The sequence below is a fragment of the Acinetobacter sp. YH01007 genome, from assembly GCF_013420425.1.
Lineage (GTDB): Bacteria > Pseudomonadota > Gammaproteobacteria > Pseudomonadales > Moraxellaceae > Acinetobacter > Acinetobacter towneri.
Genome location: NZ_VOYC01000015.1, coordinates 1 through 104404, shown reverse-complemented (window position 1 = coordinate 104404; position 104404 = coordinate 1). Strand labels below are relative to the sequence as shown.

Here is a 104404-nt window from a genome sequence, read left to right as displayed (position 1 = left end):
CAAGAAAAAATGAAGCAAATGGAACGTGAAATTAAAGAATTAAAACGTGCCAATGAAATTCTACGTAAAGCAGCCGCTTTTTTCGCCCAGGCGGAGCTCGACCGCCCACACAAATAATGGTGGATTTTATCCAGAACAATAAAGATCGATATGGTGTTGAAGCGATTTGTAGAATTTTACCGATTGCAGCTTCGACCTATTATCGGGCTTTAGATCTCGCTGACAATCCAGAACATCGAGCGAAACGTGCTCTGCATGATTTACATCATGCAGAGCAAATCAAACGTATTTGGAAAGAAAGTTTAGGTCGATATGGTGTGCGTAAGGTCTGGCAACAATTGAAACGTGAAGGTTATGTTATCGCACGTTGTACAGTTGCTCGATTGATGCAGAAGCTAGCTATACAAGGTGTTTGGCGAGGTAAGAACAAACAAACCACCCGTAGCCGAGATGACCAAAAACGAGCAGATGATTTAGTGAAACGTAATTTTACTGCTGATCATCCTGACCAACTGTGGGTCAGTGACTTTACGTATATTCAAACTCATTCAGGCTGGGTCTATACCGCCTTTATTATTGATGTGTTCTCACGAGCAATTGTTGGCTGGAAAGTATCTACACGAATGAATACAGATATGGTGCTCGATGCATTAGAGCAAGCATTGCATGATCGAGGCATGCCAAAGAATGTGATTCATCATTCCGACAGAGGTGTGCAATATCTTTCCATTCGTTATACCCATCGTTTAGAAGCAGCAAATTTACGAGCATCAGTCGGTACGACTGGTGATTCATACGATAATGCTTTGGCTGAAACGGTGAATGGCTTATACAAAACAGAGGTGATTGAATATTTAAAAGCAGATTGGCAAGGTTTAGCAGATGTACAACTTGCGACACTAAACTGGGTAGATTGGTTCAATAAAAAGCGTGTACACAGTGCACTGGGTTATGTATCGCCTTTTGAGTTTGAAGCAATGTACTATGATAAGATTAACCCGTTAGGTCAGGTGGCCTAACTTAAATAAAAAAGTCTCCGACAAACCCGGTACGGTTCATTTTAAAGTTTAGAACCTCATTATTAATGAGTTCGGAAACCTTTAGTGATCGGATTGCGGAGTTAAAACATCGTGTCAATACGGACCCATTAACAGGTTTATATAACCGTCGTGGTATGCAATTATTTTTAAATGAACTGCTAGAGACTCGTACCGAATTTGCAGTATTAGCCATTGATATAGATTTTTTTAAGCAAATTAATGATCAGTATGGGCATGATCAAGGTGATGTGGTACTTAAAACGCTCGCGCAAATAATGCTAACTAATTTTAGGGAACAGGATGTTTGCTGTCGTAGTGGCGGTGAAGAATTTCTAGTTTTAATGACGACTGCAGATGCAAATGTGGTGTATAAAGCTGCAGAGCGGCTTAGAAAAACCATGCAGGAAACTACGATTAATCAGATGGGTCAAATCACCATCTCTGTTGGCATCGCTTTTTGGCCTCGAGATGCAGAAGATGTTTCTGATGTACTGAAACTTGCAGATAATAAATTGTATGAAGCTAAACATGATGGGCGTAATTGCACAAAGTCTACGGCCGTATGAGGATTTGGAAAGATTCTTCTTTAGCTGACACGGAGGTATGCTTTGGAAAAAGATCAAGATCCAACGATAGTGGTTGAAGACAGTCCTGAACAAGAAAAATATGAACTTTTGAAAGAAAAGCTGAAATACAAACAGGCGGAGCGCGAAAATTCTAAAAAAATTGATCATAAACAAGTACGGTTGAACATTCAAGCGGATGCCTTACCAAGCAAAACCTTTTTTATAATGAATGCTTTGGCAGCGATTATTGCGGGCTATGGTTTATTGTCAAATTCAGCCGCAGTGGTGATTGGTGCAATGCTGGTTGCGATGATGCTAGGCCCTATTTCAGGTATGGCTTTAGCATTTATTGATAATCGATGGTTGTTTTTTAAAACAGCATTTAAAACCTTAGTTTTAGGTGTGTCGATGATTGTTAGTATTGGCATCATTTTAGGTCTTATCAATATTAACTTACCTATCACCCATGAAATTCTGTCTAGAACTCAGCCTACCATTATGGATTTAATGATTGCACTTGCGGGTGGTGCAGCAGGGGCATTTGCAGCCGTTTCACCACGTCTGTCTGTGGCTGTTGTTGGCGTTGCAGTTACGACTGCTTTGGTACCGCCGCTGGTTGCAAGTGGCATATTAATTGCGCATCTGGAATGGAAACATGCAGCAAATGCTCTGCTGTTGGCACTGACCAATATTGTTGCTATTCAAATTAGTTCTTCACTGGTGTTATGGGCAGCAGGTTTTAGACGCGGTTCAGATGAAGAAGTAAATAGCACAGTAATTGAATTTATTAAAAGAAATATCGTGAGTCTTTTAGTACTTTTTGCGCTGGGTATCTATTTAAGCTTTAACTTTATGATGATGTTAAATAAACAGATGTATGAACATCAGGTAGAAAGCTTGATTGAAAGTCAATTTAATCAACATAATAATTTGATTGATACGGTGCAGTTTGATCGGCGTAAAGAGATGACTTTAATTCGCGTAGTCTTGCGTGGAGATATAGCGCCAAAACCTCAACAGATTTCTGCATTGAATCAAAAATTAGCACAAGACCCACGTGGAAAACCAAGTGTGGTTCAAGTGCGCTTTATTCCTGTGCAAATTATTCAAGCCAAAGAAAGTCCTGATTTTGATATTAAGCAAGTTGAAGCCGAGCAATTGATACAACCTTAGATTCAACAATAAGAAATTGATGGTATTTACAGCTTACTTTAGATGGAGTCTTATTATTCAATAGGCATTCATAATGTTACATATTACACAGATTTAATTTAATAGTCTCAAAAGGTTATATTTAAGCCAATTTTAAGCTAAGTGACTTAACATCGGATTTATTTCAAATCAGATTCACTATGCTTCCACGCTCTCCTTACAAAGGCACTTCTGGTTTACAAAGGATTTTGAATGCCACAAGCTATTCTTTGGCAGGGTTTAAAGCCGCCTTTCAAAATGAAGCGGCATTTCGGCAAATCATTCTGATTAATTCACTGCTGATTCCACTCAGTTTTTTCATGCCTGTTAGTCGTGTCGAACAAGTGATCATGATAGTGGTGTGTTTACTTGCCATCATTGTCGAACTGATTAATTCAGCCATTGAAGCTGTGGTCGATCGTGTTTCAATTGAGCAACATCCCTTGTCTAAAAATGCCAAAGATATGGGCAGTGCAGCGCAATTTGTTGCTTTGGCAATTATCGCATTGACTTGGGGTGCATGCCTGATTTCTGCTTAATTCCTTAAAAAACAAGCATAAAACAGACTTTAAAATAGATAGTGAGTTGAGTATTCCTCATGCGGCATCAGCATTCAAAATTTTTACTTCTTCAAGCAATTTTACTCCTTCTGAGTTTGCTGATATTGCTCAATTTCTTTAGCGTTGCAGGCAGGCTAGATTTATACCTCATTCAACCCTTTGTGGATGCTCATGCAGAATTTCCACTTCGACAAGACTGGGCATTGGCTGTATTAAATCATCGGTATGTCAAATATATCCTCATTGCGGTATATCTGAGTTATTTACTGGCTTGGTTGCTGTCTTTCAAATTTCAAAAATTACGTGCTCGTCGTTGGGAGTTTGGCTATTTCTTTTGGATGGCGGTGATTTCAACCAGTGTGATTGCAATACTTAAATCGCAGTCGGCACATGCTTGCCCGTGGGATATGAGCATTGCCACAGCGCATGGCGTTTGGTGGGATTTAAGTGCAACGGCAGGGCATTGTTTTCCTGGTGGGCATGCCTCAAGTGGTTTTGCTTTATTGGTAGGATATTTTGTTTATCGGGTTGCTCAACCTAAACGTGCTTATTTTTTCTTAATTGCAGCATGTATTTTAGGCATGGGGATGGGCTGGGCGCAAATGATGCGCGGGGCACATTTTTTTAGTCATAATCTTTGGACAGGCTGGATTACTTGGTGTTTGAATGTGGTTGCCTATGCATTCTTGGCGCATAAATTGCACACTCAAAATCTAACTTAAAACCCGATCTTAACGCATCGGAAATTTAACCTGCACACATAAACCACCTAAACTGGCACTTTTAGAAAACTCTAAACTTGCACCTAAGCGTTGGGTGGCTTTATCTACAATAGATAAACCTAAACCACTACCAATTTCCGCATGGTTATGAATACGGTAAAAACGCTGTCGAATTTGATTGAATAGTGCGGGGTCAATGCCTGCACCACTGTCTTCAATTTGCAAAATTGCATGTTGTTCTTGCTGAAAAATAGTCACATTAATCACGCCTTGTTTGGGGGTATATTTAATCGCATTATCAATTAAATTATAAATAATGGAATGTAAAGCAGAACTTTGTCCATGAATATTCAACTCTTGGCGTTGTTCGACACCTAAATCAATATCTTTTTGCAATGCCAATTGAATGAGCTGTTCCACACAGGCAATGGTCATTTGATTTAAAGATAGGGTTTGATCGTTTTCAATTAGACTATCTGAGGCATCTTGCTTGGCTAAGCTTAATAACTGATTGACTAAATGCTGTAAACGCAAAACCCCTTGGCTTAAATTATTGAGGGCATCACTATGTGGAAATTGCTGCAATAAAATTTGTACTTGTAAATTGAGTGCAGTGAGTGGGGTACGTAATTCATGTGCAGCATCGGCAACGAACTGGCGCTGTTCCTGCTGTGCGGCAGAAATTCGCGTAAATAACTGATTCATTTCCTGAATCGTGGGTGCAAGCTCGACAGGATAATCCAACATGTGAATCGGGCTGAGATCCTGCGCTTTACGACGTGCCAATTCGCTTTTAAAGTTATTTAGTGGTTGAAAATTATGACGAATCAGCCAACCCAAAGCCAAAAGGGCAAAGGGTAAAAATATTGCATAGGGAATAAACATATTTGCCGCTAATTCTAAAGCTAAATATTGGCGCACAGAGTTTTGCTGGCTAATTTGAATCTGTAGGGTTTCTTGCGGCAAAATATAGGTATGCCACAGTCCAACTTCGGTTTGATGATTATAAAACCCTGGTTTTTCTACGGGTTGTAGCAACACATCTTGAGGGTGTAATTGTGTTGTAGCATCGTCATATGACCAAATATCGACAAATAAGTCTTCTTCGCTATATCTCTGATTTAAATCGATTTGGCTTTGTGTAGGTTCTGGATGGTTTGCTGCAATGCGTTCCGCCAAACTTTGCATTTGTGCATCTAAAATTTCATTCATTTCTTCTAGGGCAATTCGATACGCTGCAAATACCAAAACGCAGCCCAACATGACACTAAAGATAGAAACATAAACAATCAGACGTTTTTGCAAAGAGTAGGATTGCATTAAATTTGCCCTAAACGGTAGCCCAAACCACGAATGGTACGAATAAAGTCCTTGCCAAGTTTGGCGCGTAAATGGTGAATATAGACTTCAATGGTGTTGCTGCTGACTTCACTGTCAAAATCATATAATTTATCTTCTAAATTACTTTTAGAGAAAATTTTATTAGGGTGGCTGACCAAAGCCATTAAAATTGCCCATTCACGATTCGACAATTCGATATATTCACCTTTGAATTTTGCCAAATGTTGTTCGGTATCTAAGACTAAATCGCCATAACTTAAAATATGTGCGGTATCGTTTACAGGATTTTGTGCGCCGCTACGTCTGAGCAGGGCATAAATTCGCGCCAGTAATTCATCAAATTCATAGGGTTTAATTAAATAATCATCTGCACCCTGATTTAAACCATCCACCCGTTGTTGCAATTGATCACGCGCAGAAATAATCAGCACGGGCAATTGTGGATGTAACTGGCGAATGTTTTTTAATACCTGCATGCCGTCCATCATGGGTAAGCCTAAGTCCAGCAACACCAACTGGATATCTTGCTGCTCTAATTGCTTTAAGCCATCAATCCCGTTGTTCCCCCAAGTAACATCAAATTGCTGTAACTTGAGCAAGGTTTGGGTCGATTCGGCAATCATAAAATCATCTTCAATGATTAATATTTTAGGCATGTGATGACTCGTGCTGCGGTTGAGTGGTAGATGGGGCAGAACATTGATTCAGCATATCATTTTTCGGATCAATCACTTGGCTTTTTACATCTAGTAAGCTCAATAAACTTGGGAAAAGATTGTCCTGACTCAATGCTGCTTGGCGTTGTGCTTTTAAGCAATTCACTTGCGCGGAATTTTGTTGTTGCCAAGCTTCTGAAAACCACATCAGCATCGGTACATGAGTTTGTTGAGTCGGTGCCATAGAATACGGTGCGCCGTGTAAATATAAACCATGCTCGCCTGTCGATTCACCATGATCAGATAAATACCAAAAACCAGTTTGATAGTGTTTTTGTTGCTCTAAAGTTTGAATCAACTGACTTAAAACATGGTCGGTATACACAATCGAGTTGTCATAGGTATTGCGTAAGGCATCGGCACTGCAACCCTGAATCGCATTGCTGTTACACGTCGGTTGGAAGGGTTGATAAGCTACGGTTGAGCGTTTGAAATAAGCAGGTCCATGACTGCCCATTTGGTGCAAGATAATTAAATGTGAACGTCTGTCTTTCGGGTCAAGCTGAGCAAGATAAGCCTGTAAACTGTCCACTAAAATTTCATCTAAACATTCACCGCTAGCATCACACCATTTTTGTTTTAGCGCTGCAGGAATTTGATATTGCTGCACCCGATCACAGGCACCTTTACAGCCTGAATTGTTATCAATCCAAGTGACTTGATAACCAGCATGCTGAGCAATATCCAGTAATCCTTCACGGTGACTTGCCAGTTGTTCATCATAATTTTGGCGTGGCATCCCCGAGAACATGCACGGCACAGAAACAGCCGTGGCTGTACCACAAGAGCTGACTTGAGTGAAATTAATCACAGGCAGCTTAGAGAGTTCAGGGTTGGTATTTTTTGCGTAGCCATTCAGCGAGAAGCTTTCAGCACGTGCAGTTTCACCAACCACCAACAGCATAATTTTGGGTGCTGTGCCTGTTTGCGCACGTTGAATTAAATGTGCATCTTCACCATAGCGCAGCAGCGGCAAATTCTGTTTGGGTGCTTTCTTTTTATAATACGATAGACTAGAGGCAATCGCATTTTGTGGAGAAAGCATGCCTTTTAAATCACGATGCTCGCGGAAGATTGCAGCATAATCCACATAAAAACAGAACAATAAACCCAAAATCAGCACAATCGAAACTACACTGCCTAAAGTCTTTTGCAGTAATTGACGGGCAAAATGAGTCGGCTGAATTTTAACAGACCACACCAAGACCAATGGCAATAGTACAAACAGCACACTCCAAACCACTAAGCGTACAGACAAAAGATCACGTACTTCACGTACATCGGTTTGCAGCATATTTTGAATTTGGTCTGCGGTAATCACTACGCCCAAGCTATTAACAAAATAAGCGCTGAATCCACCGACTACAATCAAAATACTGGCTAATATTTTGGCATTCCAACGCCAGTTTAGCCATTGCAGCAACAGATGATACGCCGATACGATGACGATCACAGTTGCAATCAATAAGCCTATGGCTTTAATGCCCTGATAAGGTGTGAATTGTTGAATTTTCTCATAAAATCCATAGTTCAATACCAAGCCTAACCATAGGGCAAGCAGTAGATTGAAATAGAATAAAGAAATCGGTTTTTGCCAAAAGCGTAGTCGGGCAAAGATAGATGGAGCAAGTGGTGATTCGGGCTGCTTAGACATTGTCAATGATTCAAAAGACTTTAAGATGCTTTAGTTTAAAATTTGAAACTTAAAACTGACTTAAAATTGTGGGCTGAATCTGTTGTAGTTTTATTTGATTAACTTTGAAGATAGAAGTTTTAGAGATATAAACTTTGCATGGATAAGCTGTTCATTCATGTTATTTCTGAAGCTTGCCCTGTCTCTGAACATATTTTTATCCAAAGATAGGGCAGATTTTTATACTGAGTTTTCTAGATTTTAAGCCACAGCGACATGGAACATTGAACCAATCCACGCACTGAATACCATGGCGACAATACCCCAGATCATGACACGCAATGCACCTTTCCACATACTTGCGCCACCGACATAGCTGGCAAGCGCACCCATAACCCCTAGACTGATTACACCGACCAACATCACGCCTTTGTCTAACAGATGTTCAGGTAAGAGTAAAATAGACACCAATGGGAATAATGAACCTACAGTAAATGCCAATGCCGATGAAAAAGCTGCCATAAATGGCTGCGCTGAGGTGTGTTCTAAAATACCAATTTCGTCACGGGCATGGGCATCTAGAGCATTGTGAGCAGTCAGTTGTATGGCAACTTGTTCTGCCAATTCGGCATCTAAACCACGAATCATATAAATATTGGTGAGTTCTTTTAGTTCATGCTCTGGATTGAGTTTTAATTCGCGTGCTTCCATCGCAAGGTCATTTTGTTCAATGTCTTGTTGAGATTTCACCGAAATATATTCACCTGCTGCCATAGAAGCAGCGCCCGAAATTAAGCCTGCAATACAGGTAATTAACAATGTTTGAGAAGATGCACCACTGGCTGCCATCCCCACGACCAAACTGGTCACAGAAATGATCCCATCGTTCGCACCCAATACTGCAGCACGTAACCATCCAGACCGTTCAATATAGTGTTTTTCGAGGTGGTAAGAATGTGGCATAGATCAAACTCTCTTGTTATTCAATTTTCGTTTATTGATGTGTGATATAGCATAAATCATTCTAAAAAATTTATCGTTTAAAAATGAGAGGTATTTCACAAAATAGATGAAGTCGTAATGTGGTTTTTGAGTTTGAGCTTGGAGTTTTTTATAAAATTTCCTTAAATTTCAACCTTTAAATGCCTTAAAAAATGATCAATAGCTTGTAAGATGATAAAAGAGATTGATTCAATCAGGCTTGCAAGTAAATAGGAAATATCGTGATGTCTTTTCAGAATATTGTCGTACCTGTAATGAGCGAAGTCAGTCTAAAAACCATTCATCGGTTGGGTGCAGGGTAAAGTATGCCTAAATTATCTCGTGACTTAGTATCGCCAGACGTATTTGACTTAAAGTCATTTATTTCTCCTCGCATTAGGGGTAGATGTCGCACTTGCAGAAGTCATACGTGGACACGGTACAATTTATGATGCAGAAGTCTGTGATGCTGCGGTTCGTTTAATTAATGAAAAAGGATATGAATTACCGCGCTAAAATATGCGTAATGAATAGTGCTAAAACTTGATTGTTGTGCAGTTTATCGGAGAGATTCTTAAAAAGTGTTAAATTTATCTCGTAAATTATATAGAATGCTCACTAATTCAAATTGTGTTTATATATAATACGCTCCCATAAAGTAACAGATATTCCAAGTTTCCCCCCACACTTCCCCAAAGTGTGAGTTTTTTTATGCTATGTATTAAAAAGATAGGGATGTAGATTTCCTAAGTTAAATTTAAGCTGACAGATACAACAATGGTTTCTAACAAGTGGATAACTGTCAGGTCTTGTTTGAATGGGGGAAGCTTAATTCCAAATCACTTCCCCAATTCAATATCTTTCAAAATCACACAATCTGCCTGTTCATCGCCAGAGCAATGATCTGCAGAGCTTTGCAACCAGTTCGCCATTTCCTGTAATTGCGTAATCTTCTGTTTTAAGGTTTCAATATGTTTAAGCGTGAGTTGCTTCACTTCTGCACTTTGTCGGTCAGCATTTTTCCATAAACCTAGCAATTCTTTCATTTGCTCAGAAGAAAACCCCAAATCCCGTGCATGCTTAATAAAAGACAAAGTTTTTAAATCTTGCTCAGAATAAATCCGATAACCCGAAGCAGAGCGTTTGGCGGTATCCAGTAAACCAATTTGCTCATAATAACGAATCATTTTGCTGGAAATACCCGATAGCTTAGAGGCTTGACCAATATTCATGTGACTTCTCTCATAAAAAGGGCGTAGAGCAATCTTCTAAACCCTTTTGTATGTTGCATTTAAATCTGTGCTGCTTGGAAATATTTTAAACGGAGCGCATTACCCAATACAAACACTGAAGATAATGCCATCGCGCCCGCAGCAAAAATAGGCGAGAGCAAAATACCTGCAAACGGGTATAGCACGCCTGCAGCAATTGGAATCAAGGCAATATTATAAATAAATGCCCAAAACAGATTTTGACGAATATTGCGGATAGTGGCTTTACTCAAAGCAATTGCATTGGGCACACCTTGTAAATTGCCCGACATCAATACAACTTCGGCTGCTTCAATCGCAACATCTGTACCTGTACCAATCGCAATTCCAACATCGGCTTGTGCCAAAGCAGGGGCATCATTAATACCATCACCCACAAAAGCCACACGTCCAAATTGCTGTTGTAATTCACGTACAACATCGACCTTGCCTTCAGGTAAAACCTCGGCCACCACATGATCAATCTGTAAACGTGCAGCAATTGCCTGAGCCGTATGTCGGTTATCTCCCGTAATCATCGCCACTTTTAAACCCAGTTGATGCAACGCCGCAATAGCAGCAAAAGTCGTGTCTTTAATTGGGTCTGCAACGGCAACAATGGCTGCCAGTTGTTGATCAATCGCCATATAAATGGGTGTTTTGCCTTCTTGTCCTAAACGTGCAGCTTCTGCATTAAAAGCGCTAACATCTAGCCCAATTTGTTGCATATAACGGTCTGCACCAATCTGAATACGTTGACCATTCACCAGTGCTTCAATACCTGAACCTGTGATGCTGTCAAACTCGGTCACAGGCAGTAAACTGACTTGCTTTTCTGTTGCAGCTTGCACAATCGCCAGTGCAATGGGATGCTCAGATTTCGCTTCTACCGATGCCAAAAGTGCAAAGACCTGATCTGCATCAAAACCCGATTGCACATGAAAATCGGTTAATGTTGGTTTGCCTTCGGTGAGCGTTCCTGTTTTATCCACCGCGACCACTTTAACATCTTGCAAAAGCTGCAAAGCTTCGCCTTTACGAAACAGCACGCCCATTTCTGCGCCACGACCTGTTCCCACCATAATTGAAGTCGGTGTGGCTAAACCCATCGCACATGGGCAGGCAATAATTAGAACAGCGACTGCATTGACTAAACCAAAGGTTAGGGTAGGTTCTGGGCCAAAAATAAACCACACAATAAAAGTAAGTGCAGCCAATAACATCACGGCAGGTACAAACCACATGGTCACTTTATCCACCAAGGCTTGAATAGGTAATTTAGAGCCTTGCGCCTGCTCGACCATGCGAATAATTTGCGCCAACACCGAAGCTTCACCAATGGCAGTAGCACGAATATTTAGTGTGCCATTTTGGTTGATGGTACCGCCTACAACTTGATTGCCCACTTGTTTTGCCACAGGAACAGGTTCACCTGTAATCATCGATTCATCTATATAACTATGACCTTCGACTACTTCACCATCTACAGGAATACGTTCACCCGGGCGGATTTCGACAATGGTATTGGAGCTGACTTCCGCCACTGGCACTTCAATGATTTGACCATCCCGATGAATACGTGCAGTTTTAGCTTGCATGCCAATTAAATGCTGAATGGCTTGTGAAGTGCGACCTTTGGCTTTGGCTTCGAAATAGCGCCCTAGCAAAATTAAACTGACAATCACTGCCGCAGCTTCATAATAAACATGCACTGTGCCTTCTGGTAAAAGCTGTGGCATAAATGTCGCTACCAATGAAAAACTGTATGCAGCTAAAGTTCCCACAGCCACCAAAGAGTTCATATCAGGCGCAAAACGTAACAGCGCTGGAATCCCTTTTTGATAAAAACGACGTCCTGGTAACAGCAGCACCAATGTGGTTAAAGCAAATTGAATCAACCAACTTTGTTGTTGCCCAATATTGTGCATCACCCACATGTGAAAGGCAGGAATCATGTGTGATCCCATTTCCAGAATAAACACAGGCAAGGCTAAAATCAGTGAAATTACTAAATCACGTTTCAGTTGTTGCTGTTCCAGATTCTTTTTATCGTGTTGTTCGTTAGAGTCGTGTTGCAGCAGTTTGGCGTCATAACCTGCTTTTTGAATCGCTCGAATCAGGTCTTGGCTAGAAACAGTGGCATTCGGCTGAATCCATGCATGTTCAGTCGCCAAATTGACATTGGCTTGTTCTACACCAGGCACTTTCTTTAAGGCTTTTTCGACACGTGTTACACACGAAGCACAAGTCATGCCATCAATAGACAGTTCGATTGGTTGAATGGCAGCTACATCAAAACCTGCACGTTGCACTGCCTTAATGAGCAGTGCACGGTCTAAAGGTTGCGATGCGTGAATCAGTGCTTTTTCTGTTGCAAGATTCACTTCAGCTTTTTCTACACCATCGACTTTTTTTAAGGCTTTTTCGACACGCCCGACACATGAGGCACAGGTCATGCCTTCTATAGACAAAGTTTCCTGATAGGGAGAGGCATTTGGGTGTTTTGCGTCCATGGTCGTCTCTATAATTTGGAGGATGTGTTTAGCATATAGATTGACACGATGGTAAGGTCAAGTAAATTTTAGCCCAAAATAGGCTTGACCTTGCCAGCATGGTAAGCTTTAAACTACAGTTCAACAAAGGCAGAAGTGTGGAGTTCGCAATGAAACTATTGATTGAAAATATGACTTGTGGCGGTTGTGCACGTGGTGTCACGGCAACCATTCAAGATGTTGATCCTGCTGCAAAAGTTGAAGTCGATTTAGCGACTAAAATTGTGACTGTGGAAAGCACTGCAACAGTAGATCAAATTACCGCTGCATTGGCAGAAGATGATTTTCCTGCACAAGTTCAATAAAACTGCATCATCTAAGAAGCTCCGAGTGAGCTTATCGTAAGGTCAATTGGTCAACTGACGAATTGACCTATTTTTTTGCCTGCCGATTTTTTTCTCGTTGTTTTTTGATGTGACCAACTGAATACATTTTGATCACGAAGATGCTAAACCAAGCCAATCAGAAGCTGAGATTTTCTAACTTCAAGCTGAGTTTCATTCATTCAGGGCTGAAATCTACTGAATGAACTATGTGCTGTCCTCTAAAATATACTCTTCAATATTTATCGGAATAAAAATATTTTTTGGTTTTAACTTGTTGTTATTGAAATATTTATTTTAATTTTTAAATTTAAGGGATAACAGAAAAACCATCATTTTTAGATGTTTTGCTGCATATTTTAAATTAAGGTGAATAAAATTCACTTTGGACTGAGGTTAAATCATTTTTATTCACTTTGTCGTTCCAGTATAAATACCCTCATTCAGAAATTTTAACTTTTTAAATTTGGGTAGTAGATCATCATGACAAAGCCATTCACCTGTTCAATTAAACGTATTCGTTTTGACGAAAACTATGAACCTGCTAACAACACGCGTTTAACCACCAATTTTGCAAATTTGGCGCGTGGTGAAAGCCGTCAGGAAAATTTACGCAGAACTTTAGCGATGATCAATAATCGTTTTAACTCGCTGGCATCTTGCGATAACCCAAAAGGTGATCGTTATTCGCTTGAAATCGACATTATTTCTGCAGAAATTGATATTGAAGGAAATGGCAAAACTTTTCCATTCATTGAAATGCTAAAAAGTACGATCACAGATCATCAAACAAATGAACGTATTGAAGGCATGATTGGCAACAGTTTTTCATCGTATGTTCGTGATTATGATTTTAGTGTGGTCTTGCCAGCATTAGGCTGCAAAGTAAATGAAAAGCCTGAAAGTTTTGGTGATTTACATGGCAAGCTTTATCAGCATTTGGTCAGTTCAGCAGTGTTCCAAGCTGAGTTTCAAAAACAACCTGTGATTTGCCTGAGCGTATCAACCACAAAAACTTATTATCGTACGACCAATGTGCATCCTGTCTTAGGTACAGAATATAAAAATGATGAATATTCAAGAACCGATGACTATTTTGAAAAAATGGGTTTAACCGTGCGTTACTTCAAACCTGAAAATAGCAATGCACCGCTTGCGTTCTATTTTTCTGGCGATTTACTGCATGATTACACAGATTTTGAGTTGATCAGTGCCATCAGTACTATGGAAAGTTTCCAGAAAATTTATCGTCCTGAAATTTATAACACCAACTCACCTGCAGGCGAGGTCTATCAGCCAAGTTTGAATTATCAGGATTATTCATTAACCCAAGTTGTATATGACCGTGTTGAGCGAGGTCAGTTGGCAGTCAAGCAGGGCAAATGGACTGAAGAAAACTTTATCAAGCCTTATCAAGATATTCTTGAACAATGGGCTGCCAAGTTCGTGCCGCTACATGCTGCCAATCAAGAACGTGTTGCTTAACTTAAAATACAGATAGAAGATTCAAAATGGCTATTTTATTACCGACCTCAACGGCTGGCAGTTTACCTAAACCTTCGTGGCTCGCAGAACCTGAAAAGCTTTGGTCAGCTTGGAAATTAACAGGGCAAGAATTACTGGACGCAAAACAAGATGCGCTACGTCTATCACTGCATGAACAACAGCAAGCAGAGATTGATATTGTGAGTGATGGGGAGCAAACCCGTCAGCATTTTGTCACCACCTTTATTGAACACCTTGAAGGTGTCGATTTTGAAAAACGTGAAACAGTCAAAATTCGTGATCGTTATGATGCCAGTGTCCCTTCTGTGGTGGGTGCAGTTTCTAGGCAAAAACCAGTCTTTGTTGAAGATGCCAAATTCCTGCGTTCACTGACAGATCAACCCATCAAATGGGCGCTGCCTGGTCCTATGACCATGATTGATACTTTATACGATGCGCACTACAAGAGCCGTGAAAAACTGGCGTGGGAATTTGCCAAAATCCTGAATCAGGAAGCGCGTGAACTTGAAGCAGCAGGCGTGGATATCATCCAGTTTGATGAACCTGCGTTTAATGTGTTTTTTGATGAGGTGAATGACTGGGGCGTGGCAACATTAGAGCGCGCGTTAGAAGGTTTGAAATGTGAAACAGCCGTGCATATTTGCTATGGCTATGGCATTAAAGCCAATACCGATTGGAAAAAAACACTCGGCTCAGAATGGCGTCAATACGAAGCAGTTTTCCCAAAACTACAGCAGTCTAATTTGGATATTATCTCACTGGAATGTCACAACTCACGTGTTCCGATGGATTTGCTTGAACTTATCCGTGGTAAAAAGGTGATGGTGGGTGCGATTGATGTCGCAACGAATACGATTGAAACAGCCGATGAAGTTGCAGATACATTGCGCAAAGCATTGCAATTTGTCGATGCTAACAAGTTGTACCCATCGACTAACTGTGGAATGGCACCATTGAGTCGTCAGGTTGCACGAGGCAAGTTACAGGCTTTGGCTGCTGGTACGAAGATTATTCGCCAAGAATTATCTAGTTAAGCGTTCGATCAGGCGAAGTGAATTCAAGCCAAGTGAATTTAAGTTAAGTGAATCAGGGATGCTTTTTCAGGCAAAAAGCATCCTTTGAACTTTCTAAAAAAGTTGAGTGTTGGAATACGGTGATGGTTAAAGCAACAGACTTCAAAAATGCAATGTCTTTCTTATCAAGTGCAGTCAATGTAGTGACGACAATGGGAGATGCAGGACGTCATGGTTTTACTGCATCTGCGGTATGTAGCGTGACAGATACACCGCCAACATTATTGGTGTGTATGAACAAATCATCGCGTTCTCATCTCAGTTTTTTAGAGAATAAAGTGCTGTGTGTGAATGTGCTAAATGCAGAACAAGAACATCTTTCTAATGCATTTGCCTCATCAAAATTGAGTTCCGATGAGCGTTTTAAGCAGGCTGAATGGGCAGCTTTGGAAACAGGTGCTCCTATATTAAAAAATGCATTGGTCAGTTTTGATTGTGAAATTTCACAAATTCAAGAAGTGGGGACGCATACTATTTTTATTTGCCCAATTGTTGCTATTCAAAAAAATCAACAAGATCAGGCGTTGGTTTATTTTAATCGTCACTATCATCAAGTTGGTGAAACTGAGTTTGTTTAATTCGCTATAAAATATTGCAATATGCGATAATCAGTTTATACTTGATTTATAGCAAAATGCGATAAAATATTATGCATGTGATCACCCACGCTAGAATTATAGAGGCAATGCACAAGTGGCCACAGGCTGAAACAGCACTCGATGGTTGGTATCGAATTATTAAGGCAAATGATCCGAAAGACTTTGCCGAAATGAAGCAGTTATTTCCAGCAGTTGATAAAGTTGGAAAGTTTCATGTATTCGATATTGGTGGGAATAAGATTCGACTTATTGCTGTTGTGATGTATCAGGCAAAGCGTGTGTATATTCGTCATGTGTTATCCCATAAAGAATATGACAAAGGTCATTGGAAGGAGGATTAGTATGAACGCAATGATTAAACAGGCTGTAGATCACTGGCACTACGTTGCTCCTTTGCTGAGTAAACCAGAAAATGAAAAAGATTTTCATGCACTTGTCGAGGCTTTAGATGAGCTTTTAGATATTGTTGGTGATGATGAAACGCATCCTTTAATGGGGCTGATTCATCAACTCGGTGACTTGGTTTCTGTTTATGAAAATGAACACCTGCCTATTCCTCATGGAGATGGTCGTGCTGCTTTAGCTTTTTTGATGGCGCAACATGGATTAGGTCAATCTGACTTGGCAGAGGTTGCAACTCAATCTGTGATTTCGGAGATTTTAAGCGGCAAACGCCAGTTGAATATTCGTCATATTAAAGCGCTGTCTGAGCGGTTTAAGGTTTCTGCTGATACATTTTTCTAAACGATTTTATATTTTTTAGACATTTTATTTTTAGATATTTAAAAATAAATAGCTCCGAAGATGCCGCTGCATGTCGTTACCCTGAACCCGAAAAAGTTCAAGGCGGACGCGACGCATACTTGCTGGGTTTCCCATACGAGATGGGCATACGCTCTAAATATGCAGAACACAATCCTAAGATTAAAGTATCGGCAGGGATATAGACTCGCTGGCGAACACCTCAGAGTTAGAATTAGTATAACCCATCTCAGTTGCTTGGCAACTCATGTTCACGAATTAACTATAAAGATAGAGCTTGTTTGCATAGCCTTTATGCAAACTTAAGTCAAAAAAACACCACTTAAGTAAGGGCTTCAACTTCTTGCAAAATGGTGCTGAGTAAACGCTCACAATGCTCATAATGCTGCAAAGATTTATTCATAGAAAGAACCTCTTGCATCAACTCTAAAGCCACCACAATAATCAGTTTGCTCGGTTCCATATTGGGCGCTTTACGACGAAACTCATCATAGCGTTCATTCAATAATTGTGCCGCACGCTCTAAATCTTCTCTTTTTTCTTCAGTTGTGGCTAAACGGAAACTATGTCCTAAAACACGTAAATCAATTGGAATTTGAACTGACATATTAACCTTCCTCACTCACTTCGGCAGGGTGGGCAAGTTGTTGAATTTCTTGCGCATGATGATCTTGAGCTGTACCTAAAATTGCAAGACGCTGAATAATGGCTTCCACTTTGGCTTTTGCATGCTCATTTTTTTGTAACAATCTTTCACGTTCTTGTTTGAGTGTCTGAATTTCGTGCTGATTTAAACGCTGATCATTCAGCATTTTTTCTTTTAAAATGCGTAATTCATTGCGTTCAGCCAAAATTTCCTGAAAGCGGTTTTTCAAATCAGTACAGCTTTTTTCCAAACGACTGTAACGATCTGCCAATGCTGTCGCATCTTGATTTAACTGCTGTAATTGCGCTTGCGTGCTGCTTAATTGCTCAGTCAGATTCTCAATTTCATCTTGCTTGGCAGTAATGATGCCGTTTCTTTGAACAATTTGAGCATGATGCTGTTCCTCAGCAGTTTGCTTGGCTGTGCTGAGGGCGGCATTTTCACTTTCATAATGATTAATTCGTGTTTTTAAAACACCAATATACGCTTGTAGACGCTGTAATTCTTCTAACATATCGTGGTCGCACAGTATTGCAAACAAAGGTAATATATACGAAGTATAGAGATTGGATAAACGAATGCAAGACGATATTTCAGGTTGGTCGGAATGGTTCCGCAATTTTTCTAACATTGAAGAAATTTCAAGCCCAAGTGAGTTACATGGCTTGCTGACAGGTATAGTTTGTGTGACAAATGCACCAACCGAAACCGAATGGCAGCAGATTTTAGAAACTTTAAATGTGCCAGAATTAGAGCCAGCCGCACTCTCACTTTTAACCGATGAATCAGAAGATGTCGCACATGCCTTGTCTGAAGATGAGTTGGATTATTTGCCGTTGTTGCCAGATGATGAACATCTTTTACAAGAACGTGTGCAAGCTTTGGCGGATTGGTGTGCAGGCGTCGTGCTTGGGTTTGGTTTAGCTTCTGGGCATATTCGTTCAGATGAAATCGAACTGATTGAGCATTTACAAGATGTCGCTGCGGTTGAATTTGAAGATTCAGACAATGATGAAGAAGGCGAAGAAAGCTATCAGGAATTGTATGAATTTGTACGTTTGATTCCTGTGAGTTTATCTGTAGGACGTAAAAAAGTGTCTGTAGAAGAAAGCTCTTTATTGCAAAACTTACATGCTAAGTCGCGTCAACAAACCGTACAAACAACACAAAACGCAAGTGCTGTTGTTGAAATGTTTACGCCACACCGTCCGAGTTAATCGGGCGTTGTGTGCCTAAGTTAAGTCGGTGTAAGGTGCTTTAAGTCATTACAACAATCATATTTTCATCATTTTATATATGTAGACCGTATTTATGAAAAAACTGACTCAAGTCGAATTTAAAGAACGTCGTGATCAACTTGCAGAACTGATGGGACCCAATAGTGTCGCAATTATTGCAACCAGTCCTGTGGCAATGCGTAATCGTGATGCAGATTATAAATATCGTGCCGACAGCAGTTTTTTCTATTTAACAGGTTTTGCTGAACCTGAAGCAGTTGCGGTGATTGAAACCTATGAATCAATTGATGAAGGTTATACCTACACGTTGTTCTGCCGTGAACGTAACCGTGAAATGGAAATCTGGAATGGTTATCGCGCAGGTTTAGAAGGTGCAATTGAGCTGTTTGAGGCAGATGAGTCTTTTGCAATTGCGCAATTAGATGCAGAAATCATCGCCAAAATTGTCAATAAAGACACGTTGTACTATCGCTTGGGGCATCAGACTGAATTTGATGTACGTGTTGCGGCATGGAACCAACAAGCTGATGCACAACATCGTCAAGGCAATACTGCACCTGCCAAAATTGTTCAGTTAGATCGTTTGCTGGATGAAATGCGTTTGCATAAAACTGAGTCTGAATTGGAACTGATGCAAATTGCTTCAAATATTAGTGCAGAAGCACATACTCGTGCCATGCAAACAGTAAAAGCAGGCATGATGGAATATGAGCTAGAAGCTGAACTGAATTATATTTTTGGTAAAAATGGCTGCGTACCTGCCTATAACAGTATTGTCGGTGGTGGTGAAAATGCCTGCATTTTGCATTATGTCGAAAATGACAAAGTGCTTAAAGATGGCGATTTAGTCCTGATTGATGCAGCCTGTGAATATCAGTGCTATGCCTCAGATATTACCCGTACTTTTCCCGTGAATGGTCAATTCAGTCCAGAACAAAAAGCACTGTATAACATTGTATTGGATGCGCAAATTGCAGCAATTGAAGCTGTACAAATTGGTAACTCCTATAAAGAACCACACCATGTTGCGGTGCGTATTTTGGTGCAAGGTTTGCTTGATCTAGGCATTATGCAGGGCAATTTAGAAGAAATTATTGCTTCGGAAAGTTATCGCCAGTTTTATATGCACGGTACAGGGCATTGGTTGGGCATGGATGTGCATGATGTCGGCAGCTATAAACACGGTGAAGACTGGCGTGTTTATGAAGAAGGTATGGTGGTGACCGTTGAACCGGGTCTATACATTGCACCCGATGATGAAACGGTAGATGCTAAATGGCGTGGTATAGGTATCCGTATTGAAGATGATATTGTTGCGACTGCGAACGGGCCATTGAATCTGACTTCAAAAGTGGTGAAAACCGTAGAAGAGATTGAAGCATTGATGGCAAAAGCTAAATCTGCTTAATTGGGTCTAATCAAAGCTGGTCAAGTGATCAGCTTTTTTATTAGAAAGCGCGTGTAAATTTTGAGTATGTAAATAATTTTTAGTCTTTGATCCGCTTTTTTGCTTCATCATAAACAATGTTATCAGCACGCTTTCCAACGGTAATGAGCAAAATAACGACCTGATCATCTTTGACCTGATAAATAAGTCGGACACCCGCTTTTAATAATTTGATTTTATAGCAGCCAGCAAGATCACCTTTAAGCATGTTCTTTGGAATATGTGGCTGCTCAATGACTTTGGCTAATTTTTTCTTGAATTGGTCGCGGATAGCACTCGGAAGCTTTTCCCATTCTGCAGTGAAGTCCTTGTGACGTAAAAGATTATAAGTCATCTAATGTGACTTCCTCGAACATCTCTTTAGGATCATTCATGCGTTTACGGACAAGTGCCAATAGTTCAGCATCTTCTTCTGAAAGCAACGCTTTCTGTACTGGAAGCTTTCCAGTCGTTGCCACATATTCAAGAATATTGGTAAAGAAATCGGTAGGTGAGATACCTTGTTCTTTAAGGATTGAATAAGATTTTTCTTTAAGGGCTTCATCGACCCTGAAATTAACAGTAGCCATCACTTTTCTCAGTTATTGAATGTATGGAAATATTGTAATGCAATATGCATTACAAAGATAGTTTGTATAATAATCATTATGTGAGATCATTTTTATCATTGAGCTTATTTCAAAATTGATCATCAGCCATCAATAGTACTAAGTATGGAATATATCTTCTCTTGTGTCATGCATGGCTCGGAGCAAGAAGATGGGGGATTAATAATTATAGTTTGAATCGGACATTTGCAAGAAGTCTAATCATCTTCCATAGCTTCAACACTAATTCATTATAAAAATAAATGACTTTGCGGTAAGATAAAATCCATTACAGATTATACGTATTTCGATTGAATCTTTTGAAGTCGAATACCTCATAAAAAGGATCAAGGCATGCAACAAGAAGTGATCATTGTAGGCGGTGGTATGGTCGGGCTAAGCTTAGCCTTGATGTTGGCTAAGTCAAACATTGCAGTGAAGTTGCTAGAAGCGATTCAATACCCCAATTATGACGATGCCAGCCTTGCGCCGTATCATTCCAGTTTTGATGCACGTAACAGTGCCTTGTCGCGTCGCAGCGTACAAATTTACCAAGAGCTAGGTTTATGGGATGCCTTGCAAGAACATGCTACGCCTATTTTAGAAGTTCAAATTACCGAACAAGGTAGTTTTGGCAAGGCACGTTTATTGGCCGAACAAGAAAAAGTCGAAAGCTTTGGTCAGGTGATTGAAAATGCATGGTTAGGTCGAGTGTTGTTGACCGAAGTACGTAAACAACCTTTGATTGAATTGATTGATGGTGTGCAGGTCACCAGTCTTAAACAAGATGCAAATTTTGCCTATATTGAAGCGGTACGTGGTCAGGAACAATTACAGCTTGCTGCCAAACTACTGATTGCTGCCGATGGTCGTGATTCTTTCTGCCGTAAAGCCTTGGGCATTGGTGCATCGGAACATGATTATGACCAAGTAGCGATTGTGACCACAGTGCAAACCTCCAAGCCGCATGCGCATGTGGGTTTTGAGCGTTTTAGTCATTTAGGGCCTTTGGCGTTGCTGCCCCTGCCAGGTGAATATCGCCGTTCTGTGGTGTGGCCTGTGCCAAAAGGGACAGAACATGAATGGATTGGTGATGAAAATGATCAACACTTTTTAAATGCCTTGCAACAAGCCTATGGTGACCGTGCAGGGAAGTTTGAAAAAACAGGACGTCGTTTTAGTTTTCCATTGTCACAAGTTCTGGCAGAAAAACAGGCGGTTGGTCGCGTTGTACTGATGGGTAATGCAGCGCATACCATTCACCCAGTCGCAGGGCAGGGCTTTAACTTGTGTATGCGAGATGCTTACGTATTATTGCGTTATCTCACCGAACAGGCGGCACAGTCAGCAGATTTAGGCGATGCTGCAATGCTGCGTGACTATGAACAATCGCGTTTGAAAGATCAACAGCGAGTCATTAAATTCTGTGACAGCGTGGTACGTGGATTTAGCAATCAAAACCCAATCCTGAAATTTATGCGTAATACAGGCTTAGTCGCGTTTGATACCATTCCAGGCATTAAACCTTTGGTCGCCAATTATGCCATGGGGTTAAAAGCATGATCACAGCAAATCAACAAACGCAAGTGTTAGATGTCGTCATTATTGGTGGCGGCTTGGTGGGAGGCTTAACTGCACTTTTATTGGCACAAGGGGGGGTGCAGGCTACAGTTTTAGATGCCGCACCTATTTTAGATGCAGAGAAAACCCTTGCAGTTGCCAATCCGCGTGTATTGGCTTTAAGTCAGGCCACCATCCACCTGTTAAAAACAGTCAATGTCTGGTCTAAACTGGCGCGACATATGCCGTATAGCGGCATGCAGGTTTGGAATAAAAATGGCTATGGCGAAATTAACTTTGGGGCAAGTAACGAACGTACACCCGCTATTGAGCAGGCTCTGGGTTCAATGGTCGAGCCAAGCATTTTAAATCTAGCGATTCAGCAGCAAATGTTGCAACAAGTGCAAGATTATCGAACGCAAGTCAAAGTGACCCGTTTAGAGCGTGGTGTTGGCGTTTGGCACATTTATTTGGCCGATGGTACACAATTACAGACTAAGCTAGTCATTGGCGCAGATGGTGCTAACTCCTTTGTGCGCGAACAAGCCTTTATTGATTTTGATGTGTTGGATTATCGTCAGGCAGGTCTAACCTGTGCAATTCGTACTGCGCAGCCGCATCAGCATGTTGCACGTCAAATTTTCTTAGAAACTGGTCCTTTGGCCTATTTACCGATGGCAAGTTTACACGCCGAGCAGGAAGGGCATTGGCAGTCGATTGTTTGGACTTTGCCTGATGACTATGCCGAAGAATATGCCAAACTGAATGATGACGACTTTACCCAACTTTTGACTCGTGAAAGTCATCACATGCTTGGGGAAGTCTTAGAGGCAACCCCACGTGCTATTTTCCCACTGAAAGCACGTGCAGCGCAGCGTTATGTGCAAGATGGTTTGGCACTTATTGGTGATGCCGCGCATGTAATTCATCCGCTTGCAGGGCAGGGCGTGAATATTGGTTGTCTGGATGCAGCCGTACTGTGCGATGTGTTGTTGCATGATTTCAAACGTGGTGTTTGGGCGCATGAGCAAACTTTAAAGCGTTACGAGCATCGTCGTAAAGGACAAAATGATGCCATGATGCATAGTATGTCTGCGATTGGCTGGATGGAAACCACCACTTTATTCCCTGTGGTGTGGGCACGTAACTTTGGTTTAAAACAGGTGGAGCAGCTGCCTGCGTTAAAAGATGCCTTTATGTCACAAGCCAGTGGATTAAGCCTGCTTAAAGACACACGCTACGCGGTTTAAAGCAAAACAGTCGTTTTTTGTACGGTCATACATACCTGATTACGAATTTGGTTAAAAAAGATACGTTTTTTTTAATCTAGACTCTATGCGAAAGGCCAAGAGATTGCTAAATTTCATCGTAATTCATAACCAGTTTTCACTTGGACTAAATTGAAGTCATTTGTGGGGAGATTAAGATGACGGACATGAACGATTACGATGATGTAGAAGATTCAACTGTAGACGAAGATGAAGCGAAAGCGGCTGAAAAAGGTGCAGCAGAATCAGAAGAAGGTGCTGTAGATGGTGATCTTGCAGAAGCAGAAACTCTCACTGTAACTGCCAAACTAAAACAGCGTCAGGCATTGGAAGATGAAGTGGCTGCATTCTTGGCGCGTGGCGGAAAAATTACCGAAGTGCCACCAGATGAGTCTGCGCGCGACTAATCTGTTGAACGTGCTTGCTGAACTTGTTGATTGAATTTATTCGTTGAACTGTTGAGTGAGTTAGGGCGGGATGCTTACTATGCAGGCTGCTCTAATGTTTATCACTTCAAGATAAAAAAGCATCACCTTGTATAAAGGGTGATGCTTTTTTTATGCGCGATGATCGTCATCACTGTTATTGCTCAATCGGCTTATTCAGCTGCTTGGCTTAATTCCAACGCACGTTGATAGGCAATTTTCTTTTTAATCCCTGTTAGATCAGCCGCCAATTGTGATGCTGCTTTTACCGATAAATCTTGCAACAAACGCTGCAATAATTGATCTAATTTTTCTTGTTCCATGTCTTTTTCTTCGCTCGCTCCCCCCACCACCAATACAATTTCACCTTTTTGTTGATGATGATCTGCTGCGATAAATTCAGCCAATTCACCTAAAGTCATTTTTTTAATGGTTTCAAAGGTTTTGGTGATTTCACGGGCAAAGCCAACAGGGCGATCTGCACCAAACACGGCAGCCATATCTTTGACTGAATCTAAAATTCGATGTGGTGCTTCATAAAAAATCAGGGTTTGGGTTTCATCTTTTAGCTTTTCAAGTTGTTGTAATCGCTGTGACTGTTTAGAAGCGAGAAATCCCTGAAAACTAAAGCGATCACTTGGTAAGCCAACCGCACTGAGCGCTGCAATGGCTGCACATGCACCCGGCACAGGAATCACACGAATACCATTGGCTTGTGCTGCACGAACCAGTTTAAAACCTGGGTCGCTAATCAGTGGTGTACCTGCATCGCTAATGAGCGCCATGTCTTCGCCATTGAGTAATTTTTGGACTAAAATATCAATCTTGTTACTTTCGTTGTGTTCATGGCAGGCTGTAAGCGGAGTTGAAATATTAAAATGTTTCATTAATTGTGCAGAGGTGCGGGTATCTTCAGCAGCAATTAGGCTGACTGATTTGAGCACATCAATTGCACGGTAGCTCATATCATCTAAGTGACCAATTGGGGTAGCAACAACAAATAACTGGGCACTCATTGAGTTTTCTCCGTGGGAAATAACAAACTAAAATAAAAAAATCAAACACGAAACAACGGCAGTATTGGCTTGCGTCTGATGCAAGTTACAGACCAAGCGCTTATTCTACCTGAATTGCAGTCTGACGTGTGAAACTCGCGTCATCTCACCTCAGTGAATAATATGCCTGATCAGCACAACAAAATAAAAAATTGGATATAGCATGAATAAAAAAATACTGCAGCAAAGCATTGGCACATGGGCAGAGCAGACGGCTTGGCAATATTTACATCAACACGGTTGGCGTATGCTGGAGCAGAATTATCACAGTGTTTTTGGTGAAATAGATGGTATTTTTATTCAAGCAGAACAACTGATTTTTGTAGAAGTTAAAGCGCGTTCGCAAACTGGCTATGGCAAAGCCTATGAAGTGGTGTCTGCATCCAAGCAGCGTAAAATTATGAAAACCGCTCTGCAGTTTTTAACAGAATATCCACACTATTCAGAATATTATTGTCGTTTTGATGTGATTTGCTTTGATTTTTCTCGGCAATTTGCAAAAACAGTACAGCAAGACTTTTCCAAATTCCCGTATGATTTGCAATGGATTGAAAATGCTTTTACTTTTGATGCAGACTTGATTAATCTTTGAGTGAAATTTAAAGCAAAAGCATCAGTCGGTGTATTGTTGATCGTGCAAATCTAAGGATGAAATGCACAGCACAAGCCAGAATTGAAAGAAAATAATAGGAGTCTTGCTGAGTGTTCAAGCGTATTGCAGTGACCTTGCTGTGTGTAGCAAGTTTATCGGGTTGTGCAAGTTTTATTTCAAGTGGCACAGGCACTGCGCCAGTGGGTACAGAAAGTGGTGCACGCTCACTTGGGCAAGTGTTTATAGATAACTCTATTGAACGTACTGCAAAAATTAATTTATATAAACTGGATTCACGTTTTAAACAATCACGTGTCAATATAGAAAGTTTTCATGGCAATGTGTTGTTGACAGGGCAAGTGCCTGACGCCCATTTAAAACAATTAGCAGAAGACAATGTGCGTGCCATGAGTGATGTAAAAACCATCCATAATTATATTACAGTGGGTAATCAAATCAGCTATAGCACCATTATGCAGGACACCACGGTCACTGCAAATACCCGTGGTTTGATTATGAAAGCGCCTGTGGTGTCAGACAGCAAAGTGCGTATTCATACCGAAGATGGCGTGTTATATGTGATGGGACGTTTGAACAATGCAGAATTGCAGGATTTAAACCAAGTGCTACAACAAGTGGGCAATGTCACTAAAATTATTACCCTAATTGATAATATTGAGCTACAGCCGAGCAACAACGCGAACTTTGTCAGCCCAATGGTTGCTCCAGAAACACAAACGCCAGTCGCGATTGACCCAGATCAGGTTGAACCGACGCATGTTCAATAATGTGGAACACTGGTTTAAACAACTGAATAAAACTTTAGAACAGGCGAAACGTATTTATGAAGAATTTCGCCTGTATAGTTTGGGCAGCTATGCGCTGAACCGTTTAACCCCACGTCAGGGTTATACCGTTCAAAGTAATATTGCTTATGGTTTACGCGCGCGACATCGTCTGGATTTGTACCGCACTACAACACCACGCCCACAGCGTCCACTCATGGTCTTTGTGCATGGCGGGGCATGGTCACGTGGCGATAAGCAGGATTATCGCTTTGTGGGCGAAGCTTTTGCAAAAGAAGGCTTTGATGTTGCGGTGATGAACTATCAACTCGCGCCACAGCATATTTTTCCCACCTATATTGATGATTTAACTCTTGCACTGAATTACTTGACTCAGCAGCAACACAAACTGGGTATTTCTACGGCACAGGTGGTATTGATGGGACATTCGGCTGGGGCATTTAATGTGATGTCCTTGTTGTACCATCCCCAGCCCTATGCTTTAAGCTGTAAAGATCACATTCGTGCGATTATTGGTTTGGCAGGGCCTTATCATTTTGATTATAAGGATGATCCGCTATGTGCCGATGCCTTTGATCAAGAGGTGCCGTATCAGGATGTGATGCCGTATTATTTTGTGGAGCCGAATTCAGTCAAACACTATTTATTGGTGGCAGAAAAAGATCAAATTGTGGGGGCAAGTAATGCCACAGACTTCGACCACGTATTAAAGAAATATGGCAATCATAGTGAAATTATTGTCATTCCAAAAACAGGGCATGTCAGTGTTATGGCATCGGTGTCGAGTTTGTTTAGTCGTTTCTTTGCGACCAAACGCCAAATTATGCGTGCTTTAGATCAGGCACTTAAAGATGCGTGATGTTGATTGATCTTCTGTGGAAAATGGTAATTAAAAAAACCGTTGCAGCTTATGGGGTGCAACGGTTTTTTAAATGCAAGATTGCGAATTAGACTTATAGCCAAGCTTTGGTGTCATCTGCCACAGGCGTGCCTTGGGTCACATGCATAATCATGGCATGGGCGATACTGCCTTTAAATGGAATATCAGGCAGTTGATCAAACTTAAAGAACTGTGCATCACGAATTTCTTCTTCCTGTAACTGAATTTCACCGCCTGCATATTCAGCTTTAAAGGCGATCATTAAGTTACTTGGAAAAGGCCACGGCTGGCTGGCAAGATACTGAATATTTTTAAGTTGTACGCCAACTTCTTCAAAAGTTTCACGACGTACTGCTTCTTCGAGTGTTTCACCCACTTCAACAAAGCCTGCGATTAAACCGTAAATGGGCAGTTTATTGCGTGCATTACGCGCCAATAAGACTTCATCTTCACCACGAGTAATCACGGTAATGACACATGGATTTACGCGCGGATATTGGTGATAGCCACAAGCCGGGCAGACCATGGCATATTGAGTCGCATGGACTTCGGTTTTATGACCGCAATGGCTGCAGAATTTGTGGTTGCGACGCCATTCGAGTAACTGAATAGCACGGCTGGCTTGTTCAAACTGTTGGGTGTTCCAGACTTGTAAAAGTTGTCGGATAGGCACCAGTTGAAAGCCTTCAGGAATGGATTCATCTTCAAGCAGATCTCGGGCAATCACTTGATCACCCGAGCTAAAACTTAAATCACTTGCCAACTTTTCCACACGTGGTAATTGGAAGTTTTCATCGACCAAAAGTTGTTGTTGCTGAAAAATATATGCAAGTGAGAGTTCAGTCATTAGGCTACAGTTTTCAATTTTTCACTACTGTCCAATGCTACCTTAAACATGCTTTGTAGAACAGGTTGTTTGTTCTTTAAATTGTCAATCAGCATGTCTGCACTGGCAAGCGTATCTAAGATATTGTTGACTTGTTCAGCAGTTAAGTTTTGTCCTGCTTCGACTTGTGCATGCACAAAATCTGCAGATACTTTCAGTGCTTTTTGACCAATTTCAGCATTCAAGAACAACATTGCCCCTGCAACTTCACGAATTTGCGCTGAAGTATGCTCTAAATCTGCAACACTTTGAGTTTGTAGGTGCTGTGTCAGTGTTTGCGTGATTAAGTCAATCAGTAACTTGGTTTCAGTCAGCAAGGCTTCGTGTGCTTCATCTAAACGATCTAGCGAAATGTTCATGTTATTCACACGTAACTGCAAACGGCTAGAGGTGTGGTGACGTTCAAGCACACCGATTGAGTTCATGGCCGATAAAATCACGTTCATTAATTGCTGGGCAAAGTTTTCATCTTTGAGTAATTCAGGACGGCTTAATGATTCAGCTTGGCGTTGTAAGTCCAAATGCGCTTCATTTAAGTTCAAGACTTTAAACAAGTTTGCTAACTCTGTTAATTTGCCTTGTAATTCCAGCGTTTTTTCAGGACTCATGTTTTGATAGTTGTATTCAATATCATTGCGAATTTGTGTCATTTCTGTGGTGACCAAATCGCTAATGGTATGCATGGTGTCAAAATCTGGACCATATAAATGACGGCTGAATACTTGGAGCTGCATGTCGGTGAGTAAGTCTTCACCAATATTCATTTGACTGCGAATATGTTGAGAAATTTCATCTTCTTGACTAATACACAGGCTCAACACATTCGCAAGATCAGACAAGCTGGCGGTAAAGCTTTCTGGCGTAGCAAAGTATTGACGCATATTGTGCTCAATACTAATAAAAGTACGCAAACGTGGCTCATTCAACAACAAGTTATCAATATGGTTAAAGGCAACGTGTACTAAGCCCCAATATTGCTGACTCGGATGTTGTTCTGCCAAACCTGCCAAATACGTTCCTACCAGTTTAATCGCTTGAAGATCCATGGCAGATTCTTCTTGCTTGAGCAGCTTATGTAATGACAGTTTATATAAGCGATGCACATAAGCCGACTTTTCTAAAGAAGGCACTTGCGGCAATTGGAAACTTGGAGTGATGCAGTCCAATAAAGTTTCAATATGCTGACCTTCTTGAGTCAATGGTTTACCCAATGCCAATTCTAAACGGTTTAAAGTGTCGAGTAGGAATTGTGGAATTTTAACTTCACGTAGGCAAATAAACTCAATATAACGCTTGAGCATGGTGGTGCCTTCGCTAAGTGCAATGACTTCCAGCGTGTTGATATTGCTTGGATTCCCCATAATTTTACGCATCAGCTCTGCTGAGTATTGCGCAATTTTTGCCAAGCTTTCCATATCAATTAAGGCTAAAACCTGAGCACACTGTTCAAACTGATTCAGTGCATCATCAATCCCAAAAGGCAAAGTTTGATCTTCTGCTAAGGTGCTTACTGCGGATTCAACCAGTTTGATAGAATTATCAACCTCATTTTTTATTATCAGTAAGGCAGTTGGATCAAAATGTATAGAGGTTTGGTAAGACATGGATCTGCACCTTTCCTAGTGTTTTATCTGTTTGTTGGTTCTTTGCAAAATACACAAAGTCCTATTTGCTTTAACTATAACTGAACTGGCAAATCTTTAAATACATAAAATTACAAAACTCGTAGATTTTATTTGGCAAAAAAGCAAGGTTTACCGTGTTTTTCTTCAAATTGTTTGACCCAATTCTCATGTGCAGCCAATTCTTCTTCTGATGGCAGAATCACAGCAAGATCAATATCAATGCTTAAACGATCACTTTGACGTTGCTGTTCTTCGCTTGCAGACAGAGCATCCATATCAAAGGCGACTTGTCCGCCAGTCATTGCCAAGTAAACATCGGCTAGAATTTCAGCATCTAGTAATGCGCCGTGGAACGTACGGTCACGCGCAGGAATTTCATAGCGTCTGACGAGCGCATCGAGTGAGTTTTTTTGCCCAGGATGCTTACTTTTTGCCATGAGCAGTGAGTCGGTCACTTCGCATACTTCGGACAAATTGCCCAACCCCGCACGACTGAACTCCATATCTAAGAAGTTCATATCGAAGGTGGCGTTATGCGCAATAATTTCTGCACCTTTAAGATATTGATACAGCACATCGGCAATTTCGGCAAACTTGGGTTTGTCTTTTAAGAACTCATCTGAAATACCGTGAATGTTTTCTGATTCACCGACCAGTTTTTCAGGCTGAATATAAATGTGGATGGAACTGCCCGTGAGTTTACGGTTAATCATTTCCAGCGCACCGACTTCAATAATTCGGTCACCATCTTGATAGTAAAAACCTGTGGTTTCAGTATCTAGAATCAATTGGCGTGGACCATGTAAGCTTAGCGTGGCAGGGGTAATCACAATGTGTGGATGATTGGAAAGATCATTTACTGCTGCTGTATCGGCTTCAACGGCATTGATTGCAGTTTCAATTGTTGTTTCTGTTTCTGTTTCTGTTTCTGTTTCTGTTTCTGTTTCTGTTTCTGTTTCTGTTTCTGTTTCTGTTTCTGTGGCTAGGCGTGTGGTTGGCGTCTGCATTATTTCAAGATCGACCTTGACCTGATGATTGTTGTGTACGTCGATTTCTACAGGACGATGCAGCGTACTTGTTTCAATTTCTACATCTTCTTCGATCAAGTCAAAACCGAAAGGATCGTCGAGCAACCAATCAGATTCCGCTTTTTTTTTATCATTTGGGGTAAGCTCGAGCGCAGGGCGAATGTGTTGAGCCGTATTTGTAGTTAAGGTTTTCTGAATTTGATCTGCACCTAAATTGGCAAGCTGATCTGCCATTTCATTGCCTACATGTCCTGCATGACCTTTAATCCAGTGCCATTCAATTTCACGCCCTTGACAGGTGGCATCTAATTTTTGCCAAAGGTCAGGGTTTTTGACATCTTTCCAGTTTTTCTTTTTCCAGCCGTGAATCCACTCGGTAATGCCTTGTTTGACGTAATTGGAGTCAGTCCAAATAATCAGCTTGGCATCCATTGGGCAAAATAAAATGCCTTCAATCGCTGCAGTCAATTCCATACGGTTATTGGTGGTTTGAGCTTCGCCACCATATAATTTATGTTCTTCTTGTTCAGTAACAATATACGCACCCCAGCCACCCAAGCCAGGATTACCACGACAAGCACCATCAACATATAAAGTGATTGTTTGAGACATAAATCAGATCCGCAGGTTGTGCAAAATAAATCAAAATGAAAAGCTATTGTATATCGCAAATTCGGTTTAGACGTGTAAATCCTGTCTATTTTTTAATTTCTTGTAACATTTATAGACGAAACGCGCTAAATTAATGCCTTGTGTCGTTGTCTAGCTCTACTACAATGGCAAGTCTAAAAAATAATTTATATACGAGTTGTTTGGATTTTTTTATGTATAAACCAACCACGCGCATGTGGCAGCCGACTTTACCTTCATTTTTAAAAATTACAGTTTTAGGTTCAGCATTGGCTGCCCTTGGCTTGATGACGGGCTGTAGCTCGACGCAGGGTGCGAGCAAGCCACTCACTTCAAGTCAGGTCGGTTCGGGTTATTTAGATGCCAGTACTTTAGATGCTCTGGAAGATTTACTCTCTGCAACCGATATGCGCGCGGTAGAAGGTGACCGTTTATTAATTTTAAAACACGGTGATGTCTGGAAGCGTATGACCGTTGGTTTCAAAATGGATTTAAACCATTGGAACCCACGTATTGAAGCGCAGCGAGGCTGGTTTATTTCACGTCAACCGTATTTGGATCGTTTAAGTGCGCGTGCGTCACGTTATTTGTATCACACGGTTAAAGAAGCTGAACGTCGTGGTATGCCAACTGAATTGGCGTTGTTACCTGTGATTGAAAGTTCCTATGACCCTGCAGCAACCAGTAGCGCAGCTGCCGCAGGTTTATGGCAGTTCATTCCAAGTACAGGGCGTATTTACGGCTTAAAACAAACTTCGATGTACGATGGTCGCCGAGATGTCGTGGAGTCGACTCGTGCTGCCTATGAGTTTTTGGGCAGTTTGTATAATCAGTTTGGTTCTTGGGAATTGGCATTGGCGGCTTATAACGCAGGCCCGGGTCGTATTCAACAAGCCATTAACCGCAATAAAGCTGCAGGTTTACCAACCGATTATTGGTCTTTAAAACTGCCGCAAGAAACCATGAACTATGTGCCGCGTTTCTTGGCGGTAGCACAAATTATTAAAAGCCCGCATGCTTATGGCGTGTCTTTACCCCCAATTGCCAACCGTCCACACTTCCGTGAAATTAATGTGGGCGCGGTGAATTTAAATGATGTGGCCAATATTACCGGTCTCAGCCGTGCCGAACTGTATTCGCTTAACCCTGGACATCGTGGGGATCGGATTGACACCCAAAGTCCAATGCGTATTTTGATTCCTGCAGATTTAAGCCCAACAGTCGATGCACGATTGAAAAAACTACAAGGTGGTGGCGGTTTATGGGCAAGCAATAGCAGCAACACACCATCGTTTTCATCTTCTGGTGTGACCATTACACCATCTAAATCTGAGCCACCTGCGTTAACGACCAGTACAACAACCAGAACGACTACAGGCAAGCCTGCTGCCTCTACGGCAGTCACAACTACCACTACACCAAGCACAGCATCGACTACAGCCAGTGTTTCAAAACCAGCAACGACTACGCCTACACGTTTGTCACGTACGCCACAAGGTTCGGACGCTTTGGCAGCATTTGCTGCGGGTAGCGATATTCCAAGTGCGCCGCGTATTCCTGTTGCTGTTACACCTGCTGCCAATATTCAGCCTGTGCGGATTGAACCACCAATTTCCAATACTGAGCGTGAGCAAATTCTTGCAGCAGTGCAGGCAGAAGGTAGCAATAAAACTGTAGAAGAAGTGTTGCAGCCTGTGGCTTCTAAAGCAGAACAAGAACAACTTGTGGCTGAGTTAAAACAAATTGCGCCTCAAGGCACTGAAATTGTTGATCCATACGATGGAAAAATTAAGCTGACCGCTATTCAGACCAGTCTGTCTGTTGCAGAGCAGCAAGGTAAAGAATTAACCAAAGGTTTTGCTTACCCGAAAAGTGTGGCAGAAAATACGCGCCTAGATTCAGAAGAAGCAAAGCGTAACCAAGGTAAGAATTATGTGCGTACGGAGTCTGAAGTGGTGGTCGTACCACCAAAAGGCAAACGTACCACGTACACCGTGTTAGCGGGGGACACCTTGGCCAGTATTGCCATGAAAAATGGCTTGAACTGGCGTGATATTGCCAAGTGGAACCAAATTGCTCCAGATGCAACTTTGTATGTGGGCACCAGTATTTATTTATACGATGCCAAGCCACAAGTACAGGCAGAGCCTGCTAAGCCAAAAACCATGCCTGAGCAATACGTGGTGCAAGCCAATGATACCTTAACAGGTGTCGCCAGTCAGTTTGGTTTAACTGTAAAACAATTGGCAGATTTTAATAACTTAAGCACCACCAGTGGCTTATTTGTAGGGCAGCGTCTAAGTTTAAAAGAAACGGCTGCATCTAAAGCCAAAGCAGAAGCCGACAAAAAAGCCGCAGAACAGGCTGCAAAAATCGCAACCAAAACTTACGTAGTGAAGCGTGGCGAATACTTAAAACTGATTGCAGACCGTTATGCCTTGTCAAATCAGGAATTGGCTGATTTAACTCCAGGTTTAAACGCGAACAGTAGCTTATTGGTTGGGCAACGCATTAATGTGCCTGTAAATGAAGTGACTGCACAAAAAACGGAAGCGAGCAAAGCTGAAGCCAGTAAGTCAGAAACAAAAGCAGCAGAGCCAAACTATCCGACTGAAAACTACCAAGTACAGCGTGGTGATACTTTATCGAGCATTGCCAACCAAGCCAAAATTTCTTTGGCAGAGCTCGCCAGTTTAAATAATATAAGCACGCAAAGCGGTGTGCGCATTGGTCAAACCCTCAAAGTGCCTGCAGGTGTCAATGTGCCTGAGCGTTATACGGTACAACGTGGCGATACCTTATCGGCGATTTCGACAAAATATAATCTCAGCCAAGACTATATTGCAGACTTAAACAATCTAAGCCGTAACAGTGGTTTAAGAGCAGGACAAATTCTTAAACTCACGGGGGATGTTCCTGAGAAAAAAGCCCAAGTTGAAGCGGTGGCTGAAACCACCAATGATATTCACGTGGTCAAAGCAGGGGAAACTTTAAGCAGTATTGCGCGCAAATATAAATTGCAATTGAATTATTTGGCAGAGCTGAATGATCTTTCACGTACTGCCAATGTCCGCATTGGACAACGCTTAAAAGTCGATGCCAGCGCTGCAAAAAATGAAGTAAAAACAGAGGTCGTAAGTGCTGCGAAAAGCAGCAGTAGTAAAGCCACCGAAACTTATACCGTTAAAAGTGGTGAGTCTTTAAATTCGATTGCCAGCCGTGTGGGTGTGTCGGTTGCAGAATTGGCGAGTTTAAATAACTTAACGCCACGTTCAGGTTTACGCATTGGACAAAATATTCAAGTTCCCAAAACCGTAACTGAATATAAAGTGAAACGTGGGGATACGCTGATTGGCTTATCCAGTCGTTATGGCATCGACACCAAAGCATTGGCAGATTTAAATGATATGCAGCCAAATACTCAATTGCGTATTGGCGATGTGATTAAAGTCCCGAATCTGTAAAGTTTAATCCTGAGGATGTCATGTTTTGACGGCATCCTCAGGAATACTGCACAAGGAGCTGTGTGCATGTCATTTGCCATAAAAAAGACACATCAATATCTGGGCTGTATTTTAGGTTGTGTGGTCTTGCCGCAGTTTGGATGGGCTGCGTTACAAACCACGCCCTATATTGCCGTACATAGCCAGCCTCAGTATGTGGGGCGCTCGGCTATGCCTTATGCCAACCCGCAAGCGCCCAAAGGTGGCGATTTAATTCGTGCCAGTAATGGCACTTTTGATAATTTAAATGACATGAATGGCAAGGGCAGCTCAACCGATGGGGTGAGTTTTATATTCGATTCACTCATGAGCAGTTCTTTAGATGAGCCGGGGGTGATGTATCCCTTATTGGCAGAAAAAGTCAGCTATGACCCCAAGCAAACTGCATTTGTCATTTTTCATTTAAATCCTAAAGCTAAATTTAGTGATGGCAGCCCAGTTACAGCAGATGATGTGAAATTCAGTTTTGATGCTTTTCAGACCAAGTCTAATCCAGGTTTGCAAATGTATTTATCCGATTTAGATAAAACCACGGTCTTGTCTAAGCATCAGGTTAAAGTCAGTTTTAAATCCACTAACAATGCAGAAATGCCGCTGATTTTGTCGCAAATGCCAATCTATTCTAAAAAAGACTGGCAAAAGCGTGACTTTACCCGCATCACACTAGAACCGATTTTAGGTTCAGGGCCGTATCTTATTGAGCGGATTGATGCAGGGCGCAGCATTACTTATAAGCGTAATCCAAATTATTGGGGCAAAGATTTACCCGTAAATAAAGGGCGCTATAATTTTGACCGCCTGAAGTATGTTTATTATCGCAATCTGGATATTGCCTTCGAAGGGTTTAAGTCGGGGCAATACACGTTGCATGAAGAATATACCGCACGAAAATGGGTCACTGAATATCGTTTTCCTGCTGTGAATGCGGGCATGGTGGTCAAGCATAAATTTCAGCACCAAAACCCAATTCCGACCCAAAGTTTTGTTTTTAATACCCGTAGACATGCGTTTCAGGATATTCGTTTTAGGCAGGCTTTAACCTACGCTTATGATTTTGAATGGCAAAACAAAGCCTTGTTTTATGGGCAATATCGCCGTTTGCAAAGTTATTTTTCTAACAGTGAATTAGAAGCCAAAGGCACACCTTCAGCCGCAGAATTGTCTGTTTTAAAACCCTATTTGGCCAAGCTGCATCCTATTCAACGCCAAGGCGTATTGCAAAATTGGCAGTATCCTGTGACTGATGCCAGTGGCTTTAACCGTAACGGCTTGCTTAAAGCCCGTGAATTGCTTTTGAAAGCGGGTTATCGTTTTCAGCAAGGTAAATTGGTCGATGCCAAAGGCAAAGCCATTCAAATTGAATTTTTAATTCATCAGGATGGTTTGCAACGCACATTAGTGCCTTTTGTGCGCAATATGAAACGTCTGGGCGTTACGGTAAATATTCGGCATGTCGATGTGCCGCAATATATTGAACGCATGCGCCGTGCCGATTTTGATATGACCACCAGTGTCATGCCGCAATCTTTAAGTCCAGGCAATGAGCAAGCACAGCTTTGGAGTAGTGCTGCCGCAGATCAACCAGGAAACTATAATTACGCAGGCATTAAAAACCCAGTAATTGATGAAGTGGTACAACAGTTGATTCGTGCGCCTAATCGTGAACAATTGATTGTGCGTACCAAAGTTTTGGATCGTTTATTGCGTGCGGGGTATTATCAAATTCCAACCTATGGCAAAGGTGAAAACTGGTATGCCTATTGGAATATGTATCGTCAGCCCGCCATCAAACCTAAACTATCGGCAGGAATTGATTATTGGTGGAGTGATGCTGCCCAAGCCAAGAAAGTTGCATATTATTTACGTCAACAATAACGATTTTAAAACTCAAGCATGACAGTGTTTGCGATAAACCAGAACATTGCCAAAAGGTAAGTACATGGGCACATACATACTCAAAAGATTGCTCCTGATTATTCCAACCTTGTTTTTCATTTTATTGATTAACTTTGTGGTGATTCAAATTGCACCGGGCGGTCCAGTCGAACAGGCGATTCAGCAAGCCGAAGCCTTTCAGGGCATGGGGGCGACAGGCGGTGAAACTGCTGCAACCTCCAATAGCAGCAATTATCAAGGTGCTAAAGGTTTAAGTGATGAAATGGTTGCAAAAATCGAAGCGCAATATGGATTCGATAAACCTGCACATGAACGCTTTTGGCAAATGCTCACCAGCTATGTGCAGTTCGATTTTGGCACCAGCTTTTTTAAAGATAAACCTGTGACCCAATTGTTATGGGAAAAATTACCTGTATCGCTATCTTTAGGTTTATGGAGCACCTTGCTGATTTATTTAATTTCTATTCCTTTAGGCATTAAAAAAGCCCGTCAGCATGGCTTGTTGTTTGATAAAGCCACTTCTATTTTGTTGGCAGTCGGTTATGCCATTCCTGCGTTTGCCTTTGCTATTTTGCTGATTGTATTTTTTGCGGGTGGTTCATATTTTCAGTGGTTCCCCTTACAGGGTTTGGTGTCTGAGAACTTTGCACAATTAAGTCTGTGGGGAAAAATTACCGATTATTTTTGGCACATAACTTTGCCTTTATTGGCGATGGTGATTGGTGGTTTTGCAGGGCTGACTTATCTCACCAAATACTCGTTTATGGAAGAATTAAACAAGCAGTATGTGTTGGCGGCACGTTCTAAAGGTCTAACCGAATCGCGTGTGTTATATGGGCATGTGTTTCGTAATGCCATGCTAATTGTAATTGCAGGTTTGCCCGAAGCGTTGGTGGGTATTTTCTTTGTCGGGAACTTGTTCATCGAAATTATTTTTAATTTGGATGGATTAGGCCTGCTTGGTTTTGAGGCGATTGTACAGCGTGATTATCCTGTAATTTTTGGCACTTTGTTTATTTTTACCTTATTGGGCTTAATTCTACGCTTAATCAGCGATGTGTTATATCAGGTGATTGACCCACGTATTAGTTTTGAATCGCGAGGGGCAAAATAATGTCACCGATCATGCAGGCGCGTGTGCAGCGTTTTAAACAGAATAAATTGGGTTTGGGTTGTTTCATTGTCTTTATCATTATTTTTGTGTTGTCTTTGGCGGCAGAACTGATTGCCAATGATAAACCGTTATTGGTCAAATATGAGCAATCTTTATATCTGCCAGTGTTCAAGGCTTATCCTGAAACGACCTTTGGCGGTGTATTTGAAACCGAAGCAGATTATAAAGACCCAGTGGTGCAACAACTGATTGCAGACCGAGGATGGGCAGTTTGGCCGCTCATTGAGTTTTCTTACCAGACCCCGAATTTAGATTTGGCCGTTCCTGTACCTTCTGCACCAACTGCACAAAATTGGCTAGGTACAGATGACCAAGGGCGCGATGTGTTGGCGCGAATTTTATATGGCTTGCGTGTATCGTTGTTATTTGGCTTTGCATTGACTTTTGCATCGGCAGCTTTGGGCATTTTGGTCGGGGCAATTCAGGGCTACTATGGCGGCTGGGTCGATTTAATTGGTCAGCGCGTTTTAGAGGTGTGGGGCGGTTTACCGATGCTGTTCATGGTGATGATTTTGGTCAGCATGTTTACCCCAAGTGTGTATTGGCTATTTGTGATTATGCTGTTATTTGGCTGGACGACACTGGTCGGCTTGGTTCGAGCAGAATTTTTACGCGCCCGAAATTTTGACTATGTCCGTGCAGCGCGAAGTTTAGGCGTAACCGATCGTACCATTATGTTTCGGCATATTTTACCCAATGCCATGAGTTCGAGTTTGTCGCAGTTGCCATTTATGCTAACCGCCAATATTACAGCTTTAACCGCACTGGATTTTTTAGGTTACGGCTTATCGCCCGATGCAGCATCTTTAGGGGAGTTGTTGTTACAAGGTAAAAATAATTTAAATGCACCGTGGTTGGCATTGTCAGGCTTTTTTACCTTAGCAATTGTGCTGTCCTTGTTAATTTATATTGGGGAGGCGACCCGTGATGCATTCGATCCAAGACGTTAATTCTTCAACTGCATCACAGCCTGCAGTATTGCTAACAGTCAGTCATCTGCGTATTCAGCAGCAACAGGTTTTATTGCACGATTTAAACTTTGAGCTGCATGCAGGCGAAACCATTGCTTTGGTTGGTGAAAGTGGTTCTGGAAAATCTATTAGTAGTTTGGCATTGCTGGGTTTATTGCCCGAACATTTACAGGTGCAAGGTCAGGCAGTCTGTGCAGAACAAGATTTACTTCGCCTTAAACCGCAACAATTGCGACAAGTTCGTGGTCAAAAAATTGCCATGATTTTTCAGGAACCAATGACGGCTTTAAATCCGTTGCATCGAGTGGAAAAAATTATTGGTGAAAGTTTATTACTCCAAGGTTGGAGCAAAGAAAAAACGCGTGCTCGGGTGCTGCAATTACTTGCAGATGTCGGCATTCCACAGCCTGAAGAAAAACTAAAGCGTTATCCACATGAATTATCTGGGGGGCAACGTCAGCGAGTGATGATCGCAATGGCGTTGGCACTCGATCCCGATATTTTAATTGCTGATGAACCAACTACGGCTTTAGATGTGACTTTGCAGGCGCAGATTTTGGATTTATTAAAAAGCCTGCAAGTGCGTCGTAATATGGCCATGATTTTGATCAGCCACGATTTGAATTTAGTCAAACACTATGCAGATCGGGTAATTGTAATGAATCAGGGGCGGGTCGAAGAACAGGGCAGTGTGGCAGATATTTTTAATAGACCGCAGCAAGCCTATACCCAAAACTTGTTGAATCATGATTTTGGTGAAGCTTTGCAGGTTGATGAGTTGCCGACCATTTTGGAGTTGGAGCAGGTTGCTGTGAAATTCCCGATTAAACAAGGCTTGCTGAATCGGGTTAAAGATTATGTGGTTGCGGTTGAGCCGTTAAGCTTGCAACTTCCGCAAGGTCAATCTATTGGTATTGTCGGTGAAAGTGGTTCGGGTAAAAGTTCATTGGCACTTGCAATTGCACGATTGATTGAAAGTGAGGGAAAAATTGAACTACTTGGGCAAGATCTGAATCAACTGAATGAACGCCAATTGCGTCCCTTACGTCAGCAGTTTCAAATTGTATTTCAAGACCCGTTTAGCAGCTTAAATCCACGTTTAAATGTGGAGCAAACCATTGGTGAGGGTTTGGCATTGCAACAATTGTCCAAGCCTGAAATCATCCAGCGCATTGATGAAGCTCTAAGCAAAGTGGAATTGCCTGTGAGTTTTAAACAACGCTATCCGCATGAATTGTCGGGTGGGCAACGACAACGGATTGCATTAGCACGCGCGTTGGTGCTGCGTCCTAAACTGTTAATTATGGATGAGCCGACTTCTGCCTTAGACCGTACCACGCAACGTGCTGTCGTGCAGCTGTTACGCCGTTTGCAGCAGCAAGAACAGATGAGCTATTTGTTTATTAGCCACGATTTGCAAGTGGTGAAAGCACTGTGTCAAAAAGTGTTGGTGCTGCATCAAGCGAAAGTCATGGAATTTCAAGATACTGTACAGTTATTTAGCCATCCGCAAACAGAATATACCCGTCAATTGATTGCTGCCAGTGAGTATTAAACCTTCAATATTTTTAAACAGCTATTTCGGCTGGCTGACTTGTTTTACCATTTTGACAATAAGATTTGTCAAAATGGCATTGACCTGTTCCGAAAAATCTTTAGAGTAAAAAAGACCAATAAAACACAATACGGAACAGTGTATGAGCCATCTTGCCGAAACAATTCAGATTCGTAATACCATGTTTAAAAATCGCATCATTAAAGGCGCGATGAGTGAGGCGCTTGCCAACACGGCAGGGCAGCCGAATAGCCTGCATTTAGGTCTATATGAAGCATGGGCAAAAGGTGGTTTGGGCTGTGCCATCACTGGCAACGTAATGGTCGATTTACGTGCCAAAAATGAACCGGGTGTTGTGGGAATTGAATCAGACCGAGATATAGAAAAGCTCAAACAGTGGGCAGAAGTTGGTAAACGTTATGGCATGGTGCAATTGGTACAGTTGTCACATCCTGGGCGGCAATGTCCGAAAGGTTTGAATAAAGAAACGGTTGCACCTTCGGCTGTGCCTTTTAGTCCAAGTTTAGCTTTGAGTTTTGGTACACCACGTGAACTACATGAAGATGAAATCCTCGATATTATTCAGCGTTTTGCCAAAGCTGCACAGATTTGTGAGCAAGCGGGCTTTGAAGGGATTCAACTGCATGGTGCGCATGGCTATTTGATCAGCCAGTTTTTATCGCCACTGACCAATAAACGCCAAGACCAATGGGGCGGCAATATTGAAAACCGTATGCGCTTTTTGATGCAAATTTATCAAGCGGTACGTGCAGCGACCTCAGACAATTTTATTGTATCAGTCAAACTAAACTCTGCAGATTTTCAACGTGGCGGCATCACTGAAGAAGAAGTGATTAGCGTGTTTAAAGCCATGGATGAAGCAGGTATAGATATGATTGAAATTTCAGGTGGTACTTATGAAGCACCCGCGATGGCAGGCTCTAAAGCTGATAAACGTAAACCAAGTACCATTGCCCGTGAAGCCTATTTTTTATCTTTTGCGGAATTGATTCGCAGTCAGGTGAAATGCCACTTAATGGTGACAGGTGGTTTTAGAACGGTAGTTGCCATGAATGCTGCTTTGGACAGTGGTGCATGTGACTTTATTGGGATCGCCCGACCATTTGCGGTAGAAACCGATTTAGCCAACCGTTTGTTGGCGGGTCAAGATGTACGTTACGGGGTCGATAAAATTAAAACTGGTATCCCGATGATTGATAAAATGGCAATTATGGAAATTATTTGGTATGCCGCGCAGTTCAAAGCAATTGCACAAGGCAAGCGTCCAAACCCAAAACTCTCGCCTTTAAAAGTCTTTTTCAAATATTTAAAAGGCAATTTAACTGCGGTGATTAAAGGACAGGTCAACTCACGTAAATCAGCTTGATTCGTATTTTTCAAACCTCAGTGGACGGATTCAAAGCTTAAACTATGGTTTTTGAATCAGTCCGCACAGATTGAAATATAAAACTAATGCGTTAGATAGCAAAAAGCCCAAGTCATATTGATTGGGCTTTTTGTTGAGATGTAAACATCTCGAATATGGCGTCCCTACGGGGATTCGAACCCCGGTTACCGCCGTGAAAGGGCGATGTCCTAGGCCTCTAGACGATAGGGACAAATAGAAGTTTATATTTTTAAACCATGTAACAACCAATGCAGTTGTTGAGAATATGGCGTCCCTACGGGGATTCGAACCCCGGTTACCGCCGTGAAAGGGCGATGTCCTAGGCCTCTAGACGATAGGGACTTAAAAAAATATCTACTTCTGAAATTGGCGTCCCTACGGGGATTCGAACCCCGGTTACCGCCGTGAAAGGGCGATGTCCTAGGCCTCTAGACGATAGGGACGTTTCAGAGGTGGGCGTATAATAGGGCGTATAAGGGGGGGTGTCAAACGCTTTTCTGCAATAATTCTGAAAAAAATGTTCAACTGAATAAAATTAAAACTATTCTGCTGTCGTGATACGTTTGAAGCGGTAAAAATCATGCTTTTCAAGTTATTTTTAAATGGACACATTTATTAGAGCAGCATGATTTTCTTTGTATTTTGCAGTATTCATTGCTAATCAACACAACTCAAAAAACAAGGCAATCCGAAGATCGCCCCTATTGTTTTACATCATCGCTAAAAAAGCATTATGATTTTTTGTGATAAATCATGTAATAACTGAGATAGCACAACACAATAAAAATCATACAGCCAATAAAACCTGCCAGCATTTCAGGGTCAAACACCATACTTAAGCAAGTAATAAAACAGAACACAAAACCTAAAATAGGCACTATTGGAAATAGCGGTGCAGCAAAACCTAAGTCCTGCACGGTTTTACCTTGTTTATACCATTGGCGACGGAAGTTAAACTGGCTTAAACAAATGCTCATCCAGACCACGACCATGGTAAATGCAGCCACACCCAAGAGGTTTTTAAAGATGGTTTCAGGCGCAAATTGTTCAGACAATAAACCTGGCATTGCACCGAGCATGGTGACCATGACTGCAATATAAGGAATACCACGCGCATTCACCTTAGAAAAAATCTGTGGTAATTGCTTTTGGTGTGAGAGCGACCACATCATTCGTGAAGCTGCAAATAAACCTGAGTTCGCTGCAGAGAGTAACGCTGTGATAATCACAAAACGAATAATATCTTCCGCATAAGGAATACCAATCTGATTAAACACCGTTACAAAAGGACTGCTGCTTACACCTTCTGCAGCCAAACCTGCAGCCTGATGTGGTAGCAAGGCACTAATCACCACAATGGTACCTACAAAGAAAATCAACAGACGGAAAATTGCGGTATTGATTGCTTTAGGCACGTTTTTGGCAGGGTCTTTGGTTTCACCTGCGGCAACACCAATCAACTCTGTACCTGAAAAGGCGAAATTAACAATTAACATGGTGGCAAAAATAGGGAATAGCCCTTCAGGAAACCAACCTTGTGCGGTTAAATTGCTAAATAAAGGTGCAGAGGTATAACCTTGATAAGACACAGCACCTAAAATTGCCATTAAACCCAAAACGATAAAGGCAATGACAGTCACGACTTTGACCAAAGATAGCCAAAACTCAGATTCTGCAAACAAGCGCGTGGAAATCATATTCAAACCAAATACAACGCCACCAAAAATCAGTGTCCAAATCCACATGGAAATATGCGGGAACCATTCCTGCATTAGCAACGCAGCGGCGGTAAATTCTGTGCCTAAAGTGACCGACCACGTGAGCCAATATAACCAAGTGATGGTATAGCCCGTGCCAGGTCCAATATATTGTTTGGCGTATGCCCCAAATGAACCTGAAACAGGCATGTGTACGGCAAGCTCGCCCAAACACAGCATCACCATATAGGCAATTAAACCACCAAAAATATAAGCGATGATGGCGCCAACGGGGCCTGTTTGTGCAATGACTTCACCTGAGCCTAAAAATAGACCTGTGCCAATAGCACCGCCCAGTGAAATCATAACCAAATGTCGAGTGCTCATCGCACGTTTTAAAGGCATAGTATTGCCTTGATGCACAGCATCATTTTGATGATTCGATGACGGCATAAGTGATAGGAGAAAAAATGAAATGAAGCGAAGTATTGTAGAGAAAAACTACAAATCTGCAATCTTGAAATAATAAATTTGGATTAGAAATGATCGTATAGCACGATAAATGGCGTCCCTACGGGGATTCGAACCCCGGTTACCGCCGTGAAAGGGCGATGTCCTAGGCCTCTAGACGATAGGGACGTTGCGAGGTGATGCGTATATTATGAATTTTTAGCGACAGTGTCAAACCTGAATCTAAAAAAACTGCCGCACTATTTGTTATTTGCTTAAAAAATAATACATCTTTAAAAATAAATCAGTGCATGTAAATTTGAATACGGTGCATCATTTTAATGATCAGGGGTTTGATATTGCTTTTCAGTGGTTGTTGTTTGTGTGGCTGCGGGTTGAGTGCTTGGTTTAGGTTGAGCAGGCTCACGATTCACAATATAAAGATACAACGCAGAAGGCGCGAGAATGACCAAAACCAAGACAATTTTTTTCAACATGGCAGAATCAATAACACAAATTGGAATATTGCCATTATAACCAAAGCCAGCTCAAAAGACTGCATGCATAAAAGCTGATTCGCAGTAAAAATCATTTTGATGCTCAGTCTTGTGGTTGAAAAGCACGAATCAAAACCACAACACTAAAAAGAAAACAGGACGACAAACGCAGTCTGTCATCCTGTAAACATCTCAATGTTCGAGTACAAATCGTATTATTGATCTGGGTTGAGTAAGTTCTCTACCATGTGCGGCGCAAGTTTATTTAGAATAAAACAAAACAGCTCTGCAGTTTTTTGCGTATCGTATAAAGCTGAATGAGCTTCTTTGCCATCAAACTCAATACCTGCCTGAATGCATGATTTTGCCAGCACCGTTTGACCAAACATCACCGCACTTAAAGTCACTGTATCAAACACTGAAAAGCTGTGGAATGGGTTTTGGTTTTTCGTGCCTGTGCGGGCAATGGCTGCTTGTACAAAGCCTAAATCGAAATGCGCATTGTGACCGACCAAAATGGCATGGGTACAATTCTGTTGGCGACGCACTTCATTGACTGATTTGAAAATCCGTTTTAATGCGGTTTTTTCATCTTCAGCCATAGCCATACGCATAGGGTTGAAAGGATCAATCCCAATAAAGTCCAACGAACGACGGTCTAAATTTGCCCCTTCAAACGGGTTGATATGCGCATGATACGCTTCACCTGGTACAAATTTGCCATCCGCATCATAAATAATTGGAATGGCAGCAATTTCCAACAAAGCATCGGTTTGGGCATTAAAGCCTGCGGTTTCCACATCAACCACCACAGGCAAAAAACCACGAAAACGTTGCCCCATCACGGGCAAAGTTGTATCTGTCACACTTTTCTCCATTGAATGGTTTTACCCGCATATAACGGAATAATTTGTTCACCATCCAAGTAGTCTAAACTGGTTGGAATGATTTGCTCTTCTTTCACCAAAGTAATGGTGTTGGTATTACGCGGCAAACCATAAAAATCTGCACCAAAGAAGCTTGCAAAGCCTTCTAAGCGGTCAATACGTCCAACTTGATCAAAAGCTTGTGCATAAAGCTCAATTGCCGTAGGCGCACTATAGCAGCCTGCACAGCCACATGCATTTTCTTTGGCATTTTTTGAGTGCGGTGCGCTATCTGTCCCTAAGAAAAACTTAGGATTTCCGCTAGTCGCAACTTCCAATAAAGTTTGTTGATGGGTTTGACGCTTTAAAATAGGCAAACAATAGAAATGCGGTTTTACGCCACCTACCAACATATCATTACGGTTAAATAATAAATGTTGCGGGGTAATGGTTGCTGCGACATTACGGCCTTGTTCTAAAACAAATTGCGCTGCTTCAGAGGTCGTAATGTGTTCAAGCACCAATTTTAAGTTTGGAAATTGTTGTAATAATGGTGAAAGCACTTCATCTAAGAAACGTTTTTCACGGTCAAAAATATCGACATGATTGTGCGTGACTTCGCCGTGCAGTAATAATGGCACTTCTTGTTCTTCAAGTTGCTCAATCACCGCATATACTTTACGAATGTCGCTCACCCCATTGTCTGAATTGGTGGTCGCGCCAGCAGGGTAAAGTTTAATGGCATTCACATGCGCAGAGGCTTTAATTTTCTTGACTTCTTCGGGAGAGGTTTGATCGGTAAAATACAACACCATACGCGGATCAAAATTTACACCTTCAGGGACGTGTGCCATGATGCGTTCACGATACGCTTCCGCTTCTTCTACCGTTTTTACTGGTGGAACAAGGTTAGGCATACAAATTGCGCGTGAAAATTGCTTGGCAAGATCGGGAACAGTACGTTGTAGTGCTAAACCATCACGTAAATGAGCATGCCAGTCATCTGGCTGGATAAGAGTAATCGTATTCAAGGCGCTGCCAGTCTGAAAAATAAAACAGATGATAATCTATAAATGTTAAAATGGTAACGTCGAAAGCCATAAAAAATAGAAATGCCTGAATTAATTGTTTCGACATTGTGTTATTTTTAAACCACTAAAAAAATTATATTCAGGTTGTTACAGTTTTGCTGTGCAACAATCGTGATTAAATGGAATTTAAAGCATCCATGGAATACAAATATAAGTTAGCCAAGCTACAGTACGACAAAGAAAAAAATGAAGAGTTGATTAAACGTCAACGTAAACGTGCGGGGCAGGTTTTTCCGAAACAACTGGAAGTTGAGTTTTGGCAACAGCATCTTGAACAAGCTCGGCACAACATTAACCAATATTTTTGGTCGGGCGTACTCATCTACTTTATTATCACCGTGCTGATGATTACTGGGGATTATTGGATTATTGATCGTAATTTTTTTAAACACGATTTTATCCACTCTTTACTAGGCTTGGTCAATGGCGCGTTTTGCTTACTGACCCTGTTCTTTTTTGCCCATTATAAAATTTTGCGCCCGTATTATGCCTATGCCGCCATGGCTATGATTTTTTGGGCCATTGTGTCGATGACCTGGCTGACCATGACGGTGCATACCGAAGTGTTTAGACACCAAGCCATGATGATCATCAGCATGATTTATATTATGGGTTTTGTACTGACGGGGGTGAAGCCGTTTCACATGCTGCTGACTGGGTTAATGGCGGCTGTGGTTGCCATGATTATGCTATTAACCTTGTATATTCCAATTGATGTGATGGTGATGGGGCGGGTGTTGGTTGGCAGTACGGTAGTGGGTTTTTTAATCAGTAAAATGCTGTGTACCCGTGAGCGGATGATTTTTTTGGTCATGCACCAAGCCCGACTTAGTGAAAAAATTAACCGTATTCATGCTGAAGAATTGTTGCATTTAAGTCAGCATGACGCGCTGACTAAAGTATCCAACAGACGTACTTTTGATGAAATGCTGGACAGCTATTTCGAACAGGCACGGCATGATGAAGTGCCATTGTCTTTACTCTTTATCGATGTCGATTTTTTTAAAAAATATAACGATCATTATGGGCATCAAAAGGGAGATGAAGTCATTTCAGCGATTGCCAAATCCATTAAAGACTCAATTCGTCACATGGATTTTGTTGCGCGTTATGGTGGTGAAGAATTTGTGGTGTTATTGCCAGAAACCGATGCGCATGGTGCGTATGCTGTGGCTTCCAATATTTTTAAAGCGGTTGAGCGTTTAGCGATTCCACATAGTCAATCTTTGGTTGACAGTAATGTCACCATCAGTTTGGGCTTTACCGTCTATAAAGGTGAGGCGGACATTTTTAAAAGCGATTTCTTACAACGTGCAGACCAAGCCTTGTACCGTGCGAAACAGTTGGGACGTAATCAAATTTATTACCACACTTTGCAGGTGGAAGAAGTGCTGTAAATTTTTCTATTGCAGCTTTCATTTAGTATGAATTGTTTAGTCCTCATGTTTAAACAAACATAAAAAAGCCGCTCAATTTGAGCGGCTTTCGATTTCACAAAATCATCACCAAGTGATTATTTGTTTTTGTCTTTCAATTGTGGCACTGCAGAACCTGAACCAATCGACAATAAGCCAGAATTGGTATAAAGACCCAATTTAGCGCGTGTATCGGTAATGTCTAGGTTACGCATAGTTAACTGACCAATACGATCCATTGGCGTAAACATTGAATCACCTTTCTCCATAGTTAAACGCTCAGCTTCATAAGTGAGGTTCGGAGATTCAGTGTTCATAATGGTATAGTCATTACCACGACGTAATTCTAAAGTCACTGTACCAGTAATTGCTTTAGCCACCCAACGCTGCGCAGTTTCACGTAACATTAACGCTTGAGAATCGAACCAACGACCTTGATACAATAAACGACCTAAACGTAAACCGTTAATGCGGTATTGTTCAATCGTATCTTCGTTGTGAATACCCGTAACCAAACGCTCATAAGCAATGTGCAATAACGCCATGCCTGGTGCTTCATAAATACCGCGAGATTTTGCTTCAATAATACGGTTTTCGATTTGGTCAGACATCCCCAAACCATGACGACCACCAATACGGTTCGCTTCAAGAATCAGCTCAACAGGGTTTTCAATACGCTGACCGTTCAATGCAACTGGCATACCTTCTTCAAAGGTAACCGACACTTCTTCGGCTTTAACTTCAACGTCATCTTTCCAGAACGCCACGCCCATGATTGGATCAACGATTTTGATGCCAGCATCTAGGTACTCAAGGTCTTTCGCTTCGTGTGTTGCACCTAGCATGTTTGAGTCAGTTGAATAAGCTTTTTCTTTTGACATTTTATAGTCAAAACCATTGTCGATAAGGAATTGTGACATTTCCGCACGACCGCCTAATTCATCAATAAAGGTTTGGTCTAACCACGGCTTATAAATTTTAAGCGCAGGATTAGTCAATAAACCATAACGATAGAAACGCTCAATATCGTTACCTTTATAGGTTGAACCATCACCCCAGATGTTTACGTCATCTTCTTTCATGGCAGTCACTAGCATTGTACCTGTTACTGCACGACCAAGCGGGGTGGTGTTAAAGTAAGGTATACCGCCTGTGCTGATATGGAATGCACCACATTGAATGGCAGCAATACCTTCCAAAGCCAACTGCATACGGCAGTCAACCAAGACTGCTTTTACCGCACCGTATTCTTCGGCTTTCTTTGGAATGGCATCATAGTCATCTTCATCTGGCTGACCCAAGTTTGCGGTATACGCATATGGTTCAGCGCCTTTTTGCTTCATCCACAATAAAGCAGCTGAAGTATCTAGACCACCAGAAAAGGCGATACCGACTTTTTTGCCTACTGGTACATTCTGCAAGATAGTTGCATTATCAGTCATTGCTAGTCCTAACTTTTTTAAAATAGGCACCACATTTGGTGGCCAAGGAGAATTCTAAACTGCAAATTATAGCACTCTTTAAAATGCTTGTTTTCGTTAAAAAAGCGCATTTGATAAAAAAATCAGGTTCAGGCTTAAATTTTCATTTAGAAATGGCAAACTTGGTATAGATGTTGAAGATCAAAACCTGCAATTGGGATGGTGCAGAATAAAATCACTTTTACTTTTGGGCGGTTTTATATCAAGTTTATATCAAGAATAGTTAGGGTCTATTGCCAAGTTTCATAACGCAATCTGAGAAAGTTTTAGCCACATGAGCAAGAACAAAGCACTGCTTTGTTTGCTGCGCAAGGGGACAAGCATATTTTTTGCTGCTATTGCGTTATGAGTCAGTCATTTAGAATGACTAAATTTCCTGCCTCATGCCTTATATCAGCTAAAAAACCTTGCGAGATATATCTCTCACGTCGCAAACATAGAAGAAGTGTCAACAGACCCTATAAATTGACGTTTGCGCCACACAGTCGAACTTTAGAGTCATAAACAGTTTATAAAAATCGGTTAAAGTATTCATGCAACAAGTTGCAAAGCTCATTATATAAGGACTCATCATGACAACTCGCTATGCAAATATTCTAAAACCATTACATTTAGGATTTACCACCATTAAAAACCGTGTCGTGATGGGTTCAATGCACACGGGTTTGGAAGATCGTTTTTATAATTATCCAAAACTGGCTGCTTATTTTGGCGAACGTGCCAAAGGTGGCGTGGGTTTAATTATTACAGGTGGTATTTCACCTAACCGTCAAGGCTGGTTATTGCCTGCGGGCGGTACTATGAATACATTGGGCGATGTTGCACCACATCGATTAGTGACACATGCCGTACATAAGCATGGTGCGAAAATTTTAATGCAAATTCTGCATTCAGGGCGCTATGGTTATCAACCATTTGTGGTGTCTGCAAGTCCGATTAAATCTCCAATTTCACCATTTAAACCACGTAAAATGAGTGAAAGACAAATTTTAAATACCATTGAAGATTATGCGAAAACAGCTAGTTTAGCCAAAATGGCAGGCTACGATGGTGTCGAAATTATGGGTTCGGAAGGCTATTTACTGAATCAGTTTTTAAGCCGTCATGTGAATCAGCGTGAAGACCAATGGGGCGGTACGATTGAAAACCGTATGCGTTTTGCTTTAGAAGTAGTCAAAGCCATTCGCGCCGAAGTGGGTGAAAAATTTATTATCTGCTTCCGCTTGTCGATGCTAGATTTAGTCCACGATGGCAATACCATGCACGAAGTGATTACCGTTGCCAAAGCCTTAGAGCATGCGGGTGTGAACTTGCTCAATACAGGGATTGGCTGGCATGAAGCGCGCATTCCAACCATCGTGACTTCTGTGCCACGCGCAGCTTTTGTTGATTACACCGCAGAAGTGAAAAAACACGTTGAGATTCCTGTAATTGCATCCAACCGTATTAATATGCCTGATACTGCAGAAGAAATATTGGCAGCGGGTAAAGCTGATATGATTCAAATGGCACGACCATTGTTGGCAGATGCGTTTTGGGTCAATAAAACTGCGACCAATCGTGTCAATGAAATTAACACCTGTATTGCCTGTAACCAAGCGTGTTTAGATCATACCTTTAAAAATCAGCGTGCGACTTGTTTGGTCAATCCGCGTGCAGCCTATGAAACTGAATTGGTCTATGAAAAAACCAAGCAACCGAAGCGTATTGCAGTTGTCGGTGGTGGTGTTGCGGGAATGTCTGCTGCTACAGTTGCTGCTAGTCGTGGGCACCATGTGACTTTATTTGAAGCCAGCAACGAAGTGGGCGGTCAATTCAACTTGGCAAAAGTCGTGCCGGGCAAAGAAGAATTTCACGAAACCATTCGCTACTTTAAAGTGCAAATTGAAAAAACTGGGGTCGATTTGCGTTTAAATACCAAAGTCAACCGCGAGCAACTCGAACGTGAAGGTTTTGATGAAGTGGTCATTGCAACAGGTGTAGTACCACGTGCTTTAAAAATTGAAGGCAGCGATGCACCGCAAGTATTGTCTTATGCAGAAGTATTACGTGGTGCACCTGTTGGACAAAAAGTCGCTGTGATTGGTGCAGGCGGTATCGGTTTTGATGTGTCGGAGTTTTTACTGAAACCTGAACATCAGCCACAACCGCAGCCTTTGGCAGATTGGCAGCGTGAGTGGGGAGTCGATCCGAATCCTAACTATGTGACTGAAGGTGGTATGCTTGCTCCAGAAGTTCATCCCCCAGTCCGTGAAATTTATTTATTGCAACGTAAGACGACAGCTTTAGGTGCAGGTTTGGGTAAAACTTCAGGATGGGTACATCGTGCACAGTTGAAAAAACATGCGGTGCGTATGCTACGTGGTGTGCAATATAAAGCCATCAGCAATGAAGGCTTGTGGGTTGAAATGGCAGGTCAAGACCAATTGTTACGTGTAGATAGCATTGTAGTCTGTGCAGGGCAGGAGTCGGTTAAAGATTTAATGCCTGCGGCAGATGAAAATACTTTGGCTAACTATCATATTATTGGTGGTGCAAAGCTTGCTGCAGAGTTAGATGCAAAACGTGCGATTCGTGAAGGGGCTGAATTGGCTGCTAAACTTTAAAAAGTGAGGTGGCTATGCTGTTGTTTTGATGAACTTTAGCGCTGATTTGGTGAAACAATATTCACTTGAGTGCTTGAGTGGTATTTTTTACTTGTCATCAAATCAAAAGCTTCGTATCATGGCCCACATGGAAGCGTGGCAGAGCGGTTTAATGCACCGGTCTTGAAAACCGACGAGGGCGCGAGTCCTCCGTGAGTTCGAATCTCACCGCTTCCGCCAAACAATACTTTCCAGCGTTGCTTAACGCGCTATAAGCGATTGATTATAGTGGTTAAAGTTGGAATGTAACAGTACGACGCACGTTGACACTTGACGTAAATCGACAGTTATAAAGTAGTAAAAAATGTAGTAAGTTAAAACTTACTACATTTTTTTTTGCGTGGTTTTTACAATGGCACGTACTCAAAATAAGCTCACAGCGCTACAAATTAAAAAACTTAAGGCTGATCCGCAAAAGAGTATAAAGATAGGGGATGGTGGGAACCTGTATTTTCGTATTGATCCGAATGGAAGTCGGTATTGGATATTTAATTATACTCGCCCATATACGAGCAAGCGTAATGAAATGTCACTAGGCACATATCCTGAGATGTCCTTGGAAGAAGCTCGTAAAGTTCGAGATGAATACAAAGTGCTCATTCAAAAGGGTATTGATCCAGCAGCACAACGTTTGCAACATAAACACCAGCGCAAACATGAGCTAGATCATACTTTTCAGGTGATCGCAGGAAAGTGGCTTGAAAAAAGAGCGGTAGAAAAGAAAGAAGATAGTGAAACGATTCGTCGTTTAAATCATGATGTCTTGCCATTTATTGCAAACTTAACCTTTGATCAATTAACTTTGGAGGTGCTAGAAGATCGGGTATTTCAGCCTATTCTCGAGAGGAAAGCATACGCTGTTGCAAAAAGGTTGAAGTCAGACTTAAATCAAATCTTCAAATTTGCTCGAAAAAGAAAACTCATTACTTATAATCCGATTGAGGATATTGAACTCCCATCACCACCAAAGAAAAATCATGCCGCAATTGTTGAACCACGTGAGTTAGCTTTACTTGTTAAGGCTGTATGGGGCTACGGTGAACTACATCCTAGAAGTTTAATTACGACCCAAATTTCAATAAAAAAGTCTCCGACAAACCCGGTACGGTTCAGTATTACCCAAACCAATAAGAGTGAGTATGCACATGAGTTGGAGCTCGCTAATGGTCAAATCATTTATGTAAAACGTTTGAAAGACAGTAGACCAAGTAAAAAATGGGTTTCAAGGTTGATGATTCACCCAGAGCTCGAAAAATATAGAAATACGCTGAAAATTGAGCGTGTGGATTTGAACTTTAACATCGAAGATAACATGAGTACTGCGTATAAAACTTTTCCAGTGTCCCCTTTGTCTAAAGCAGAAATAACGCCAAGTCGATATGGAATCGGAGTGAATTTCAGGACTACTCAAACATTAGAGGAATTTGTAAAAATTTTGTCTAGTATCTGAAAAATGGAGCCTAATGGCTCCATTTTTTTTGGTAGATTGGGGTTAACGGTGCTAGCGAAAATTTAACTATGAGATGGTTATTAGTCCAATATTTTTTAAAGCGTAAGTAAGGTTCATCACAGGTAAAGTGGTTATTTATCAAAATTTGTATTTGTAGCTTTAATATAGGTAGTATTGAACAATATCTTTTTTAGGAAAAAATATGGAAGTTAAAGCTAAATCACTGCATGGACATGAGAAAGTATTGAGTATTCATCATGTTATTGAGCACAGTGAAGGTTTCTATGTCGCTAAGGATACTGATGGGAATGTACTGTTATATGAATGCGGAAGTCCTATAAAGTTTAATGTTGCCATCTCGACAAGGGATGGGTTTACTAGACGGCGTACAATACACTTACCAAGTGGAAGGTTATTTAAATAAATGATCTAAATTGTGGTCTGATTTGATTGTTTGAATTAATATCCCCCTAAATTTAGGGGGATTTATGAGTAAAAAAACTTTAGAAGTAAAGGTGCAGATGCTTATTTTTGGGGCTCTATTTTTTGCTTTTTTTGTATTTGGACTAGGTGCATTTTTACTAAGTGACGGGCCAATATTTGACCCTCAAAAAACTTATAATTTAATGGTTGATACCTTGACTTTAACGGCTTATTTTCTTGCACCAACTACTGCAATAGTACTTTTTAGTGATTGGCGTGAGCAACATGTAGAGAAGTTATTAGAAGAAGAAAGTTCAGAAATTTACGATAAAATTTGTCAGTTATTAAACGCATTCCAGCAATATTTATTTGATGTCCAGGATGTTGATTCATTAAATAAGAATTCAATTGGATCAACAGAGGATTCGTCCTTTACATCTTTGCTTGATCAAGTGGATGCTATTAAAATGAAGACTTTGCATTTAAGCAAACGTAGTTATAAAGCTGAACAATTTACTTCTACAGCTACAATAATTTTAAATGGATTAACACAAGTAATAATGGAGGTTAGTATTATGGGGGGCTTTAAAGAAAAGCTATCCAATCCTAAAAAATATAATTATGAATATACAGATGAAACAGACGATGAATTTATTGAAAGAATGCAACTTAATTATGATGGAATGTATGAACAAATAACCAATGATTTACCTAATTTGTTTACAAAGAAAAAAGATTTATTTCAACTTGTTAGTGATCTAAAAATAAAAAAATAATCTAGTGTAAATAGTGAATAGTCTGTGATTGTATGGCTTTTAATGTTGAAGAAATTTCTGATGCGTATTTAAATAGTTTCGTTGTAATTAAGCAAGCCTACCTGTAGCTACAAAAATCAATCCTGCGGATTGCTTTTTGGTACGCAACAGGGCTTGTCAGGGGCGACCCCCTGAACCCCAAACATTACTGATAGATTGATTAAATAACCTGAATTCATAATTTTTAAATGTGGAAGAAAAAATACGAATGTGCCTAAATATTCTTTAGAAAACCAAGCATAAAATATAGAAGATTTAGGAACTTGGATCTTTTTATTTTCTGATATATTTTTGATTAATCGATATTTTTTTTGTAAAAAACAAATGACAATTATGACTGTAAAAAACTTGTCGCCAGTTTTTTTTAACTTTTTACATCTCAGTCTTTATGATCAAACCTCAATATAACTTAACAGGTATGTATCATGACTAAGAAATCGACTAGCAATCACAATGCGGATATTAGTAACGCAAATAAGGGAACAAATGGTACTAATCGTACTTACGATCAGAATCAAGGTAACCGAGGCACACAATTAAATCCTCAAGTTAAAAAGTGATAATTCGGCTAGGTATATTCCATATACCTAGTCATAACCTTTATAGAAGTTGAATAAATTATGGACTCTATAGGATTTCCTTCGCAAGGCGATTTGTTAAAGTTTTTTTATAATGCCACTGGTCTTATCCCTACAAAGGGTCAAGATATTTTAGATATTTCCATTAAACCTAAAAGTTTACATAAAAATCTGTCTAGATTAGCCGAAGAAGATGGGTGTAATTTCTTAGAAAATTTTGATAAGTATGCTGAAGAACTATTTTCTTCACTTTCATCTCTTATGGTGGAAAATAACTTAAAAAAAATCCTTGTAAATCCAATGGGTGATTTGTTTAATGGTTATTTGAAGGTTATCTTAAAAGAGCATACTTTTTTAAACAAACAGCAAAATATAGAAAATCTAATTGAAAGATTTATTGTAGACATTGCACGTATATGTTTCCCTTCAGAGATTTTCTATAAATATATGTTGGATGACACGTATGCTGTAGCGCCAGATATATTAAGTTGGTTGAGTAATTCAGAAAAAACTCCGTTGGCACATGCTATGAACTGGATCTATGATTCTGAGGGGGTGTTATATCAAACATTTCATCAATTAGAAGATGTTGATCAAACTGATAAAGATTTGAATAATGTCCAAAATTGGTTATCTGGAAAAGTTCAGTTACCTAGTACATCTCAAATTCTCAGCACTTTCTACAGAGCATTCAAAAAGCACAAAGTTAGTACTCAATTAGCAGACTCGTATACACTGTTTCTTTTACTAGCTAGGTTTTTAACCTACTGCAACCATATGCTGGTATCAACATATGGCGATGCCTTTAAAACAAGATATGTAGATATGTTTATACAGGCTTATTCTGCAGTAAAACGAGACTTCTTTATTTTATCTGGAGAATTTATTAATAAAAATCTAGACTCCATAGACTTAGAGGAAAGGGAAATTTTCTTAGCAGGGCTTTTCATGGTTAATGATGAAATATGTGAGAAGAACCTGATCGAAATGCAGCAAAAATTTACGGTTAGACAATTGCTAGAGTTGTGGATACCTAAAGATAAACCTTATCATTCGGCAACTGTTAAGATACATCGACATTTGGGGCTGACAGCAAAAGCTGAAAAAATAATGAAACCCTTGGAAGTTAATATCGAGAATATGCTCCATGGTTATAAGCTAATTAAAGGATCAGAAACAGACTATGAAGGCTGGTTAGAACAATATTGTAAAATTAATAATGATGTTCTTTGTCCTTGGCTTAAGCATTGGGTAGATGCAGTTAGGTTGTTTAAAAAGCAAGAATACTCTTTAGCACTCTCAAATATGAGAGAAGCTTTTAAAACAATACGGTATACCGCTGCAGATCAAATGATAGCGTTTCTTGAGTCTTATATGATTATTAGCCTCTTGGCAGAAGATGAGAGTGGATGGAAAGACTTCAAGCGAGCTTATAAGTGGGGAGTTTTTATGAATAATTTTGGAGATCTCAAACCTTTTTATATTCTTTCTGAAGAAACCGAAATCAAAACTATATTCAAGGATAAGCTCACAGTAATTTCAAGCTTTGAAAATATAAGAGATTTAAAAACATTAGCTAGGTTGGTTTTTCATTTTCAATACTCAGCTGCTTAATACTTCCTATGTAACGGAATAAAAGGTCTAGAAGGCGCTTGCAATCTAGACCTATTTTTATGCGTATTTATCGACTTTTAAACTCGTTTAATTTTCAGGAGCATTACCCTTGAAGCTATTAGATGCATTTTTTTTTAGGAATAAATTTTAAAAAAATATCTTCGATTTTGATATTTACGATTGTCAAAAAAATTAATTTGCTAAAGTTTCTTTCAGCACTCAGTAATGTTGTTTGTAGCCATGATCTAGAAAAGTGACAAGATCCGTAGCTACAAACAGAAAATGATTCAATGTCTTGTAGCTACACCTCGATCTGTAAATTGCTCCTTGTAGCTACAACCTAAATGAACACATTGCTGACACCACAATAAAAATAACAGCAGGTGGAAGAATGAAACCAGGCAATCGAAACATTGTCAAAAGACTGAGATTCTTAGATCAACAAGCAGAACAGCTTGAACAGTTGCTCGAGTGGAAAGGCATAAGTTTTACCGACCTAGTCCATGCGCTAATTGCGCATGAATATGCAACGAGTCAGCCCTATGTTCCGCGAGACATCGAATCTCAAAATAGTGTTGTCCGTGCAAAAAATGTAGCTACAAAAGTCAGTTGTGTAGCCACATCTTATTGCAAACTTGATCCCGCATTTCTCAGAGAGTTAGGTCGGATCGGGAATAACATCAATCAAATAGCTAAATCCCTGAATATTCTCTGTCTGAGCCAACAGAAACATAAAGCAGACTTTTCATATATCCAATGTCTAGCTGTCTTACAAAATATTCAACAGTTACTCCATCAGCATCTAGATCCTTTACCCATCATTACACGCTCTGAATATCAGGTTGAACGTCGTAAAGAACAGGCTTTACACTGCCGCTAACAATCTCCAAACGGCAGGGGAAATTGGACCAAGTGCAATGGCATTGTTCAAACAAACCATCCATGATCAAAACTCGGTCTTTAATACAACGCAAAAATATGTCGATGAAAAAATGATGGTGGGTTTAAAAGAGGCTGACCAACAATTATTACAAAAACTGTTGATGACACCGCTAACTCAATCTTTTGCAAGTTTAATTGTACCGACACAAGATGAAATTAATAAATTATGGCGTATTCAAGCCTATCAACCGTTTGCAACACATTTAGGTCAGAAATATCCATTTCATTCAGGGGGGACTTTACAGGCAACCAGTCAGGAAATGGGACAAATTTTTGGTGAAACAGGAAGTATTGCTGGCTTTGTCAAAGACACTTTAGATCCGTTGTTGATTCGTCGTGGTTATGTCTTAACTTCAAAAACATGGAAAGATTTAGGCTTAAATTTAAATCCTCAGTTTGTGATGGCATTTCCGCAATATGTTGCGCCAATTCATGGTATGGCAACAGGACGTTTAGATCAGCCTGCAACATCTGCTGTTTCAAATCAATCCAATTTCCAATTTTATCCATTACAGCACCCACAATTTTTATCGTATAGCATCGATATTGATGGTCAGCGAATGCAGTTTGAAAATGGAATTCAACAATGGGTCAACTTTGTGTGGCCCAATCCAGGCGCAATTCCCGGCGTGCGTATTAGTGCACTCGATTTAAAAGGTCAGTCGCATACTATTTTTGAAGCACCGGGCGAATATGGCATTAACCGTTTAATTGATGCTGCACAGCGCAAAGAGCAAAACGGTCACTTTGAAATGACTTGGGTCAGTAAAACGGAACCATCTTTATCTTTAAAAGTGAATTTCCGACTCATTAGCGGACATAGCTCGGGCAATATTGGTTCAAGTCGTGGTTATGTGGGGTTGCAGTTGGTCGATCAAGTCACCACGACCAAAGCACTTCTTGTGGTTGCTGCACAAACGACAGCAATGAGTCCCGCACAAACAGCGGCTACGCAGTCTAAAACTACAATGTCTGCACAAGTGGGAGGCGTTCCGCAATGATCAAGAGAAATAACACTTGGCAAAAGGCGTGGTGGGTATGCAAGCAGTAAAAACCGTACCTTTATATTATGGAAAAATACCTGCCCGTGGTGATTTTATAAAGTCTAAAGGGCAATCGGAACTCATTCAGCAGCTCGATCAGTGGATTAGTAATGCATTGGAACATGCCATGCAGAGCGCAGATTTTAAACAGCGTTATGCAACTTTGCCTGCTTTAGATTTTTTGATTGCCCATCCAGCAGAACCAATGTTTTTAGCTGTTAATTTAAAGGCGAGCCAAGATAGCTCGGGGCGGGCATTTCCAATGCTACTGGGTCAGTTGTTTGAGGTCGGAAATCCCAGTCAAAATTTGTTATTTGCGCCATTTTCTTACAAAGCTATTTGGACTGATTTATTGCAACGCAATCAGGTCTTAAGCAATATCTGTGATCCCAATATGTCATTTGAACTGTTGAATCAATTGCCGAATAGGGTTCAACTTTTGAGTGCAGAAGAATACCAAGACTTTTATGAAAAACACAGCACGCATTCATTGGCACAATTAATGAAAATCAGTGTCAATGACTTGGCTCAGAGTATGATTGGGTTGGGACTTTTACTGCAACCCGTCCTCAAAAATGGCACTCGTCGTTTAAACAAAGTGATGATTTTACCGCTGAATCATCCGCGATATTGCTTTGAAATCGCAGCATTTTGGATGGGCATGATCGGGCGGTTTTTAGGCGCGCATCATACTGAAATTTTGCTGGGGATACTACATTTTGAGGCACCCATTTTGATCATTGATTTTCAGGGGGCTGATGTCATGACGCTGCGCGATCTATTTATTCAAAATATGCAGGGTGAACATTGGGTTTCTTTAATTCAAGCCACTTGGATTGATGCTTATTTAGAACAAAATGCAGGTCTTGCAACATTGGAACAATTACTTTGTCAGCGGCAGTTAAATCTTAACCAAGCATTAAAGCTGTTTAGACAAACTTTTTTAGATGAATAAATATGAAAAATAATCAAAAACGTATTCGCGTAAGTCTACTTATTGGCTTGTGTTTTTTAGTCCAAAGTCATTTGACTTATGCAGCGCCCATTGTTATAGAAGGTGTGGTGCCAAACGAAGCAAGTAAACAAGCCATTTTGGCGAAAATGCAAGCTGTGTATGGTGAATCGCAGGTGTTAGATAAAATTCAAGTCCGTGCAGTTGTTGCACCGAATGGTTGGGATGACTCAGTTTCGCGTATGATTACAGCAGAGTTAAAAAAGATTTCGCAAGGGCAGTTACGTGTGAAAGGGACTCAAGTTGATTTGAAAGGAAAAGTGAATGCTGCTCATCAAATTCAAGCCACGACAGCAAATTTTCAGGCTTTGGTACAGCAGCCTTATCGTTTGAACACACAGCTTTCGGGGAGTCAGTATGAACAAAAAATGCTGGATGCTGCGCTCAAAAACAGGATTGTTGAGTTTGAATCGGGCAGTGCAATTTTGACTGACGTAGGGCAAAAAATTCTGGATGAAATGGCTGTGGCATTGAAGCAAGTTGGCACCAAAAAAGTGAAAATTGTTGGACATACAGACAGTTCGGGCGATGCGCATAAAAATATAGTGTTAAGCCAATCACGTGCAGGCGCGGTAAAAAATTATTTGATCGATAAAGGTATTGCGATAACGCATTTAAGCACCGAAGGTCAAGGTTCTAATCAGCCTGTCGCAGACAATACAACGCCACAAGGACGTAAGAAAAATCGACGTATTGAATTTGAGGTGCTTTGATTAGTTGATATTGAGCAAGGCGGAAGTTGAGCGTTATGTCCTGATCTTTAGAGCATCTGTGTGTAAACAGATGGCATAGAAAATAAAAACAGCATCAATCATTCAGTAATTTCCACAGTGAGAGTGCTTTGTGCAATTTAAAGCACGAATCTTGAATACATTGATCTGAAATAGAGGCTTTAAATCAACATTCGGAAGTTTTACTGCCGAAACGCGCCAAGAAAACCATTTTCCATCTAGCTGATTATGGCATTTCACAGTAGAATATGCGCTCTCTTCAAGTCACATTGTGGCATGGTCCAAAAGATCAGCCCGTGGAGCCAAAATCAGCATGTTTATCGTTGCCGGTGCACCTGCACATTCATCTTTTAAGAAAACTCAACTCTTAAACCGTTTAGCGTCAATGAGTTCTGTTCAATCTTTCGATAGCCAATGGGTTTATTTATTTGACCAAGCGCTCGACGAGCAACAACAGCAATCTGCTTTACAGCTTTTAAACGATGGTGCATCTTTTGAATTACGCCAAGCTGCAAGTGATGAAGTTCAAATTTTAGTGACACCACGTGTGGGCACAATTTCTCCTTGGTCATCAAAAGCAACCGATATTTTTGCCAACTGTAATACGCCTGTACACCGCCTAGAACGCGGTGTTTTGTTTACCTTAAAAGGTATTACAGACGTTTCAAACGAAGTAAAACAAGTATTGCATGACCGCATGACCGAAAGTGTGTTTAACCACATTAACGATGCTGCAGCGTTATTTGTTGAAACTGAACCAAAACCTTTAAATAGCATTGATATTTTGGGTGAAGGCAAAGCGGCATTGGTAAAAGCCAACAGTGAGTTTGGTTTTGCCTTGTCTGATGAAGAAATTGATTATTTAACCGAAGCATTTATCAAGTTAGGCCGTAATCCGCATGACATTGAATTGATGATGTTTGCACAAGCCAACTCTGAGCACTGCCGTCACAAAATCTTTGGTTCTGAATGGACAATTGATGGCGAAGTACAGCCATTGTCATTGTTCCAAATGATCAAAAATACTTATAAAGAATCACCAACAGACGTATTGTCGGCTTACAAAGACAACGCTTCGGTGATTGTTGGTTTTGATACGCAGCGTTTCTATCCGAAAAAAGATGCTGCAACAGGTCACTACGTTTATAAATATAAGAGCCAAGCTGCCCACATTCTTATGAAAGTGGAAACACACAACCACCCAACTGCAATTGCACCATTTGCAGGTGCTGCGACAGGTTCGGGTGGTGAAATCCGTGATGAAGGCGCGACAGGTCGTGGTGGTAAACCAAAAGCAGGTTTAACAGGCTTTACAGTATCGAATTTAAATATTCCTGGTTTTGAACAGCCTTGGGAAGAAAACTATGGCAAGCCTTCACGTATGGCATCGCCATTACAAATTATGATTGAAGGCCCATTGGGCGGTGCAGCGTTTAACAACGAATTTGGTCGTCCTGCGTTAAATGGTTACTTCCGTACTTTCGAGCAAAACGTGAATGGTGAAGTAAAAGGCTTCCATAAACCAATCATGATTGCAGGTGGTTACGGCAACATTCGTCCAGACCATGTCGAAAAAGACCCAATTCAGCCAGGCGATTTATTAATCGTTTTAGGCGGCCCTGCGATGTTGATCGGTTTAGGCGGTGGCGCTGCATCTTCTGTAGATAGCGGAACCATGGGTGAAAACCTTGACTTTGCTTCAGTACAACGTGAAAACCCAGAAATGGAACGTCGTTGCCAAGAAGTAATTGATACGTGCTGGCGTTTGGAAGATGCTAACCCAATCGTATCAGTGCATGACGTGGGTGCAGGTGGTATTTCGAACGCAATGCCTGAGTTGGTGAATGATCACGAACTAGGTGCTGTACTTGATTTGCGTAAGATTCCATCTTTAGAACCAGGCATGTCACCAATGGAAATTTGGTCAAACGAAGCGCAAGAGCGTTATGTATTGGCCATCCGTCCAAGTTCTTTAGAATTATTTGAATCAATCTGTGCGCGTGAGCGTTGTCCGTTTGCAGTATTGGGTGAAGCGACAGAAGCGCGTCATTTAACGGTTGAAGATCCACTGTTCAATAACAAAGCTGTAGATATGCCAATGCAGGTCTTGTTAGGTGGTACGCCACGCATGAGCCGTTCTTATGAAAGCATTGAGCGTCAAGGTGATGATTTTGATGCAGCTCAAGTTACTGATCTGAAAGATGCGATTTACCGTGTCATCAAGAATCCAACTGTTGCTTCTAAATCATTCCTAATCACGATTGGTGACCGTTCAATTACAGGTATGGTTGCACGTGATCAGTTGGTTGGCCCATGGCAGGTGCCTGTTGCAGATGCAGCAGTAACCACTACCAGCTTGCAAGGCTTTACAGGTGAAGCAATGGCGATGGGTGAACGTCCACCTGTAGCTTTATTAAACCCTGCAGCATCTGCGCGTTTGGCAGTGGCAGAATCTATTTCCAATATCATGTCAGCCAAAATTGACCAGATCAGCGACATTAAATTATCTGCAAACTGGATGGCAGCAGCAGGTCAAAAAGGCGAAGACCAAGCTTTGTTTGAAGGTGTAAAAGCCATTGGTATGGAAATGTGTCCTGCGCTAGGAATTGCAATTCCAGTAGGTAAAGACTCATTGTCTATGCGTACCACTTGGAATGACGAAGGTGTTGATAAATCTGTAACTTCACCAATGTCAGGTGTAATTACTGCATTTGCACCAGTGACCGATGTACGTAAAACACTAACCCCTGAATTGAAAAATACCGATTCAGTATTGGTACGTATTGACTTGTCTAAAGGTCAGTTCCGTTTAGGCGGTTCAATTTTAGCGCAAGTGTATAAAGCTATTGGTTCAGTAACACCAGATGTCGATAACTTTGACGAATTCAAAGCATTCTTTGCTTTGGTACAAGACTGGAATAACCGTGGCTTGATTCAAGCTTATCACGACATTGGTGATGGTGGTTTATTGGCAACTGTAACAGAAATGATGTTCGCTTCACGTTTAGGTGTGGCGTTAGAAGATCAATCTGTTGCGGCATTGTTTGCTGAAGAAATTGGTGCAGTACTACAAATCTCTAAAGCAGACTGGGCTAACTTAGCTGCTGAAGTTGCTGCATCTACTTTGAAAGATGCGATTTCGGTAGTCGGTACAGTTAATAGCACAGACCAACTTGCTGTAAATGGCTTGGTGCTTGAACGTGCCGATTTGCAAGCGGCTTGGAGTGAAGTATCACACCAAATCCAGCGTTTACGTGACAACTCAGAAACTGCTGATCAAGAATTTGCTTTGATCACAGACAAAAACCACAAAGGCTTAATTGCTCAACCGACATTTGACTTAAATGAGCCAGTTGAAGCGCCATACATCAACACACGTCGTCCTAACATGGTGATTTTACGTGAACAAGGCGTAAACGGTCATGTAGAAATGGCGGCAGCATTTGACAAAGTCGGCTTTAACACCGTTGACGTACACATGAGTGACTTGCTTGCAGGGCGTGTCGATTTAGACGACTTTGAAGGCTTAGTGGCGTGTGGTGGTTTCTCTTACGGTGACGTATTAGGTGCTGGCGGTGGCTGGGCGAAGTCAGTCTTGTTCAACCCGAAATTACGCGACCAGTTTGAGAAATTCTTTAACCGTCAAGAAACGTTCTCACTGGGTATCTGTAACGGTTGTCAAATGTTGTCACAATTAGCACCACTCATTCCAGGTGCAGAAGCGTGGCCACGTTTCCATCGCAATACTTCAGAAGTGTTTGAAGCGCGTAGCGTTAACGTCCGTGTGGAAAAATCAAACTCTGTATTATTGCAAGATATGGAAGGCTCGATTTTACCAATCGCAGTGGCACATGGTGAAGGTCGCGTCGTTGCACCAGAAGCTAATTTGGCAGCCTTGAACGCAGGCAACCAAGTGATTTTACGTTATGTCGATAGCCACGGAAATGCGACTCAACATTATCCAATGAACCCGAATGGTTCGCCAGAAGGTATTTCAGGCGTAACTTCAAAAGATGGTCGTGCAACAATTATGATGCCGCACCCTGAACGTAATTTCCGTGCGCTTCAACATTCTTGGAAACCTGAAGAATGGACTGAAGATGGTGCATGGTTACGTATGTTCCGCAATGCGCGTAAATTTATTGGTTAAGATTTAACTCGCTTAATCTATAGCAGTCAGCCACCTTCGGGTGGCTGATTTTTTTGCTGTGAATATGCAACTTTTATATAGACGTGCATGTTTCCACCTAAATGAATCGTCGGCTTGCTGTTCAACAATTCTGCATTAATCTCAACAATCATAGTCATCCTAGACAACTCAAGCTATCATAAACAAGCAAACACACATGGGATGGCGTTATGAAAATCATTGCAGATGAAAATCTGGCATATACCGATTATTTCTTTGCAGATTTGGCAGAAATAGAGCACAAGGCTGGACGCCGTCTAACGCATCAAGATGTGCAAGATGCTGATGCGCTGCTAGTTCGTTCCGTCACCCAAGTGAATGCAGCATTGATTCAACAGACCGCGCTTCAATTTATTGGCAGCGCGACCATTGGCACAGACCACCTTGATATCCCAGCCATCGAGCAGCAGGGCATTGCATGGTCAAATGCGGCAGGTTGTAATGCGCAGGCGGTGAGTGAGTATGTGATTACCGCATTGCTTCATCTCGAGCCTGAATTACTACATGCCAATCAAAACTTTAAACTTGGCATTATTGGACTGGGCAATGTCGGCTCGCGCTTGGTCAAAATGGCACAATTATTAGGTTGGGATGTCATCGCATACGATCCATTTGTGCAGTTGCCCAATGTGCAGCAATGTGACTTAGATGCACTATTACAACAGGCAGATGCAATTTCCATTCATGTGCCATTAACAGAAACTGGTGAACATCCTACTCATTATTTAATTAATGCAGCGCGTTTGGCATGTATGAAGCCTCAAGCCATTCTGATTAATTCAGCGCGTGGGCCAGTGGTAGAAGAAGCGGCTTTAATGCAGGATATTCAACATACTCAGCGTTTAGTGGTATTAGATGTTTTTGAATATGAACCTGAAATCTCTGCAGAATTATTAGATTTGCTTGCTTTGGCAACCCCGCATATTGCAGGGTATAGCCTAGAAGGCAAGGCACGCGGCACACAAATGATTTATCAGGCTTTTTGTGAAAATTTTGGTTTAGATGCCACAAAACAATTTGAAACTCAATTGCCAAGCTGCGCGCAATATTTCAAAACCCAAGATTTGAAAAATAGTCTGCATGCACATTTAAGTCAAATTTATGATATTGCACAGGATGATGCCAATTTACGTGCCTGTGTCAAAGCGGGCAAAGTTGAGCAGCAGGCTTTTGATCATTTAAGAAAAACCTATCCTCTGCGTCGTGAATGGGCAGCACACGGAGGCCCGCAAGCATGAGTTCAAATCTCCAATATCAACCAACTTGCGACTTAAACAGCATGCGCGCACGTGCACAATTGTATGCACAAATACGCCAGTTTTTTGCGGAACGTGAAGTACTTGAAGTTGAAACGCCAATTTTGTCACAGGCAGGAGTGACAGATGTGCATTTGGCTTCAGTGCAAGCACAGCGCCATGTGCAGGGCAAATTGCATACGCACTATTTACAGACCTCACCTGAATTTGCCATGAAGCGTTTATTGGCCAGTGGTAGTGGTGCTATTTATCAAATTTGCAAAGTCTTTCGTGATGATGAGCATGGACGTAAACACAACAGCGAATTTACCATGTTGGAATGGTATCGTCCCGAATTTAGCCTGAAAGAGCTTATGTTTGAGGTGACAGATTTACTTAATCTGACGTTAAAACAACGCTTTGGCGAAGTACGTCCAACAGTGTTGAGTTATAAACACGCATTTATGGATCGTTTGGATTTAAATCCTTTACAGGCAAGTCTGCAACAATTGAAAGACTGCTGTCATCGTGTGGGTTTGCATCTGGATTTGGGTGATGACCGTCTAGGCTACATCGACCTATTGTTTTCACATTTTGTAGAACCAAGTTTGGGCTTTGATGCTCCTGTATTTTTAACCGATTTTCCACCTGAATTAGCATCTTTGGCTAAAACCAGAACAGATGATGATGGGGAATTGGTCGCAGCCCGTTTTGAGCTATATATCGAAGGTTTAGAGCTTGCCAATGCCTATGATGAATTGATTGATGCTACTGTGCTGCGTTCCCGTTTTGAAGCCGATAATGCAGAACGCGCACAACTTGGTTTGCATGTGATGCCAATTGATGAATATTTATTGGCTGCGTTACCGAATATGCCTGAATGTTCAGGTATCGCCTTAGGCATAGATCGCTTATTGATGATCGCAACTGAGCAGATGCGTTTAGAGCAAGTGATTAGCTTTCCTGCGCAGCTTGCCTAAAAGCAAAAGACAGTTTCTTATTTCAAGAAGGATTTATTTGAGCTAAAAAGCCGTAGCTTCTATATTTTAGAAGATTACGGCTTTTCGATCAGAAATTTAGGCTGACTTAAATAGGTTAAGAATGATAGATCAAAGAACGCATGTAATGACGTTCTATAGACTTAAATAGCCTAAGCAGTAGCAGCCAAGTGACGTGCCTTTAATTGCTCAATCGCTTTAATGCGTCGTTCAATCAGCATTTCACCAATATCGGGGCCTTGGACATCGGCAGGTAAGTCTTGCGCCTTAATGCTGCGTACCACTTGAATCGCTTCCAAAATATAGCTCGCTTGCGGATAGTCACGATCTTCCAAACCTAAACGCCCACGAGAGTCACATTCACAGGCTTGTACAAAGGCTTCTACACGCTCAGGACGACGCAAGACATCCAAACGCTGTAATAAGCGCCATAACGTGCCAGGCTTTAAGCTCAATGCTTGGTGGCATTTTAAATGCTCTTTACATACAGCAAGTGCAAGTTGTTTGGTATTGGTCGGTACGCGCAGGCGTTCACACACTTCCGTTACAGGTCGAATCCCACGTTCTTCATGCATAATGTGCCGTGGTAATTCATCGGCAGGGGTCAAGGCCTTGCCTAAATCATGCAATAACACTGCAAAGCGTACATCGAGTGAGTAATTGGCACGACAGGCTTGTTGTAGTGACATCATGGTGTGCACACCACTGTCAATTTCAGGGTGATATTCAGGACGCTGTGGAATACCGAATAAAGCATCTAATTCAGGAAATAAAACTTTTAAAGCACCACAGGCACGCAATGTTTCAAAATAAACATCGGCACGTGCTTCCATTAAGGCACGTGAAGTTTCTTTCCATACGCGTTCAGGTGTCAGCGCATGTAACTCACCAGATTCTGCCAACTCTTGCATTAATAACAAGGTTTCAGGTGCAACCACAAAGCCTAAAGCATGATAACGTGCTGCAAAACGAGCAATACGCAGCACCCGTAACGGGTCTTCTACAAAAGCATTGGAAACATGGCGCAGCACTTTATTGCACAGATCTTGCTGTCCACCGTAAGGGTCGTAGACATTGCCATCACTATCCATTGCCATGGCGTTAATGGTTAAATCACGACGGATTAAATCTTCTTCTAAGGTCACGCTTGGGTCGGTATGAAATTCAAAACCGTGATAACCGTGTCCAGATTTGCGCTCAGTGCGAGCAAGTGCATATTCATCTTTGGTTTCAGGATGAAGAAAAACAGGGAAGTCTTTGCCCACAGGTTGAAAGCCTTGAGCCAAAAGTTGTTCGGGCGTTGCGCCAACGACAACATAATCTTTTTCGTGATAGGGATGCCCGAGTAAGTGATCTCGAACTGCACCGCCTACTAAATAAACTTGCATGAAAAAACCTCTATTCTTCAAGCAATCATGCTACAGAATAGAGGTTTTCTCAAGTCTATAATTCTGAGTCAGTCACTCAGAAATATAGGTTTATGCTTTAACTTGTGCTGTTTGTTGAATTTCAGCAACAGTGAGGGCAGTCATATTCACAACACGACGTGTCGTTGCAGTCGGAGTCAAAATATGTACAGGTTTTGCTGCACCTAACAAGATAGGGCCAATCGTAACATTGTTACCTGAAGTCGATTTCAACAAGTTAAATGAAATATTGGCAGCATCTAAGTTCGGCATAATCAACAAGTTTGCAGAACCTTTGAAGCGTGAGTTCGGGAAAGCAAAATGACGGATATTTTCGTCTAATGCTGCATCACCGTGCATTTCACCTTCAACTTCAAGCTCAGGTGCAATCTCACTCAAGATTTCAAAGACTTTACGCATTTTTTGTGCGCTAGAGTCTTGTTGGTCAGAACCAAAACTTGAGTGAGAAAGTAGAGCAACGCGTGGTGTCATACCAAAACGGCGTACTTCTTCAGCCGCTAAAAGTGTCATTTCAGCCAACTGTTCAGCAGTTGGGTTTGTGTTGACATAAGTGTCGGCAATGAACAAGTTGCGATCTTCAAGCATCAATGCGTTAAGGGTAAAGAAGTTAGTACGACCTTCTTTTAGACCAATCACATTTTTTACGAAATCAAGGTGAATGTCGTAGCTTGAATAAGTACCACATAACATACCATCGGCTAAACCATGCTTCACTAACATTGCTGCAATGAGGGTAGAGCGACGACGTGCTTCACGCTGCGCGTATTCAGGTGTAACGCCTTTACGCTGCATGATGGTGTAGTAATCATCTGCAAATTTTTCGTAGTTCGGGTTGTTTTCCTGGTCTACTATTTCTATATTCACGCCATGTTCAAGACGTAAACCTAACTTTTTGATGTTCGCTTCAATTACTGAGGTACGACCTACAAGGATTGGTTTAGCCAAGCCTTCATCCACTGCAATTTGTACTGCGCGAAGGACGCGTAAGTCTTCACCTTCTGCATAAGCAATACGTTTAGGATCAGTTTTTGCTTGAGCAAAAATAGGCTTCATCATAAATGCCGAGTTATATACAAACTCAGACAAACGCTGACGGTATGCAGAGAAGTCTTGAATTGGACGACTTGCTACACCTGAATCCATTGCTGCCTGAGCAACTGCAGGTGCAATTTCAAGAATTAAACGCTGATCAAGTGGGCGTGGAATTAAATAGTCACGACCAAATGATGCAGATTTTTCACCATAAGTTGCTGCATCTGCTTCAATGTGTGCCATGCGTGCAATTGCGTGTACACAAGCAATTTTCATTTCTTCGTTGATGGTAGTTGCGCCAACATCTAATGCACCACGGAAAATATACGGGAAGCAAAGTGCGTTGTTAACTTGGTTCGGATAATCCGAACGACCTGTTGCCATAATCACATCTGGACGTACTTCATGCGCATGTTCAGGCAAGATTTCTGGGTCTGGGTTAGCCAAAGCAAAGATAATTGGATTTTCAGCCATTTCTTTGACCATAGCTTTGGTCAAGATACCCGCTGCAGAAAGACCAAGGAACATATCCGCACCGCTAATTACATCAGCAAGTTGCGTTCCTTCAATGTCTTGCATATAGCGTTTTTTCGAGTCATCCAAACCTTCACGTTTGGTGGTGATTAGACCACGCGAATCCGCAACAATGATATTTTCTTTTTTCGCGCCCAATGCACATAACAGGTCTAAACAAGACAGTGCGGCTGCACCTGCACCTGAAGCAACGATTTTGATTTCTTCAATTTTCTTGCCGTTAAGTAACAAGGCATTGAGTAGGGCAGAACCTACAATGATTGACGTACCGTGTTGGTCATCGTGGAACACAGGAATATTCATGCGTTCACGAAGTTTTTGCTCAATGTAGAAACATTCTGGCGCCTTGATGTCTTCAAGGTTGATACCACCAAAAGTTGGTTCTAATGCTGCAACAATATCTACAATTTTGTCTGGATCATTTTCAGCAATTTCGATGTCAAATACATCGACACCAGCAAACTTTTTAAAGAGTACGCCTTTACCTTCCATCACAGGTTTAGACGCCAAAGGACCGATATTACCTAAACCTAATACTGCTGTACCGTTACTAACGACAGCAACCAAGTTACCGCGAGCGGTATAAAGTGCAGCTGTTGAAGGATCACGTTCAATCTCTAAACATGGTGCTGCGACACCTGGTGAGTAAGCGAGCGCTAAGTCACGTTGGTTGACCAGCTGCTTACTTGGAGTAACGCTGATTTTTCCTGGTGTTGGAAATTCGTGATAGTAAAGTGCCTGCTGTTTTAATGATTGATCGTCCATCTGAATCTCGTGTGTGACAAGTTGGCCAGCGATGCTGGTGGTTTTTTTATGAATCTTATCGAATATACCATTACTTGCCCCCTTAGCACAGACGTCACTGTTTATTTTTAGAACAAACTTAGAGCTTTTGGGTCTAGTTTCAGATTAAGGAGCGATAAGCGCGCGATACTAAATTGGCTTTTAGAAATTGGGTCGCTTCACTTTCAGGCAAAGGCCTAGAGAATAAATACCCCTGCGCAATATCACAATTTAAATTCTGCAAATATTGCAGTTGTTGCTCAGTTTCAATCCCTTCAGCCACCACACTCATGCCCATGGCTTTGCCCATAGCAATCATGGCACTAACAATGGCTTCTTGTTTGGTATTCCCAATTTTAGAAACAAAGCTACGGTCTATTTTTAAACTGTCAATTGGGAAGTCTGTTAAGTAAGAAAGTGAAGAATAGCCTGTACCAAAATCATCTAAGGCGATATGAATATCACGTTGTTTAATTTCATCTAATAAAGACTTCACGGTTGTGGAGTTTTCCACTAAAGAGGATTCGGTAATTTCTAATTCTAAGCTTGCACCTGAAATTTGATAGGTATTAATCGCATCATCTAAATCTTGCAGCAATTGACCACGTTGCAGTTGTTGTGCAACTACATTAACCGATACTTGGATATGATCAAAACCTAACAGATTCCATTCACGAATTTGCTTGGCAGTTTGTTGAATTACAACCCGACCAATATCGGAAATTAAACTGGTTTGTTCTGCAATAGGAATAAATAGGTTGGGTGGAATAATGCCTTTGGTTGGATGCTGCCAGCGCACCAATGCTTCAAACCCGATCACCTGATAATTATGGAAATCAATTTTAGGTTGATAATATACAATTAATTCATCATTTTTAATGGCTTGGCGTAAGTCACGCTCTAAATGTACATCCTGCTCTAGCAGTTTGGTGTTGTCTAAAGTGTAATATTTAATGGTATTGCCACCTAAACGCTTAGCCTCAGACAAGGCTTGTTCAGCACAATTATTTAGATAATCCAACTGGCGTCCATGTTCAGGATAGAGGGAAACCCCCATCGATAGGGTAATAATATGTTCTTGTCCCTGTACATTAAACGGCAAATTAAAGGCTTTGGTGATGCGTTCACAGTGCTCTTCGATTGAAGGGCGAATATGAGAAATTTCATAAACAATTGCAAAATCATCGCCATTTAAGTGTGCAACAAACAGCGCTTCGGCATTGGTGATACGTAAACGCTGCGCCACTTGGCGGAGTAATTCATCGCCACCATTATTGCTTAAATATTCGTTTAAAGGTCTGAAACGGTCAATATTGAGTCGAATGACCGCCAATTGCTGCAATGAATCTTGCTGTGAAATAAGATATTGATGTAGTTGATAATTATAATAAAAACGATTGGGGAGATCGGTCAGCGCATCATAATTTTCTAAATAGGATAAACGCTGTTCTTGTAGTTTATGTTCGGTTAAATCAGACACAATTCCAATATAATTAATAATACGGTTTTGCTCATCTTTGACTGCATTGATATGCATACGAACTTCTAATTCTTTTCCTGAGCGGAATTTTATATTCCTTTCAGTATGATATTCACCCTTGCTGAGCAATTGTTGAAGAATTTCTTCTTGCGTAATGCGTTGATGTGCTTTGTGGGACTCGACCAAATCAAACAGATATTTGCCTAAAATATGGTCGCGTTTAAATCCGCTCATTTGAGCATAGAATGGGTTGGCTTCAATATAACGTAAGTTTTCATCTAAAATAAAAATACCTTCGGCTGCCTGTTCAAGTACGCTGGCAGTGAGTTTTAAGCGCTCTTGTCCAATTCGTTCTTGGTGAATGTCACGGCGAATCCCCACCATGCGCAAAGGTTTATTGGTGACAGGATCACGCTCAATCACCCGACCAATATCATGCACCCAATACCATTGACCTGAACTATGTTGTACGCGATATGTGGCTTGATAGCGTTCAGTTAGACCCCGTAAATGTTGTTTCATGGTTTGGTGAAAGTGCGGAATATCATCAGGGTGAATCAGTTGCTGTAATTTATTCCGATGCTGTTTGGTATTCTCTAAACGAGTTTGCTGTGCGCCACCACCAAAGACAATACTGCGTTGCCGTATATTCCAGTCCCATGCTTTTAGACCTGCGGCTTCATGCGCTAAAATTAAACTATGTTGTTGATTGATTAAATCTTGGTGCGTTTGTTCTAAGTCAAAGGTACGTTCTCTTACTTTTTGTTCTAGCATTTGATTGTTAAATTGCAGTTGAAGTTCAATATCTTTGGACTTGTTCATTTCAACTTGTAATTGTTGGCAGAGTTGATCTGTCCAGCCGACTTGTTGCTCTGCGGCTTTTTTGAATTGGTCGTTCTTAAAATAGACGCTCGATAAACGACGATGCATGTGCATTGAAGTATTGGCACAAATCAGTAAGGTAATTAAGGCAAAATTTGTCGCGAGAAAAAAGAAAGCGGAAGTTTCGGAGTGAACTAAAAACTGTGCGGCAATATAGGGTGTAATCACTGGAATGAATACCCAGCAAAAATAACTCAAGCGCTGCGTTAAAAAGGTGAGGGCAAAGGTTTGACTCACAATAATTAATAAGGTCGCTAAAATAATCGCTTCATAGTTGCTCAGTTCAGGGTTTTGCTGAGGTAAAAAGTAATACAGTAAACTTACCCCAACCGCGATTGCTGTTCCGATCAAGAAACACACCAATTTTAACCAACGATGTGCTTGTTGGAGTTGATATTGTCCCGCTTTAAAGTGAACTGCTGTGAGCAGTAAACACGAACCAATGGTCAGTTCAGTGAGAATAAACCAGATATTGAGGTAGGGTGATGAATGTGAGAAAGAAATTTGATAAATAAAAAACACATACAGGCAAACAATCAGGATGCTGACCAAAAAGAATCGAATAAGCCGAATGGTATTGGTGATTTGCGCAGCATCTAAGTATTGCTGCAACAATTCATCTTGAGCGTCTGACATACTTCCCCAAAATCTAGTTAAATGATTCCAACATTTATATTTTCTTAAATAACATCACGTTCATGCATAAAATATTGCTGTTTTGTGTTTGAATTTTATGCAAATTTTTTAATATATTGTTCGAGATTAATCCTGTACTTTATAAATTGCAATGTTATTGGCAATCGATTTCTGTAAAAACGGATAAATTACTCAGCCAAGCGATAATTTAAGAGAGCTAAAGCAACCACAGGGGCGGTTTCAGTGCGTAATACCCGAGAGCCAATACACCAGTTTTGAAAGCCAACGGCATTGGCAGCACTAATTTCTGCTTCGCTTAAACCACCTTCAGGCCCAATTAATAAAGCTAAATCTTTACTGACATTGTTTAGCACATCTACTTGATCTTTATTCGGTGCTAACACTAATTTGGTGGTAGGAAGGTCACTATTCAGCCAGTCCTCTAAACGTAGTGGGGCTAAAATTTTCGGTACGATATTCATGCCACATTGTTCACAGGCTGCAATGGCAATGCCTTGCCAATGATCTAATTTTTTTTGATCGCGGTCATATTTTAAGCGCATTTCACAGCGTTCAGAGGTGAGCAACTGAATGTTAGTCACGCCAAGCTCTACCGCTTTTTGAATCGCATAATCCATACGATCGCCTTTGCTCATTACTTGTCCTAATAAGGCGCTAAAGCTTGGGATGCGATTGTCTGGATTAAAACTTTTAATCTGCACTTGCGCTGTTTTTTTGGTAACTTCAACCAGTTCCACTTCATATTCACCACCTTGCCCATTGAACAAGGTGGCGGTTTCACCGACTTGTGCGCGTAGTACTTTCACCCAGTGATGAAATACTGTTTCAGTCAGTTCAACTTGTGTATCTACTGCTAATTCAGCCTCAATATAAAAACGGGGCATAGGGATTACTCGTTCAAGTCAATAAATATGAAAAATACAGCTTAAGCCAAACCAAGATCTGTCACTAATTGACGAGTCGGTTCGGTGTTGTTCATGGTGTAAAAATGCAAACTTGGTGCACCACCTGCAATCAGGCGTTCGCACAGTTTAATAATCACTTCATGACCAAAGGCTTTGATTGAAGCTGTGTCATCACCATAGGTTGCTAATTGCTTACGAATCCAGCGTGGAATTTCTGCACCTGTACCATCTGCAAAGCGAATTAAATTGCTGGCATTGGTAATCGGCATAATGCCAGGCGCAACAGGAATATTCACACCTTGCTTTTGAATACGTTCTACAAAGTAAAAGTACGCATCTGGATTAAAAAAGAACTGGGTGATGGCAGCATTGGCACCAGCATTTACTTTGGTGACAAAGTTTTTAATGTCTTGATCAAAGTGGTCTGCTTGTGGATGCATTTCAGGATAAGCCGCAACTTCAATGTGAAAATGATCACCTGAATGTTCACGAATAAAACGCACCAAGTCAGACGCATACGGCAATTCGCCTAAACCAACTTGACCTGAAGGTAAATCACCACGCAAAGCCACAATGCGGTCAATGCCTTGTGCTTTATAAATATCAAGCAATTCAGCAATACGCGCTTTGTCATCACCAATACAAGACAGGTGCGGCGCTACAGGTGTGCCTTTGCCATTGAAGTCGCTAATGGTCGATAAAGTACGTTCACGAGTAGAACCACCTGCACCATAAGTGATAGAAAAAAACTCTGGATTTAAAAGTTGTAATTCTTGATGCACAACTTTGAGTTTTTCTGCACCTACATCGGTTTTAGATGGGAAAAATTCAAATGAAATAGGAACTTGTTTGGTCATGATTAAATCCTTGTTATAAATACTTATTTATATTTTTTCACCTCTCCTAAATCCTCTCTTGCGCTGGGTTTAAAAGCAGTGCTTTAAACTTGCTCAGGAGAGGACTTACCCTCGAATACATTCATTAAACAATGAATCATTCCCTCTCCCTATGAGAGAGGGTTAGGGAGAAGGATTAAAAACTTAGTATTTATAAGCATCCGATTTAAACGGACCTTCAACAGCTACACCTAAGTAGTCCGCTTGTACTTGAGTCAATTGTGTTAATACACCACCAAAACCAGCAACCATTGCAGCAGCAACTTCTTCGTCTAGTTTTTTCGGTAAGATTTCAACACGAATTGCCGCTTGTTTTTGATCGGCAGGAAGATCGGCAAATTTCTCTGCAAATAAGTGCATTTGTGCCAATACTTGGTTAGCAAATGAACCATCCATAATACGTGATGGGTGACCTGTTGCGTTACCCAAGTTCACTAAACGACCTTCAGAAAGCAAGATTAAATAATCGTTTTCGTTTTCTGAACGATACACTTGGTGTACTTGTGGCTTCACTTCAACCCACTTATAACCACGTAAGTAGTTGGTGTCGATTTCAGTATCGAAGTGACCAATGTTACATACAACAGCGCCTGCTTTAAGTGTATCTAGCATTGCTGCGTCGCACACGTGATAGTTACCTGTTGTAGTCACAATCAAGTCAGTATTTTCTAAAAGCTCTAGGTTGACGTCTGCTTTATTGCCTGTTTGTACGCCATTCTTGTACGGAGATACAACTTCGTAACCATCCATACATGCTTGCATTGCACAAATTGGGTCAATTTCAGAAACACGAACAATCATGCCTTCTTGACGTAAAGATTGTGCAGAACCTTTACCTACATCACCATAACCAATAACCAATGCACGACGACCAGACAATAACATGTCTGTACCACGTTTAATCGCATCGTTGAGTGAGTGACGGCAACCGTATTTATTGTCGTTTTTAGATTTAGTCACAGAGTCGTTGACGTTAATTGCAGGCACTTTTAAAGAACCATCTTTCCACATTTCAATTAGACGTTGTACGCCCGTAGTGGTTTCTTCAGTAATGCCGTGAATGCGCTCTAATAATGCAGGATATTTTTCGTGAACAAGTGCAGTTAAGTCACCGCCATCGTCCAAAATCATGTTGGCATCCCATGGTGTGCCATTTACATTAATTTGTTGTTCAAGACACCATACATATTCTTCTTCAGTTTCGCCTTTCCAAGCAAAAACAGGCACACCTGAAGCAGCAATTGCTGCAGCAGCGTGGTCTTGAGTAGAGAAGATGTTACAAGAAGTCCAACGAACTTCTGCGCCCAATTCAACTAGCGTTTCAATTAAAACAGCAGTTTGAATGGTCATGTGGATACAGCCGAGAATTTTCGCGCCTGCAAGAGGTTTTGCAGCTGAGTAGCGCTTACGCAAACCCATAAGGGCTGGCATTTCTGCTTCTGCAAGTTTGATTTCTTTACGACCAAAATCAGCTAGTGTGATATCGGCAACTTTATAATCTGTAAATGAAGCATTAACCGCGTTCATCACGATCTCCTTATAAAAAACAATTGATCATTCAGTTCGCGGATGCCGTTTCTTGCATAGCAAACGCGTTGCTATGCTGGTCGAGCCTGGCGATTTTACATTTCGTGCCTGTAAAACGTCGCAGCATCCCTCGACTAGCGCGATATTGTACTTGGAAATTGATTCAGTTCCAATCATGTTTTGTTTATTATCACTACAAACATATTTTTGAGATTGAATGATGGCTTTAGAGCTTCCTCAAGAGTTGGCAAATTTAGAAGCCAACGGCGGGATTTACGCAGTGTGGATGTTGCTACGACACTTAGGAATTGATGCCGATATTCAACAATTGATTGAAGTGTGTGGTTATACGCCAGAGCAGGGCACAACCACAATTGGTTTGGCTGTTGGACTGAAAAAGTTTGGCTTTAATGTGCAGTTTTATACTGACCCTGACCCAGATTTACAAGATGCAGAAAAGTTAAGTTATGCCGAAGCTGAACAGCTTAAATTGCCTGTATTGGCGGCAATCGGCTATCAGCAAATTCAGCACGCATTTGATGAAAATAAATTTGTAATTGTCTACTACGACACTTTAGAAGGCGTGGGCAATCACTCATTGCTATATTCTATTGATGATGCTGAAATTTGTTTCTTTGACAGTTTTGAGCCGATGCCTGCGGCTGTGTTTGAACAACAGCGTCAGCAAGAGGGCATTTGCAGACAAGTAATTGTGGTCGAAGTCTAAGTGTTATTCAAAGTCTAAGCTTTATTCAATGACGATTCGAGTCATGCAAAAATTGTCTAGCCCATCAATTGATTGGCTAGACAAATAAATTACTCCGCTGCATCGGCTTTTTGTGTCCAATATTCAGCTTTATTTTCGTCAGCATCTACACCCAAAGCATTTGCATAGATAAAAGCAAGGTCACGCATGGCTTGTACTTCGCCCAATTCTGCTGCTTGCTGTACCAATGCCACAGAGCGAGCGACATCTTGTTCAACCACATCACCACGACGGTAGTAGCCTGCCAACTCTAAAATAGCGGCAGGGTGTTGTGCATCACTGGCTTTTTTGAGCCAGACAAAAGCATCTTCAAAATGTTGTTTGGCATCTTCAGGGTCATCTTCTAGAACATCTTTGGCATATACGGTATAGCCTTCACCAAGCCAATACATGGCTTCGATATGTCCGTTTGCGGCAGCTTTGAGCGCCCATTGTTCGGCAAGTTCAATATCTTCATTAAAATCGCTTTGCATATACAGCACCGCCACTTCAAATTGGGCATCGGCTTGTCCTGCAATGGCGCGGTTCATTAGCGCAGGGGAGATTGAAACAGATTCTGACATAATGTCATCCAGCAAAATTACAACATAAGATTGTGCGATAGCCTAAAAGGTCTGCTGCGAAAAAGCCATCTTCGGTGTGATTTTTTTTAAAAAATTAGGGTTAATTGATCATGCGTTTATGCAGACAATAACAAAAAATCACTTGAGCCATATCGTCAAGTTTCAATATGTTGAATGTTAAACATGGTCATAATGAGAACAATAAGATGGCAAATTTTTTAACTGCTGAACAAGCAAAAGTTTATTCAGATCATGCCAAGCTAGATATTGAATTATATAAGCAGCGTTTGGCGTCTTTAATCGAAGAGAATGCCAAGCAGGGCAATACCGCAGTTTTTACTGTGCTGCCAAAACATTTACCTTTAGAAGATATTCGAAATTTATCGGCACAGCTGACTGATTTGGGTTATCAGGTGCGCTTTGAGTTAAATGAGTTCTTTTATAGCTTTAATGTGTATTGGATTTAAAACTCAACTCTACCGACATTTCACCAAATAGTTTTAGTGAAATGTCGAGCGTTTATATTTTTTGATTTAGATTGCGTTTAAGTATTTGCAGTATGTTCTGCCAAAACTTCCAACGCTGCGCGAAAAGCTTCCTGAGTTGCAGGTGCGCCACAATAAGGCAAGCTGTGTAACAAGACTTCCTGAATTTCTTCGACACTTGCCCCGTTATTTAGCGCACCACGAATATGTCCTTTAAGCTCGGTCGGGCTTTTTAAAGCAGTTAAAAAGGCGATAGTAATTAAGGAACGATATTTGCGTGGTAACACACCTTCACGTTGCCAAGTTGAACCCCATGCATGTTCATTAATCCAGTCCTGCAAAGGTTGGGTAAATGGTACAGTGTTGTCCTGTGCGCGTTTTACAAAGCTTTCGCCCATGACTTCAGTGCGAACTTTTAAGCCATTGTCATAGTCTTGTTGTGACATTTTACTATCCCTGTTTTATTGTTTGAGCTCGGTGTATAGATTAAGTGCATAGATTAACAATTTATGGCGATGACACCATGCGCACTTGGTCGTAGACCATCAAAAAATATTCACATCTATCTATTTTTAATATATCCACAAGGTATAAAAAACCCCGAACATAAAGTCGGGGCTGTTTTAGCTTTATCGCAAATTTTGAAATAAGCGAGTGTTAAGCTTCAATGGTTTGCACGCTAATTTTTTTAGCAGGGTCGGCTTTACGACGTACTGTTGGTACAGGTTCACCATAATATTGACGGTCTGCAAAATAACTTGAACGTACCATTGGCGCAGCCCAAATATTTTTAAAACCTAACTTTTGACCATGCGCTGTATAACGCTCAAATTCTTCAGGTGTTACAAAGCGGTCAATTGGCGCATGTTCTTTAGATGGCTGTAAATATTGACCAATGGTCACATAATCTACATCGTGCGCTTTAAGATCATCTAACAGTGCAATAACTTCTTCTTCAGATTCTCCAATACCTACCATCAAACCGCATTTGGTTGGAATATCTGGGCAATATTCTTTAAACATTTTCAGCAAGTTCAAAGAGTGCTGATAGTCTGAACCCGGACGCATGGCTTTATATAAGCGTGGCACAGTTTCAATGTTGTGGTTAAAAACATCTGGCGGACATTCGGTCATAATGCGTAGTGCAATATCCATACGACCACGGAAGTCTGGCACCAAAATTTCTAACAACGTATTTGGGCTTAAAGAGCGGGCTTCTTTAATACAATCGACAAAATGTTGTGCACCACCATCTAACAAGTCATCACGGTCTACAGAGGTGATCACGGCATATTTTAAGCATAAGTTGGCAATGGTTTCTGCCATGTGACGAGGTTCTTCAGGATCTAGTGCATTTGGACGACCATGCGCAACATCACAGAACGGGCAGCGACGGGTACAAATATCACCCATGATCATAAAGGTTGCTGTACCACCACCAAAGCATTCTGGAAGGTTTGGACAAGCGGCTTCTTCACAAACGGTGTGCAATTTTTGCTGACGCAAAGTGGTTTTAATACGTTGAACTTCTTCTGGTGCCGTCATTTTGACCCGAATCCAGTCAGGTTTACGAGGCGTTTCAACCGTAGGAACAACTTTTACAGGAATACGTGCGACTTTTTCAGCACCACGAAGTTTGACACCCTGTTCTGGTTTACGGTTTGCAGACATATTCAACTTTTCCACTGTTTTTGAAAGGGGAGAGATTTAGTGTAGGCTAGATTTTACGTGAAATAGAGTCTGATTAAACCGAATCTAAGTGCAAAAGTAAAATGTCACCTTAACTTCATCATAAGACGGTTATTATAACGAAATTGTGCTTAAATTGGGTAAAAACGATATTCATATAAAAAATGTGGTTATCACGTAATATATGCACAGTAAATACAGAAAATTCAAAAGATTTACGTCATAATATAGCCCATTGAAAAGACAGATTTAAAGAAAAGGAGCGTTGAATGCCACGTAAAAAAGAGGTCGTTAGTGGAACTTTCGTGAAGTACGATGCGGTTGTTCTCGGTTCAGGCCCTGCGGGTGAAGGCGCGGCAATGAAACTTGCCAAATCTGGTAAGCGTGTTGCGATTGTAGATGTTCGTGAGCAGCTTGGCGGTAACTGTACCCATGTGGGTACCATTCCAAGTAAAGCATTGCGTCAGACAGTGTCGAATATTATCCGTTATCGCCGTGACCCAATGTTTAAAAAAATGGGCGATTGGCGTCAGTTCACCATGAAGCAAGTGTTGCAAAGTGCGCATAAAGTTATTCAGCAGCAAGTTGAAACGCACTCTCGCTTTTATGACCGTAATGAAATTGCGATTTATCATGGTCGTGCTTATATCCAAGATAAAAATACGGTCTTGGTATTTGGTGCAGATGGCATTAAAGAAACCATTATGTGTCAGCAAATTGTGATTGCGACAGGTAGCCGTCCATATCGTCCAGAAATGTTGGATTTCAACCATCCACGTGTATTTGATTCAGACAAAATTTTGGATTTGGATTTCTCGATTCAAAAAATTATTATTTATGGCGCGGGTGTGATTGGTTGTGAATATGCATCCATCTTCATTGGTTTAGATCATAAAGTTGATTTGATTAATACTCAGCACAAATTGCTCAGCTATTTGGATGATGAAATTTCAGATGCCTTGTCATATCACTTGCGTGCGCAAGGGGTGCTGATTCGCCACAATGAGCAAATTGATCATTTAGAAACTTTTGATGATCACGTGGTTTTATATTTGCAAAGTGGCAAGAAAATCAAAGCCGATGCGATTTTGTGGTGTAACGGACGTTCAGGTAATACCGATGGTTTAGGTTTGGAAAACGTAGAACTTAAACCAAACAGCCGTGGTCAATTAACGGTGAATGATCAATATCAAACCGAAGTAGAGAATATTTATGCTGCGGGTGATGTGATTGGCTGGCCTTCGTTGGCATCTGCTGCCTATGACCAAGGTCGTTGCGCGGGTGCAAATATGAGTGGCGAAGAAAATGTTGCGCCTGTGACCGATATTCCAACAGGTATTTATACCATTCCAGAAATTTCTTCGATTGGTAAAACTGAGCAGGAATTGACGGAAGAAAAAATTCCTTATGAAGTTGGTCAGGCATCTTTCCGTCATTTAGCGCGTGCGCAAATTACGGGTGATACAGTGGGTGAATTGAAGATTTTATTCCACCGTGACACTTTAGAAGTATTGGGTGTGCATTGCTTTGGTAATAATGCGGCAGAAATTATCCACATTGGTCAGGCGGTGATGAACAGCCCGAACAATACCATTAAGTATTTTGTGGAAACCACATTCAACTATCCAACCATGGCGGAAGCGTATCGTGTGGCGACCTTGAATGGGATGAATCGTTTGTTTTAAGTGATTCTGCTGACTGTAAAATAGAAAATTTAAAACACCCCATAAGATCATTCTTGTGGGGTATTTTTTTATTGACTTGCTGTAAGGAAATTTATGCATTGAGGGAAAGTTGATTTGTGGAACATTGAGCGTTAAATATCAATTATGACTGATGCCGCACTGCGTGGCGTTTCGCCATGAAAGACAGCTTCAATATTGTTACCATCAGGATCAAGTACATAAGCTGCATAATAACCAGGATGATAAGCACGTTCATTAGGTTTGCCATTGCACTTGCCGCCATGTGCCAATGCTGCAAGATAGAAAGCATTGACCATTTCACGATTTTTAGCTTGAAAGGCGAGATGATGACGCCCAGTGAGTATGCCTTGTGCGGCAGGACTTTTTACTGAGGAGATAAAAAGTTCATCTGCCCAAAAGTGATCCTTGGCTGTTCCCATAACTGGAATATCCAACACTGCCAAGATGGCGGTATAAAATGCTCGACTTGCTTCAAGGTCACTCACCACAAGATGAATATGGTCAATCAGTCTTCCACGATGCAATTGAATCTGCATAAGACGCTCCATGTCTAAAGCGGAATTTTGAATAGTAAAATAGACTTAATATTTTAGAGATTGGGTTTTAATGCGCACAAAACGCCTGATTAAAATATTCGAATAGTTGTGGCGTTTGCATCCATAAAAAGATCGATAAGCCAAAAAGGGCAGTGATGGCAAGTGTGAGCAATACTTTAAAATTCAATAAAGAATTAATCATGAATGACGTGCTCCTCATCTACCCAAAAATGGACCAAGACCGCAAACGCACTTAAAGCAATAGAAACAATCCAGATTGCATTATAGTTACCTGTCAGATCGTGATTTAAACCGCCAAGCCATCCACCAAAAAATGAGCCGACTTGGTGTGTGAAAAACACAATGCCGCTGAGCATGGTCAGGTACTTAATCCCAAACATATTTGCCACAATACCATTGGTTAAAGGCACTGTAGATAACCACAATAAGCCCATAATGATCCCGAATGCATAAATTGTCCAGATGCTTAAAGGCAGGATTAAAAAGACGATAATGGCAATACCGCGTAGTCCGTAAAGCCACATCAGCAAGTGCGGTTTCGAATAGCGACCGCCTAACCAACCTGCGGTATAGGTGCCTACAATATTAAATAAACCCACGAGTGCTAGAAAAACTGTGCCTGTGGTTGCATTAAAGCCATGATCGATTAAGTAGCTAGGTAAGTGAATCCCGATAAACACCACTTGAAAACCACAGACAAAAAAGCCCAAAGCTAAAAACCAAAAGGGTTTATGGTTTTTGGCAATCACCAAAACTTGTTTAAAGCCTAAAGCGGGTTGGCTGACTGAACTTGCATTAGGGTTTTGATACATGGGTGCTTTGAGCATCCATGCCAAAGGAACAATCAAGACAATTAAAATCGCACTGACAATTAATGCGCCCGACCAACCTACACTTTGTAATAACAATAAGGTCGATGGCAACATGATAAATTGCCCAAACGAGCCTGCAGCACTGGCAATACCCATTGCAAGGCTACGCTTTTCTGGAGGAGCAGCGCGACCTACTGCAGAAAGTAGCACAGGGAAAGAGGTTGCAGAAAGTGCCAAACCTAAAATTAAACCCACACTTAAATTTAGCAATAACCCAGTCGAGCTGACGGCCATGAGCAATAAGCCGAGTGCATACAGTGCACCACCAACTGCAACTACAATTTTACTGCCGTATTTGTCTGCAAAAGCACCTGTGATGGGTTGGACTGCACCCCAAATCAGGTTTTGCATGGCAATGGCTAAACTAAAGACATTATGTCCCCAGCCAAATTCATGGCTCATAGGCACCAAATACAAACCAAATGCATGCCGAACCCCAAGCGATAATGCCAAAATAATGGCGCTTCCAATTAACATATAAATTAGAGGTTTGGAAAATTGAGCATTCGACATAAGGCATCCACGTATGGCTAACAGCTTGTTATGGTAATCGATTCAGCTCAAGAGCGCGATAAAATAAAATTCATCAAATGATAAAATTGAGTTATCAAGATAGAAGCGATTGCTTTAATTAAATAGTGTAAGAAAAAATAAGACGACCGTAGCCGTCTTAAATTTAGTTGAAAGTGGAAAAGTAAAATTAGAGATTAAAAGCGCATCCCAAAGCCAGCGTATGCAATGATCGGATTCACTTCAATATCTGCTTTAGAGTGAATCAATTCACCATGTTTGGCATCGGTCACCGTAATGGTGGTTTCATTTTTAAGGTGTGCATAAGATAGTGAACCAACTGCAAACCATTTTTCATTAAAGTCATAGGTAAAACCTACGGTGGCAACAGGTGCAAACGCATCGGTGGCATCTAACTCAACTTTTGGGTTGGCTGAACTTGGTTTGCCTTCTAAAGATGCGCCTGATTTTCCTTCTTTAATATTGGCAATCATGTGACCTGAAGCAATTAAGTCCTGCTCAGTACGTGGATTAATTTCTAACTCATTGAAATAGGCATACATCAAACCGACGCCAACATAGGGGCGGAACTTATTTACGCCTGTTTTGCCAAAGTGATATTGAAACTCAAATGCAGGTGTCCATGCTCGGGCAGAAGCAGCAGGGCCATGTGCTGCTAAATCGGTAATGAAAATATCGTTTTGTAATTCTAGCTCACCCAACGCACCGCCTAATGGACGTGCAATTGCGGAGAAAGGTGCATAAATTTTCCCTTTGCCTTGCAAATCAACTTTAGGTGGAATGCCGCCTTTGACTTCAAAGGAAATATTATCAGTAAAGAAATAGTTGCTGATAATACCCAGTGTGGTGACATCATCTGCTTCTAAACCTGTGCCGGGATTATCCCATTGCTCCAAACCTGAAATTGTGGCTTGTCCACTCATGTTGGCAGGCACGGTAGGCAGCAAATTTAATGCTCCGCTTAATAATATGGGTGGCTCAAAACCGTCACGTAAATTATCTTTTACAGTTTGCGATTGAACCTCACCGACATCCGCTGTGTAGCCATTGTGGATGGCTGTATTGACCCGAAAAGGTTGTGCTTTACCTTGTGGCATAACGTGCAGCGCACCTACCGAAACAGAAAAGCGTTTAAAACCATCACCATCTTTTAAACTAAAATAAGGTGAGTTGGCATAACTGATGACTGGCAAACTACTCAGTGCCAAACAGCATAGTGTTTTTTTCATTGTGGAACTCCATGTCCAATTTTGCTTGTTGTTATTTACGGCATTGTTATGCAAGGCATTATGAAATGGACTGGAAAAATAAAACTGTTGTTTTTACAAGATATTTTTTTAAACTTTTGTGAATAACTGGAAAAGTGTGCAGGTGTTTTGTTAAATCCAAAACTGTTGAATACGTGAAAATGCTTGTTTTATTGGATGGCTTTAAAGTTCTATTGGTTTGAAATAAAAAGATTTTATAGAAATTGTATGCGTTGAAATTAATAAAAAAGACCAGTCGGAACTGATCTTTTTGACATACGGGTTAAATTTTTAGCCAATGACAGATTTTGGCTGCAAACACGTTATGCAGTAAAGCGTGATAAATCTTCATCAGGGCGGGCAGTTAGCACTTCCAAGCCATCTTTGGTGACCAAAATGGTGTGTTCAAACTGTGCCGATAATTTGTGGTCTTTGGTCACCACTGTCCATTTATCGCCAAGTAATTTGGTTTGCCATACGCCTGCATTGACCATTGGTTCAATGGTAAAAGTCATACCTTCTTCTAAAATCATGCCTGTGTTGGCTTGACCATAGTGCAATACTTGTGGCTCATCGTGGAAGGTCGTCCCAATACCATGACCGCAATATTCACGCACGACACTAAAGCGTTCAGATTCAACATATTTTTGAATCGCATGACCAATATCACCAATGGTTGAACCGGGTTTAACGGTTGCCATACCGCGATACATCGCTTCTTGGGCAACTTTGCATAAACGATTGGCTAAAATGGAAGTTTCACCACCCACGATATACATCATATTGGTATCGCCGTGGAAACCATCTTTAATGACTGTGACATCAATATTTAAAATATCGCCTTTCTTCAGCACTTTACTTTCTGACGGAATACCGTGACAAACCACATGGTTAACCGATGTGCAAATGGTGTGTTGGAATGCTGGACGACCCGGAGCAGCACCATAACCTAAGCAGGCAGGAATAGCTTGTTGTTGATTGACAATATAGTCATGGCAAATCGTATCCAGTTCGAGCGTAGTAACGCCTGGTTTAACGTGTGCTTTGATCATCTCCAAAACTTCTGCCGCCAGTCGTCCTGCCACGCGCATTTTTTCAATATCTTCTGCGGTTTTGATGAGTCGACGAGGTGCTTGATAAGTTGTGTTCATGATCTTTAAAAACTTTTGGAAATTTGTGTGTGACTATGGTATAAATAGCCGCCCATTTTATCAAATGCTTTTTATGAATATGTTTCAAAGAGCTTGGTAAAAGGGAAATTAAAAATCCGCACATATATCGTCACATTACTCTGGGTGCCCTTTGGGGTGGAGAATGCGGATATATGGAGGCCTAACCCAAACATTTAAGGTAAAGAAAATGGCAGATTACAACGTAAGCATGCGCGACCTTCTTCAAGCTGGCGCACACTTTGGTCACCAAACACGTTTCTGGAACCCAAAGATGCGTCAATACATCTTTGGTGCGCGTAACAAAATTCACATCATCAACCTTGAACACACTGTTCCTGCGTTAAATGATGCTTTGAACTTTGCAAACCAATTGGCTAGCAAAAAGAACAAAGTTTTGTTCGTTGGTACAAAACGTGCTGCTTCTGCAATCATCCGTGAACAAGCTCAACGCGCTGGTCAACCGTATGTAGATCACCGTTGGTTAGGTGGTATGTTGACGAACTGGAAAACACTTCGCCAATCTATCAGCCGTTTAAAAGATCTTCAAGTTCAGTCTACTGACGGTACTTTTGCTAAGCTTACTAAACGTGAAGCTTTAGAGCGTAGCCGTGAAATGGAAAAACTTGAGCGCGCTTTAGGCGGTGTGAAAAACATGGGTGGTTTACCTGACGCATTATTCGTAATTGACGTTGATCACGAAGCAATTGCAATTAAAGAAGCTAAAAACTTAGGTATTCCTGTAATCGGTATCGTAGATACAAACTCTAACCCAGACAACGTAGACTACGTTATTCCGGGTAACGACGATGCGATCCGTGCAGTAACACTTTACGCTTCTTCAATGGCTGATGCGATCATTGCTGGTAAAGAATACGCTCAAACTCAAGCCAATGCTCAAGCAAAAGGCGAAGAAGCTCCTGCTTCTGAGGCTTAATGCGTTTTGACGTAAGCTTGTCATTTTTGCGACATGCGATGGTGGCAAAGTAAGCGTCATGTATGCAGACGGCCCAAGAGACACCCTCTGGGCCGTTTCTGTTAAAAAAAGAATTCATTTTCTACCGATTTTAGGAGATAAACATGACTGCAGTTACAGCAAGCATGGTTAAAGAATTGCGTGATCGTACTGGTCTAGCAATGATGGAATGTAAAAAAGCATTAACAGAAGCGGGCGGTGACATCGAATTAGCGATTGACAACCTTCGTAAATCTGGTCAAGCAAAAGCTGCTAAAAAAGCAGGTAACATTGCTGCTGACGGTGCAATCACAATCGTTCAAGAAGGCAACAAAGCGATTCTTTTAGAAGTAAACTGTCAAACTGACTTCGTTGCAAAAGACGAAAACTTTGCTGGTTTCTCTGCGAAAGTTGCTGCTGCTGCTCTTGCTGCAAACGAAACTGATGCTGCTAAAATTGCTGAACTTAAACTTGAAGATGGCGCAACTGTTGAAGAAACACGTGTTGCACTTGTTCAAAAAATTGGTGAAAACATCCAAGTTCGTCGTGCACAAATCGTTGAAGGTGAAAACCTTGCTGTGTACAAGCACGGTTTAAAAATCGGTGTTGTTGTTTCTTACACAGGTGATGCTGCGACTGGTAAAGGTATTGCAATGCACGTTGCTGCATTCAACCCAGTTGCTGTTACTGCTGAACAAGTTCCTGCTGATCTTATCGCTAAAGAGAAAGAAATTGCAGAAGCGAAAGCAGTTGAATCTGGTAAGCCTGCAAACATCGTAGAGAAGATGGTAACTGGTTCAGTTGAAAAATACTTGAACGAAGTTGCGCTTGATCGTCAAATGTACGTAATTGACAACGAGAAGAAAGTTGCTGAAGTATTAAAAGCAACTGGTACAACTGTTGCTCAATTCGTTCGTTTCGAAGTAGGTGAAGGTATTGAGAAAAAAGCAGAAATGAGCTTCGCTGAAGAAGTTGCTGCTGCTCAAGCTGCTGCAAAATAATTTTTACTTAAGGTAAAATATTTTGTAAGGAAAGCCCCAATTTATTTTGGGGCTTTTTTGTGAATATAGATTTTGGCAATATGCAATCGTGGCATAAATATTGAGATGAAGATTAAAGATATTAATTTTAAATCAGTATGTTACGAATAATTGACTTAATCGTATAGGGTGGAATCAGAACAAGAAGGTTATATGGCAAATAAAAAGAATTTAAGCATCGGCGCAATTATTGTAGTGCTAATTGCTGCATTTTTTGGCATAGATTTACAGCAGTTTCAGTCTGAAACATCAAATGCACCATCTACAAGTACTGCTCGCACATCGCAAACTGAAAAAGAGCAGTTAGACGTACAGCGAGATGCGCTGCAAGATGATGCTCAGGGTGTTCAGCTGATTGAACGTGCGTTTGAGCGCAAACAGAGCGATTTACAAGTCCGTGCGAGTGGGCAGGTCATTGCAGTGTTAGCGGATGACAACGAAGGCTCACGTCATCAAAAATTTATTTTAAAACTGAATAATGGGCAAACTGTATTGGTTGCACATAATATTGATCTTGCACCACGAATTACCAATATTGCAAAAGGTGATACTGTTGAGTTTTTTGGTGAATATGAATACTCAGATAAGGGTGGGGTGATTCACTGGACGCATCATGATCCAGCAAACAAACACGTGGGCGGATGGTTAAAACATCAAGGAAGAACCTATCAATAACGGTTCTTCCGATAACGAAAATAGGATATAGCGTTTAAATGCTCATAATGCTGTTTTTACGACGTGTTTTCCAAGAGGGTAGGATTTTACCTAAATAGGCATCCATGCACCAAATTGGGCCAATGAGAAGGAATTGGAGGTCTTTGAAGAATGAAGGCTTTTTCCCTTCAACTTTGTGACCATAAAACTGCCCAATCCACGCCAAAACAAAAATTGCGATATAAAAACCCATTCCAACAGGCAAAACATAAATCAGCCATGCCATTACCAGCATTAATGCTGCCATTGCAACTGCAAGAACCAAGTCTAAACGTGCATAAAAAATAAAACTGAGCACCAGAAGTAATGTTGTTAGTAAAGCGCTGAAATGCGCCAAGATGCCGACAATCGAAAAAAAGATCGTAGGTACGCACACCCAGTGAATTAATTTATTGGTTTTATTTTGATGGCTCTCGCTGTATTCATCTAGCCACTCGCTTACTGTCTTCATGTGCTATTCCTGTAGACCGATCATCCGTTGTTATTGTTTGACTGTCTAAAATATAACTGAGAACAGTGAGGCGGTCAAAACAGTATTCATATTTTCAAAATGAAGTGGCAACAAAATTTGTGTGGATCATCTTTGTGCAGACATGCATGGGATGACTGTAAATCTTACAGGCATTAAAAAAGCCACATTGCTGTGGCTTTCAAGTCAAATGTGAAGTCGTGTAAGCGAATCTTAAGAGTTTGGACCGTCAATACGCTCAATGCTTACTTTGGCAGTACCTGCATTGGTGATGCCCAATTGTTTTGCAGCGCCATAAGAAAGATCGAGTACACGGTTGCCATGGAATGGACCACGGTCATTTACTTTAACTACAACGCTTTTACCATTGTTTTTATTGGTTACGCGAATATAGCAGTTTAGCGGCAGGCTACGGTGTGCAGCAGTCATTGCGTTCATGTCGAACGTTTCACCGCTTGCAGTTTTACGACCGTGGAATTGACGACCGTACCAAGATGCCATACCTGTTTGGCTAAATTTACGTACAGTGTTCGATGCCACTGTATTTAACTTTTCAATCACTGAAGGCTCTTCAGCAGGAATTTCAATTTTCGCTGCAATCGTTTGACGACGGATTTGGTCGCCTGAACGTTCGGTGATTGAAAGGCTATTCAAATTTGAGAAATGTGAATTAAAACTTTGTGCTTCTTTGTTGAGTACACGCGCAGCTAGGCTAGATGACTCATTATCATTGTTGAATGATGATTGCACCATTTCAGCTTGCGACTGACTTAGGGCAACAGCTACAGAAAGTGCAAGTAAGTATTTAAGTGAACTATGCATGGTTTGAACTCCTGAAGACAGAATTTTTAACTTATTTCGCTCTTAACTGATTGAAATAGTGGTAATCCTGTCTGTAATTTCACTTTTTCGACTACATTTGACGACATGGATAATATTCATCCCTCACTAAAGGTGTCTAGTCTTTATACGAAAATAATGACAAAAAGTACCAAAAACCAACTCTATTTGATTAAAAAATAATCAATATTGTAACATTATATGTAAAAAGTTTGTTTTGTGATCAAATTGTCAAAAATATTTCTTGACTTTTTGGTTTTATATTTAAATTTGTACTTAGCGACTCGCAATTTCAGTGCCCAATAACCACAGTGCAGTCGCATACATACGGCTACGGTTATAAGTCGTAATCACCTGAAAATTTGGGTAGGTTATATAGTAGATATGACCATAATTTTCTTGTAATTGAATGACATTGACCAAGTCGAGGTCATCTATTTGCACAATTGGATTCATTGGCATCACGCCTTGCGATTTTAAAACCCCATAAGGTGTTGGCAGGGTCAAATCTTTGGCAATGACACTGTCAGGATTGTTGCCTGTATATCGTGCAGCAAATGCAATGGGTTGATTGCGCTGCCAGCCATGTTGTGCCAAGTAGTTTGCAATGGAGCCAATGGCATCGACTGCCGAGTTGCGTAGATCAATATGTCCGTTGCCGTCATAATCGACCCCAAATTTTGGAATATTGCTAGGCATAAACTGCGGATAACCAACAGCACCTGCATAAGAACCAACAATTGAAGAAGTTGGCACACCATCTTTATATGACCATGCGATCAGTGCTGCGAGTTCATCTTTAAAGTATTCCGCGCGACGTTCATAACCAAAGCCTAAGGTGGCAAGGGCATCACGGGTTACAAAAGAGCCCTTATTGCTTCCAAAACCTGTTTCTACACCCAGAATCCCTAAAATAATGGATTGCGGTACACCAAATTGCTGTTCAGCACGATTGAGCGTGTCTGCATATTGTTGTTTAAAGCGCACACCGCGCTGAATAGTGCTTTCTGCAAGGAAATTGGTTTTATAGTCGTACCAAGGCTTACTTTCGCCTGGGCGGTTCATGATGTTGATGATATTGGGTAAGTTTTTAGAGCCTTCCATCGCCCAATCGACTTGTGCTGCACTCAAGCCATAGGTCTGCATGGTTTTTTGTTTAAAACTGGCATAAGACGGATGATTTTGGAAATCATTGGCCTGACAAAAACTGGTGATAGAAAATGCACCAATGAGTAAAGAAAGACGTTTTAGTTTGTTATAAAAATCAAGTTTGAACATATTGAGGAAAATTCCAAATTGATGATTTACACAACTTATTTATATGCAGTAAATAAGTTGCTACTTATATATGAAGAATAAGCCGCTATTGGGGCCAAACTGCGAAAGCGAAGTAAGCGGCTAAGATAGCATTCATGCGTGACTGGTTTGCAAAAACTTATACAAAAATAGACAAAGAATGTGTAAAAAGCGCGCAGGATTTGTAACAAAATTCAATCTAGGTGCAAAAAGTTATTCTTGATTGTGCAAAAGTTGCAGACATATCCTGATATTGCATTGCATATAAAAATGCCTGATCAAAATCAGGCATTTTGCACTTAACATGCAACAAAAGGGCTTAAAACGCATTATGAGTTAAACCCACTGATATTAATGATGGAATAAGGTGTCGTGATATTCCGCTAAAACCAAGAGTTCCTCTTTGGTTAAATTTGGGATGATTTTATCCACCGCAATATGGACAGCTTTAATTACCGCTGCTGCGCCAATATCTGCTGCTTTACGCTTAATCATGCCCAAATCGAGGGTTTTGTTAAAGTCGCTCATAAAGTGGCGTACCGTCGCTTCTGCAAACTGTTTATATAGTTCGGTTAAAGCAGCTTTGTTCACTTCATTGCCTGCTTGAATTTCGGCATAGTTGTGTTTCAGGTTGGTCACTAAACTTGCATCGAGCGTTTCACCTACACGTGCATTGCCTGCTGCATCTTTAAAGCTACTGCGCTCAGAAAATTCAATCGATTGTTTCACGACATCATTTGGCGCTTTGCTTAATAATTGTTTTAGGAGTACTGCAACGGTAGATTTGACATAGCCCGCAAGTTTTTCGGCAGTGTCGCGTTTATCGCTGGCAGGAAAACGACGTACCAACTCGGTTAAAATGGCATCAATGATTTCTTCATTAATCATTAATGCGGTTTTGTCGCGCAGTGGGTACAGCGGCTCACTTGAATTTTTTTTCTGTTGTGCAGTTTCAATCGTATTTAATAATTCTGCAGATGGAATGAATCCAAAAAATGGCATTGTTCAACCTCAATGTTGTTATTGTCGCGCTAAACGAATAGGGCGAGGCATCCATGTTAAGTCCGATACACGGCAAGGGTTAATGTCTAAACCACCACGACGTGTATAGGTTGCATATACCATCAGTTTTTCTGGTGCGAATTTTTGCCAGATGTCTGCAAACATCTGTTCCACACATTGTTCATGGAAACCATTATGCTGACGATAAGAAATAATATAAGCCAAAATACTGCGATAACAAGGTTTTTTGCCTTGATAACGGATAAAAACCGTGCCCCAGTCAGGTTGTCCTGTGACAGGACAATTGCTGCGTAATAAATGTGAGAAAAGTTGTACCTCTATATCTTCCGCTTGTTCTAAATCGAATTGCAATAAACTTGGGTCAGGATGCTGCTCTAAACGCTCAGGCGTGAGCTGATCAATACAAATACCTTCAGGCTGGCTAATCGCTAAATCATCGACCTGAAATAAAGTTAGCGTAACAGGTGCTTGCGCAGCAGCCGTTAAATCATGCTCAACAGTTTCAATGAAATTGGCTTCAGACTGAAAGCGGGTAAAGTTCATACTATTAAAGTAGAGCTTTAATGATTTTGATTCGATCAGGTTAGGCGATGAAGCAGGTAGTGTAATCCGACCAATCGCAACTTGCGGAATGCCTGCGGCATTCAACCACGAAATTTCAAAAACGTGCCACCAGTCTTGCCCCAGTTGAATTCCCTCAACATCTGCATATTTTTCACGTGCAGCAGCACGTGAAATAGGGAATAAAATATCGGGTTGATATTCTGTAGGATAATTGGTGTCTTTACCAAGGAGAGATTGTTCAACACTCATTATTCACGCATTCCTGAACCACGAGAAAGTAAATGATAGGCAATACCATAAAGCACTGCGCAGCATAGTGTAATCACAGATAATGAAATCGTCACGTTGACATCACTATGTCCTAAAATGCCGTAACGGAAAGCATTAACCATATACACCACAGGGTTAATTAAAGAGAGATTTTGCCAAAAAGGGCTTAAGGCACTAATGGCATAGAATACACCACCTAAATAAGTCAGTGGAGTCAGTACAAAAGTTGGAATAATAGAAATATCATCAAATGATTTGGCATAAACAGCATTAATAAAACCGCCTAATGAAAATAAAAAGGACGTAATTAATACGGTATAAATGGTAACAAACCAATTGGTAATATAAAGGTCGGTAAAGAATAGACTCATGGTGGTGACAATAATACCGACCAATACGCCACGACTAACACCACCCAAAACATAGCCCCATAAAATGGCATGCAAAGGTACAGGGCTCATGATTAGTTCTTCAATGCTTTTCTGGAATTTTGCACTAAAAAAACTTGAAGATACGTTGGCATAGCTGTTGGTAATGACTGCCATCATAATTAAGCCGGGCACAATAAATTGCATATAGCTAAAGCCGCCCATTTCACCAATACGCGAACCGACCAAATTACCAAAAATCACAAAGTACAAACTCATGGTGATGGCTGGCGGGAGCAAGGTTTGAGGCCATATGCGCATAAAACGACGAACTTCTTTATGCACTAAGGTATAGAGTGCAATCCGTAGTTGGGTAAAATTCATTGCGCAGCTCCATCTAAATTTTTTTCGACCATTTTGACAAATAACTCTTCTAGACGGTTGGACTTATTACGCATACTGCGCACGCGAATGCCTTGTGCTTCTAAAAGTTGGAATAAATCATTTAAGGTGTGAGCTTTATCCATAGTGACTTCTAGGGTCACTGCATCAATTAAGTTGAAACGTACACCAATAATATCTAAATGAATGGGTTGAATCGGTTCAGCTAAATCGAAAATAAAAGATTCTTCACTTAACTGGTTTAAGAAGTTTTTCATGGAAGTGTCTTCTTTAATCACACCACGATCAATAATCGCGATACGACGACACAACATTTCCGCTTCTTCTAAATAGTGGGTAGTGAGAATGATTGAAGTGCCTTTATCATTCATTTCTGTCAAGAAATCCCACATTGAACGGCGCAGCTCAATATCTACACCTGCAGTCGGTTCATCTAAAATAAGCAGTTTCGGTTCGTGCATCATGGCACGTGCAATCATTAAACGACGCTTCATACCGCCAGACAGCATACGCGCTTGAGTGGCACGTTTATCCCACAAACCCAGTTTTTCTAAATATTCTTCGGCACGTTGTTCGGCAACTTTTTTAGGAATACCGTAATAGCCTGCTTGTGTGACCAAAATGTCAAACGTCTTTTCAAACTGACCAAAGTTAAATTCTTGCGGCACAACCCCTAAGCATTGCTTGGCTTGAGATGGATGTGTATCCAAATTGTGCCCAAAAATTTCTACTGTACCTGCCGTTTTTTTGGTGAGAGAACTGATGATGCTAATGGTTGTAGATTTACCTGCACCATTGGGTCCAAGTAGGGCATAAAACTCGCCTTCAGGAACGGTCAAATTAATTCCTTTCAGTGCTTGGAAACCATTTCGATAGGTCTTTGACACGTCCCTTAACGTCAATGCATCAGTCATGAAATTCTCACTTGAGGAATAGAGCCACTATTGTGAGCGATCTGCGCCAATAAACCAAGTAAGTTAGATGGAATTCTATGTTGCAAGTTTGGAACATTGTTTAAAGCATAAGCATAAAAATACGTAACTTATATATAGTTGCTTTACCTTCAGCAATTTTTTGTTATGATGTGCAGCGCGCGCTCATAGCTCAACTGGATAGAGTACAGGTCTCCGAAGCCTGTGGCGTGGGTTCGAGTCCCGCTGAGCGCACCAAATTAGTATATAAGCATTGAACTGTAATATAAAAAATAGTTGAAAAGTATATAAAAAATTAAGATAAACATTCGATCTTATTTGCCATAGCCTGATCACGTTTTTCAGCATATAAAACTCACATATTTTAAAACTGAAAAATCTGAGGGCAGCTTCGTGGGCTATATCGTTAAACTCATTCCAGAAAACTTATATTTTGTTCCGCATGATAATGAAATTGGTACCACGGAATTTCGCAGTAAAGCCGTCGCAGAAGGTTTGTTCTACGATTATGCTGAAGCAACAGCAATGGTAAAGCTATACAATAAAGATATGCTGCAAGATGTTGATTATGAAATTGAGTTAATTGAATAATCGTCGACTTCTTATTATTTGAAAGTATCGCCAAGTTATGCAGAAGCTAATCGCAAAGCTGGAGCTTTTAACCGCATAAAATTATGCCGTAACTGAAAATTAAATCAATTGAAATTTTGCTGTGTGAATGTGTTGAAATGTAGTGGGCTATTGCAGCAAAAAATAAGTTTCACTATATTAAAACTACAGTAGGTCATTCAATGTAATAGACGCTACGATGCAGTTGGACGGATCAATGACAGCTCGTTGAGTTTGTAACTCTTGTTCAAACAATAAAATCAGCACTAGCCTTCCAACATAAAAAAACTCGCAGCAATGCGAGTTTTTTCTGTGCTAGAATGAAAAACAAGCAAATTTACTGTGGTTTTGTAAGTTGTAAATAAAATTTTAAAAAATATGTGTTTGAATTTATTAGATAATTTAAATTTAGTTTAAAAAAATACTACATTGTCAAACAATCTAACAACTCACTTTTTTAAAAAATTTATAAGCTATGGTATAAAAAATTTCCGTCAAGAAAAAGGGAACAACAATGACGCAAATCATCGATATTAAAGTTAAAGACCAGTTTAGCCATATTTACGAAGCAAAAGCATTGCTACGTAATATCCCAGAAACTTCATTGGCAGCGGGTTTGGCACTATTTCACAAAATTGAACACATTATTGTGGAAGGTGAAGTGATTTTACCAAGCATCGAACTTTTGTTTGAAAGTCGCGAGTCTGATAGTATTTTCCGTGTGTTGGAGTAAATATTTGTGAGACTACTTTATTTTTAGAAAAGCTCATTTCGATGAGCTTTTTTGTGCGCAGGATTTTTAAAGCACACGTAAATAAAGTGCTCATTAAGTGTAAAACATATCGCTTTAAACCGTCTGATCTTCTACAAGTTGGATATTTACATCGTATTTATCAAACTCTTGAATAATTTTTTGAATGACCGCTTGCCCAATGTCATCATCGGGTTGAAAACTCAACTCTTGATTGGTTTGACTATCAAAACATTCAATTTGCAAGATTTGCCAGAGCTGGGCATCTGTACTTTGTTGAATCACTATGCGTCGCGGTTGTAAATGTGCTGAAATTTGACGCGGCAACACATTGGTAATCGCTAACTGTATTTGGCTTTCCTGATCTTTTGGGCTTAAAAAGGTAATCACCCAATTGCCAACTTTACTGAGTTGCATTGGATTGTCATAAGCATCAAACGCTAAAAAAAATGCATAATTCATCATAACCCTGTGCCTCAACAATTCTAGAAAATACTATATCGCTGATTTTTATCAGTCGGGGCTATGCCGCTAAAGTCTTAGCTTTTATAGGAATAATGAATCTAAGGTTTATATGTGTTTTTAAGGTGTTGAAAAGTAATAAAAATAAATTAATCCATATGTCCCTGAGCATGGTTTTAATTGTTAAAAAGACTTAAAACTAAGTAAAAAAATCTAAGCTTTAAGTCGGATTAAGCTTTTGCAGAGAGTGGTTGATTTGCTGCAAAATCTGATTGAGTGCTTTCGGTGGTAAACGAGTTTCTTGCAAAGAGGTAATCCATTGCATTTGGCAGAGTTTTAAGCTGCGAATATCCTGAGCTTGTAAAATTCGCTGAATCAGTTGTTTTGCCATTAATCCACAATGACGCTGCAAAGTATCCATCATGAGAAATTTTACATCTTCAAAACTCAAAGCGGTAATTTCAGGCTGTATTTCTGCTTGGGGTTCAGGTTGTTCAGCGGGCTGTTCTGTATTGATGGCAGCTGCAACACGTGCTTCTAAATATGCAGGAACTGAATTTACTTGAAGATGTTGGGTGTGGATTGGTTCTGCCAAACTTTCAGCATGCGCTTGCGGGGTGCTGCTTGCAAGTTGGCTATGAATTTCTGTGTGTAAAGTGGTAGATGATGGCTCTTGCTCTTGTTGCAGCAGAATGTTAGCCGTTTGCTCTTGGTGTTGCAAAGTGTCTTGCTCAAGCGCAGCAGGGGCAATCAGGTGCATATCTAATAGCTGTTCAATCAATTCAGGTGGTGCAAGACGTTGCTTGAACTGATCTCCGAGTAAATCAAAATCTTCAGTACCAATCAGTACCAATAAACGACGTTGACGTGCATTTAAATCACGTGTGCGCTGTTGTAATGCATCTAGACCGAGTTGAGTTTTTTGATAATTAAACATGAGCCTTAATTTATTTCCCCAATAAATTAAGGCAAAGCATAGACTTTGAAAATTACAATAATATGAATAATTTATGACAGGTAAATGCAATAAGATTCACTTGAAACATTTATAAAGTCAAAATACTGGTATTTTCGAGCGCCTTGCGTAAGTAAGGATCTAAATCTTCTTGTCTTAATAACCATTGCACATAATCGGCAGGAAGGTCAGCAATTGCCGTACCACGATGTTTACCAAAATTGATAATTTGTGGAATACGTGCTTCTTCTGAGGCAGTGTAGAGTTCTTCAATACTTTGAATTTGTAATTGATGAACTTCGTGCATCAAAATATTGGCCGTTAAAATAATATCCATATCGGCACGATGCGCTTTTTTAATCATATCACGCGCTTTTTCGCTGCCTTTGGTAATCATATAAATTAAAGCTGAAATATTGTGTGCTTCAGCATTCGGCCATACACGACGTGCAAGTGCTAAAGTGCAAATGGCTTTAATTTTAGAAGTATCCACACCACATTTTTCTAAAGCGCGAATATCGTAATCAATATTATGCCCAATAATATAGGTGGTTTCGGCAGGTAATTCGAAACTACTGTAATGCGGTTGATCAATTAAATCTGATTCTAAAATATGATGTACCGCCATCGCTGCGAATGAAATTGGCTCATCGACTTGATATAACTGATCGAAAATTTGACTTTTATCTAGACTGATTTTGCCATCTTGAATTTGAATGGGGGCGTAGGCAATCTCAATGGGTTGTCCATTTAAAGTATGGGTTTCAGTGTCGAGAATAATTGCCTGCATGTCCTGATTCGCTTGCGTCATTCAATAAAAATGCAATCTAACATTAGCCGCTGCGTATGACAAATTGAATTGAAATTTAATAGGCACTTGTATATGTGATCAATTTACTGATTTTTACCGTAAGTGTTTAATTTTAAATAAAATACACTTGCATATTAATTGTTGAAATCTTGCCTGATACGATAAAAAAGCGTACAAATAAAGATTGCGAAGGATGCAATTAATAAGAATATGAAGACAAGGGTAAGCAAATGAAAAAAATATGGTTAAGTGTGGCTTTAGCCAGCAGCAGTTTGTTTTTAACTGCGTGTAATGATGATCATGACGATACGAGTGTTGTGGTTATTGAGGATGGCATTCCGAAATATAATTTTAGTGCCCCTGTCGTGAAAACAGAGCCTTATTTAGATCAGGGTGCCAATGCGAATAATGTTTTAGATACAGTAAGTGCCTCTAAAACATTGATGACTTATAAAATGTTAGGGGTAAATGGACAGGAAACTCAGGCAACTGCACTTGTTTTTACCCCTCAAACAGTTAAGCCTGCGGGCGGATGGCCACTTGTAGTTTGGGCGCATGGCACAACAGGAGTGGCAGATGCGTGTGCGCCGAGCCGTCAAGGTCTAAATGGAAATGAGTATTTCATTGCTAAACTATTGGCTGCAGGTTATGCCGTTGTTGCACCTGACTATGAAGGTTTAGGTGAACCGAGCGGTAAAGAATTACATCCATTTTTAAACTTAAAAAGTGAAGCTTATTCGATTACAGATGCAGTTGTCGCTGCAAGCAAGCTTTTGGGTAATACTGCAGAAACGCGATGGAGTGTAGTTGGACATTCACAGGGTGGACATGCGGCTTTAGGTGCAGCACAGTATGCATCGCGTGCGCAGTTAAATTATAAGGGTGCCATAGCTATCGCACCTGCATCAAATTTAGCGTTGGTATTGGCGGGTGGTGAACAAAAAGCAACTCAAGAGCCAGATGTAATAAAGAAAGTACAGACACTTGTGCCATTAGATACGTTTACTGCTCTAATTGCTGCGGGACTAAGAAATACTGCTCCAACCTTGCAATATTCTGAAATATTTGTATCACCAACAGATCAACTTGCTGCTCAGGCAGAGTCTATCTGTTATGAAACATTAGGTGGGAGTATGGCTCAGTCAATGCTAACGCATGTAAAGACGTATGGAACATTGGATGGTTATCCACGTACTCAACCAAATTTCATGACGACCATCCCTGAAGTTAAAGATTTCTTAACCCATGGTTCACAGCCATTAAAAGTGAAAATCAGCACGCCTATATTTATTTATCAAGGAACAGCAGATCCAACTGTACCGAAACAAGTCACGGATTACTTGGTTCAGTCAGCTCAAGGGATGGGAACTAAAATTCATTACGTCACTGATCATGATTTACCTGCAGAGCAAAAATGGGATCATGGTTCGGTGTATGTGAATAATATGGATGAGATTGTTAAAGATGTGCAATCGTTAATGCCTATTCAATAAGTCATTGAATTACGATAAAGATTGATTTGGAGACTGTAAATAAAACTGTGTAAACGCTTAAACTATCCCTCAACGCTGTTGGGGGCAACACAGGTGTTTACCATGAAAGATGAAGCAATGCTGGCATTGGCAAAAGAATTTGCCAAGAACTTAAAAACAGAAGCTGACCTGAATAATTTCAGTAAAGCTCTAAAGAAACTCACCGTTGAAACTGCACTCAATGCTGAACTGACTGAACATTTAGGCTATGAGAAGAATAGTCCTCGTATAGGCAAAAATACACGTAATGGCTATACAACCAAACGGCTATTTACTGATGATGGTGAATTTGAACTAGACACGCCTAGAGATCGTGATGGCACTTTTGAGCCCCAGCTGATCAAGAAGATGAGAAGCAGCGCTTCGCAAGGCGTATCACACAAATGGATAGCCAAATCCTATCCCTATACGCCAAAGGCATGACGACACGAGATATTGTTGCCACATTCAAGGAAATGTACGATGCGGACGTCTCCCCAACGCTTATTTCCAAAGTGACGGATGCAGTTAAAGAACAAGTAATAGAATGGCAAAATCGACCATTGGATGCCCTTTATCCTATTGTCTATATGGATTGTATCGTGGTGAAAGTGCGTCAAGATAGTACGATTATTAACAAAGCGGTGTATCTAGCATTAGGTGTCAATACAGACGGACAGAAAGACTTATTAGGTATGTGGATGTCAGAAAACGAAGGTTCTAAATTTTGGCTCTCAGTCCTTACAGAACTGAAAAATCGTGGTTTAAAGGATATTCTGATTGCCTGCGTAGATGGACTGAAGGGCTTTCCTGATGCAATCAATACAATTTACCCTGATACGCATATTCAGTTGTGTATCATCCACATGGTACGCAACAACCTTAAATATGTGAGTTGGAAAGACTACAAAGCTGTCACAGCCGATTTAAAAAAGATATATCAAGCTGTTACAGAAGACGCAGCCTTACAGGCTTTAGATGAATTTGGACAAAAATGGGATGAGAAGTATCCTCAAATCAGCAAGTCATGGCTTGCCAACTGGTCGAATCTCAACACGTTCTTCGCTTACTCTATGGATATTCGCAAAGCGATTTACACGACGAATGCGATTGAATCATTGAACAGCGTTATCCGCCATGCAACCAAGAAAAGAAAAATCTTCCCAACTGATGATTCCGTGAAAAAGGTGGTATATTTAGCAATTATGGCAGCAAGCAAAAAATGGACGATGCCTATTCAGAATTGGAAAGCTGCTATGAATCGCTTTAGTATCATGTTTGAAGAGCGTGTAACCAAGTATTTTTAAAACTGTATTTACACAGAATTATTTACACCCTCTTGATTTGACCTGAAATAGCTCGTGTTTTATCTGAAGCATGAGCTATTTTTATGTAAAACTGAGCAAAGTTCATTCTATCAGTTCACAAACTTTATGCTACAATACGCGCCAATCTTAGCACGGCTTAAAAGCCCTAAATTAATAGGACCTCGCTAATGTTTGCCAATATTTCTATTGCCGAATTTGATCCAGAATTAGCTCAAGCGATCACCAATGAAGATGCGCGCCAAGAAGCTCATATTGAGTTAATTGCTTCTGAAAACTACTGCTCACCTGCAGTAATGGAAGCTCAAGGTTCAAAACTTACCAATAAATATGCAGAAGGCTACCCAGGCAAACGCTACTACGGCGGTTGCGAATACGTAGATATTATTGAACAACTGGCGATTGACCGTGCTAAAGAACTCTTTGGTGCAGATTATGCTAACGTTCAACCACACGCTGGTTCACAAGCAAACTCTGCAGTTTACTTAGCTTTACTTAACCCAGGCGACACTGTGTTAGGTATGAGCTTGGCACATGGTGGTCACTTGACTCATGGTGCAAAAGTAAGCTTCTCAGGTAAAACATATAACGCTATCCAATATGGTTTAAACCCAGAAACTGGCGAAATTGATTACGAAGAAGTTGAGCGTTTAGCGCTTGAACACAAACCACGCATGATTGTTGCGGGTTTCTCTGCGTATAGCCAAATTGTAGATTGGCAGCGTTTCCGCGACATCGCAGACAAAGTTGGTGCTTATTTATTTGTAGATATGGCACACGTAGCAGGTCTAGTGGCTGCTGGTGTATATCCGAACCCTGTGCAAATTGCTGACGTAACGACTACTACTACACACAAAACATTGCGTGGTCCACGTTCTGGTCTAATTCTTGCGAAAGCAAACGAAGAGATCGAGAAAAAATTACAATCTGCTGTGTTCCCTGGTAACCAAGGTGGTCCATTGGTACACGCAGTTGCAGCAAAAGCAATTTGTTTTAAAGAAGCAATGGCGCCTGAATACAAAGCGTATCAACAACAAGTTGTTAAAAATGCGCAAGCGATGGCTGAAGTTCTTATTGAACGTGGTTATGATGTAGTATCTGGTGGTACGAAAAACCACTTGTTCTTGCTTTCTTTAATCAAGCAAGATATTACAGGTAAAGATGCAGATGCATGGTTAGGTGCTGCGCACATTACTGTAAACAAAAACTCTGTACCGAACGATCCACGTTCTCCATTTGTAACTTCTGGTATCCGTATCGGTACTCCAGCGGTAACTACACGTGGTTTTGGTGAAGCAGAAGTACGTGATCTTGCAGGTTGGATTGCAGACATTCTTGACAGCAAAGGTGACGAAGCTGTAATTAATACTGTAAAAGCAAAAGTTGAAGCTGTTTGCGCGAAATTCCCAGTTTACGCAAAATAAGCACAGCCTTGAGAAAAGCCCCTCAAGGGGGCTTTTTTTATGGATGTAAAAAATTGATTTTTCGTTCAATAAGCTGAATTTCTGTTATAACTTAAGCGTATTGAATATGATTGTAGGCAAGCTGATGATGACAGTATTGTCGGAATGACAGGAATAAAAGTAAATGATTAGACCAAAGATTATTATTTCAGAACAAGATTTGCACCGTTTGGAAACGATGCTTGAGCATCAACCTAAATTGACGCCAACGATGCAACATCTAGAAGATGAATTGGCACGTGCTGAAGTGGTTGCGCCACAAGATGTACCGAATAATGTGGTGAGCATGAATGCCCGCGCATTGATTACCATTGCACCTGCAAAAGAACCGACTGAAATTACCTTGGTTTATCCGCATGACTTTAAAGGTGAGAAAGGGCAGGTGAATGTGGTTGCACCTGTCGGGACTGCCATTTTAGGTTTAGCTGAAGGTCAGGAAATTGAATGGCCACAGCCCGATGGTCATATGATGAAAGTCAAAATTGAGAAGATTTTGTATCAGCCAGAGCGTGAAGGCGATTATTTATAATCTGTTTATCATCCTGCGTTAGGAACATTGAAAGCCATGTTGATCATGGCTTTTTTATCAAATGGAGCGTAAAACTCTGTCCTTCAGGTCAGAGATATAAGCGACACGACATAAAGTGTCGTTTGATTTAACTAAGGACTATTTTCCTTGAGTTTTGATTGTTAATATAAGTACATGAAAACCCTTAAATTACGTATAAAAGACAAACATTGCAAGGTGTTAGACCAACTAGCATCAGAA

88 protein-coding genes, 6 tRNA genes, 1 other RNA gene, 4 pseudogenes and 1 other annotated feature are annotated in these 104404 nt (G+C 40.9%); of the genes and pseudogenes, 51 read left to right on the top strand and 48 right to left on the bottom strand.

Annotated elements, in window-relative coordinates; all coding sequences use genetic code 11:
• The 5 genes and pseudogenes from FTT74_RS09270 to FTT74_RS09250 form a co-directional block, all read left to right on the top strand.
• A pseudogene (locus FTT74_RS09270) lies at positions 1 to 1019 on the top strand (IS3 family transposase); the annotation flags it as partial.
• Positions 75 to 191 (top strand) — a sequence feature (AL1L pseudoknot). Its footprint overlaps the pseudogene before it by 117 nt.
• Before the next feature lie 38 nt (positions 1020 to 1057).
• A pseudogene (locus FTT74_RS09265) lies at positions 1058 to 1606 on the top strand (GGDEF domain-containing protein); the annotation flags it as partial.
• Positions 1607 to 1648: 42 nt separating this feature from the next.
• Positions 1649 to 2779, top strand: coding sequence for a TIGR00341 family protein (locus FTT74_RS09260; protein WP_179988909.1), 1131 nt, complete (start codon positions 1649 to 1651; stop codon positions 2777 to 2779).
• Between the two features lie 179 nt (positions 2780 to 2958).
• Positions 2959 to 3336 carry a diacylglycerol kinase gene (locus FTT74_RS09255; RefSeq protein ID WP_179988910.1) on the top strand — a complete coding sequence of 126 codons (378 nt, stop codon included), beginning with the start codon at positions 2959 to 2961 and terminating at the stop codon, positions 3334 to 3336.
• Positions 3337 to 3395: 59 nt separating this feature from the next.
• Entirely contained in the window at positions 3396 to 4079 is a 684-nt protein-coding gene (locus tag FTT74_RS09250) for a phosphatase PAP2 family protein (RefSeq protein ID WP_179988911.1), read from the top strand.
• 9 nt (positions 4080 to 4088) lie between these two features.
• Here FTT74_RS09250 and FTT74_RS09245 read toward each other — a convergent pair whose 3' ends face one another.
• From FTT74_RS09245 to FTT74_RS09220, 6 genes are all read right to left on the bottom strand, one after another.
• Positions 4089 to 5399: an ATP-binding protein gene (locus FTT74_RS09245; RefSeq protein ID WP_104852308.1), complete on the bottom strand. Its 1311-nt coding sequence runs from the start codon at positions 5397 to 5399 to the stop codon at positions 4089 to 4091.
• Positions 5399 to 6076, bottom strand: coding sequence for a response regulator transcription factor (locus tag FTT74_RS09240; RefSeq protein WP_179988912.1), 678 nt, complete (start codon positions 6074 to 6076; stop codon positions 5399 to 5401). The genes FTT74_RS09245 and FTT74_RS09240 overlap by 1 nt, the downstream gene beginning before the upstream one ends.
• Positions 6069 to 7790 (bottom strand): phosphoethanolamine transferase, encoded by a 1722-nt coding sequence (locus FTT74_RS09235; RefSeq protein WP_179988913.1) that lies wholly within the window; start codon positions 7788 to 7790, stop codon positions 6069 to 6071. Before FTT74_RS09235 ends, FTT74_RS09240 begins: the two co-directional genes overlap by 8 nt.
• A gap of 240 nt (positions 7791 to 8030) precedes the next feature.
• Positions 8031 to 8732, bottom strand: a complete 702-nt coding sequence (locus FTT74_RS09230) for a VIT family protein (protein WP_096902719.1) — start codon at positions 8730 to 8732, stop codon at positions 8031 to 8033.
• Positions 8733 to 9589: 857 nt separating this feature from the next.
• Positions 9590 to 9982 (bottom strand): Cu(I)-responsive transcriptional regulator, encoded by a 393-nt coding sequence (gene cueR, locus FTT74_RS09225; RefSeq protein WP_004970532.1) that lies wholly within the window; start codon positions 9980 to 9982, stop codon positions 9590 to 9592.
• Positions 9983 to 10041: 59 nt separating this feature from the next.
• On the bottom strand, positions 10042 to 12513 hold the full coding sequence (locus FTT74_RS09220) for a heavy metal translocating P-type ATPase (protein ID WP_179988914.1): 2472 nt from the start codon (positions 12511 to 12513) through the stop codon (positions 10042 to 10044).
• Positions 12514 to 12662: 149 nt separating this feature from the next.
• Here FTT74_RS09220 and FTT74_RS09215 point away from each other — a divergent pair, with 149 nt between their 5' ends.
• From FTT74_RS09215 to FTT74_RS09190, 6 genes are all read left to right on the top strand, one after another.
• Entirely contained in the window at positions 12663 to 12857 is a 195-nt protein-coding gene (locus FTT74_RS09215; RefSeq protein WP_004970528.1) for a heavy-metal-associated domain-containing protein, read from the top strand.
• Between the two features lie 501 nt (positions 12858 to 13358).
• Positions 13359 to 14360, top strand: a complete 1002-nt coding sequence (locus tag FTT74_RS09210) for a putative oxygenase MesX (RefSeq protein WP_154320486.1) — start codon at positions 13359 to 13361, stop codon at positions 14358 to 14360.
• A 26-nt stretch (positions 14361 to 14386) separates the two neighbouring features.
• Positions 14387 to 15415 carry a methionine synthase gene (locus FTT74_RS09205; RefSeq protein ID WP_179988915.1) on the top strand — a complete coding sequence of 343 codons (1029 nt, stop codon included), beginning with the start codon at positions 14387 to 14389 and terminating at the stop codon, positions 15413 to 15415.
• 122 nt (positions 15416 to 15537) lie between these two features.
• Complete coding sequence (locus tag FTT74_RS09200; RefSeq protein WP_004970523.1) at positions 15538 to 16032, top strand: flavin reductase; 495 nt, start codon at positions 15538 to 15540, stop codon at positions 16030 to 16032.
• A 71-nt stretch (positions 16033 to 16103) separates the two neighbouring features.
• A complete protein-coding gene (locus FTT74_RS09195) occupies positions 16104 to 16394 on the top strand; it encodes a type II toxin-antitoxin system HigB family toxin (protein WP_019836372.1) in 291 nt (96 codons plus the stop codon).
• Position 16395: 1 nt separating this feature from the next.
• Positions 16396 to 16797: a type II toxin-antitoxin system HigA family antitoxin gene (locus FTT74_RS09190; protein ID WP_004970519.1), complete on the top strand. Its 402-nt coding sequence runs from the start codon at positions 16396 to 16398 to the stop codon at positions 16795 to 16797.
• 47 nt (positions 16798 to 16844) lie between these two features.
• Here FTT74_RS09190 and ssrS read toward each other — a convergent pair.
• The 3 genes from ssrS to FTT74_RS09175 all read right to left on the bottom strand — a co-directional run bounded on the left by ssrS (position 16845) and on the right by FTT74_RS09175 (position 17975).
• Positions 16845 to 17027, bottom strand: a non-coding RNA gene (gene ssrS, locus FTT74_RS09185) — 6S RNA.
• Positions 17028 to 17137: 110 nt separating this feature from the next.
• Positions 17138 to 17422 carry a cell division protein ZapA gene (locus FTT74_RS09180; protein WP_004970518.1) on the bottom strand — a complete coding sequence of 95 codons (285 nt, stop codon included), beginning with the start codon at positions 17420 to 17422 and terminating at the stop codon, positions 17138 to 17140.
• Position 17423: 1 nt separating this feature from the next.
• The gene (locus tag FTT74_RS09175; RefSeq protein WP_154320487.1) at positions 17424 to 17975 is read right to left on the bottom strand and encodes a hypothetical protein; all 552 of its coding nucleotides are present in this window, start codon (positions 17973 to 17975) and stop codon (positions 17424 to 17426) included.
• Between the two features lie 64 nt (positions 17976 to 18039).
• Here FTT74_RS09175 and FTT74_RS09170 point away from each other — a divergent pair, with 64 nt between their 5' ends.
• Entirely contained in the window at positions 18040 to 18678 is a 639-nt protein-coding gene (locus FTT74_RS09170) for a UPF0149 family protein (RefSeq protein WP_179988916.1), read from the top strand.
• 94 nt (positions 18679 to 18772) lie between these two features.
• A complete protein-coding gene (pepP, locus tag FTT74_RS09165) occupies positions 18773 to 20107 on the top strand; it encodes a Xaa-Pro aminopeptidase (protein WP_154320488.1) in 1335 nt (444 codons plus the stop codon).
• Between the two features lie 79 nt (positions 20108 to 20186).
• Here pepP and FTT74_RS09160 read toward each other — a convergent pair whose 3' ends face one another.
• Both FTT74_RS09160 and FTT74_RS09155 read right to left on the bottom strand, forming a co-directional pair.
• The gene (locus FTT74_RS09160; protein ID WP_004970510.1) at positions 20187 to 20480 is read right to left on the bottom strand and encodes a type II toxin-antitoxin system RelE/ParE family toxin; all 294 of its coding nucleotides are present in this window, start codon (positions 20478 to 20480) and stop codon (positions 20187 to 20189) included.
• Complete coding sequence (locus FTT74_RS09155; RefSeq protein ID WP_004970507.1) at positions 20470 to 20715, bottom strand: type II toxin-antitoxin system RelB/DinJ family antitoxin; 246 nt, start codon at positions 20713 to 20715, stop codon at positions 20470 to 20472. The genes FTT74_RS09160 and FTT74_RS09155 overlap by 11 nt, the downstream gene beginning before the upstream one ends.
• A gap of 372 nt (positions 20716 to 21087) precedes the next feature.
• On the opposite strand from FTT74_RS09155, the gene ubiH reads away from it, so the two are divergent.
• The 3 genes from ubiH to FTT74_RS09140 all read left to right on the top strand — a co-directional run bounded on the left by ubiH (position 21088) and on the right by FTT74_RS09140 (position 23968).
• Positions 21088 to 22296, top strand: a complete 1209-nt coding sequence (ubiH, locus tag FTT74_RS09150) for a 2-octaprenyl-6-methoxyphenyl hydroxylase (protein WP_167846137.1) — start codon at positions 21088 to 21090, stop codon at positions 22294 to 22296.
• A complete protein-coding gene (locus FTT74_RS09145) occupies positions 22293 to 23543 on the top strand; it encodes an FAD-dependent monooxygenase (protein WP_154320491.1) in 1251 nt (416 codons plus the stop codon). Before ubiH ends, FTT74_RS09145 begins: the two co-directional genes overlap by 4 nt.
• 176 nt (positions 23544 to 23719) lie before the next feature.
• Positions 23720 to 23968, top strand: coding sequence for a hypothetical protein (locus FTT74_RS09140; protein WP_004972644.1), 249 nt, complete (start codon positions 23720 to 23722; stop codon positions 23966 to 23968).
• Positions 23969 to 24159: 191 nt separating this feature from the next.
• Here FTT74_RS09140 and rsmI read toward each other — a convergent pair whose 3' ends face one another.
• Positions 24160 to 25002 (bottom strand): 16S rRNA (cytidine(1402)-2'-O)-methyltransferase, encoded by an 843-nt coding sequence (rsmI, locus tag FTT74_RS09135; RefSeq protein WP_178319212.1) that lies wholly within the window; start codon positions 25000 to 25002, stop codon positions 24160 to 24162.
• A gap of 202 nt (positions 25003 to 25204) precedes the next feature.
• Here rsmI and FTT74_RS09130 point away from each other — a divergent pair, with 202 nt between their 5' ends.
• The 3 genes from FTT74_RS09130 to FTT74_RS09120 all read left to right on the top strand — a co-directional run bounded on the left by FTT74_RS09130 (position 25205) and on the right by FTT74_RS09120 (position 27298).
• Positions 25205 to 25633, top strand: a complete 429-nt coding sequence (locus FTT74_RS09130; RefSeq protein WP_179988917.1) for a YraN family protein — start codon at positions 25205 to 25207, stop codon at positions 25631 to 25633.
• A 110-nt stretch (positions 25634 to 25743) separates the two neighbouring features.
• On the top strand, positions 25744 to 26421 hold the full coding sequence (locus tag FTT74_RS09125; protein WP_004972649.1) for a BON domain-containing protein: 678 nt from the start codon (positions 25744 to 25746) through the stop codon (positions 26419 to 26421).
• Positions 26411 to 27298: an alpha/beta hydrolase gene (locus FTT74_RS09120; RefSeq protein ID WP_179988918.1), complete on the top strand. Its 888-nt coding sequence runs from the start codon at positions 26411 to 26413 to the stop codon at positions 27296 to 27298. Before FTT74_RS09125 ends, FTT74_RS09120 begins: the two co-directional genes overlap by 11 nt.
• A gap of 94 nt (positions 27299 to 27392) precedes the next feature.
• On the opposite strand, the gene nudC is transcribed toward FTT74_RS09120, so the two are convergent.
• The 3 genes from nudC to dnaQ form a co-directional block, all read right to left on the bottom strand.
• The gene (gene nudC / locus FTT74_RS09115; RefSeq protein WP_096902169.1) at positions 27393 to 28166 is read right to left on the bottom strand and encodes an NAD(+) diphosphatase; all 774 of its coding nucleotides are present in this window, start codon (positions 28164 to 28166) and stop codon (positions 27393 to 27395) included.
• Positions 28166 to 29809 carry a chemotaxis protein gene (locus FTT74_RS09110; RefSeq protein ID WP_179988919.1) on the bottom strand — a complete coding sequence of 548 codons (1644 nt, stop codon included), beginning with the start codon at positions 29807 to 29809 and terminating at the stop codon, positions 28166 to 28168. Before FTT74_RS09110 ends, nudC begins: the two co-directional genes overlap by 1 nt.
• Positions 29810 to 29937: 128 nt before the next feature.
• A complete protein-coding gene (dnaQ, locus tag FTT74_RS09105) occupies positions 29938 to 31470 on the bottom strand; it encodes a DNA polymerase III subunit epsilon (protein ID WP_179988920.1) in 1533 nt (510 codons plus the stop codon).
• 212 nt (positions 31471 to 31682) lie between these two features.
• On the opposite strand from dnaQ, the gene FTT74_RS09100 reads away from it, so the two are divergent.
• The 6 genes from FTT74_RS09100 to FTT74_RS09075 all read left to right on the top strand — a co-directional run bounded on the left by FTT74_RS09100 (position 31683) and on the right by FTT74_RS09075 (position 41974).
• Entirely contained in the window at positions 31683 to 34952 is a 3270-nt protein-coding gene (locus tag FTT74_RS09100; protein WP_179988921.1) for a LysM peptidoglycan-binding domain-containing protein, read from the top strand.
• A 66-nt stretch (positions 34953 to 35018) separates the two neighbouring features.
• Complete coding sequence (locus FTT74_RS09095; RefSeq protein WP_179988922.1) at positions 35019 to 36866, top strand: extracellular solute-binding protein; 1848 nt, start codon at positions 35019 to 35021, stop codon at positions 36864 to 36866.
• A 64-nt stretch (positions 36867 to 36930) separates the two neighbouring features.
• A complete protein-coding gene (locus FTT74_RS09090; RefSeq protein ID WP_096902176.1) occupies positions 36931 to 38001 on the top strand; it encodes a microcin C ABC transporter permease YejB in 1071 nt (356 codons plus the stop codon).
• Positions 38001 to 39011 (top strand): ABC transporter permease, encoded by a 1011-nt coding sequence (locus FTT74_RS09085; RefSeq protein WP_179988923.1) that lies wholly within the window; start codon positions 38001 to 38003, stop codon positions 39009 to 39011. Before FTT74_RS09090 ends, FTT74_RS09085 begins: the two co-directional genes overlap by 1 nt.
• Positions 38989 to 40587: an ABC transporter ATP-binding protein gene (locus FTT74_RS09080; protein WP_179988942.1), complete on the top strand. Its 1599-nt coding sequence runs from the start codon at positions 38989 to 38991 to the stop codon at positions 40585 to 40587. The genes FTT74_RS09085 and FTT74_RS09080 overlap by 23 nt, the downstream gene beginning before the upstream one ends.
• Before the next feature lie 142 nt (positions 40588 to 40729).
• Positions 40730 to 41974, top strand: coding sequence for an NADH:flavin oxidoreductase/NADH oxidase family protein (locus FTT74_RS09075; RefSeq protein WP_004972669.1), 1245 nt, complete (start codon positions 40730 to 40732; stop codon positions 41972 to 41974).
• 156 nt (positions 41975 to 42130) lie between these two features.
• Here the strand turns inward: FTT74_RS09075 and FTT74_RS09070 are convergent.
• From FTT74_RS09070 to pyrC, 8 genes are all read right to left on the bottom strand, one after another.
• Positions 42131 to 42206, bottom strand: a tRNA-Glu gene (locus tag FTT74_RS09070).
• A gap of 55 nt (positions 42207 to 42261) precedes the next feature.
• Positions 42262 to 42337 (bottom strand) — tRNA-Glu (locus tag FTT74_RS09065).
• Between the two features lie 25 nt (positions 42338 to 42362).
• Positions 42363 to 42438: transfer RNA gene (locus tag FTT74_RS09060), tRNA-Glu, on the bottom strand.
• 288 nt (positions 42439 to 42726) lie between these two features.
• On the bottom strand, positions 42727 to 44145 hold the full coding sequence (locus tag FTT74_RS09055) for an amino acid permease (RefSeq protein ID WP_026438458.1): 1419 nt from the start codon (positions 44143 to 44145) through the stop codon (positions 42727 to 42729).
• Between the two features lie 110 nt (positions 44146 to 44255).
• Positions 44256 to 44331: transfer RNA gene (locus FTT74_RS09050), tRNA-Glu, on the bottom strand.
• Between the two features lie 149 nt (positions 44332 to 44480).
• Positions 44481 to 44639: a hypothetical protein gene (locus FTT74_RS09045; RefSeq protein ID WP_004972674.1), complete on the bottom strand. Its 159-nt coding sequence runs from the start codon at positions 44637 to 44639 to the stop codon at positions 44481 to 44483.
• Positions 44640 to 44854: 215 nt separating this feature from the next.
• Positions 44855 to 45517 (bottom strand): ribonuclease T, encoded by a 663-nt coding sequence (gene rnt, locus FTT74_RS09040; RefSeq protein WP_131261730.1) that lies wholly within the window; start codon positions 45515 to 45517, stop codon positions 44855 to 44857.
• Positions 45502 to 46536: a dihydroorotase gene (gene pyrC, locus FTT74_RS09035; protein ID WP_179988924.1), complete on the bottom strand. Its 1035-nt coding sequence runs from the start codon at positions 46534 to 46536 to the stop codon at positions 45502 to 45504. The genes rnt and pyrC overlap by 16 nt, the downstream gene beginning before the upstream one ends.
• Positions 46537 to 46733: 197 nt before the next feature.
• Here pyrC and FTT74_RS09030 point away from each other — a divergent pair, with 197 nt between their 5' ends.
• On the top strand, positions 46734 to 47993 hold the full coding sequence (locus FTT74_RS09030) for a GGDEF domain-containing protein (RefSeq protein WP_096902183.1): 1260 nt from the start codon (positions 46734 to 46736) through the stop codon (positions 47991 to 47993).
• Positions 47994 to 48109: 116 nt separating this feature from the next.
• Here FTT74_RS09030 and argG read toward each other — a convergent pair whose 3' ends face one another.
• On the bottom strand, positions 48110 to 49453 hold the full coding sequence (gene argG / locus FTT74_RS09025; RefSeq protein WP_179988925.1) for an argininosuccinate synthase: 1344 nt from the start codon (positions 49451 to 49453) through the stop codon (positions 48110 to 48112).
• Between the two features lie 611 nt (positions 49454 to 50064).
• Between argG and FTT74_RS09020 the strand changes: the two genes are divergently transcribed.
• From FTT74_RS09020 to purL, 10 genes and pseudogenes are all read left to right on the top strand, one after another.
• Entirely contained in the window at positions 50065 to 52098 is a 2034-nt protein-coding gene (locus FTT74_RS09020) for an NADPH-dependent 2,4-dienoyl-CoA reductase (protein ID WP_179988926.1), read from the top strand.
• A gap of 129 nt (positions 52099 to 52227) precedes the next feature.
• Positions 52228 to 52317 (top strand) — tRNA-Ser (locus FTT74_RS09015).
• Between the two features lie 172 nt (positions 52318 to 52489).
• On the top strand, positions 52490 to 53587 hold the full coding sequence (locus FTT74_RS09010; protein WP_257221845.1) for an integrase arm-type DNA-binding domain-containing protein: 1098 nt from the start codon (positions 52490 to 52492) through the stop codon (positions 53585 to 53587).
• Positions 53588 to 54075: 488 nt separating this feature from the next.
• Positions 54076 to 54786 carry a hypothetical protein gene (locus FTT74_RS09005; RefSeq protein ID WP_179988927.1) on the top strand — a complete coding sequence of 237 codons (711 nt, stop codon included), beginning with the start codon at positions 54076 to 54078 and terminating at the stop codon, positions 54784 to 54786.
• Positions 54787 to 55445: 659 nt separating this feature from the next.
• Positions 55446 to 57017: a hypothetical protein gene (locus FTT74_RS09000; protein ID WP_179988928.1), complete on the top strand. Its 1572-nt coding sequence runs from the start codon at positions 55446 to 55448 to the stop codon at positions 57015 to 57017.
• 391 nt (positions 57018 to 57408) lie between these two features.
• Positions 57409 to 57897, top strand: a complete 489-nt coding sequence (mobC, locus tag FTT74_RS08995) for a plasmid mobilization relaxosome protein MobC (protein ID WP_179988929.1) — start codon at positions 57409 to 57411, stop codon at positions 57895 to 57897.
• Positions 57896 to 58960, top strand: a pseudogene (locus FTT74_RS08990) (type VI secretion IcmF C-terminal domain-containing protein); the annotation flags it as partial. The gene mobC and the pseudogene FTT74_RS08990, both read left to right, overlap by 2 nt.
• A 37-nt stretch (positions 58961 to 58997) precedes the next feature.
• The gene (gene tagF, locus FTT74_RS08985; RefSeq protein ID WP_179988943.1) at positions 58998 to 59957 is read left to right on the top strand and encodes a type VI secretion system-associated protein TagF; all 960 of its coding nucleotides are present in this window, start codon (positions 58998 to 59000) and stop codon (positions 59955 to 59957) included.
• Positions 59958 to 59959: 2 nt separating this feature from the next.
• Positions 59960 to 60727 (top strand): OmpA family protein, encoded by a 768-nt coding sequence (locus tag FTT74_RS08980; protein ID WP_179988930.1) that lies wholly within the window; start codon positions 59960 to 59962, stop codon positions 60725 to 60727.
• Positions 60728 to 61058: 331 nt separating this feature from the next.
• A complete protein-coding gene (gene purL / locus FTT74_RS08975; RefSeq protein WP_179988931.1) occupies positions 61059 to 64895 on the top strand; it encodes a phosphoribosylformylglycinamidine synthase in 3837 nt (1278 codons plus the stop codon).
• A gap of 26 nt (positions 64896 to 64921) precedes the next feature.
• Here purL and FTT74_RS13920 read toward each other — a convergent pair whose 3' ends face one another.
• The gene (locus tag FTT74_RS13920) at positions 64922 to 65053 is read right to left on the bottom strand and encodes a hypothetical protein (RefSeq protein WP_256732322.1); all 132 of its coding nucleotides are present in this window, start codon (positions 65051 to 65053) and stop codon (positions 64922 to 64924) included.
• Between the two features lie 51 nt (positions 65054 to 65104).
• On the opposite strand from FTT74_RS13920, the gene FTT74_RS08970 reads away from it, so the two are divergent.
• Together FTT74_RS08970 and epmA are read left to right on the top strand one after the other, a co-directional pair.
• Positions 65105 to 66172, top strand: coding sequence for a 4-phosphoerythronate dehydrogenase (locus FTT74_RS08970; RefSeq protein ID WP_179988932.1), 1068 nt, complete (start codon positions 65105 to 65107; stop codon positions 66170 to 66172).
• The gene (gene epmA / locus FTT74_RS08965) at positions 66169 to 67149 is read left to right on the top strand and encodes an EF-P lysine aminoacylase EpmA (protein ID WP_096902381.1); all 981 of its coding nucleotides are present in this window, start codon (positions 66169 to 66171) and stop codon (positions 67147 to 67149) included. Before FTT74_RS08970 ends, epmA begins: the two co-directional genes overlap by 4 nt.
• A gap of 170 nt (positions 67150 to 67319) precedes the next feature.
• Here the strand turns inward: epmA and FTT74_RS08960 are convergent, their stop codons facing one another.
• From FTT74_RS08960 to ahcY, 6 genes are all read right to left on the bottom strand, one after another.
• Positions 67320 to 68555 (bottom strand): multifunctional CCA addition/repair protein, encoded by a 1236-nt coding sequence (locus FTT74_RS08960; RefSeq protein ID WP_004972751.1) that lies wholly within the window; start codon positions 68553 to 68555, stop codon positions 67320 to 67322.
• A 90-nt stretch (positions 68556 to 68645) separates the two neighbouring features.
• The gene (locus FTT74_RS08955) at positions 68646 to 70925 is read right to left on the bottom strand and encodes an NADP-dependent malic enzyme (RefSeq protein ID WP_179988933.1); all 2280 of its coding nucleotides are present in this window, start codon (positions 70923 to 70925) and stop codon (positions 68646 to 68648) included.
• A 139-nt stretch (positions 70926 to 71064) separates the two neighbouring features.
• Positions 71065 to 73941 (bottom strand): EAL domain-containing protein, encoded by a 2877-nt coding sequence (locus FTT74_RS08950; RefSeq protein ID WP_179988934.1) that lies wholly within the window; start codon positions 73939 to 73941, stop codon positions 71065 to 71067.
• A gap of 188 nt (positions 73942 to 74129) precedes the next feature.
• Positions 74130 to 74846 (bottom strand): 16S rRNA (uracil(1498)-N(3))-methyltransferase, encoded by a 717-nt coding sequence (locus FTT74_RS08945; RefSeq protein WP_179988935.1) that lies wholly within the window; start codon positions 74844 to 74846, stop codon positions 74130 to 74132.
• A 41-nt stretch (positions 74847 to 74887) separates the two neighbouring features.
• Entirely contained in the window at positions 74888 to 75724 is an 837-nt protein-coding gene (gene metF, locus FTT74_RS08940; protein WP_004972760.1) for a methylenetetrahydrofolate reductase [NAD(P)H], read from the bottom strand.
• A gap of 183 nt (positions 75725 to 75907) precedes the next feature.
• Entirely contained in the window at positions 75908 to 77290 is a 1383-nt protein-coding gene (gene ahcY / locus FTT74_RS08935) for an adenosylhomocysteinase (protein WP_004972762.1), read from the bottom strand.
• Between the two features lie 220 nt (positions 77291 to 77510).
• Here ahcY and FTT74_RS08930 point away from each other — a divergent pair, with 220 nt between their 5' ends.
• Positions 77511 to 78017: a cysteine peptidase family C39 domain-containing protein gene (locus FTT74_RS08930; RefSeq protein WP_178319510.1), complete on the top strand. Its 507-nt coding sequence runs from the start codon at positions 77511 to 77513 to the stop codon at positions 78015 to 78017.
• A gap of 89 nt (positions 78018 to 78106) precedes the next feature.
• Here the strand turns inward: FTT74_RS08930 and FTT74_RS08925 are convergent, their stop codons facing one another.
• On the bottom strand, positions 78107 to 78619 hold the full coding sequence (locus FTT74_RS08925; protein WP_131261573.1) for a tetratricopeptide repeat protein: 513 nt from the start codon (positions 78617 to 78619) through the stop codon (positions 78107 to 78109).
• Positions 78620 to 78825: 206 nt separating this feature from the next.
• On the opposite strand from FTT74_RS08925, the gene FTT74_RS08920 reads away from it, so the two are divergent.
• Entirely contained in the window at positions 78826 to 79086 is a 261-nt protein-coding gene (locus tag FTT74_RS08920; protein ID WP_004972768.1) for a hypothetical protein, read from the top strand.
• Positions 79087 to 79163: 77 nt separating this feature from the next.
• Here FTT74_RS08920 and FTT74_RS08915 read toward each other — a convergent pair whose 3' ends face one another.
• Both FTT74_RS08915 and lipA read right to left on the bottom strand, forming a co-directional pair.
• Positions 79164 to 79550, bottom strand: coding sequence for a carboxymuconolactone decarboxylase family protein (locus FTT74_RS08915; protein ID WP_004972770.1), 387 nt, complete (start codon positions 79548 to 79550; stop codon positions 79164 to 79166).
• Between the two features lie 211 nt (positions 79551 to 79761).
• Positions 79762 to 80775 carry a lipoyl synthase gene (gene lipA, locus FTT74_RS08910; protein WP_004972772.1) on the bottom strand — a complete coding sequence of 338 codons (1014 nt, stop codon included), beginning with the start codon at positions 80773 to 80775 and terminating at the stop codon, positions 79762 to 79764.
• 287 nt (positions 80776 to 81062) lie between these two features.
• On the opposite strand from lipA, the gene sthA reads away from it, so the two are divergent.
• Positions 81063 to 82478 carry a Si-specific NAD(P)(+) transhydrogenase gene (gene sthA / locus FTT74_RS08905; protein WP_042068765.1) on the top strand — a complete coding sequence of 472 codons (1416 nt, stop codon included), beginning with the start codon at positions 81063 to 81065 and terminating at the stop codon, positions 82476 to 82478.
• A gap of 131 nt (positions 82479 to 82609) precedes the next feature.
• Here sthA and FTT74_RS08900 read toward each other — a convergent pair whose 3' ends face one another.
• The 4 genes from FTT74_RS08900 to map form a co-directional block, all read right to left on the bottom strand.
• Positions 82610 to 83035, bottom strand: a complete 426-nt coding sequence (locus FTT74_RS08900) for a VOC family protein (protein ID WP_179988936.1) — start codon at positions 83033 to 83035, stop codon at positions 82610 to 82612.
• A gap of 194 nt (positions 83036 to 83229) precedes the next feature.
• Positions 83230 to 84441: an MFS transporter gene (locus FTT74_RS08895; RefSeq protein WP_179988937.1), complete on the bottom strand. Its 1212-nt coding sequence runs from the start codon at positions 84439 to 84441 to the stop codon at positions 83230 to 83232.
• A 194-nt stretch (positions 84442 to 84635) separates the two neighbouring features.
• Positions 84636 to 85688 (bottom strand): OmpW family protein, encoded by a 1053-nt coding sequence (locus tag FTT74_RS08890; RefSeq protein WP_004972784.1) that lies wholly within the window; start codon positions 85686 to 85688, stop codon positions 84636 to 84638.
• 341 nt (positions 85689 to 86029) lie between these two features.
• The gene (map, locus tag FTT74_RS08885; RefSeq protein ID WP_004972787.1) at positions 86030 to 86857 is read right to left on the bottom strand and encodes a type I methionyl aminopeptidase; all 828 of its coding nucleotides are present in this window, start codon (positions 86855 to 86857) and stop codon (positions 86030 to 86032) included.
• 208 nt (positions 86858 to 87065) lie between these two features.
• On the opposite strand from map, the gene rpsB reads away from it, so the two are divergent.
• From rpsB to FTT74_RS08870, 3 genes are all read left to right on the top strand, one after another.
• Complete coding sequence (rpsB, locus tag FTT74_RS08880; protein WP_004972791.1) at positions 87066 to 87812, top strand: 30S ribosomal protein S2; 747 nt, start codon at positions 87066 to 87068, stop codon at positions 87810 to 87812.
• A gap of 143 nt (positions 87813 to 87955) precedes the next feature.
• A complete protein-coding gene (gene tsf / locus FTT74_RS08875) occupies positions 87956 to 88831 on the top strand; it encodes a translation elongation factor Ts (RefSeq protein ID WP_004972793.1) in 876 nt (291 codons plus the stop codon).
• A 192-nt stretch (positions 88832 to 89023) separates the two neighbouring features.
• Positions 89024 to 89545 (top strand): DUF3465 domain-containing protein, encoded by a 522-nt coding sequence (locus FTT74_RS08870; protein WP_004972795.1) that lies wholly within the window; start codon positions 89024 to 89026, stop codon positions 89543 to 89545.
• Between the two features lie 34 nt (positions 89546 to 89579).
• On the opposite strand, the gene FTT74_RS08865 is transcribed toward FTT74_RS08870, so the two are convergent.
• From FTT74_RS08865 to FTT74_RS08835, 7 genes are all read right to left on the bottom strand, one after another.
• Positions 89580 to 90035: a DUF962 domain-containing protein gene (locus FTT74_RS08865; protein WP_004972797.1), complete on the bottom strand. Its 456-nt coding sequence runs from the start codon at positions 90033 to 90035 to the stop codon at positions 89580 to 89582.
• 231 nt (positions 90036 to 90266) lie between these two features.
• Positions 90267 to 90875 (bottom strand): septal ring lytic transglycosylase RlpA family protein, encoded by a 609-nt coding sequence (locus tag FTT74_RS08860; RefSeq protein WP_179988938.1) that lies wholly within the window; start codon positions 90873 to 90875, stop codon positions 90267 to 90269.
• Positions 90876 to 91169: 294 nt separating this feature from the next.
• Positions 91170 to 92171, bottom strand: coding sequence for a lytic murein transglycosylase B (mltB, locus tag FTT74_RS08855; RefSeq protein ID WP_096902392.1), 1002 nt, complete (start codon positions 92169 to 92171; stop codon positions 91170 to 91172).
• A 369-nt stretch (positions 92172 to 92540) separates the two neighbouring features.
• On the bottom strand, positions 92541 to 93191 hold the full coding sequence (locus FTT74_RS08850) for a hypothetical protein (RefSeq protein WP_070152374.1): 651 nt from the start codon (positions 93189 to 93191) through the stop codon (positions 92541 to 92543).
• Between the two features lie 18 nt (positions 93192 to 93209).
• On the bottom strand, positions 93210 to 94025 hold the full coding sequence (queF, locus tag FTT74_RS08845) for an NADPH-dependent 7-cyano-7-deazaguanine reductase QueF (protein WP_154320518.1): 816 nt from the start codon (positions 94023 to 94025) through the stop codon (positions 93210 to 93212).
• Positions 94025 to 94798, bottom strand: a complete 774-nt coding sequence (locus FTT74_RS08840; RefSeq protein WP_096902393.1) for an ABC transporter permease — start codon at positions 94796 to 94798, stop codon at positions 94025 to 94027. Before FTT74_RS08840 ends, queF begins: the two co-directional genes overlap by 1 nt.
• Positions 94795 to 95730 carry an ABC transporter ATP-binding protein gene (locus FTT74_RS08835; protein ID WP_179988939.1) on the bottom strand — a complete coding sequence of 312 codons (936 nt, stop codon included), beginning with the start codon at positions 95728 to 95730 and terminating at the stop codon, positions 94795 to 94797. The genes FTT74_RS08840 and FTT74_RS08835 overlap by 4 nt, the downstream gene beginning before the upstream one ends.
• Positions 95731 to 95909: 179 nt before the next feature.
• On the opposite strand from FTT74_RS08835, the gene FTT74_RS08830 reads away from it, so the two are divergent.
• The 3 genes from FTT74_RS08830 to FTT74_RS08820 all read left to right on the top strand — a co-directional run bounded on the left by FTT74_RS08830 (position 95910) and on the right by FTT74_RS08820 (position 97090).
• Positions 95910 to 95985 (top strand) — tRNA-Arg (locus FTT74_RS08830).
• 156 nt (positions 95986 to 96141) lie between these two features.
• Positions 96142 to 96339: a hypothetical protein gene (locus FTT74_RS08825; RefSeq protein WP_004972905.1), complete on the top strand. Its 198-nt coding sequence runs from the start codon at positions 96142 to 96144 to the stop codon at positions 96337 to 96339.
• Between the two features lie 532 nt (positions 96340 to 96871).
• A complete protein-coding gene (locus FTT74_RS08820; RefSeq protein ID WP_004972907.1) occupies positions 96872 to 97090 on the top strand; it encodes a hypothetical protein in 219 nt (72 codons plus the stop codon).
• A 114-nt stretch (positions 97091 to 97204) separates the two neighbouring features.
• Here the strand turns inward: FTT74_RS08820 and FTT74_RS08815 are convergent, their stop codons facing one another.
• The 3 genes from FTT74_RS08815 to FTT74_RS08805 form a co-directional block, all read right to left on the bottom strand.
• A complete protein-coding gene (locus FTT74_RS08815) occupies positions 97205 to 97573 on the bottom strand; it encodes a hypothetical protein (protein WP_004972910.1) in 369 nt (122 codons plus the stop codon).
• Between the two features lie 217 nt (positions 97574 to 97790).
• Entirely contained in the window at positions 97791 to 98507 is a 717-nt protein-coding gene (locus FTT74_RS08810) for a hypothetical protein (RefSeq protein WP_179988940.1), read from the bottom strand.
• Positions 98508 to 98616: 109 nt separating this feature from the next.
• Entirely contained in the window at positions 98617 to 99315 is a 699-nt protein-coding gene (locus tag FTT74_RS08805; protein ID WP_026438378.1) for an exonuclease domain-containing protein, read from the bottom strand.
• A gap of 251 nt (positions 99316 to 99566) precedes the next feature.
• On the opposite strand from FTT74_RS08805, the gene FTT74_RS08800 reads away from it, so the two are divergent.
• The 4 genes and pseudogenes from FTT74_RS08800 to rnk all read left to right on the top strand — a co-directional run bounded on the left by FTT74_RS08800 (position 99567) and on the right by rnk (position 104164).
• Positions 99567 to 100829 (top strand): alpha/beta fold hydrolase, encoded by a 1263-nt coding sequence (locus tag FTT74_RS08800; protein WP_179988941.1) that lies wholly within the window; start codon positions 99567 to 99569, stop codon positions 100827 to 100829.
• A 102-nt stretch (positions 100830 to 100931) separates the two neighbouring features.
• Positions 100932 to 102154: pseudogene (locus FTT74_RS08795) on the top strand (IS256 family transposase).
• A gap of 188 nt (positions 102155 to 102342) precedes the next feature.
• Positions 102343 to 103596: a serine hydroxymethyltransferase gene (gene glyA, locus FTT74_RS08790; RefSeq protein WP_019836649.1), complete on the top strand. Its 1254-nt coding sequence runs from the start codon at positions 102343 to 102345 to the stop codon at positions 103594 to 103596.
• A gap of 163 nt (positions 103597 to 103759) precedes the next feature.
• Complete coding sequence (gene rnk / locus FTT74_RS08785) at positions 103760 to 104164, top strand: nucleoside diphosphate kinase regulator (protein ID WP_004972920.1); 405 nt, start codon at positions 103760 to 103762, stop codon at positions 104162 to 104164.
• Positions 104165 to 104404 lie beyond the last annotated feature (240 nt).

Coding starts and splice junctions, on each gene's coding strand:
- FTT74_RS09255 (WP_179988910.1), top strand. CDS start 2,959: ATGCTTCCACGCTCTCCTTACAAAGGCACTTCTGGTTTACAAAGGATT.
- FTT74_RS09250 (WP_179988911.1), top strand. CDS start 3,396: ATGCGGCATCAGCATTCAAAATTTTTACTTCTTCAAGCAATTTTACTC.
- FTT74_RS09245 (WP_104852308.1), bottom strand. CDS start 5,399: ATGCAATCCTACTCTTTGCAAAAACGTCTGATTGTTTATGTTTCTATC.
- FTT74_RS09240 (WP_179988912.1), bottom strand. CDS start 6,076: ATGCCTAAAATATTAATCATTGAAGATGATTTTATGATTGCCGAATCG.
- FTT74_RS09235 (WP_179988913.1), bottom strand. CDS start 7,790: ATGTCTAAGCAGCCCGAATCACCACTTGCTCCATCTATCTTTGCCCGA.
- FTT74_RS09230 (WP_096902719.1), bottom strand. CDS start 8,732: ATGCCACATTCTTACCACCTCGAAAAACACTATATTGAACGGTCTGGA.
- cueR (WP_004970532.1), bottom strand. CDS start 9,982: ATGAATATTGGTCAAGCCTCTAAGCTATCGGGTATTTCCAGCAAAATG.
- FTT74_RS09220 (WP_179988914.1), bottom strand. CDS start 12,513: ATGGACGCAAAACACCCAAATGCCTCTCCCTATCAGGAAACTTTGTCT.
- FTT74_RS09215 (WP_004970528.1), top strand. CDS start 12,663: ATGAAACTATTGATTGAAAATATGACTTGTGGCGGTTGTGCACGTGGT.
- FTT74_RS09210 (WP_154320486.1), top strand. CDS start 13,359: ATGACAAAGCCATTCACCTGTTCAATTAAACGTATTCGTTTTGACGAA.
- FTT74_RS09205 (WP_179988915.1), top strand. CDS start 14,387: ATGGCTATTTTATTACCGACCTCAACGGCTGGCAGTTTACCTAAACCT.
- FTT74_RS09200 (WP_004970523.1), top strand. CDS start 15,538: ATGGTTAAAGCAACAGACTTCAAAAATGCAATGTCTTTCTTATCAAGT.
- FTT74_RS09195 (WP_019836372.1), top strand. CDS start 16,104: ATGCATGTGATCACCCACGCTAGAATTATAGAGGCAATGCACAAGTGG.
- FTT74_RS09190 (WP_004970519.1), top strand. CDS start 16,396: ATGAACGCAATGATTAAACAGGCTGTAGATCACTGGCACTACGTTGCT.
- FTT74_RS09180 (WP_004970518.1), bottom strand. CDS start 17,422: ATGTCAGTTCAAATTCCAATTGATTTACGTGTTTTAGGACATAGTTTC.
- FTT74_RS09175 (WP_154320487.1), bottom strand. CDS start 17,975: ATGTTAGAAGAATTACAGCGTCTACAAGCGTATATTGGTGTTTTAAAA.
- FTT74_RS09170 (WP_179988916.1), top strand. CDS start 18,040: ATGCAAGACGATATTTCAGGTTGGTCGGAATGGTTCCGCAATTTTTCT.
- pepP (WP_154320488.1), top strand. CDS start 18,773: ATGAAAAAACTGACTCAAGTCGAATTTAAAGAACGTCGTGATCAACTT.
- FTT74_RS09160 (WP_004970510.1), bottom strand. CDS start 20,480: ATGACTTATAATCTTTTACGTCACAAGGACTTCACTGCAGAATGGGAA.
- FTT74_RS09155 (WP_004970507.1), bottom strand. CDS start 20,715: ATGGCTACTGTTAATTTCAGGGTCGATGAAGCCCTTAAAGAAAAATCT.
- ubiH (WP_167846137.1), top strand. CDS start 21,088: ATGCAACAAGAAGTGATCATTGTAGGCGGTGGTATGGTCGGGCTAAGC.
- FTT74_RS09145 (WP_154320491.1), top strand. CDS start 22,293: ATGATCACAGCAAATCAACAAACGCAAGTGTTAGATGTCGTCATTATT.
- FTT74_RS09140 (WP_004972644.1), top strand. CDS start 23,720: ATGACGGACATGAACGATTACGATGATGTAGAAGATTCAACTGTAGAC.
- rsmI (WP_178319212.1), bottom strand. CDS start 25,002: ATGAGTGCCCAGTTATTTGTTGTTGCTACCCCAATTGGTCACTTAGAT.
- FTT74_RS09130 (WP_179988917.1), top strand. CDS start 25,205: ATGAATAAAAAAATACTGCAGCAAAGCATTGGCACATGGGCAGAGCAG.
- FTT74_RS09120 (WP_179988918.1), top strand. CDS start 26,411: ATGTTCAATAATGTGGAACACTGGTTTAAACAACTGAATAAAACTTTA.
- nudC (WP_096902169.1), bottom strand. CDS start 28,166: ATGACTGAACTCTCACTTGCATATATTTTTCAGCAACAACAACTTTTG.
- FTT74_RS09110 (WP_179988919.1), bottom strand. CDS start 29,809: ATGTCTTACCAAACCTCTATACATTTTGATCCAACTGCCTTACTGATA.
- dnaQ (WP_179988920.1), bottom strand. CDS start 31,470: ATGTCTCAAACAATCACTTTATATGTTGATGGTGCTTGTCGTGGTAAT.
- FTT74_RS09100 (WP_179988921.1), top strand. CDS start 31,683: ATGTATAAACCAACCACGCGCATGTGGCAGCCGACTTTACCTTCATTT.
- FTT74_RS09095 (WP_179988922.1), top strand. CDS start 35,019: ATGTCATTTGCCATAAAAAAGACACATCAATATCTGGGCTGTATTTTA.
- FTT74_RS09090 (WP_096902176.1), top strand. CDS start 36,931: ATGGGCACATACATACTCAAAAGATTGCTCCTGATTATTCCAACCTTG.
- FTT74_RS09085 (WP_179988923.1), top strand. CDS start 38,001: ATGTCACCGATCATGCAGGCGCGTGTGCAGCGTTTTAAACAGAATAAA.
- FTT74_RS09080 (WP_179988942.1), top strand. CDS start 38,989: ATGCATTCGATCCAAGACGTTAATTCTTCAACTGCATCACAGCCTGCA.
- FTT74_RS09075 (WP_004972669.1), top strand. CDS start 40,730: ATGAGCCATCTTGCCGAAACAATTCAGATTCGTAATACCATGTTTAAA.
- FTT74_RS09055 (WP_026438458.1), bottom strand. CDS start 44,145: ATGCCGTCATCGAATCATCAAAATGATGCTGTGCATCAAGGCAATACT.
- FTT74_RS09045 (WP_004972674.1), bottom strand. CDS start 44,639: ATGTTGAAAAAAATTGTCTTGGTTTTGGTCATTCTCGCGCCTTCTGCG.
- rnt (WP_131261730.1), bottom strand. CDS start 45,517: ATGGAGAAAAGTGTGACAGATACAACTTTGCCCGTGATGGGGCAACGT.
- FTT74_RS09030 (WP_096902183.1), top strand. CDS start 46,734: ATGGAATACAAATATAAGTTAGCCAAGCTACAGTACGACAAAGAAAAA.
- argG (WP_179988925.1), bottom strand. CDS start 49,453: ATGACTGATAATGCAACTATCTTGCAGAATGTACCAGTAGGCAAAAAA.
- FTT74_RS09020 (WP_179988926.1), top strand. CDS start 50,065: ATGACAACTCGCTATGCAAATATTCTAAAACCATTACATTTAGGATTT.
- FTT74_RS09010 (WP_257221845.1), top strand. CDS start 52,490: ATGGCACGTACTCAAAATAAGCTCACAGCGCTACAAATTAAAAAACTT.
- FTT74_RS09005 (WP_179988927.1), top strand. CDS start 54,076: ATGAGTAAAAAAACTTTAGAAGTAAAGGTGCAGATGCTTATTTTTGGG.
- FTT74_RS09000 (WP_179988928.1), top strand. CDS start 55,446: ATGGACTCTATAGGATTTCCTTCGCAAGGCGATTTGTTAAAGTTTTTT.
- mobC (WP_179988929.1), top strand. CDS start 57,409: ATGAAACCAGGCAATCGAAACATTGTCAAAAGACTGAGATTCTTAGAT.
- tagF (WP_179988943.1), top strand. CDS start 58,998: ATGCAAGCAGTAAAAACCGTACCTTTATATTATGGAAAAATACCTGCC.
- FTT74_RS08980 (WP_179988930.1), top strand. CDS start 59,960: ATGAAAAATAATCAAAAACGTATTCGCGTAAGTCTACTTATTGGCTTG.
- purL (WP_179988931.1), top strand. CDS start 61,059: ATGTTTATCGTTGCCGGTGCACCTGCACATTCATCTTTTAAGAAAACT.
- FTT74_RS13920 (WP_256732322.1), bottom strand. CDS start 65,053: ATGACTATGATTGTTGAGATTAATGCAGAATTGTTGAACAGCAAGCCG.
- FTT74_RS08970 (WP_179988932.1), top strand. CDS start 65,105: ATGAAAATCATTGCAGATGAAAATCTGGCATATACCGATTATTTCTTT.
- epmA (WP_096902381.1), top strand. CDS start 66,169: ATGAGTTCAAATCTCCAATATCAACCAACTTGCGACTTAAACAGCATG.
- FTT74_RS08960 (WP_004972751.1), bottom strand. CDS start 68,555: ATGCAAGTTTATTTAGTAGGCGGTGCAGTTCGAGATCACTTACTCGGG.
- FTT74_RS08955 (WP_179988933.1), bottom strand. CDS start 70,925: ATGGACGATCAATCATTAAAACAGCAGGCACTTTACTATCACGAATTT.
- FTT74_RS08950 (WP_179988934.1), bottom strand. CDS start 73,941: ATGTCAGACGCTCAAGATGAATTGTTGCAGCAATACTTAGATGCTGCG.
- FTT74_RS08945 (WP_179988935.1), bottom strand. CDS start 74,846: ATGCCCCGTTTTTATATTGAGGCTGAATTAGCAGTAGATACACAAGTT.
- metF (WP_004972760.1), bottom strand. CDS start 75,724: ATGACCAAACAAGTTCCTATTTCATTTGAATTTTTCCCATCTAAAACC.
- ahcY (WP_004972762.1), bottom strand. CDS start 77,290: ATGAACGCGGTTAATGCTTCATTTACAGATTATAAAGTTGCCGATATC.
- FTT74_RS08930 (WP_178319510.1), top strand. CDS start 77,511: ATGGCTTTAGAGCTTCCTCAAGAGTTGGCAAATTTAGAAGCCAACGGC.
- FTT74_RS08925 (WP_131261573.1), bottom strand. CDS start 78,619: ATGTCAGAATCTGTTTCAATCTCCCCTGCGCTAATGAACCGCGCCATT.
- FTT74_RS08920 (WP_004972768.1), top strand. CDS start 78,826: ATGGCAAATTTTTTAACTGCTGAACAAGCAAAAGTTTATTCAGATCAT.
- FTT74_RS08915 (WP_004972770.1), bottom strand. CDS start 79,550: ATGTCACAACAAGACTATGACAATGGCTTAAAAGTTCGCACTGAAGTC.
- lipA (WP_004972772.1), bottom strand. CDS start 80,775: ATGTCTGCAAACCGTAAACCAGAACAGGGTGTCAAACTTCGTGGTGCT.
- sthA (WP_042068765.1), top strand. CDS start 81,063: ATGCCACGTAAAAAAGAGGTCGTTAGTGGAACTTTCGTGAAGTACGAT.
- FTT74_RS08900 (WP_179988936.1), bottom strand. CDS start 83,035: ATGCAGATTCAATTGCATCGTGGAAGACTGATTGACCATATTCATCTT.
- FTT74_RS08895 (WP_179988937.1), bottom strand. CDS start 84,441: ATGTCGAATGCTCAATTTTCCAAACCTCTAATTTATATGTTAATTGGA.
- FTT74_RS08890 (WP_004972784.1), bottom strand. CDS start 85,688: ATGAAAAAAACACTATGCTGTTTGGCACTGAGTAGTTTGCCAGTCATC.
- map (WP_004972787.1), bottom strand. CDS start 86,857: ATGAACACAACTTATCAAGCACCTCGTCGACTCATCAAAACCGCAGAA.
- rpsB (WP_004972791.1), top strand. CDS start 87,066: ATGGCAGATTACAACGTAAGCATGCGCGACCTTCTTCAAGCTGGCGCA.
- tsf (WP_004972793.1), top strand. CDS start 87,956: ATGACTGCAGTTACAGCAAGCATGGTTAAAGAATTGCGTGATCGTACT.
- FTT74_RS08870 (WP_004972795.1), top strand. CDS start 89,024: ATGGCAAATAAAAAGAATTTAAGCATCGGCGCAATTATTGTAGTGCTA.
- FTT74_RS08865 (WP_004972797.1), bottom strand. CDS start 90,035: ATGAAGACAGTAAGCGAGTGGCTAGATGAATACAGCGAGAGCCATCAA.
- FTT74_RS08860 (WP_179988938.1), bottom strand. CDS start 90,875: ATGCATAGTTCACTTAAATACTTACTTGCACTTTCTGTAGCTGTTGCC.
- mltB (WP_096902392.1), bottom strand. CDS start 92,171: ATGTTCAAACTTGATTTTTATAACAAACTAAAACGTCTTTCTTTACTC.
- FTT74_RS08850 (WP_070152374.1), bottom strand. CDS start 93,191: ATGCCATTTTTTGGATTCATTCCATCTGCAGAATTATTAAATACGATT.
- queF (WP_154320518.1), bottom strand. CDS start 94,025: ATGAGTGTTGAACAATCTCTCCTTGGTAAAGACACCAATTATCCTACA.
- FTT74_RS08840 (WP_096902393.1), bottom strand. CDS start 94,798: ATGAATTTTACCCAACTACGGATTGCACTCTATACCTTAGTGCATAAA.
- FTT74_RS08835 (WP_179988939.1), bottom strand. CDS start 95,730: ATGACTGATGCATTGACGTTAAGGGACGTGTCAAAGACCTATCGAAAT.
- FTT74_RS08820 (WP_004972907.1), top strand. CDS start 96,872: ATGACGCAAATCATCGATATTAAAGTTAAAGACCAGTTTAGCCATATT.
- FTT74_RS08815 (WP_004972910.1), bottom strand. CDS start 97,573: ATGATGAATTATGCATTTTTTTTAGCGTTTGATGCTTATGACAATCCA.
- FTT74_RS08810 (WP_179988940.1), bottom strand. CDS start 98,507: ATGTTTAATTATCAAAAAACTCAACTCGGTCTAGATGCATTACAACAG.
- FTT74_RS08805 (WP_026438378.1), bottom strand. CDS start 99,315: ATGCAGGCAATTATTCTCGACACTGAAACCCATACTTTAAATGGACAA.
- FTT74_RS08800 (WP_179988941.1), top strand. CDS start 99,567: ATGAAAAAAATATGGTTAAGTGTGGCTTTAGCCAGCAGCAGTTTGTTT.
- glyA (WP_019836649.1), top strand. CDS start 102,343: ATGTTTGCCAATATTTCTATTGCCGAATTTGATCCAGAATTAGCTCAA.
- rnk (WP_004972920.1), top strand. CDS start 103,760: ATGATTAGACCAAAGATTATTATTTCAGAACAAGATTTGCACCGTTTG.